The organism is Staphylococcus debuckii (assembly GCF_003718735.1).
GTDB classification, from domain to species: domain Bacteria; phylum Bacillota; class Bacilli; order Staphylococcales; family Staphylococcaceae; genus Staphylococcus; species Staphylococcus debuckii.
On the sequence record NZ_CP033460.1, the window covers coordinates 1,787,816 to 1,903,158 of the forward strand.

The following is a 115,343-nucleotide window of genomic DNA, read 5'->3' on the forward strand; positions in this document are numbered from 1 at the left end:
AGTCGTACCCTTCAACTTTTAAGTCGCGGCAACCATATTTTAAATCTTGGAACTGACCAGGCAATTCTTTTTGCGCTTCTCGAATTAAGTCAGGGATTTCTTCCATATCTTTCTTCAAATAATTCATATCTTCATTTAAAGTTGCGATATGTTCGTGAGCTTGACGATAGTCCCCGTTCTCTTTCAGCTCTGTATATTTGATTAATTCAGGCTCAAAAGATTCGATTTCTTTTTCTAATGGAGCAGCTGCTTCACCAAATTGATGACGGTTTGCAAGAACATCGCGTTTCATTTCGCGGTAGTTATTCTTGCTCTCCTCATAAAGTCGATCACTATCTTTATGTAAGGCAAGAATATTGTCAACTTCTTCAGAAAGTTTACTATGTTGCAACTCGTAGCGATCCATTAATGCATTCGCATCGTCAAGTTCCGTTTGGGCCACTGAAAATTTAAACTTATCAAAGTTTTCTTCAGCATTATGAATTTTTTCCTCAACCGGGCTTAAATTTTCATTAAAATTAGTTAATGATTCGCGCTTTAAGCGGTCGTGTTCTTGTTGTGTTTCCCCTTTAAGATTCAAATCGTCCAACTCTTTCAAACGATCATCTAAAGTTAGTTTTTCAACCTCTATCTTGCGCTCTTCCGTTTGCTCAACCACTTGACGTTTTGAAGAACGGAGATAGAACATGATACCGACAACTATCAAAGCTATGATGATAATTGCTAAAATGATATACAGTGCCATTGTTTTCTCCTCCTATTTAATCACTTCTTATTATAGCGTAATTTTGGGTGTCATTAAAATAAAAATCTTAACTTTCTTATAACAATCTGCTAACATTTCAGCGAAACAAGCGATTTGAATTGAAATACTTTAAGAAATCATATTATAATATGGAAAATCTTAGATAGAAAAGAGGTCTTTTGAATGCCGCAAATTACTACTAATTATCATTCGCTTCAGCAGCAACTAGAAGGATTGAATGCGGAAGAAAAATATTTAATTACCTTATTGAGCAATACATCTGCATTATTAAATGACAATATTCCAGAAATTAATTGGTTAGGATTTTATTTAATAGAAGATAACCAACTTATCTTAGGCCCTTTTCAAGGACGTCCGGCTTGCACTCCAATTCAACTTGGCAAAGGCGTTTGCGGAACTTCAGCTGAAAAAGATATTACACAGCGTATCGATGATGTGCATGCATTCCCTGGTCATATTGCTTGTGATGCACGTAGTCAATCTGAACTCGTAATTCCAATGCATCGCGATGGCAAAGTAATCGGACTCTTAGATATTGATGCTCCTATTAAAAATCGCTTTTCGAAAGAAGATCAAGAAGGATTAGAAGCGATTATGGCAGTTTTAGAAAAACAAATTGCTAAAACAGTGAAATAACTCACTTGTTACTACTATTTTCAATTAATGTATTGACTTTATGAGCTTAAATGGGTACAATACTCTTTGTGTGAATTAACGAAAGTAGCAGTTGTATATTATTAGGCGCTATGTTGTTCCCAATGCGGACGTGCCGTGTAACCGTAGCTATGAGGCGAGGACACATAAAACAACATATCTTAATAAGCATACAACACTCTTTTTTGTTTTTTCATAACAACTAAAAAAACAAAAGGAGGAGTCTTATTATGGCTCGATTCAGAGGTTCAAACTGGAAAAAATCTCGTCGTTTAGGTATCTCTTTAAGCGGTACTGGTAAAGAATTAGAAAAACGTCCTTACGCACCAGGACAACATGGTCCAAACCAAAGAAAAAAATTATCAGAATATGGAATTCAATTACGTGAAAAACAAAAATTACGTTACTTGTATGGAATTACTGAAAGACAATTCCACAATACTTTCATCGAAGCTGGTAAACAATCTGGTGTGCACGGTGAAAACTTCATGCGCTTATTAGCTAGACGTTTAGACGCAGTAGTATATGCTTTAGGTTTAGCACGTACTCGTCGTCAAGCTCGTCAATTAGTAAGTCATGGTCACATCGAAGTAGATGGCGGACGTGTAAACATCCCTTCTTATACTTTAAAACCAGGCCAAGTTGTGTCAGTTAGAGAAAAATCTCAAAAACTAGACATTATTCAAGAATCAGTTGAAATTAACAACTACGTTCCTGAATACTTAGACTTTGACGAAGATAAATTATCAGGTACTTTCGTTCGCATTCCTGAACGCAGCGAATTACCAGCTGAAATCAACGAACAACTTATCGTTGAGTACTACTCAGGTAAATAATAAGTAGTGAATTGATAAGTAGTATAAAGTGTTATAAAGTACCGATTTGACGGGCTTTATAGCACTTTTTCTTTACCATTAAAAATAGTGAAATAACACTTATTAATACTTAATAAACCATAAAAGTGTCGGAACTTTTATCGGAAGCTTTTTCGAACTGGGAGAATAGAGGATGAATAAAAAATGTATAAATAATGAATAAACTGCCTACCCTATTTTTTAGAGTAAGCGGTCTTTTTTCTGCTTTGTATTTATTATTTCTTTTTTCTTTTCACAATTTGATAAATTGCTACTCCTACGATTACTACAATCCAACTTGCTAATTCTTTCTTGTCTTTAATTTTGATATTAATTTCCATATCGATGTATTGAGGAAAGAAATCTAGGATTAGTACTTGATGTCTCTCACTCTTCCTCCATTTATTTTGATAATTTAATTATACAATAATTGATCTGTTCAGTCTAAATCAAAATAATAATTCGGCCCATCGGTAATAATTCCGTCGACCCCTAAGTCTATGAGTTTTTTGATTTCATCAATATCATTCACAGTATATGGCAACACTTGCAATCCATGCAGATGTGCTCTCTCTACAAATTTTCGATTCACAAGTTGATAATTAGGGTTCACGTATTGGCAATATTTTGCAATTTTATTGAAATTCGGCATGCGCATTAAGTATTTCTTTTTGCTTAAAAGCAATCCTCGTTCATAGTTTTGTGTGATTTCCGCAATTTTTTGCATGCTCTTTTCATCAAATGACTGTATAATCACGCGCTCTGGATACAAGCGATATTCCTTTAATTCTCTTATTAATATTTCCTCGATATTAGGATATTGACTAGGCTTTTTAATTTCAATCAATAAAGTAATATCATACGCTTGAACCAGTTTTACCACTTCTCCGAAAGTCATGATATGAGTGCCTTCGAACGTACTATCTTTCCATGAACCGAAATCATAGCTTTTCAATTCATCTAAGGTATAATCTTTTACATAACCTGATCCATTAGAAGTGCGATCAATTTTATCGTCATGGATGACCACTAATTCTTGGTCTTTGGTTAAATGCACATCAATTTCCAACATATCTACAGATGCATTTAATGCAGCTTTATAAGCTAAGAGTGTATTTTCAGGATAATCTATATTAAAACCGCGATGTGCGATTATTTTTAATTCTTCATCAGTTTTAATTTTTTGCATGCTTGCTCATCCTTTTCATAGAGTATACTTTAAAATCAATTTATCATAGTTATTTGGGAGGTCAAAGAAAAATGCCGAATCATGATTTTATTGTTGCCACACAATGGAGTGGCGGACGCGACGAAGTGGGACGCGTGACCGGAGATGTCATTAATGAAGCAATTTCCATTCCTGCCTCATTAGGCGGTCAAGGAACAGGAACTAATCCTGACGAAATGCTCGTGGCTGCGGCTTCTTCATGCTACATTATATCTTTAGCTGCGGCTTTAGAACGCGCACGTTTCACATCTATTTCTATTAACCAACAATCTATAGGCACTGCTTCTTTAGAAAATGGAAAGTTTAAAATGGAACGTATTACACATCAACCACAAATTTCTGTAAGTAGTTCCGAAAAAGCACAACTAGAAAAACGCCTCGACTCATTGTTAAAAATTGCAGATAACAATTGTATGATTTCAAATTCTATACGGGGAAATGTTGAAATTAAAATTGAACCGACTGTATTGTAACTTTTTAGGGAGTGGGATGGTTGTCATTCCATCCCCTTTTTACTTCTTCCCTCTCTCTGAATCTTTCTTTTTACAAAAGAAAACGATTTCATCTTATAAGTGTGTTATTTTGTCGTAAATCTTCTATATTTACACTGAAATTCGCTTCCTTATTTTCAGAATATTTGATAAAATGAAACAATCTTGTTGTTAGGGGGAAATCTTTATGTATCATCATCCATTGTTATTAACACCGGGACCGACTCCGATTCCGGAACGCATTCAACGTGTCATTAATGAACCTATGATCGGACATCGTACTAAAGCATTCGAAGCAGTTGCTGAAAAGGCTTATAAAGGGTTGAAGCCTGTTTTCGGTTCGAAAAATGATGTCTTGATTTTTACTTCAAGTGGTACGAGTGCGTTAGAGGCAAGTATGGTAAATCTTCTTAATGCGGATGACCATGTTGCTGTTATTGTATCAGGTGCTTTCGGTAATCGTTTTAAGCAAATTGCTGAAACTTACTTTAATCATGTTCACGTCTTTGAAGTCGCTTGGGGCGAAGCGGTTGATGTTGCAGCGTTTATAGATTTTTTAAACGACTTACCTGCTGCCGTTACTGCTGTTTATACGCAGTATTGTGAAACTTCTACAACGGTGGTCCACCCTATCCATGATTTAGGGGAAGCTTTACATCAACATTATCCTGACACTTATTTTGCAGTAGATGGTGTGAGTTGTGTGGGCGCGGTTGACGTCAATTTAGAACGTGATCATATCGATGTCTTGGTTGCTGGTAGTCAAAAAGCAATGATGTTGCCGCCTGGTCTAGCTTTTGCAGCCTATTCAGACAGAGCGGGTAAACGTTTTGCAGAAGTTAAAACGCCGAGATTTTATTTGGATTTAAATAAGTATATTGCTTCTGCTGAGAAAAACTCAACACCATTTACGCCGAATGTCAGCTTCTATAAAGCTGCCGCTGCTTACGCAGAGCTGGTTGAAGATGAGGGCTTCAACAATATAATTGAGCGCCACTATATCATTAGAGATGGACTTCGTGCTGCATTGAACGCATTGGATTTACCGCTTCTTGTAGACGATGAATATGCTTCACCTACTGTTACGGCATTTGTTCCTCCTACTGCCGAGGAAGTCTTAGCAATTAAAAATGCTTTATTAGATCGTTTTAATATTACAATTGCAGGTGGACAAGGTAAATTAAAAGGAAAGATTTTGCGTATCGGTCATTTGGGCATGATTGATACTGCTGATATCTTACAGTGTGTGAGTGCTTTAGAGGTTATCCTCTCAGAATTACGTAATGAATCTTATATTGGTAAAGGTACAAAAGCTTATTTAGAGGTGGTTAAAGAATATGTATAAAATCTTAGTCTCAGATCCTATTGCTGAAGAAGGATTACAAACATTATTAGATGATGAGCAATTCGAGGTAGATATTGATACTGGATTATCTCCAGAAGCTTTAATTGGAAAAATCAAAGATTACGATGGGTTAATTGTTAGAAGCCAAACGCAAGTGACAGATGATGTCATTGAAGCTGCTGATAATTTAAAAATTATTGCACGTGCTGGTGTCGGTGTCGATAATATTAATAGAGACGCAGCAACTAAACGCGGTATATTAGTTATTAATGCACCGGATGGCAACACGATTTCTGCCACTGAGCATTCAATGGCAATGATATTAGCAATGGCGCGCCAAATTCCTACTGCGCATCAATCGCTTAAAGAAGGAAAATGGAATCGTTCTGAATTTAAAGGAACAGAACTTTATCACAAAACTTTAGGTATTATCGGAACAGGACGCATTGGGCTCGGTGTAGCAAAACGTGCTAAGAGTTTCGGTATGAAAATCATCGCCTTTGACCCCTATTTAACTGCTGAAAAAGCAAAAGAATTAGATATCGAGCGTGCAAGTGTCGATGAAATTGCGCAACAAGCTGATTTTGTAACTGTTCATACACCACTTACTGCTAAAACTAAAGGTATGGTCGGCAAAGAATTTTTCGAACAAGCAAAGCCGCAATTACAAATTATTAACGTAGCACGTGGCGGTATTATTGATGAAGATGCCTTAGTAGATGCTTTAGACCGCAATTTAATCACTAGAGCGGCGATTGATGTATTTACACATGAACCGGCTACTGATTCGCCTTTAACTAAGCATGACAAAGTTATTGTGACACCTCACTTGGGTGCTTCAACAGTAGAAGCACAAGAGAAAGTGGCTGTGTCAGTCGCAAATGAAATTGCGGAATTCTTCCATACTGGTAACGTCCGTCATGCAGTAAATGCACCAAAAATGATTTTCGGAGAAGAAGACGCCGAATTAAAAGATTACCTTGATTTGTGTGACATGGCCGGCAAAGTAGCGATTCAATTACTTGGGAAAGCACCGCGTGAACTCAAAATTAAATTCAGCGGTGAGTTGGTAAAAGAGGATACGAATATACTTACGCGCACTATTGCCAAAGGAGTATTATCACAAGATTTAGGAGAACGTGTCAATCTAGTCAATGCTTTATTCTTATTAAATGAGCAGAACGTAGTATATAACGTAGAAAAAGATGCGAAATCTCGCTCTTTCAACAATTATATTGAATTAACGATGGTGAATCGAGATCAAGTCGTTACTGTCGGAGCAACCGTATTAAATGGTTACGGTCCTCGTATCGTAAGAATTAATGATTATCCTGTTGATTTCAAACCTGCAAAATATCAGTTGGTTATCAATCATACAGACCGTCCAGGTATTGTAGGTAGAACCGGTCAAATCTTAGGAGAATATGATATCAATATTGCTTCTATGCATTTAGGACGTGCTGAAGAAGGTGGCGACGCTATGATGATTATCTCCGTTGACCATACGGTATCTGAAGATATCATAAAAGCGCTTTTCCAAATTGAAGGCTTTAAATCTATTCAGTTTGTAGATTTAAGTAAATGAGTAATTGGGAGCGGGACAGAAATAATTTTTAATTAAAATTATTTCGTCTTCCCGCCCCGGCAAAGCTAACTAGAATAGAGAGCAGAACAGAAATAACATTGGTTAAAATTATTTCGTCGTTCTGCCTCGGCACAGCTAACTAGAATAGAAAAAAGCTTGGAACAAGCGCATTTTCTATTCAGATAGCTACTGCTAATATAGATAAAGAGAGTTAGAACAAAGCAATGTTCTAACTCTCTTCGCTATTTCTCACTTATATCTCTCAATCACTTTAATAATATTTTACGTATATCTAATACATTATTCACGATATAGTCTGCATGATGTGCTTCTAATTCGCTTTTTGCCACTTTACCTTTCAACCCGGTTAATGTTCCTATGAAGGTAGCTCCTGTTACATCGGCACTGAATAAATCTGCTAGAGAATCGCCGACGATATAAATTTCTTCTGATGAAAAAATATGGTCTTGATTCTCAGCATATTCTTGATAGTGCGACGCATCATTGCCATTATAAGCGGTTATATAACTGAATGGATTGGGCTTCCCTAAAGGTTTCAATTGTGGAAATTGTTCTTCGGCTTTCAACACTTCAGAAGCCGTGGCAATATGATGTTCATCAAAATATATGGCTAGCCCTTTATCTTCAAAAGGTACCAGTGTTTCGGTTCTTGGACGTCCTGTAGCAATGGCAAGTTGGTAGCCTGCTGCCTTTAAATCTTTGAGCAGTTTTTGAATTTGCTCAACCGGTGCTAGTTCTTCTTCTTGATAAATATACCCTGTCTTAAAATCACTGCGCGGTGATTTATCTTCTACTTTACGATATAAACGACATCCTAAATACCATTCTTGATAAACCTCTTGTGCGATTTCCCATAAAGGACTACGTATTTCAAATAATTCGGTATGTGTTGTATCCAATTCTTGTTCAGCATATTTTCTTAAATCGCGATAAATTTGTGATTTCCCCGCTTCTGCATTTTCCATAAAATAAAGCGGTTTGATAAAATCTAAATTTCTGTCGCTCACCAATGCACCTAATTCTTGTAGTGTCACATCTGTAAAAGGATGAGCTGTTAAAAATGAAGTTCTTTCTTCTGGTGTTACTTGTTTCAATAATTCTATTAAATGGATAGAAAGTGTGATAAAGAGCATATCCCAATTCGAATTTAACCCTCTAGATTTCATAGCATTTAATATTCTATCTTGATCAAATACTACTTGGCGAATTAAAGTAATTTCACTGTCTGTTATTTTATTGAAATGAACCGTCGGCATTAACTTCAAAAATTGATTACTCATCAACATTTCATATACGGTTAATGCTGAGACATCGAAACAGCGTTCTTCGCTTAAAAATACACCATCCACATCAAATAATACTGCTTTCATAATTTACGCACCTACTTCAGAAAATTCAGATTAATGAGTATCATTATACAAATGAATGCTTAAATAAGCAATAGAGCGAAGCAAACCTTTAGAAAAGATTTATACTTCGCTCTAGTATTTCATTTAATGTTGTTCTAATTGCTGTTCTACTTCATCTGCTACTTGTTGTACTTGTGTGCCTATAATGACTTGAACATTATGTTGTCCGCTTGTCGTTACGCCTACTGCACCTGCTTGAGTGATTTTGTTTTTATCTAATTTATGGACATCTTCTACTTCTAAGCGTAATCTTGTCGCACAGTTGGTCAACGATGTGATATTTTCTTTTCCACCGAGACCGTCAATAATTTGAGCAGACATGCTCTCATATTTACGTGGCTCTCTCTGAAGGTTTTCCTTTTCCATAGAAGAAGTTGAAGCGGTTTCTACTACAGGATCACCAATTTCGTCTTCTCCTCGCCCGGGTGTATTTAAGTTGAAGATTTGAATGACTGCTCGGAACACGACGTAGTAAATGATAAAGAAGACGACGCCTTGGACCATGAGCATCATCGGATGGTTGGCCACTGGATTTAAGAGTGACAATACAAAGTCGATGAGGCCGGCACTGAATGCAAAGCCTGCTGTCCAATGGAAGATTGCGGCTATCATGAGCGATAAACCGGTAAGTAATGCGTGAATGACGAAGAGCATGGGTGCTACAAACATGAATGCAAATTCAATAGGTTCGGTCACGCCGACAAAGAAGGCTGAAATGGAACCGGCGAGCATTAATCCTGCTACGCGTTTCTTCTGAGTTGTCTTAGCTGTATGGTACATTGCTAGGGCTGCAGCTGGAATACCAAACATCATGACTGGGAAGAAGCCAGCCATATAGCGGCCTGTTATGCCTTTAACTGCTCCATGTCCGGTTTGGAATTTAGCCACGTCGTCAATTCCTGCAAGGTTGAACCAAAATACGGAGTTCAATGCATGATGCAATCCTGTTGGAATGAGCAACCGGTTAAAGAAGCCGTATAAGAAGGCGCCGAATGGTCCGAAATTAATAATCCATTTCCCGAATGCCACAATAGCATCATACACGAACGGCCAGACGAAAAAGAAAATGATAGCCAATATAGATGAGAAGAGTGCTGTCATAATCGGTACTAAGCGCTTTCCGCTGAAAAAGGACAGTGCGGTGGGTAATTCAGTGCTGCTGAACTTATTATAAGAATAAGCGGCAATTAAACCGACGATCAGTCCTACAAAGACATTTTGTCCATTCATAGCGGTAAATGCCTCATTGAGACTACTTTCTTTGATGTGGAGCACTTCTGTAAGCTTTTCTGGAGAAAGTACACCAGTTACGACAAAGAAACCGACTACAGCTGCCAAGGTGACAGCCCCATCATTTTTCTTGGCCATGCCGAGTGCTACCCCTATGGCAAAAAGAATACCAAGATTCTCCATAATCACAATTCCGCAATTGAAAATAAATTGTCCTATAATGGAATTCGCTTGGAAGGCTTTGATAGCATTACCAATTCCAATCAGTATGGCTGCTGCGGGCAAAACTGCAACTGGCAACATGAGTGAGCGTCCTAAACGCTGTAAAAAGTTATACATCTGCTTCACCTTATTTCTATTTATTTTAGTATGTAAGCGCTTAATTAAAAACTTGAAAAAAGACGCCTTTCGTGATGTTTATCAATATTGATTTTATTCAACACCGAGAAAAGACGCCGTCTGAAATATATTTTATTTCAATTGATTCAGTTCTTGCTGTAATGCACGTGTACGCTTTGTGACTTCTTGCGTAATATAGTCTACTTTTTCATTACGTTTCTTTAAATGGTCCGGCAAATTAGCAGTATCAATCGGTTCTCCGAATTTGATGTGCGCTTTGCCTGTAACTAATCCCATAATTTTATCTGGACCGACATAAGCTGCGGGCACAATCGGCACTTTTGCTAACATCGCAATCGTTGCTGCACCACGTTTCAATGGTGTTTCTTCGGTAGTTCTGTGACCAGCTGGGAACATACCGATTGTTTTATTCTTTTTCAATAAATTAACCGGTGTTTTAATCGTACTTGGGCCTGGATTTTCACGATCAACCGGAAAGGCGTTCAGTGATTTTAAAAAGCTGCCGAATAATTTATTATTAAAAAGTTCTTTTTTAGCCATGTAATGAATTTGATTTGGATAAAGAGCCATTCCTAGCATAATAACCTCATTATAGCTTTCGTGATTACATGTTACGACATAACGATGTAATTGCGGTACATTTTCTTTGCCATAGACGTTGAGTGATTTACACTTTTTGACTAATATCCAATACAGAATGCTGCTGATAAATTTATACATTTTGTCACCTACTATATTGAATGTTTACTACTCAAATTTTATCATTATGCTTTCATGACAACAAGTTAATTCGCAAGCCTTTCTTTTCTTTTTTACTTAAATTAAAGAATAAAATGACATCATATTAATGAAATATTATCAAATTACTAGAATTTAATGCCAAATCATTAGATAATATCATTAAGAAAATTAAATGGAGGTTTAAAATGACAGATTACGACAATCAAAATGGTCAGTACAGACCCTCACCAAGAAACAGATTTCCTTGGTTCCGTGTTGTTTTAATTGCCTTACTCTCAGGTATTATCGGAGCGCTTTTAGTGTTAGGTGCGGTTAAACTCGGCGGAATGTTAACCAATCATGCGAATCAAGGTGCACAAGTGAATGAATCTAAGCAAACTAAAGGTGGAAATGTGCTTGATGGAAAAAGTGATAAATATAAAACAGTTAATCAAATGTTGAATGATGTCTCGCCCACTATTGTAGGTGTCATAAATATGCAAAAGGCTCAAAGCTTAGAAGATTTCTTTAACGGCAGTGCTGGGAAGTCTCAAGAAGCGGGTATCGGTTCTGGAGTAATTTACCAGAAATCCGGACAAGGCGCATATATTGTAACTAATAACCACGTAGTCGATGGTGCGAGTGAAATTAAAGTCCAATTACATGATTCTAAGCAAGTGAAAGCCAGATTAATCGGTAAAGATGCTTTAACTGATATTGCAGTACTTAAAATTGATAACGCACCCGGTACTAAAGCAATCAACTTTGCTGACTCTTCAAAAGTTAAAACTGGTGACAGTGTTTTCGCAATTGGTAACCCTCTAGGATTAGAATTTGCGAACACCGTAACTTCTGGTATCATCTCAGCTAATGAACGTACAATTGATACGGAGACTTCTGAAGGTTCAAATAAAGTGAACGTGCTTCAAACAGATGCAGCAATCAACCCAGGTAACTCTGGAGGTGCTTTAGTCAATATTAATGGTGATTTAGTGGGTATCAACTCAATGAAAATTTCCAGCGATCAAGTTGAAGGAATTGGCTTTGCCATTCCTAGTAACGAAGTGAAACTCACAATAGAACAACTTGTCAAACACGGCAAAGTTGACCGCCCTTCTATTGGCGTAGGGTTAATAAATTTAAGCGATATTCCTGAACGCTATAAAGACGATTTGCACACTGACCGTACTGAAGGCGTTTATGTCGCGAAAGTCTCACACCAAGATGAAATTAAGAAAGGCGATATAATCATTAAAGCTGATGGGAAAGCCATCAAAGATGATGCATCGTTACGTTCATATCTGTATGCAAATAAAAAACCAGGAGAATCTATGAAGATTACCGTACTCCGTGATGGTAAAGAAAAAGAAGTCACTGTAACATTAGGTAAAAAATAACGAGCAGAACAAAAGAGCTTTGATTCTATTTCAAAAATAGTTAATCAAAGCTCTTTTAATATTAATTATTGATATTTAACCATAAAGTATTTTTTCTTACCGCGTCTTACAATCGTAAACTCGTTGTCAATTTTATCCGCTTCTGAAATTTCATATTTCAAATCTTGTTGACGTTCTCCATTAATATAAATCGCACCATTAGATACATCTTCTCTTGCTTGTCGTTTTGAAGAAGAAATTCCCGCTTCTACTATAAAGTCTACAATGTTAGTTGTCTCATTGCTGACTTCAGCTTGCGGCACATCTTTAAAGCCTTGACGCAACTCTTCGCTGCTCAACTCTTTTAAGTTTCCTTTGAATAATGCTTCAGAAATACGAATTGCATCTTGTAACGCATCTTCACCATGAATGAAACGAACCACATTCTCAGCCAATGCTTTTTGTGCTTCACGTAAATGCGGCGCTTCTTCTTTAGATTGCTCTAAGCGTTCAATTTCTGATTTATCTAAGAATGTGAAGTACTTCAAGAATTTAATAACATCTGCATCAGAAGTATTAAACCAGAATTGGTATAGTTCGTAAGGACTTGTTTTATCTGCATCTAGCCAAACAGTTCCCGCTTCAGATTTACCGAATTTTTTGCCGTCTGCTTTTGTTACTAAAGGAATTGTGATGCCGTAAGCTTCAGTTTGGCCATACATGCGACGCATTAATTCAATACCACTTGTAATATTGCCCCATTGATCTGAACCGCCGATTTGTACTTTACAGTTGTATTCGCGATTTAAATGACCGAAATCGATAGCTTGTAGAATCATATAAGTGAATTCAGTGTAAGAAATCCCATTCTCTAAGCGTGATTGTACAGAGTCTTTACCTAACATATAGTTCACACCTACATGTTTGCCGTAATCTCTCAAGAAATCAATAAGAGAAATTTTTCCTAACCAATCACGGTTATTCACTAATTGTGCAGCTTCTTTACCAGAGAAATCAAAGATTTTATCCATTTGGGCTCCGATGCCACGCACATTTCGTTCAACTTGTTCTTCTGTTTGTAAAACACGTTCGTCCGTTTTACCAGATGGATCACCGATCATTCCAGTTCCCCCACCGATTAACACAATCGGCTTATGCCCATGTTCTTGGAAGCGTCTCAAAGTTAATAACGGCAACAGATGTCCGATATGCATACTGTCGGCAGTCGGATCCACACCGCAATACAAAGTGACTTGCTCTTTGTTTAAAATATTTTCCAATCCTTCAGCATCTGTTTGCTGATACACGAGTCCACGCCATTCTAAGTCTTGAAGTAATTCATTTGTCATTCTTCGTTTCCTCCTTATTTTCATCACATTTATCTATATGTTTCAGATTGTTGAAAAATAAAAAACCCTTACAGCTTATTGACTGTAAGGGCGCATTAATGCACGGTACCACCATACTTGAGGTTAACTTTAATTAATGATACGTTCATTAAATCAAACGTTTGGATACTTAATAATTTATAAGGCACCAGGTGTATTCGCTCATTTGCTGATGTTAGTTCGCAGCCCCCACTAACTCTCTGAAAACAGCTCAATCAGTTACTTTTCCTTATCCAAAAACATATAATTTTAACTTCAGTATAATGAACACCTAATTAAAAGTCAACTTCAATTCAATTATGATATACTAATTTTAATATTGGAGGTAGATCATGGAAAGACCGCAACCTGGACAATCTGCCACTTCCAAGCCGCTCATGTTATTTGAGGTTTGGTACAAGCGGATTAAATATTTCTTTGTAGGTATATTTGTCATTATTTTACTCGTCTTTAGTCTAGCATTTGGCTTATTATTTGGTTTTTTTATGAGTATGACGACGCATTCTGAAAATATGACAGATGCGCATTTACGAGCGCTCGTTTTAAAGGTACCTGGTGATGAGCAAATCAATTATAAAAAGAAAGACTTTTTACAGCAGTATGATGCTTCGTTAAATCCTTTACTGGTCGGACCAGAGAGTGTCAATGCGTTGGTACCTAAAGCACTAGTAGCTTCAGAGGATTCTCTATATTATAAGCACGATGGTATTTTGCCTAAAGCCCTTTTAAGAGCGATATTCCAAGATATCTTTCGTACTGAGGCTTCTTCAGGTGGCAGTACGATTACACAACAAGTGATTAAAAACCAAGTGCTTAATAATGAGAAGACTTATAATCGCAAAGCCAATGAAATCGTCCTTGCCTTGAAACTTGAACGGATTATGTCCAAGGAAGAAATTATGTATATTTATTTAAACATCGTTCCTTTTGGCCGGGATTACAATGGTGATAATATAACTGGCATTGCTTCAGCATCTTATAGTTTATTCGGTAAACCGCCAAGTGATGTTAATTTACCTGAAGCAGCTTATCTGATTGGATTAGTCCAAAGCCCCTATACGTATACGCCTTATTATGAAGACGGTGCCTTGAAGAAAGACTCCGATTTAGAGATCAGTTTAAGAAGACAGCATTATGTATTGTGGCGGATGAAAGTCGAAGGCGTCATCACTGAAAAAGAATTCCATAAAGCTGAACAATATAATATTAAAGCGCATTTAATGACAAAAAGACCCTGAAACAGACGGTAACCAAATTGATGATTCCGTAATTGTTCCAGGGTCTTATTATAAGCTCTTATATTCTAATTAGAATAAACCTTTAGCATGACCGTCATCAGTAACGTCCATGTTAAGTGCTGCTGGTTTCTTAGGAAGACCAGGCATTGTCATGATTGCGCCAGTTAAAGCTACAATGAAACCGGCACCTGTTTTAGCTTGCAATTCTCTGATTGTGATTTCAAAGTCATCTGGTGCACCCAAACGATCTTTATCATCTGTAAATGAGTATTGTGTTTTAGCCATACATACAGGATAGTTATCCCATCCATTGTCTTTAATTTGTTTAAGTTGTTTTAAAGCAGCATTAGTAAAGGTTACTTTTTTACCACCGTAAATATTTGTGACTACTTTTTCGATTTTTTCTTCGATTGGCAAGTCAAGATCGTAAGTATGTTTGAAGTCGTGTTTTTCATTCAAGACTTCTTGAACTTGTTTTGCTAAAGCAACGCCGCCTTTACCGCCTTTTTCCCATACTTCAGTTAAAGCGATACGTACTCCGTTTTCTTTTGCCCAATCTTCAATAACTTGTTCTTCAGCTTTTGTATCTGAAACGAAAGCGTTTAAGGCAATAACAGGTTCTACTCCGAATGAGCGAATGTTCTTAACATGTCTTTCTAAGTTTGCTAAACCGTCTCTTACCGCTTCAACATTTTCTTCTTTCAAGTCATCTTTAGCTACGCCACCATGCATTTTCAAAGCACGAACAGTAGCAACTACAACTGCAGCACTTGGTTCAAAGCCAGCTTTACGCGCTTTGATATTCATGAATTTTTCAGCTCCTAAATCAGAACCGAAACCAGCTTCAGTTACCACTACATCTGCAAGTTTACGAGCAGTTTCAGTAGCAATAATTGAGTTACAGCCATGTGCGATATTAGCAAATGGTCCACCATGAATTAATGCTGGTGTACCTTCAATTGATTGTACTAAGTTAGGTTTGATAGCATCTTTCAAGATCATGGCAAGCGCGCCTTCAACTTTTAAATCTGCTACAGTGACAGGTTTGCGATCACGTGTATAGCCGATAGTGATATTGGCAATACTTGATTTCAAGTCTTTTAATCCAGTACTTAAGCATAAGATAGCCATAATTTCAGAAGCAACTGTGATATTGAAACCATCTTCTCTTGGTACTCCTTGTGTAGGACCGCCCAGTCCGACAACTACTTTTCTCAATTCACGGTCATTCATATCAAGTACACGTTTCCATTCAATACGGCGTTGATCAATGCCTAATTCGTTGCCTTGATGGATATGGTTATCAATAAATGCTGCTAAAGCATTGTTTGCTGTCGTAATCGCATGGAAGTCACCATTAAAGTGCAAGTTGATATCTTCCATCGGTAAAACTTGTGCATAGCCGCCGCCAGTTGCGCCGCCTTTAATACCGAATACTGGACCTAACGCAGGTTCACGCAATGCCATCATGACATTTTCGCCTAATTCATGAAACGCGTCAGCCAACCCTACTGTAACTGTAGATTTACCCTCGCCTGCTGGTGTTGGACTCATAGCAGTTACAAGTACAACTTTACCTTTCTCTCCATTGTCTTTGAGTTTGTTAATATCAATTTTCGCTTTGTAATGCCCATATTGTTCTAAAGCATCTTCAGGAATACCGATTTTTTCAGCAATTTCTGTGATAGGTTTGATTGTAGCTTGGTTCGCTATGTCTAAATCTGATAAATGAGTCAATTCATTCAGCCCCTTACTAAAGTAATAAAAATTACAGTATCGACCATTGTCTGTTAAGCAGTTTTCATTTTGGTGCCACAACTACTTTATTCCCTCAATAACAAAGCCGTTGTCTGCAACACACTTACTTTGGTGAAAATTGCATTGACAGGCACTGTTTCAACTGTAGGAAAAGCTTTTACATGTCTAATCATAACGAATTATATATTTATTGTCGAACATATTCATCAATTATTTTTTAGTTATCTTACTTTTAATGTAAAAACTCCAATTAAAATGCTCTATAATAATTTTATTGTATTTTGTTTACATATTATGCAAGCGTTTTCACTCAGCTTGAACTCCGCTGTAGTCAGGTTTTTATTTCTACTGAATGAAAAATAAATTGAGTTAGGGAAATTGATGATTTAGTCGTCTCAATTCCTGTTTTTTTGAACAGACAATTATTATTTGGAATTGAAAGTGTGCTAATAGGTATGGCGGAATATATTGGTAAAGAAGTTTTAATCATTAGCGAAGATTATGAGCAATCTGTATAAGCAACCATCCCGAGCCTCGACACTTTATTGTTCAAACGCCGAAAAGGAGCCTGGACATTATTTTGTCCAAGCCCCTCTTCACAAACTATATTTAGTCTTCCATTGTACTTAAATCGCCTTCTGGTAAATCGAGTTCCCAAGCTTTAAGGACACGTCTCATAATCTTACCTGAACGTGTTTTCGGAAGTTTATCTTTAAATTCAATTTCTCTTGGTGCAGCATGGCCTGATAAACCAGTCTTCACGAATTGACGAATATCTTCTTTCAATTCATCATCTGGCTCATAACCAGGATTTAAAGCAACAAAGGCTTTAATAATTTCTCCACGGACTGGATCTGGTTTACCGATAACGCCCGCTTCAGAAACTGCTGGATGCTCTACTAGTTTAGATTCAACTTCAAAAGGACCGACACGTTCTCCGGCTGTCATGATAACGTCGTCTACACGTCCTTGGAACCAGAAATATCCATCTTCGTCTTGATATGCAGAGTCTCCTGAAACATACCAATCTCCGATAAAGTAAGAATTATATTTCTCAGGATTTTTCCAAATCTTACGCATCATAGATGGCCATCCTTTTTTAATCGCTAAGTTACCCATGCGGTTCGGCGGTAAGACATTGCCTTGGTCATCTATAATGGCAGCTTCAATACCTGGAAGCGGTTTACCCATTGAACCTAATTTAACGTCCATAGAAGGATAATTCACAATCATATGACCGCCAGTTTCTGTCATCCACCATGTATCCAATACAGTATGTCCTAAGACTTCTTTTGCCCATTTAATGACTTCAGGGTTTAAAGGTTCGCCTACAGATAAGACTTCACGTAATGAAGATAAATCATATTTTTTAACTACATCGTCCCCAGCACTCATCAACATCCGCAATGCTGTCGGTGCTGTATACCAAACTGTTACCTTAAATTCTTCAATCATACCGTACCAAGCTTCTGGTGAGAATCTGCCGCCTGCAATACAGTTAGTTACTCCGTTCAACCAAGGCGCAAAGATTCCGTAAGATGTTCCAGTTACCCAACCTGGGTCAGCAGTACACCAATAAATATCGTCTTCTTGTAAATCTAATACATATTTACCAGAAATATATTGTAATATCATAGCATCTTGAACGTGCAAGACCCCTTTTGGTTGGCCTGTAGAACCAGACGTATAATGTAAAATTAAACCATCTTCTCTATCCAGCCATTCAATATCAAATTGATCGCTTGCTTCATGCAAATCTTTTTTGAAATCTACATATTGAGCATCCACTTCATCATCATCTACTACTACAATCGTTTCTAAATTCGGTAATTTATCTTGAGGAATACGTTCTAATAAGTCTTTGGTAGTCACTATTACTTTAGCATCACTATTTTCTAAACGGTCAGTAACTGCTTTTTCCATAAATGCTTCAAACAACGGTCCAACAATCGCACCAATCTTTAAGATACCGAATAATGCAAAGTATAATTCTGGCGTTCTCGGCATAAAAATAAATACACGATCGCCTTTTTCAACCTTTGCTTTATCTTTCAAAACATTGGCTGCTTTATTTGAGTAGTCTTGCATTTCTTTGAAAGTATAACTTTCTTGACGCTGTGCATCTTTATAATTTAATGCCGTTTTATCGCCTTTGCCATTATCAACATGACGGTCAATACATTCGTAAGCCATATTCACTTTGCCAGTTTCATACCAAGAAAATGCCTTTTCTACTTCTTTCCAATCAAAGTTGTTGTATGCTTCTTCGTAATCTTGAAGGTTATAATTACCTTCTCCCCCTTTGTATACATCGACTTTCATTTGAATTGCCCCCTTCGTTTGAAATCGTTTTCATAATGCTATTATACAAAAACAAAGCACAACATTCAAAATATAATTATGATAATTCTGATTTTTGTGTTAATTATGTTCGAAAAACATTATAATAGTAATAAATGCAAGTAGATATATCAATGGTCATTTTATAGTAAAAGATTCACATTTGAATTGAGCTAAGATATATTTTAAAACATTAAAGGAAGTGGCGATATATGGAACATATCAAAACGTATGTAAGGCAAGATTATACTCGCAACGGTGAAAAGTATGTCATTGAAGGTCCTGTACCGCGCGAAAAACTGGAAACATTTAATTATGATGAAGGACTCGATGCATTCAGAAAACCTATCGAACAATTTGAAGCAATTCAAGAAATTAGTGAGCTGCCTGAAGGACGCATTTATGTATTACGCAAAGCAGACACTATAGTCGGTTATGTAACTTACCACTATCCTGACCCTTTAGAACGATGGTCAACGGGAAACTTGCCTTATTTAGTAGAGCTCGGCGCTATTGAAGTGGCACTTCCCTATCGTGGAACAGGTCTCGGCAGCGAATTAATTAAACAAAGCTTAAGCGAAGATGAATTCGAAGATTATATAATTTTAACAACTGAATATTATTGGCACTGGGATTTGAAAAATTCTAAATTAGATGTATATGAATATAAAAAGTTAATGCAGAATTTAATGGCACAAGGAGGTCTGGAAATTTTTGCGACTGATGACCCGGAAATTACAGGGCATCCTGCGAATTGTTTAATGGCAAGAATTGGTTCACGCATCTCTTTAGATCAAATTAAAGCATTTGACGATGTGCGCTTTATGAACCGCTTTTTCTACTAAAGGGGAGATTTTATGAGTCAAAATAATAAACAAACGGGGTATGTCTATTCTAATCAATTGATGCAATACCGCTTCAGTGATGACCATCCATTTAATCAAATGCGTTTAAAATTAACTACAGAGTTATTAATTGATGCAGGATTATTAAAGCCGGATCAAATCATTACGCCGCGTATTGCAACTGATGAAGAACTGACATTGATTCATTCCTATGATTATGTCAATGCAATCAAGCATGCTTCTCATGGGATTTTAAGTCCATCTGAAGCTAAGAAATATGGATTAGCGGACGAAGATACGTCGCAATTCAAACACATGCATCAGCATAGCGCGCGCATTGTTGGGGGTGCTTTGAAGCTTGCTGATATGATAGTTAATGATGAATTGCAAAATGGCTGTCATTTAGGAGGCGGCTTGCATCATGCATTGCCAGGCAGAGCAAATGGCTTCTGTATTTATAATGATGTCGCTATTACTGCTAAATATTTATCCAAACAATACGGCTTGCGTGTAATGGTGATTGATACAGATGCACACCATGGGGATGGCGTGCAATGGAGCTTTTATACGGAAAATGATATTCTGAATTATTCCATTCATGAAACAGGAAAATTTCTCTTCCCTGGTTCTGGACATTACACAGAACGCGGAAAAGAACAAGGTTTCAGTTATTCAGTGAATGTTCCTCTAGAGCCATACACTGAAGATGATTCTTTTATTGAGTGTTTTAAAAAGACGGTTACACCTGTCGTTCAATCTTATCAACCTGACATATTATTAAGTGTGCATGGGGTGGATATACATTATTTAGATCCACTCACGCATATGAATTGTACATTAGATGCTTTATATGAAGTGCCCTACTACATTAAACACTTAGCAAATACGTATACAAACGGGAAAGTGTTAATGTTCGGCGGCGGTGGTTATAATATTTGGCGTGTGGTGCCGCGAGCTTGGAGTCACGTATTATTAAGTTTGATGGATATGCCGGTCCAACATGGTAATTTGCCAGAAGAATGGATTAGTAAATGGCAGCACTATGCGCCATTGGATTTACCGACTACTTGGGATGATAAACGTTTAGATTACATGGAAATTCCGAGAACTGCTGAAATTTCTGCTAAGAATTTAAAGCATGCGAATCAAGTGGCCAGTTGGTTTTAAAAACAACTCGAAAATGGCATAAGAAAAGCTTGTTACCTGCTTAGGAAGCTACTCTCTATCAATATAACAAAAAAGCTATGCGTAAATTTATAGAATAGATTTCGCATAGCTTTTTTTATATTCAGAGCGAGTTGGGACTATAATTCATCCCGTTCTCTTCATTCCTTAAATTATAGTAGAATTAACGTGTTGTACCACGATATTCGATTCGATAAGGCAAGATAACATTAGAATCTGAAATTTCTTCATTATTCATATATTTTGTTAGTAAACGCATACCTACAGCACCAATATCATACAACGGTTGGATGACACTAGATAATTGTGGACGAACCATTTCTACAAGTCGTGTATTATTAAAGCTTACGACTTGCAAGTCTTCTGGAATTTGAACATTTGCATCTAAAGCTGAATGTACAATACCGATAGCTTGCTCATCACTAATTGATAAAATGGCATCTGGTTGATATTGTGAAATAGTTTCAAACGCATTCACACCATCTTTATATGTTTCTTTACCTGTAAATTTCATTTCATCTTTCAATGATAGATTATGTTTTTCAAGCACTTCGATTAAACTTGCTAAAACATCCGCTTCAGCTTTCTCTGAATTATTGCCTCCGACAAATGCAAATTGCTTTGCCCCTGTTTCAATTAAATGTTCAGTAACGTCAATAGCTGCTTGTTTATAATTAATATTAACAGAAGCAATATGTTCATCGTCATCACTTGTTCCAGACACTACTACAGGTACTGAAGAAGTTTCAATTAATTGTTCTAACTCTTCATCCAATGTACCACCCAAGAAGATAATACCGTCCACTTGCTTGCTAAGCAGATTATTAAAAATTTCTTTAGCTTTTGCGGGATCATTATCTGAATTTGAAATGATTGAATGATATTTATACATTGTCGCAATATCTTCCAAACCACGTGCTAATTGAGAGTAATAGACATTAGAAATATCTGGTATAATTACCCCTACTGTTGTTGTTTTCTTGCTTGCTAGACCTCTAGCAACCGCATTAGGTCTATAATTTAACTTTTTAATGACTGCGTTAACTTTATCTCTGGTTTCTGGTTTCACATTTTGGTTGCCATTTACAACACGAGATACTGTTGCCATGGATACTCGTGCTTCTCTTGCAACGTCATATATAGTAACGGTCATGTCTTCACCCTTTCTGTAAGCGTTTCAAACTCTATTATAATAAGTTTTCATAGCATTTTCAAAGTTTACCACAAATTCTTGCGAACTTAAATTAATATATTCTGTTTGTCACTTTTTTGTCAATAATCATAACTATGTAACTTCTAAAGTGTAAGTGAAACATTGTTTTTCCTATTTATGTGTAAAATAACACGAATAAACTCCTTTCAAAAACGCTGCACCATGAGTACTTCTTTGAAAGGAGTAAATTCACTATCCAATTTTATTTCAATTAATGTAATTGGTTATTATCGTACATATCTGCTAATGGTTTTAATTCATTATAGAATTTATCGAATTGTTCTAAGTCCATTTGTTGTCCGCTGTCACTTAATGCCACTGCTGGATCAGGATGTACTTCTGCCATTACGCCATCTGCTCCAACTGCTAAAGCAGCTTTTGCTGTCGGAAGCATAATATCTTTACGTCCTGTACTATGCGTAACGTCTACCATTACCGGTAAATGTGTACCCTGTTTTAAAATTGGTACAGCTGAAATATCTAATGTATTTCGTGTAGCTTTTTCGTAAGTTCTAATACCACGTTCACATAAGATAATATTACTGTTACCTTGAGAAGCAATGTATTCAGCTGCAAAAATAAATTCTTCGATAGTCGCTGACATACCACGTTTCAATAACACTGGTTTGTTCGTACGTCCTGCTTCTTTCAACAATTCAAAGTTTTGCATATTACGCGCGCCAATTTGGAAAACATCCAAGTATTCATCTGCTAATTCAAAATCTGCTGGCGATACAATTTCACTGACTACATTTAAATTATATTTATCTTTAACATTTTTAAGAATTTTTAATCCTTCTAATCCTAAGCCTTGGAAATCATAAGGTGATGTACGAGGTTTGAATGCACCTCCACGAATAAATTTCAAGCCTTTGTTTTGCAAATCAGCAGCAACTTTATCCACTTGTTCTTGTGATTCTACTGAACAAGGGCCGAAAATAAATGATTTATTTCCATCCCCGATAACACCGCCATTATCAAATTGTACAATAGTGTCTTCAGGTTTTAATTTTCTAGAAACAATAAGATGTTTCTCATGATCAGCTTTTTGTAAATCTGTGGATGCTTTAAAGATTTCTTTAAATAATTGTTTAATTACATTGTCATTAAATGGACCATTATTTTTCTCAATTAATGCATTCAACATTACTTTTTCACGTTCAGGATCATATACCTTTGTTCCCTGCTTACGCTTTTCTTCCCCGATTTTTTGTGCGAGTTCACCACGTTTTACAAAAAGGTCTAAAATTTGTTCGTTAATATTCTCGATTTCATTTCTGTACTGTTCCAACTTATTCATTACCTGGTCACCTCTATGTAATTATTTTATGCATCCAACTTATTACACTTTAAAGCGGTAAAAAATTGAATTTAACAAGTATTGTAGCAGTAAGTCAGTTAAATTTCAAGCTTTATACTAAAATATTCTTATTCTTTAAACGATTTACAATTTTCACATAATTGACTAGTCTATAAACAAAATGGGAGTGAGAGAGAAATAACCTCAGCAAAATTATTTCGTTCTCCCACCCCAGTCAAACTAACCTGAGCAAATAGTGATTGCCAGTTCAGAAATCAAGGGCTAAGACAAATTGATGTCTCAGCCCTCATTCAACCATTAATCATCAAAAGTTTTCTTTTCGATTTTTTTCTTAGTTGTTTCACCTTTTGGTTGGTTATTTTTAGGTGTATTTTGTGATTGTGTTTTTGGTGTTGATTTTGATGTTTTTTTCTGAGCAGATGATTTAGAAGCTGCTGATTTAGATGTATTATTTTGATCTTGTGATTTAGTTTTAGTTGTTGTTTTTTGTGTTGTTGTTTTATTACCTTTAGAAGCTGGCTTTCTTGTTGTTTTTGTTGTTGTTTTAGTAGCATTTTTAGGAGAAGATGCTTTTGCTTCTTTAGTAGTTGTAGCTGCTGTATTTTTTGGTGTGTCTGTTGTTTTCTTAGTTTGTGTTTTTGTTTTTGTTGTTGTAGTGTTATTTACCGTTTTTGATTCTACTTTAGCTGAAGGCTCATCTTTTTTCGCAGCTGGCTGTTTTTGAGATGTTGATTTTTGATCATCTGCTTTTTCTACTTTAGTTGATTTAATATTTTCTTCTGATTTTCCTTCATTAGTAGCTGCAACTTTTTTGGCTGATTCATCATCTTTCTTCGCACTCACTACTGTGTGACCTGCAACATTTTTCTCATTTGATGAGTGGTTTGCAGTTGCTTTATCATGTGTAATTACACCTTTGTCCATTGATGCTTTTTCATGAGTTTGGTTTGTGCGTTTCTCTGCTGCTTTTGGTGAAGCTTTAGGAGTGGATTGAGATGATTTTTTTGCAGCTGGTTTAGAATCTTTTTTAGCAGAATCTTTTTCAGTACCTGCCACAGCTGTCACAGTAGTAACTAGAATCGGTACTGCTGCATAAGAACTAGATTTTACTGGTGCTGCTTTAAATAATTCACTGACTTTAGCAGCTACAGTATTATCATTTTCAATCAATTTAGCTTTTTCTTTTGCTGCCTTAGCATTTCCTTGCGCACTGAATTCACGTGTTGAGGCTGCTGTTGACTGATTTCCAGCAACTTCTTCTTGTGCTTGTGGAGATACATTTGCTAAATCATGCGCTGACGCTTCATTTCTGATTGCTTGTTTTTCTGCGCGTAAAGTATCTACGTCATATTCATGGTCGTCTTGTTTGATTTTTTGGTTCACTTGATTTCTGATTTGCTGCGCAACGTCTTTCATACCTTGCAATTGATCTTGAGCATTTGCTTTTAATGCATCTGTTTGCGCTGACACTTTATCTTTCATTGAAGGTTTATCTTCTTCAAATTGTTTTTCTTGTTGTTTACGTTTTTTAACTTGATTTAAAATAAATCCAACTGCTGAACCAATAAAAGCGCCTGCAATAAAACCAGACACGAAATCTTTACGAACCGTATCGGCCATGGCTTCAACTTCATATATTTCTAACTTAGCTTCATCATTTTTCTTTCTCATGTTTTGCCTCCTATAAATAAAAGCACTTAAACAAAGTTGAATCAACCTCATTTAAGTGCAGTTTGTAAGTACTATAATTGATAATGTTAAGCCTACAGATGAGGTATACAGTTCAATTCGAACTACATTATACCATTAGCCTCTGTAGTTTGCACTTTCTCTTTGTTGCTTTCTATATTGCCATTTATCAGCAATTTCCATAGCAACATTTGACCATTGGATGACTTGTGAAATTTTGTCTTCATTTTGAGAAATGTTATGTGCAATTGAGTTTGTTACTCGGTCCACTGATCCATCTAAATCTTGGATAGAATCACCGATGCCTTTTACTCCATCAACTACAGAATTTAAGCGGTCCACTTTATCTTGAATATCTTCAGTTAAGCGGTTAGCTTTGTGAAGTAAGTCTGTTGATTCACGAGTAATCCCTTGTACTTGACCTTCGATTCCGTCAAGAGTTTTAGCAACATAGTCTAAATTTTTCTTAACAGATACTAAGACTAGCACAATTCCGATTACTAAAACTAAAAATGCTAAAGCTGCAATTAGACCTGCTACAGGTAAAATCCAGTCCATTAAAAACGCCTCCTAAATAGCTTATGTCTTATTTTTTAAAATACCCAAAGCAAAAATAGTATAAACATTTTAAAATTCATTTGTTACGCCATTTTGCTCCATAAAAGCGCGTTCGATTTTTTGAATATCTCCAGCACCCATAAATAAAATAACAGCATTATCAAATTCATTCAATATGTTTACATTTTTTTCACCAATTAATTGAGCACCTGGAATGCGGTCAATTAAATCTTGGATAGTCAAGCTGCCATCATGTTCTCTGATAGAACCAAAGATATCGCATAAGAAAACACGATCAGCTTTGCTCAAGCTGTCTGCAAATTCTTCTAGGAAAGCTTTAGTTCTTGAAAAAGTATGAGGTTGAAAAACAGCAATGACTTCTTTGTTCGGATATTTTTTTCTTGCTGTCTCAATTGTAGCATTAATTTCACGTGGATGGTGGGCATAATCATCAACTAATACTTGATTATGTAACTTTGTTTCATTGAAGCGTCTTTTTACCCCTCCAAATGTCTCTAATGCTTCTTTGATATTCTCAATATTGAGTCCTTCTAAGTGACATACCATAATCACTGCTAAAGTATTCAAGATATTATGGTCTCCATATTGAGGTGATAAGAACTGATCAAAATACTTACCGTCAATATATACATCAAATTGCGTTCCATTTTCTGTAATTTGGATATTATCTGCATAAATATCTTCATCTTTTTCTAAACCATAGTAATAAATCGGAACATCTGCTTTAATTTTGCGTAAATGCTCGTCTTTACCCCAAGCTACAATACCTTTTTTCACATTACGCGCCATCTCTTGAAAGGCACTTGTCACATCATCTACATCTTTAAAGTAGTCTGGATGATCAAAGTCGATATTAGTCATAATTGCATAATCTGGATGATAGCTTAAGAAATGACGTCGATATTCACAAGCTTCAAAGGCAAAAAATTCACTTTGCGGAATTCCTAATCCTGTGCCATCTCCGATTAAGAAAGAAGTTCTTTTATCACCATTCATCACATGAGATAGCAGACCTGTGGTAGATGTCTTGCCATGTGCTCCTGTAACGGCGATTGAAATGTATTGTTCAATTACGTGGCCTAAGAATGTTGGATAATTAATCACTTCTAATCCTAACTCATGAGCACGAACAATCTCTTCATGTGTATCTGAAAAGGCATTCCCTTGAATAACAGTCATCCCTTTTTCTATATTATCAGGATTAAATGATAATATCTTTATTCCTTTATTTCTTAATGCTTTTTCTGTGAACACATATTGGTCTATGTCGGAACCTTGTACTTCATGACCCAAATCATGCATAATCTGAGCCAAAGAACTCATTCCGGAACCTTTAATTCCGACAAAATGATAGTGTGTCATATTAACATTCCTTCTTTCTTATTCCTCATTTAATTCAGCTGAGGTTAAATAAACCTCTCTTGGTTTAGAACCATTAGAGCCTGAAATATATCCCAATTCTTCTAATTGGTCAACAATTCTTGCTGCTCTGTTATACCCAATTTGGAAATGACGTTGAATTAATGATGTTGAAATATTTCCTTCTGACACCATAAATCTGCATACTTCATCAAATAAATCATCTTTCGATTGAGCTTTTGTTTGTTTCAATAACTCTTTTTCTTCAAACAAATATTCTGGCTGACGCTGTGCTTTAATATAGTCTACTACTGCATCGATTTCATCATCCGATACAAAGCTGCCTTGAACGCGAATTGGTTTATTCATACCATTACCTAGGTACAGCATATCCCCGTAACCTAATAAGCGCTCTGCACCGCCGCTGTCGAGAATTGTTCTCGAATCCACACTCGATGATACCATAAATGCAATACGCGTAGGAATATTTGCTTTAATTAATCCTGTAATTACATTGACAGATGGTCTTTGAGTAGCAACAAGCATGTGAATACCACAAGCACGTGCTTTTTGAGCAATACGTGCAATAGATTGTTCTACTTCTTGAGGCGCCATCATCATTAAATCGGCTAACTCATCGATTACAATTACTATTTTAGACAAGCGTTGATCATAAGGTGCTTTTTTATTAAAAGCTGTAATATTACGCACATGATATTGTGCAAACAATTTATAACGTTTTTCCATTTCATCTACTGCCCATTTTAAACTTTGAGTAGCAGCTTTAACATCTGTAATCACAGGTGATACGAGATGCGGTAATCCATTATAAGGTGCTAATTCTACCATCTTCGGATCAATCAACAGCAATTTCAACTCTTCAGGATGATTTTTATACAATAATGAAAGCAACATGCTGTTGATAGCCACGGATTTACCTGAGCCAGTCGCTCCGGCAATTAAGGCATGCGGTGTTTTAGCTATATCCATCAATAATGGCTCGTTATTAATTCTGTTACCCATCGCAACAGTCAACTTGGATTCTGCATTTTTGAATTTAGAACTTTCAATAATGGATCGCAAGTTGACTTTAGTAGGCGACACATTAGGCACTTCAATCCCGACTAAACTTGTTCCAGGTATAGGCGCTTCGATTCTGATATCTTTTGCAGCTAATGCCATTTTCAAGTCATCTTGCAACGCAGTGATTCGAGAAACCTTGACACCTTTTTCTACAGATAATTCAAAGCGTGTGACACTTGGTCCTTCTGTCACATTTTTAACTTCTGCGGGTACATTGAAATAATAGAATGCATCGTTTAATTCTTGTTTTTTCTCTTCAATCCATTCTTCATCTATTTCATGAATTTCTGGAGTATCTAATAAATCAATACTTGGCAATTTCAAGTTAGGGCCTTTTCTAATGCCCTCTTGCTGTGAATTTGTAATGTTTTCAGCATTGCTGACTTTTTTAGAATCTGAAACTTGCGGTTGGTGGAATCTTTGCGTTTCTGACACAGTTTCATTCGCTTTATTCTCGCTCACATGCAATTGATTTACATTTTGTGTTATATGGCCCGCTTCATTTTGAGTTTCTTGTTCATTTATTGAAGGACCTTCATTATTTTCAGGATTAGCGTGACTTTCTGAGCTGACACTTTGTGCATGTGCTTGTGTATTATCTACTTCACTGCTTGTGTATTCCTGAGTTGATTTATTATTTTTATCCGGCTCATTTTGTACTGGATGGTTTACTTTTTCTGTATCAGATTTAGTTGCAGAGATTGCTTTATTTTTTTGTGCTTTTTGCATTCTTCTCTTATCAGAAGGCGTCATCATTACGTTAACGGGCTTAGCACCTTTACGGATAGGACGTTTCTTCTCAGGTACTGCTTCCACTTTAACTGGACTTGCTTCTTTATTTTCTTTGTTATCTTGTAACTCAGCAGGTTCAGTTTCAGATGATGGTTGGTCAGATAATTCATTTGGCGCTGCAGTATCTTCTTGTTTCTTAGCTGGCGATGATGCTGGTTCATTTTCAGGTGATAGTTTCGGCTCTAACGACTGCTCATTTGCATCTTGCTTTTCAGATGATGTTGTTGAATCTGGTTTTTCATTCACATTAAAAGTTTTCTCTTGAGTAGGTTCTAACTTCGGTTCTAATGATTCAGAATTATTTTTGGTTGCGTTGCTGATTGACTCTGTTTCTGGTGCAGCTTTATCATCTGCAAAGTCTTCAGATTCTGTCTCTGGTTTTAGTTGAGGTTCCTCTACTGCATTCTGCTTTTGACTTGTTTCCGGATTTTTATCAGTTGAATCATTTACATTGGCAGGTTCCGCTGCTGCTTCATCCTCATTATAATCCGACGTTTCGTTGTTCTCTTCTTTTTCTGGACCTTCTGTTTGAACTTCGGTATATTGCGCTTCGCTTATTTCCGGTTCAGCATGTTTCAATGGTTCACTAGTATGTTCGATTGGTTCAGTTCGATTCTTTATATTTTCTATGCCTGAAGCAGTTTCGTCTTCTTGTGGAGCTGCATAATCATTTACGATTTCAACGTCTTTGTCATCCACTGATTGAACTTGCTGAACGTCATCTAAATTGATTTCTTCATAATCAAAATCTGGATTTAAATCAGGTTCAGCTTCATGATCATTTTTACTAGCTGCTGCTTCAGTAGCATCTTGTACCTTATCCGAATCAATATGTTCATCTTTATCTTCATTCACTTCAACTGGACGCTCTTCATTGAAGACAGGTTCTTCTACATATTGCTTAGCTTGTTTAGCATACATATCATCGATTGCCTGCTGAATGGATCCAGTGTCTTCTTGCTCACGTTTTTGTTGCAATGCTTCTTTGAATTTCTTGCGCTTCAAGAACTTGCGTTCACGTTCTCTGCGAATTTCTTCAACAATTTGTGAGGCATAAATATTATTGATATTTATAGTGTTATCCGTAGATGAATAATTAGGTGTTTCTTTCATCGTATGTTGTATTTCATCAGGCTTTTCAAAATGAGAAGTTTCAGTACCTTCATTTTGAGAAGATGATGGTTGTGATGTTGTATTTAATTTATCTTGTCTTCGTGCTCCATTTAACGGATCAGTCGGAATACGTTCTTGTCTTTCATCCGCTTCCTCATTTTTAATAGTACCGTCGCTTTTAATCACGCCATTCTCTAGTGGATGACGTTTCTTAGTACCAAAAATTGCAGAAGGCACTTCCTCTGCTTTGAATTCACCGCTTCTATAATAGATTTCTTTGGTATCATATGAAGAAGTATAATTTTGAACACGACGCTTTGACGATGTATAAGATGTTTCCTTAGGTGAATGATGATGCTGATGATTATTTTGTGTTCGTGTGCTGCGAGATGAGCGAAAAGTATTTTCATCTTGATTGCCGCTTGTATCAAAGTTGCGACGTCTTCTATGGCGTCTATTATCTTGTTGTTGATTCGCAGCATATGCATTTTCTTCTGCATGTGAAATTTGTGAGTCAGAATCAGCTGAATCAAAATCACCTTCAGTATTCTCAGTATTATTCACATGCATCGGAAAGCGAAAATTACCTTTCGGACGATTATATATATCATTATTTTCAGGAAGTAATGATTGACGATGACGTTCTTTTTCTTCTAATTTTTGTCGACGTTGACTATATTTCCGCTGATATACCTCTTCGTCATCTCCATCGCTAAATAGTTTATCGAACCAGCTCATAAATTCACTTCCTTCCCAAATTTAATTATTCTTCAAAAAATGGTTGTCCAACTTGATATTCATCAGATAAAACTAAAATCCCTTTTTCTTTTGGTGCGTTTGGTAAATTCAATTCTTTCATTGAGCAGACCATACCGCTAGAAGGTACGCCTCTTAATTCAGCATCTTTAATCACCATACCACTCGGCATTACGGCACCTACTTTAGCAACTACTACTTTTTGTCCTGCTTCCACATTAGGTGCGCCGCAAACAATTTGTAAAGTCTCATTTCCAACGTCAACTTTCAGCACACTTAGTTTGTCAGCATTCTGGTGTTTTTCTTTCGATTCAACATAGCCTACTACAAACTTAGGTGATAAATCAGAATCTAATTTATCGTCAATACCCGCATCATTGATAGTTTGTTGTAGTTGCTCTACTAATTCAGGTGTTAATTTGATATGACCGTTGCCTTCTAAAGATAAATTTTGTGATGCGTTGAAAATATTATAGCCTGTAACTTTATTATCTTGAGTGATTCTTACGACGTCGCCGAATTGATGATAGTCAAATTCACCTTCTGCAGGATCTAATTGTAAAAATGCGACATCTCCGACACCATTTTTATTATAAAATAAATTCATTTTTATTTCTCCTTACTTTTTGTCGTTTTTGTTGTTTTTATTCTTTTTCACTGCACTTAGTTCTTGCACTACGTTTGGACTATTTTCTTGCTTAGCTTTATTATTTTTGGCCAAGATGAAAATAGGTTCAAAGTGCCCTTTATCATAAGCGAATGATAAAGATGTAATCGGAACAAGACCATTTGTGAAGAATTCCATTGTAAGATGTGCCATCACATCATATCCTGTTTTGTTACGGATATCTGCAATAATCAACACATCTTGATGCGGAATGGCTACTAACATTTCACCTTCACACTGTTCTTCAAATTGGTTGAGAAGCGGTGTATTTAATATTCTGCTGGCATCGTAACCATCATTAGTGTTAATGAAATAAAAGATATTCCCTTTTACTTCATCAGTTTTATATGTTGTATCTAGCTTGCGAACGTTAAATAACGCCATTTCTTTAACTTGTTGTGCTGTAGCATTCATTTGTTTCAACATGGATTCATCTATCAGCCGATAAGATTTACCTAAGTCTAATGCATAATAAATATTAGTTTCTGCAGTATGTTGATCTATCACAAATTTATGCCCTTCTTTGGTTTCTTTTTCGAAACTTGCTGCACGCATGACAGGCATAATTTTTAAATTTTGAATATCCTCTTGTGCTTGGTCGCTCATTTGTGCAATCGTTTCGTTGACATAATATACGATTTCATCAACAATCGTTTCTTTTTTGTCATTATATTTAGCTACAATCGGTGTTAATCTGATTGTTACGCCTTTACCATTATCTTTTCTAGCAATGCGCAACGTATCTTCATCACGATTAAATGAAAAATTCACATTTAAATGATTTAAACGTTCTTTTAATTTATCTCTCATTTGAAAGACATTCATATTTAACACTCCTAATTACATACCTTTATATAGTTTACCGTAAAAATACCCTTAGGAACAGAAAAAATGCGTAATTTCCTAAGGGTATTTTGATTTAAATATTATTGATAAATTCATCTATTTGTTCTATCGTTTTGCGATCTTTACTGATATAACTGCCTACTTGTTCTCCATTTTTATAAACTAGAAAACTTGGGATTCCCATTATGCCGAGTTCCACACATAAATCAATAAATTTATCTCTATCCACTGAGATGAAGGTATATTCTTTATGTTTTTCTTCTAATTCAGGCAATCTCGGTTTAATAAAACGACAATCTACACACCAATCAGCAGTAAACATAAAAATAGTATGACCTTGTTTTAATTCGTTAAATTCTTCTACAGATTTTAATTCTCTCATTACTTTCACTTCTTTCTAGATATTAAGAGTATTGTAAATGCTCTATTTGTTTATCATCAAGTGCTTGAATCGACTCGAACAACAATTGACGCGCAGCATAGTAATCACGAATATCAAATACAGAATCTGAACTGTGAATATAGCGTGCACAAACGCCGATAACCGCTGTAGGTATGCCACTGTTGGCTTTGTGAATTTCTCCGCCATCAGTGCCTCCGGGAGAAATATAGTACTGATGTTTGATATCATGTTGATTACACAGCTCTAAAAGATAATCTCTGAAAGCAGGTTTTAACAACATTGTACCGTCTTTAATACGTATTAAAGTTCCTTCGCCCAGTTGTCCTAAGAGTTGTTGAGCACCTTTCATATCGTTGGCTGGTGAACAATCAACGACAAAAGCGACATCAGGATCAATTTGCTCAGCTGCTGCTCTCGCACCACGTAAACCAACTTCTTCTTGCACATTTGCGCCGACATAAAGCTCGACATCTAATTGCTTATCTTTAAATAATTTTAAGATTTCTATAGCTAATAAACAACCGTAACGATTATCCCAAGCTTTCCCAGCAAACCGTTGTTCAGAAAGTTGGATGAATTCAGTGTCAGGAACAATTGAGTCGCCTATTTCAATACCACGGGCACGTACTTCTGCAGCAGATGCACTGCCAATATCCAACATTAAGTCTTTAATTTCTGGTAAACCTTCATTACCAGTTCTGAAATGTTTCGGTATACTTGCAACCACGCCAGTGATGATTTCATTATTACGATTTTTAACTTTCAATCTCTGACCTTGCCAAATATCTGCCGCCACTCCGCCTAAATTAGTAAATTGAATCATACCATTATCAGCAATATGTGTGATCATAAATCCAACTTCATCCATATGTGCTGCAACCATTACTTTCTTCGCGTTAGGGTTCTTTGAATGCTTCACTGCGTAAAAACCGCCCATTCGATTATAAATAAAATCGTCAGCATAAGGTTCCATTTCATTTTTTATGTATGCCTTTAAATCACTTTCAAATCCAGGAGCACTATGAAATTCAGTTAATGCTTTCATATGTTTTAAAGTTTCTTTTTTAGTCAAGTCCATATACGGTTCCTCCTTAATTATTCATTAATGCCCTTCACTTATGATAGAATATTAATATAACTTAAGTGGAGGTATTAATTGAGATGTCTCGAAAAAAAATTTGGTTATTGATAGTTTTACCAATCACACTTTTGGTGAGCGGTGTATTAGTTTACCTCACAATTCTCAGCACTAAAAAGTACGACCCATTCAAACTCATTGAAGAGGTGAAAAGTTACTTTATGAATGTAACTGGGTCATACATCGTCTCAGAGCCTCAGCCTTTTGAACAAGATGGTATCGCGTATGAAGTATATCGTGGCGGGGTGACAACTGAAAACCATGGTAAAGTCAGCAACTACGAATTTGTGGCTGATGCAACGAATGGTAAAATTATTAATATTAAAGAAGTTTAATATTAATGCTTAATTTCAAAATAATTTGCGATACTTCCTACATCGGAAGTATCGTTTTTTATTATCTTTTTATAGCTGACTGAATTGTTTTTTGCTGTGAATTATATTTAATCGCAAAGTAATCTGCATCATGATAAAACAAGAACCAAAAATCATTATAAATGAAATAAGGTATCAGTCTTTCTTTTTCACGGATACTTTGCATCGGATAATCATCATAAGCTGTGACCCATAAAGGATTGAAGTGTGCATGTGATGGGAAAATATCAGCCATATGCACTGCACGTTCCCCATTGCTTTCAATCGTAATGATACTGTGGCCGTAACTGTGCCCCCCAGTATGTTGCATTTTGATACCAGGATAAGGTTCAATTTTATCATCAAACAAAATCATATGTTCTTGATAATCACCTTGATTTTGAGGCCAATAGGTTGCTTTGCTACGAATGTTAGGTGCTAAAAATTCCTGCCATTCATCTTGTTGAATATAATGGATTGCGTTAGGAAATTGCGCATGCCCATCATTGTCTGCTAAACCTGCAGCATGATCAAAATGCATATGCGTCATCAGTACGATATCAACATCTTCAGGTGTAAGATTATAAGCAGCTAGATTGTCTTTTACATAACTTTCGTTCTCGACTCCCGAATGTTGTTTTTGTTTATCAGTCAATTTACCCATCCCTAATCCTGAGTCAATTAAAATATTTTTATCCTTTGCCATAATCAGGATAGGATGTGTTGACATTCTCACTTGATTCTTATCATTCGGTTTCAGTTTACGTGACCATAAGGCTTTAGGCACTGGGCCAAACATTGTGCCGCCATCCATATTTGTCATTCCACCATCAAGATAATAAATTTTTAAATCCCCTAAATTCATTCTACCCCTCCATTTCAGTGCTTAATAATTAGTATAGGTCTTGTCAGAATGAATATCAAATCAACCTCTATTAAAAAAACCGCATTCCTATGAATGCAGTTTCATCACTTAATGGAACTTTGCTTCCATACGATAAATGCGCGAACCTTTATCAGCAAATTTCCGTTCGTATTCAGTTTCAATGTTATCTTCATCATCTTCATCATGAAGGTTTAAATTAATTTTTGTAAAATACATTCCAAATTGCGACATGCTTTCTAAACTATACGCAAAGAGACCGCGATTATCTGTTTTAAAATGTATTTCTCCTTCTTCTTTTAAAATAGCTTTATACAAAGCTAAAAAAGAATGATAAGTTAAGCGACGTTTCGCATGTCTTTTCTTTGGCCAAGGATCTGAGAAATTTAAATAAACACGATCTACTTCACCATCTTCAAAGTAATCGGTTAATTCCATCGCATCGTTACAAATTAACTTGATATTCTGCAATTGTTTTTCCAATACTTTGTCTAACACGCGAATCATAACATTTTTGTCTCTTTCTAAAGCAACAAAATTAACTTCTGGATGTTGGCTTGCAAGCTCTGTAATAAACTGTCCCATACCAGAACCGACTTCAATATAAATAGGCTGAGTTTTATCAAACCACTCAGACAACTTTTTAGCATGAGTGCCATCAATGTCGACAACTGTATCATGTTTTCGTAAATAATCCTCTGCCCAAGGTTTATTTCTTAATCTCATTCGATATTTCTCCTCAAATAAATACGTTGCTGTTCATAACTTCATTTAAGAATTTCAGCCAAATATTCATATCTTTATAGCGTTTTTGTTCTTCATTCCATTCTACTAATCCGATTGCTTGAATGACTGTATACCATTTCATACGCTTGCTCAAATCTAAAGATTCTTTCGCGCCGTACTTTTCAAGCCATTCAGACCATTCGTTTTGAGGAACGTAATTGTAAAGCAGCATTCCGATATCAATTGCTGGATCTGCTAACATCGCACCTTCCCAATCAACGAGATATAACTCATCATGATCGGATAGTAACCAATTATTATGATTTACATCACCATGAACTACAGTATAAAAGCGAGGATCCAATTCAGGTTTATGTTCTTCAAGATAAGTCAATGCCTTACGCACCACATGATGAGTCAGCACTTGTCTTGAAAGCGATGTATTGATCTTTTGATATAAGATGTCCGGAGTAATGGGTTCCATTTCCATGCGCTTCAACATCGTCAAAAGCGTTTTAGAGCTATGAATTTTTTTGAGTAATTTGGCTACTCTTGTTTGATTCATCTCTTCAAAAGTAAGTTCTCTGCCATTTTTCCAATGTTGCGCGGTTACAACCTCTCCGGTTTCAATACGCTTTGTCCACACTAATTTAGGGACAATACCCTCTGCAGATAATGCTGCAATAAAAGGATTTGAGTTTCTTTTTAGAAATAATTTTTGACCATCTTGCTCAGCCATATAAGCTTCGCCCGATGCACCGCCAGCAGAATCCAATGTCCACCCTAACTGATAAAACTGCTCCAACACGTTCACCTCGCTTTCAATTAGAAAATGGCTCAAGAATAGTGTTTCAAGAGCCATATTTTACATTTTGTTAATTACTTTTTAAACGCTTCACGTCTTTAGCACTCATTGTTAATTTTATAGTTTTTAAAGGCTTATTTCAACCAAAAATGAGAAACTAAAAGGCACATTTTACCTTCTGAAAAGTTATCCTTTCGAAGAAAAATTTTGAATTTAAGCAGCATTTTGAAACTGTTTTAATTTCGATACGCACTCATAAATAATCATTATTTATTGTGCAGCGACAATTAAAAATTATAACACAGTTTAGGTGTTAAAGTTGGATATTTTGTACGTTTGTTAAAAATTTATTTATTGTGACTTTCTTCAATTTTCTGACTAAACTCATCTTGTAACTTACGTGTTATTGGGCCGACTTTACCGTCTCCTACCGCTTCACCATCTAATTTAATAACAGGCATTACTTCCACAGATGTACTTGAAACGATAATTTCATCTGCATTCTTTAAGAAGTCTACAGTAAATGTCTCTTCTTTAAATGGAATTTCCGCTTTTTCTGCTACATTTTTAATAACCTGACGTGTAATACCGTTAAGAATATAGTTATTAATTGGATGTGTATAGATTACGCCATCTTTAATTGCATATACGTTGCTTGATGCTCCTTCTGTGACTGTTTCACCACGGTGTTGAATCGCTTCAGCAGCATTATATTTCACAGCATATTCTTTCGCTAATACGTTTCCTAGTAAATTCAAGCTTTTAATATCACAGCGTAACCAGCGAATATCTTCAACAGTAATGGCATAAATACCGTTTTCTAACTCTTCAAACGGTCTGCCATAGCTTTTCGTGAATGCCATAATCTGTGGTTTAACCTCTGGACCTGGAAACGCATGGTCTCTTGGTGAAGCACCTCTAGTTGCTTGAATATAAATACCGCCATTTTGAACATCGTTCTCATCAATTAAGGATTGAACTGTCTGCGTTAAAGATTCAACTGTTTCTTCTAAATCGATATCGATTTCTGCAGCACTGCGCAAAAATCTTTCGAAATGCTCTTTAACAGTAAACAAAGTTCCGTCATATACACGAATATATTCATATACGCCGTCCCCAAAGTTATAGCCTCTGTCGTTATAAGGAATCTTTGCATCTTTTCCGTCTACAAATTGGCCATTCAATAACACTTTATTAGTCATAGTCATTCCTCCACACATAATGCATATAGCGCTTCTAAATAGATGCTAGTTGCATTAAATAATTGTTTTTTAGTGATGTATTCGTTTCTTTGATGCATCAAGTCCTCTGAGTCGCTGAACATCGCTCCGAATGCTACTCCTTTGTCTAGATTACGTGCATATGTGCCGCCGCCGATAGTATAAGGTTCTGTCATGTCACCTGTTTGGTTACGATAAGCTTGTACGAGTGTTTGTACAAACGGATCATTTTTATCAACATAATGCGGACGTTGCACTTTACCTAAATCTAATTCAAATCCCAATTCTTGAACTTCATTTGTAAAACGTTTAATTGCCTCGTCAAATTCAAAGCCTTCCGGATATCGTAAGTTAATACCATATTCTCCCCCGTCTGCTTTTGAATAAGAAATAATACCGATATTAGTAGTTAAATCTCCCATTTTATCAGTATGGAACTTCATTCCCATTTTTTCACCAAAGTGTGATTCAAATAAATATCTTTCGCTTAAGTCCGTAAATTTAGCTGCTTGTTCATCTAAATTTAATTCGCTTAAGAAATGAATAAGGAATAGTCCGGCATTTAAACCGATAGATGGATCCATACCGTGTACCGCTTTACCTTTCATGCGCAATACTAAAGTATCTCCGTCCAATTCGCTTGTACCATTTAAATCATGTGCTTCTAAGTAATTTTGGTAAAACTCTGTCACATCTAGATTTTCATCTTTTACAGTCAGATGTGCTACAGCTTCATCCGGTACCATATTATAACGTTGACCTGATTCAAGTGATTCCAATACTACTGCTGCTTCTTTTTCATCCGCAGATTTATTTTCTTGTTTGATATCGAATGTAGTAATACCTTTTTCACCATGAATTGCAGGGAATTCAGCATCTGGGGCAAACCCTAATGCTGGCATTTCTTCAGATTCAAAGTATCGATTTACTCCGATCCAATCTGATTCTTCATCAGTACCTACAATGATATGCACACGTTTCTTCCAGTCTACGTTCATATCATTTAAAATTTTCACTGCATAATAAGCTGCAATAGTCGGCCCTTTATCATCTAAAGTTCCTCTTGCAATGATTGCATCATCAGTTACAGTTGGTTCGAATGGCGGTGTATCCCAGCCTTCTCCAGCAGGTACTACGTCAACATGACAAAGAATGCCGAATAAGTCTTCACCTTCGCCTACTTCGATTCTTCCAGCAACATGATCTACATCATGTGTGGCAAATCCATCACGTTCTGCGAGTTGATACATATAATCAAGCGCAGCTTTGGGTCCTGGTCCGAGCGGTGCATCCGATGTAGCTTTACTATCGTCTCTGACACTTTCAATTGATAGTAATCCGCTTAAATCAGCTATAATTTGATCTTCATATTCTTGCACTTTTTCTTTCCACATTCGTGATCAACTTCCTTCTCAATTTTTAGTTCATGTTCTATTTTACCCTAACTATTTATGAAACAACAGTGGTAACCCTACAAATTTTCTGTCAATTTTGTTCATTACTGATATGACAGGGCAGACATATTTAAATTTTATTTTCTCTTTGTAAAAAAAGAGGCGGGAAAGAAATGACATCGATGAAAAATCATTTCGTCCTGCCTACCCGTCTTAACTGTTTAAAATCAAAATAGAATGTTAGTTTAGGAAACAGGAGCTGAAACACACTAATGTCTCAGCTCCTGTATCATAATCATTATTTATTATCGTTATGAGATTGATTTTGATTAGAAGATTCATTTCCATTTTGTTTCAAATCTTCATCAGTTACAATTCTGATATTATGTTGAGGTTCGTCAGATTGTTTTGCATCATCCAAAGTTGGAGCTGCAGCATCTGGATTATTGTTGCTGAAACGCTCTTTTTGTTCTTGAACAAAAGCTTTCGGATCTTGTTTTACTTTATCCGCATAACCTTTAGGATCTTGCTTCACTTCGTTAAAAGTTTGAGAAGCATTTGAAGCAATTTGAGAAGCTAAATCTTTAGCATTTTGCTTATAAGATTCTGGATTCTCTTTGTATTTATCATATTCATTTTTCAATTTATCTCTGCTATCTTTTCTAGTTAATAAAACTGCTGCAGCTGCTGCACCGATGCCTACAACCGCTCTTAAAAAATTACCTGACTTTGCCATAATTATCACCTTCACTTTTTTATTGTTGAACTAATTCTATTTCTTCTTTCGTCAATTCTCGATATTCGCCTTCCGAAAGAGTAGAATCTAGCTGGAGTTGTCCAATTTGAACCCGCTTTAATTGCAGTACCTCATTATCAATGGCATGAAACATTCTTTTTACCTGATGGAATCGTCCTTCTTGAATAGTAACGTATACTATCTTGCTCTCTTCTGTGCATTTTAATTCTGCTGGTTGCGCTTTACCATCAGATAACTCAACGCCGTCAGCAAATATTTCAATATCCTGTTGGCTTACTGCTTTCTCCGCTTCGACACGATATACTTTAGAAACGTGCTTATTTGGACTCATGATGTCATGGTTAAACTGGCCATCATTAGTTAACAGTATCAGCCCTGTAGTATCTTTGTCTAATCTCCCGACTGGAAAAATATTTAAATTTTGAAAGTCATCAATCAAATCAAGAACTGTCGAATGTTCATTATCTTCAGTTGCCGAAATATATCCAGCTGGTTTATTTAGCATAATATAGACTTTATCGACATATGTTATAAGGTTGCCATTAACAGTAACCGAATCTTCTTCCGGATTAATATGAGCTTTACTTTGTTTTTCATTTTTACCATTAACCTGCACTTGATTTTTCTTTAATAGCTGTTTGACTTCGCTTCTAGTACCGACGCCCATATTAGCTAAAAACTTATCCAGTCTCATTATGAGATTCTCAACTTTCTACGGATTTTACTAGGTAAGTCTCCTAAAAATTGATCAGCTAATCTTGTTTTCAAAGTAATGCCTCCATAAATTACTACACCGACAAGTACTCCTACTACAACGATAATTAAGCTGCCGACTTTAGAAGCTGGAGAAATAAACATTTGCATTAACCAGAATGATAATTCAACACCAGCCATCATGATGAATCCATAGATGAATATTTTGGCAAATTGAATAAATGTTTCGGTAAATGTAAATTTCGCATATTTTTTCAAAATGAAGAAGTTACAAATGTTTGCAACCAACAAGGCAATTGCCGTACTTAAAATTGCTCCTGCTGTATGGAATGCGACGATCAATGGAATATTTAATACTGCTTTCAAGACTACCGCAGCAACAATTACAAAGACTGTTAATTTCTGCTTATCAATACCTTGCAGCATTGATGCAGTAATACTTAATAACGATATTAAAATAGCTACTGGCGCATAATAGAACAATAGCATACTGCCATCGCCGTTATAGCTGTAGAATACCGTATACAGTGGTGATGATAAGGCCATAATTCCTAAACTTGCAGGTACAGTAATAAACATCAATACACCTAAAGAGGTTTGGATTTGTCTGTGCATTTCATGTAATTGGCCAGACTCGTATGTTTTAGTAATATAAGGAATCAAACTGACTGCAAACCCTGCTGCTAATGAAGTCGGAATCATTACAATTTTATTTGTTGTCATATTAAGTATAGTAAAGAAATAATCGTGTAATTGTTGTGGTACACCCGCTATATCTAAAGCATTGTTATGTGTAAGTTGGTCAACAATATTAAATAACGGGAAATTCAAACTTACAATTACGAAAGGAATACTATAAGAAATAATTTCTTTGTACATTTTAGTGTAAGGAACATCGATGCCTGTATGGTCTGACGCAGTCATTTCATCCATAAAGGGCTTTCTTTTTCTCCAATAGTACCAAAGGGTTAAAATACCTGCGATTGCGCCCACCGCTGCAGCAAATGTTGCCACACCGTTTGCTAACAATACAGAGCCGTGGAATACATTCAAAACAAGATAACTGCCGGCTAAAATAAATATAATACGGGCTATTTGCTCTGTTACTTCTGAAACTGCAGTAGGTCCCATCGATTTATACCCTTGGAACACGCCACGCCATGTAGCAAGTAATGGGATAAAAATAACTACCATACTGATAATTCTGATGATCCAAGTAATGTCATCAATGGTCCAGCCGCCTTTAACATTAGATTCATGGGCTAACGTTACTGTGGCAATCATTGGTGATAGAGCATACAAGATAATAAATCCTAAAACACCTGTAATACTCATTACGATAAAACTAGAGCGATACAACTTCTGACTGACGTGATATGCACCTATGGCATTATATTTAGCAACATATTTAGATGCAGCTAAAGGAACACCCGCTGTCGCTACTGCGATAGCAATATTATATGGCGCATAAGCATAGTTGAATGGGGCCAAATTCTCTTCTCCGCCGATTATTGCGTAAAACGGAATAATGAAGAGCACACCAAGTATTTTAGTAATCAGAATACTTAGCGTTAATAGAAAGGTCCCTCTTACAAGTTCTTGACTTTCATTCATGACAATCTTCCTATCTGATATTAAAATTTAATTTTATTTTACCACCAACAATTGTTGGCAACTACTTTTTTTCATTAGTATTATAGCCTAAAATAGCTTTAACAGAAATGAAATTCCAAAGATTTAAACAACAGTTTTGACTATGCCATAATATTACAGTAAAGTAAATCAATTATACATTTGAAAATTTACGGTAACGCACTTTTACAAGAAAAATCAAATTTTAAGGAGGAAATATGCACATATTTGACGTTTTATAGAAAATGTGCATTAACTAAACATGTACCAAACTATAGTTATCGGCGGCGGACCTAGCGGATTAATGTCTGCCGCTGCAGCCAGCCAATATTCTGATAAAGTATTATTAATTGAAAAGAAAAAGGGTCTGGGCAGAAAATTGAAAATTTCTGGCGGTGGCCGCTGTAATGTAACCAATCGACTGCCTTATGATGAAATAATACGTCACATTCCTGGTAATGGGAAATTTCTTTACAGCCCCTTTTCAGTCTTTGATAATGAATCTATTATCGAATTTTTCGAAACGCGTGGTGTGAAGTTAAAAGAAGAAGACCACGGAAGAATGTTTCCTGTTTCGAATCGCGCTCAAGACGTTGTAGATGCGCTGATTAAAGAATTAGCAGTCAATCATGTTGAAGTAAAAGAAGAGACTGCTGTTCAAAACATTCAAAGAAATTCAGATCATTTCATAATTACAGATGCTGAGGGCAATGATTATAGTTCTAAAACAATAGTTATTGCGACAGGCGGCACGAGCGTTCCACAAACTGGTTCTACTGGGGATGGTTATCCCTTTGCTGAAAAATTAGGTCATACTATTACTGAACTTTTCCCGACTGAAGTGCCTATCACTTCAAAGGAACCGTTTATTGTCCGTAAGACGCTTAAAGGATTAAGCTTAAAAGATGTTTCTTTATCTGTTTTAAGAAAAAATGGCAAGCCGCGTATCACACACCGTATGGATATGTTATTTACGCACTTTGGCGTCAGCGGTCCAGGTGCCTTAAGATGCAGCCAATTTGTCTATAAAGAACAGAAATCTCAAAAGAAACAAGAGATTCAAATGAAACTTGATGTTTTTCCTGACGAAAAGGAAAATGAATTGCAACAAAGAATTAAACAACAAATTCATGCTGCACCTGATAAATATGTTAAGAATAGTTTGCGCGGTACGATAGAAGAACGTTACCTTAACTTTATACTAGAACAAGCAGGTGTAAGTGAAGAAACGACAGGACACCATATTTCAAACCAACAGATATTAGAAATCACACGTTTATTTAAAGGTTTTATCTTTACTGTTAATGGCACTTTATCAATTGAAAAAGCATTTGTAACCGGCGGTGGTGTCTCAATTAAAGAAATAGAGCCGCATACTATGATGTCAAAAATTACTCCTGGATTATTTTTCTGTGGAGAAGTGTTAGATATTCATGGTTACACAGGCGGTTATAATATTACGAGCGCCTTAGTGACTGGACGCGTGTCAGGCATGAATGCCGGTATTTATGAAAATTAAAAAGCAATATAAAAATAAGCCGGGTCAGCTGTTAACTGACTCGGCTCAAATATTTATTATATACTATCTATTTCTAAACCTTCGTCTCCCCATGCTTTCATGCCGCCTTCGACATTCACTGCATGTACTTCCGGTTTATGTTGGTTAAGATATTCTACAACTCTGCCGCTTCGAACACCAGCTGCACACACAAAGTAATACGTATCATTTTCGTTAAATTCATTTAAATTATCTGGAATTTGATCCATAGGAATTGTAGTGGCATCTGGAATAATACCAGTTGCAGTTTCTTCATCCGTTCTGACATCAACTATGTGTACAGGAGAATGATCTAGAATTCTCTTTTTTAATTCATCCGTTGTAATAGATTCCATTGTAATTTCACCTTCCTTTATTATTTCGCAACAATATTAACTAATTTTTGAGGAACGGCGATGACTTTCTTGATGTCTTTATCCCCAATGTCTAATTTAACATTTTCATTTGTCAATGCAATCTCTTCCATTTGTTCTTTTGAAGCATCTTTAGGGATAAATGCTTTTGCTCTGACTTTACCATTAACTTGGATAACGATTTCCACTTCATCGTCCACAAGGAAAGCTTCATCATAATCTGGCCATGGTTGATACGTAATTGTTTCATCATGACCGAGTTTAGACCATAGTTCTTCTCCTAAGTGCGGCGCAATCGGTGCAAGCATTTTTACAAAACCTTCTACGTATGGTTTATAGAGTTGCTCTGCTTTATATCCTTCATTAATAAATACCATTAATTGGCTGATTGCAGTATTGAAGTTCAAAGTATCAAAGTCTTCAGTTACTTTTTTAACTGTTTGGTTATATACTTTTTGCAATGATTTATCATCAGTTTCTACAACTTTAGATGTTAATGTGCCATCTTCATTAATCAACAATCTCCATACACGATCTAGGAAACGTCTTGAACCGTCTAAACCTTTTTCACTCCATGCAATCGCTGCATCTAATGGTCCCATAAACATTTCATACAATCTTAAAGTATCTGCGCCATGAGAATGAACGATATCATCAGGGTTTACTACGTTACCGCGAGATTTACTCATTTTTTCATTACCTTCACCCAAAATCATACCTTGGTTGAATAGTTTTTGGAATGGTTCTTTCGTTGGAACGACACCCATATCGTACAATACTTTATGCCAGAATCTCGCATATAATAAATGAAGTACTGCATGTTCTACACCACCGATATATAAATCGACTGGCAGCCAGTGTTTTAATTTTTCAGGATCTGCAAGCATTTCATCATTATGCGGATCGATATAACGTAAATAATACCAGCAGCTGCCTGCCCATTGCGGCATTGTATTTGTTTCGCGACGACCTTTCATGCCAGTTTCAGGATCTACAACATTCACAAACTCATCAATGTTTGCTAATGGCGATTCCCCAGTTCCTGAAGGCTCAATTGAATCTGTTTCAGGAAGTAATAATGGTAATTCGTCAGTTGGAACAGTAGTCATTGTGCCGTCTTCCCAATGAATAATCGGAATTGGTTCACCCCAATAACGTTGGCGGCTGAATAACCAGTCACGCAATTTATAATTGACTTTCTTTTCACCTGCCCCTTTTTCTTCAAGTAATTGAATAGCGCGTATAATAGCTTCGTCATTGTGTAAACCGTCTAAATCTCCAGAGTTTACATGAGGGCCGTCTCCAGTGTAGGCTTCTTTAGAAACATCTCCACCTTCAATAACTTCTTTGATAGGCAAATCAAATTTTTGAGCAAATTCATAATCACGTTCATCATGCGCTGGAACAGCCATAACCGCACCTGTACCATATGAAGAAAGTACGTAATCTGCAATCCAAATTGGCAATTTCTCTCCTGATAAAGGATTGATAGCATAGGCACCAGTAAATACACCTGATTTATCTTTAGCTAAATCTGTACGTTCCAAATCAGATTTCATTGATGCTTCTTTTTGATATGCTTGGACTTCTTCTTGATGTTCAGGAGTCGTAATTTCATTTACTAAATCATGTTCAGGACTCAACACGGCAAATGATGCACCATAGATTGTGTCAGGACGAGTTGTGAATACTTCAATTTTTTCATCGCTATTTTCGATGTTGAAAGTGACTTTAGCACCTTCAGAACGGCCAATCCAGTTACGTTGCATATCTTTGATAGACTCAGGCCAATCTAAATCATCTAAATCTTCTAACAAGCGATCTGCATAATCCGTAATCTTAAGCACCCATTGACGCATCGGTCTGCGATATACCGGATAGCCTCCACGTTCTGAAACGCCATCCACCACTTCTTCATTAGAAAGCACCGCTTTTAATTCAGGGCACCAGTTTACCGCTACTTCATCAACATAAGCTAATCCTTTGTTATAAAGTTGAATAAAGATCCATTGTGTCCATTTATAGTAATCAGGATCAGTCGTATTCACTTCTCTATCCCAGTCATAACTGAAACCTAATTCTTGAATTTGGCGTTTAAATGTTTGGATATTTTGGTTCGTAAATTCACGTGGATTGTTGCCTGTATTTAAAGCATACTGTTCTGCAGGCAAACCAAATGCATCCCACCCCATTGGATGCAATACATTATAACCTTGCATACGTTTATAACGTGAAATTATATCTGTCGCAGTATAGCCCTCTGGATGCCCTACGTGTAATCCTGCCCCTGATGGATATGGGAACATATCTAATGCATAAAATTTCTTTTGGCCTAGATTATCGTTCGTTTTAAATGTTTTGTGTTCTGCCCAATAGTCTTGCCATTTCTTTTCAATTTCTTGATGATTAAAACTCACTTTGCTTTCCTCCTAATCAATAAAAAATACAACTCAAACTATTATGATTTTGTCTTATGAAGGACGACTTGTGCCGCGGTACCACCCTCATTCGTATTTCTACGCACCTCATACATAATAGCTCGAGCTGTATTATTCATAAATTTATTCGCTGGTAAGTTCATCTAAATGACTCAACTGGTTCGCACCGACCACCAGCTCTCTTAGCGAGTCCTTTAGATTACTACTCCATATACATCTATTACTATATTTTATTATTACATTAAATGCAAGTTCTAAACGCTGTAATTTATGGTATTCACCTTATCTTAATGATATAAGAAAGTTAAGCTTTAATGATTCATTTCATGTTTCTTAAGATTTTTATCATAGCTGAACAAGAAGACAATTGCGATAACTAACAATCCCATCATTGTTAAGAACATCACTTGCATATTAAAGGTATCAACTAATATACCGCCAATTAGCGGTCCAAATGCTTTTCCGACAGTTGAAGCTGAATTCACAATCCCTTGATAAGAACCTTGACGCCCTTCTGGTGCAAGTTGATTTGCAATTGTCGGTACAGCAGGCCAAACAAACATTTCACCTAGCGTCAGGATAATCATACCGACCATGAATATTGAAAATTGTTCGGCAAAACTAGTGACAAAGAAAGAAAGTATGAAGATTAAAATTCCTACTAGCATCTGCAACTTCAAGTTGCCTTTCAATAGTTTGATAATCGGATAAATTAAAGGTTGTGCTACGAGAATCATGATGCCGTTTACTGTCCAAAGTAAACTGTATTGTCCCATAGAAATGTTTAATTCTTGTGTAAAGGAAGCAATCGTACTTTCCCATTGAATATAGGCAATCCAACAAATCGCAAACATGACGCATAATAATAACAATGCAATGAAACGTTTGCGGTATTTCTTAGCTGCCCATTCATTGGTATCTGGTATTTTGACTTTCCCTTTATATTTAATGTTGAATTGAGTTACAGCAACAAAGAAGAAGGCAACGTACATTAATAAATTAGCAATAAAGATATAATTAAAGCTCAGTTCTGCAACAAATCCTCCCATTGCTGCGCCGAAAGCCACTCCGATATTCTGCGCAAGATAAATCGCGTTAAATGTTTGTCTTCCCCCATTCGGCCAAACGACACCAGCCATCGCATAAATTGCCGGAATAATAATACCGCCACCGAAACCGAGCATTACTAACCAAACAGCATACCAAGGCCATCCATGAAAGAAGTTAAGTAATGTCGTCGCACATAAACATGTGATAGTGCCTAACATAATGGTTCTGAATCCGCCTAATTTATCAAATAAAGTTCCGCCTAATAAGTTTCCGACGACCATTCCCAATGAATTAATCATCAAGACAATCCCGGCAGTTGTTAAACTTTTATGCAGTTCATGACTCATATAGATAGTGTTTAACGGCCATAAAAAACTTGCCCCTGTAATATTAATTGCCATTCCGATGACCAGCCACCAGACTTCTTTCGGCATATTCATTGTGCAACACCCACTTTCTCTCTATTTTTAATTTTCAAAGTCTATTTTCTTCAAACCAAATAAAATTTCCGCAACCTTTTTAGTCAGAGAAGCGAAAATTTTAAGCGAAAATAGTTTGATGTGATTTTTTGCAACTAGTAAATAATACTACACTTACTTTAGGATTTAAACCCATAAAAATAAAACTATGAAACATAACTGTTTAAATTATGGTAAAATCTTACAATGGATTAATTTTAGAAAGGAAAATGTCATATGGGTCAATATTTTACGTATGCATTTGAAGATAAACGATATCATACATGGAATTACCATTTAAAAAATAAATTTGGTCATAAAATTTTTAAAGTAGCTTTGGATGGCGGTTTCGACTGTCCAAATCGTGACGGCACAGTTGCTCACGGAGGCTGTACATTTTGTTCGGCAGCAGGAAGCGGTGATTTTGCTGGGAACAGAGCCGATCCGATTGATGTGCAATTTAAAGAAATCAAAGAAAAAATGCATGAAAAATGGCACGAAGGACAATATATCGCCTATTTCCAAGCCTTTACAAATACACATGCTCCAGTAGAAGTATTAAAAGAAAAATTTGAACCTGTCCTTAAAGAACCCGGAGTAGTCGGATTATCTATCGGTACTCGACCGGATTGTCTGCCGGATGATGTAGTAGAATATTTAGCAGATTTAAATCAGCGCACATATTTATGGGTGGAACTTGGACTGCAAACCGTTCACCAAGAAACTTCAGACTTGATTAACCGCGCTCATGATATGCAAACTTATTATGAAGGTGTAGAAAAATTAAGAAAACATAATATTAATGTATGTTCTCATATTATTAACGGATTGCCTGGCGAAGATTATGACATGATGATGGAAACAGCGAAAACAGTAGCTCAAATGGATGTGCAAGGTTTGAAAATTCATTTATTGCATCTGTTAAAAGGTACACCAATGGTCAAGCAATATGAAAAAGGTATGCTGAATTTCATGTCTCAAGAAGAATATGTCAATTTAGTATGTGATCAACTAGAAATCTTGCCTCCGGAGATGATTATCCACCGTATTACTGGAGACGGCCCTATTGATTTAATGGTAGGTCCTATGTGGAGTGTTAATAAATGGGAAGTATTGAACGCGATCGATGCCGAATTAGCAAGACGTCATTCAGCACAAGGTCAACACTACAAGAAAGAACAGGAAGTTAATTAACCAAATGAAATTAGAACGTATTTTACCTTTTGCTAAGTCGCTTATACTTTCTCATATCGATGAAAAGAGCACAGTAATCGATGCAACATGCGGTAACGGCCATGATACTTTGTTTCTAGCCGAACATGTGCCAAATGGGAAAGTTTACGGATTTGATATTCAAGAAGACGCAATTGAAGCTGCACGTGAGAAAGTTAAAGATTGTCAGAATACCATTTTGATTCATGATGGCCATCAAAATGTAAAGCAGTATGTCGAAGCCGCTGATTGCCCTATTGATGCAGCGATTTTTAATTTGGGTTATTTACCTAAAGGTGATAAACATATTGTGACTGAAGCTGCTACAACTATTCAAGCAATTGAAAATATCTTTGAAATGCTTGCACCAGAAGGCATTATTGTGCTTGTAATTTATCCAGGGCATCCTGAAGGGAAAATCGAAAGCGAAACAGTTTATCACTATCTAGAAAATTTTGATCAGCAACAAGCACACATTTTACAATACGGCTTTATTAATCAACGCAACAATCCACCATATATTTGCGCTATTGAAAAAAGATAAGTAAACAGGGTCCGGGACATTGTAATTGTAATGTCCCGGACCCTGTTAATGTCGTGCTCCGCTTCATTTAATTATTGAAATAATTTATCTACACTTTTAGTAATATCTTTTAATACTTCAACTGAGTGATTAAACTCTTGAGTTTCTTTTTCATTTAATGGAGTTTCATAAATTTTCACAGCACCAGCACGGTTTACAAGTGTTGGAACGCCAATATATACATCTTTATTGCCGTATTCGCCTTCTAAATAACTTGAAACAGTCAATACAAGATTTTGGTTACGCAAAATAGCTTTAGTAATATGCAATAATCCCATAGCGATACCATAGTATGTTGCACCTTTGGCTTGAATAATATCATAAGCTGCATCACGAGTATTCAAGAAGATTTCTTCGATGCGTTTTTCTCTTGCAGGATCTTCTTTTAAAATATCGTATAAATTTTGACCTGCAATACTAGCTTGAGACCATACAGCTAATTCAGAGTCGCCATGTTCACCAATAATGCTAGCATTCACACTTTCAGGCGCTACACCGAATTCTGCTCCTAATTCATATTTGAAACGCGCTGTATCTAAAATAGTACCTGAACCGATAACACGTTCTTTTGGCAATCCAGAAACTTTTTTAGTTACGTAAGTTAACACGTCTACTGGGTTGGCAGCGATTAAGAAGATACCGTCAAATCCACTGTCCATGATTTGTCCTACGATAGATTTAAAGATTTTAGTATTTTTTTCTACTAAGTCTAATCTTGTTTCACCTGGTTTTTGGGCAGCACCAGCTGTAATAACTACTAAATCTGCATTAGAACAATCAGCGTATGACCCAGATTTAACAATCGATGGAGATTCGCCATATGGCATTCCATGATTCAAGTCTAATACGTCACCTTTAACTTTTTCTTCTGCTATGTCTACGATGTAAAATTCATCTGCAACCCCTTGAGCGACCATAGCAAATGCGTAGCTTGAACCTACAGCTCCATCGCCCACTAATACTACTTTGTTTGCTTTAACATTATTCATATACTTACCCTTCCTTTTTAAAAAAATCACTTTCCTTATGTGATTAATTTCACATATTCAAGATAACAGGTTATTACTGAAAAAGCAATGCTTTTTTGCTGAATTTAACAGTAATTATAAAAGCTGTAAATTTGTAAAAGCAAATAAAAAAGGACTTTAAAACATACACCTATAAAGCAAACCTCTAAAATTGAATTTTGAGAGTTCAATTTTAGAGATCCGCTTCTTTATACTTATTAAATTTCTATCTGATCATCTACATCATCAGGAATAAAACCTAATGCATTCACTTTATTATTCAAATAACTTAATATATAACGCATCACTAAAGGACGTTCCGGTTCATTATGAATTTCATGATACAAACCATCCCACGCTTTAAAATAAAGTTCGTCCGTTTTGACACGTGTTTTTATTTCTAATATGGCATCTGTGTCTAAAATTTTATCGTCTTTCCCATACATCAAACACATTGGGATTTGTTGAATATCCTCTAAATGCTCCATAGTCTTTCTCATCACATTGACCACTTCTTTATACCAATGGTACGAAACTTTCTTCAACATCAATCCATCTTGTTTAGTTTCTTCAATAACTTCTTCATTTCTAGTTAAATGTTCTGGTTCGATCCCTAAATTAAAGCGCATATCTTTTACTCCTGCACCTATATTTGAAGTCAGCATATTTTTACGTGTTTTGTTATTTTTCTGAAATGCTGTCAATGGAGATAAAAGTATAATGCCCTCAATCGGCAGTTCTGTTCTTTCTAACAGATTCAATGTAATCAGGCCGCCTAGACCTACTCCCATCAAAAATGTCGGCAATTTATATTCGCTGGCTATTCTCAACCATTCTAAGATATGTTCGTGATAGACTTCAAAGTTGTCAATCTGACCTTTATTAGAACGAGAAGTTTGACCTTGACCAGGCAAATCCCCCATAATTACATGATATCCATTTCTTCTTAATGAAGTGATGACATAGGCATATCTACCTGTATGTTCCAATAAATTATGTGCAATGACGATGACACCTTTCGCTTCACTTTCTGTTTCCCACTTCCACATATCAACGACTACCCTTCTACTCATATTATTTAAATTTATTGTATCAAAATAAAGGCCTCAAAATCTATCTAGAACTCATTCTCTCTTTTTTTAGTGAAGTATTATTTAAATCATTTGATGAAAAATTATTCTAACATTATTTACAGTTTTTGTAATATGATATTATATTGTGTATTTTTATATATTGTTAACGTTTTCATACCTTATTGAAACATGATACACTAATTTCAATATAGTTGTATGGGAGGAATATCTATGTCACTAGTTAAAGATTTTTTCATCGGTTTGTCTAATAATACATTTCTAAATACCTCAGCAAAGAAATATGGTCCAGTATTAGGGGCAAGCAAAGTTGTAGTCGGCAACTCCTTAGATGATTTAATTGAAAAAATCCGTGAACTTAACGACAAGGGAATTACAGTTACTGTGGATTGTTTGGGTGAGTTTGTCGGAACAAAAGAAGAAAGCTTAATCGAAAAGGACATCATCTTAAATGTTCTGCAAGCAATGCATGACAATGATGTTAAAGCACATCTCTCGGTTAAAATCAGTCAGTTGGGCGCTGAATTCGATTTAGACTTAGCTGAGAAAAACCTTAGAGAAATTGTAGCTAAAGCGAAAGAATTAGATAACAGACATGTAAATATCGATACTGAAAAATTTGCAGGCTTAGATGATATCTTACATGTATTAGATGATATTTCTAAAGAATATGATAATGTAGGTACGGTGATTCAAGCCTATCTGTATACAGCTGAAGATATGGTTGAAAAATATCCTCATATCAGATTAAGACTCGTAAAAGGTGCATATAAAGAAAATGCGTCGATTGCTTATCAAAATAAAGAAGATATTGATGCAAATTACATTTCTTTGATTGAAAAAAGACTGAAAAATGCGAAGAATTTTACATCTATCGCTACACATGATGATAAAATCATCGATCATGTGAAAAAGTTTGTGGAAGATAATAATATTGATAGAGATAGTTTCGAATTCCAAATGTTATTTGGCTTCAGAACTGATTTAGCTTACGCAATTGCTGACGATAATTATAATTTCTGTATTTATGTACCATTCGGTGATGATTGGTTCGGTTACTTCATGAGACGTTTAGCAGAACGACCACAAAACTTGAATTTAGCAGCGAAAGAATTCGTTAAGCCAAAAACACTAGCTATTACAGCGGGTGTCATTGCTACATTAATCGGATTATCATCTGCTGCCACTGCTTTAATTAAGAAAAAATAAAACAAATAAAAGGAAGAAACTTTGGCAGTGAGCCTAAAAGTTTCTTCCTTTTTTTGAATTTTAAAATTATTTGATTGATTTAAGCAAGTTTGCCATTTCAATTGCTGCCATTGCAGCTTCTGCTCCCTTGTTTCCAGCTTTAGTTCCAGCGCGTTCCACTGCTTGTTCTATAGTTTCAGTTGTCAACACACCGAAAATAACAGGTAAGCTACTCGTATCACTGACTTTAGAAACACCTTTCGCTACTTCATTACATACATAGTCGTAATGTGAAGTGGCTCCGCGGATGACACAACCCAAAGTAATAACCGCATCATATTTTCCAGTCTCTGCAAGTTTCTTTGCAGCTAAAGGAATTTCGAATGCACCTGGTACATAAGCAACATCAATTTGATTGCTGTCTACTTCGTGTCTTACCAGTACATCTTTCGCGCCTTCTAATAAACGTCCTGTAATAAAGTCATTGAAACGTGAAACTACGATTCCGATTTTCAAATCTTGTCCTAATAATTTCCCTTCAAAATTCATTCTGATTTCCTCCAATTTGTTGATTATAAATTTTACAGCATGTGACCCATTTTTTCTTTTTTAGTTTGCAAATAATCATGGTTGTGCTCGCATTCCGGAACAATTAATTCAATTCTATCTGCGACATCAATTCCATAGTATTGCATTCCTTTAAATTTCTCTGGATTATTACTTAATAAATTAATCTTTTCTATACCGAAATGTTTAAGGATTTCTGCAGCATGATAATAGTCACGAAGATCTTCCTCAAACCCTAAAGCAAGATTGGCTGTTACTGTATCATAGCCTTGTTCAATCAACTCGTAAGCTTTCAATTTATTAATCAAGCCTATGCCGCGGCCTTCTTGCGGTAGATAAATAATCATGCCGTCATTTTGATCAATGTATTCCATTGCTGCTTCTAATTGTGCTCCGCAATCGCATCTTTGGCTGTGGAAAATATCTCCTGTTAAGCATGAAGAATGAATACGCACATTTTCTACTTTTTTAATATCACCTTTAACAATAGCTACAATTTCATCGTGAGAATAATCAGATTCAAAGCCATACATATCAAATGTACCAAAATCTGTCGGCAGTTTTACTTTTGCTTTAGCGTGCATATGTTGCTCATGTGTTCTGCGGTAGTGTACGAGTGCTTCAATAGAAATCATTTTCAGATTGTGCGCTTCTTTAAATTGTTGTAACTGATCTCCTTTTGCCATAGTTCCGTCTGCATTCATGATTTCACAAATCAAACCAGCCGGCTTAGCACCTGTCATTGTCGCTAAATCAACTGCCGCTTCTGTATGGCCATTTCTGACCAGCACTCCTCCAGCTCTGGCAATGAGTGGGAACAGATGGCCAGGACGGTTGAAATCTTCCGGTTTCGCTTCATTTGAAATTAAAGCTTTGGCCGTCATCATTCGTTCATTTGCACTAATACCTGTTGTTGTATCCACATGGTCCACACTTTCTGTAAAAGCAGTGCCAAATGCATCGCTGTTATCTTTAACCATAGGCGTCAAATTGAGACGCTCTGCAAGTGATGGTGCTAGCGGTGCACAAATTAAACCACGCCCTTCTTGTGCCATAAAGTTAACGGTATTATCACTCATAAACTCTGTAACAGCTACTAAATCACCTTCATTTTCACGGTCCTCATTATCTACTACAATGATACTTTCTCCTGCTTTCAATGCTTCAACAGCAGATTCTATACTATCGAATTTCATCTCAATCCACTCCTATCAAAATCCGAACTGACTTAATTTATCTTTAGTCAATCCAGATTCATCTTTTGAAATTGCTTTTTGAACGTATTTAAATAACATATCCGCTTCCAAATGCACTTTATCCCCTACTTTTTTCGTACTTAAAATCGTTGCACGTTTCGTTTCAGGTATTAAATGAATATCAAATTGACCATTGTCTAAACGGAAAATAGTTAAGCTGACGCCATCTACCGTAATGGAACCTTGTTGTACCATTTGCGAGGTCAGTGTTGTTGGACATTGAACCGTGACAATATTGGAATTAGCTGATGGTTGAATTCGACGTATCGTTCCGACGTCATCAACGTGACCTAATACAAAATGGCCACCAAATCTTCCTTGACTGGGCATCGCACGTTCTAAATTAACCGCACTGCCTTTACGTAATTCAGAGAGATATGTTTTATTTTCAGTGCCTTTAATCACTTGAACATCAAAGGTTTGGTTATTAAAAGAAATTACAGTTAAGCAAGCACCATTGACACTGATAGAATCACCGATATGAATGTCTTGCAAGATAGTGTGACATTCAATCGTCAACTTCATGACATTTTGTTCTGAAGCAGTCTGGACGACTGTTCCGACTTCTTCAACTATGCCGGTAAACATATAAGATCACTTCTTTCTTAGTGAAACTTTAATATTTTGATCGATGATTTCAGAGTTGGCAATTTCAAATTGAGGAATTTTATCCAAGGAAAGTACATGGTCAGTTTGATAGAACTGATATTTCCCTGAACCTCCAATAACTTTCGGGGCGTAATAAATGATGAGTGTTTGAACACACTCAGATTGGAGAAATTGAGAAGATACATTAGGTCCAGCTTCTACATAGAGCGAACCTATACCTTTATGGTATAAATCATGTAAAATATTTTTAATAGAACAATCTTCTAATTGTATGATTTTAACTTGATCAGAATGTTCTTTGTTCAGCATTTCATTATTTTCTGTATACAACCAGACTGGCGTTTGCTGGTCATGAAAAATCTTCTGTTCCAGATTTAAGCGGCCGCTTCTATCTAATATTACTCTAACAGGCTGTCGTTCGCCTTCTAGTCTGACCGTTAAACTCGGATTATCCGCTTCAGCTGTTCCAGCTCCTGTTAACAAAGCGTCATGACGCGCACGGTGTTTGAATACATCTTGTTTAACACCTAGATTAGTAATCCATTGACTCTGCCCATAATCGGTCGCTTGTTTACCATCTAAACTTACACTGACTTTCAATGTGACTTCTGGAATATTCTCAGATTTCGCATTAAAGAAGTCTTTATACATGAGCTCAGCTTCGGCTTGATACTGATATTCCACTTCAATGCCAGCAGATTGCAAAATATCATCTCCTGGAGAATCGAGCGAAATATCTTTCATGGCATACACTACTTTTTTTATACCTGCTTCAATGATTTTATTGACGCAAGGCGGTGTGGAACCAAAGTGTGTGCATGGTTCTAAGGATACATAAATCGTAGCGCCTTGTGCTTGGTCACCAGCCATATCTAAAGCTTGAACTTCTGCGTGACGTTCACCTTGCTTGAGATGTGCGCCTAAACCCACTATACGGCCATCCTTTACGACTACTGAGCCGACTGCTGGATTTACACCTGTCTGACCCTCTGCCATTTTTGCCAGTTGTATTGCATTTTGTAAAAATCGATTCAAACAATCACCTCATTAAAAAACCGTTGCCAAATAAAAATGGACAACGGGAAATAGAATTTATCATCATTTATCTTTGAAAATTGAAAAGTTTAGTATAAAGGCATACCTAAATAAGACCACTTAAACTAAAACTTTTTTAAATCATATAGATAAATAAGTTTCACATTTAATGATGTTCTTCATTCTTTCTCCCATCCAGACTATACTGTCGGCTCTAGATTTCCACTAGATCAGCCATATTCAAAAAAGAATACAGGTCGCAGGCTTTAATTTACTGCCGGTTGGGAATTTCACCCTGCCCCGAAAGAATTTTTATGAAATTGTTTCTGAATCAATAAGAGTTACTCAAAATCTTAACTCATGAATTAATCATATCTTATTTTTATCAATCTTACAATAACAAAAGCTTATCTAGCGTATTTGTTCATGAAAATCATATAAACTTTTAACTGCTTGCACAGATTGACGCACAATCATGTTTACACCATTACGTGCTTGATTAATGCCGTTGGTAATTTGTCCGATAGCAATAAGATGAGGCAGCGTACCATGTCGCGGACTGATTACCTGATTAGTTTCAGGTACGATTTGAATCCCTCCCATTGGGTGAGGTTGTACAATTTGTCTATTAGCGATATCTACAATAAAAGCATCGTCATCATCTAAATCTTTCAATTGTGTTTTTGGACCGGTGGCATTAATCACTACGTTGAAATAATCGAGCTCGTCTTGATTATGATATTTAAAGACGTACGTTTCATTTTTATATTGTACATCTGCTAAATCTTTTTTAACTACTACATGTCCAGCAGTAATTTCTTCGATTAGCAATCGTGCTGTGCTAGGAGGCATCGGATTGGAGTTGGCTTTTAAAATCGGCATGTATTTTTTCATAAAGGCTTCTTGGTCTTGCAAACTCAAACTATTCCATATCCAGTTCATATTTTCTTTAATAGTTTCAAGTATACTTTGGAAGACTCCTAATATTTCAGGATGCGCCAAATCATATTTCAAATCTTTAATCGGATCCCCTACTTTACGATGAATCAACTCTTGTAATGGAATATTGTAGTCTTCACATTCCTGTTCAAATAACCGTATCATAGATTCTAAGGGAACTACTCCAAAATGCGAGCGCAAAATACTTTCGAAATTTTCTTTTGTAATATGGTTTAGAGTAATATCAATCATATTTCCACGCACACTTGGAAACTCTCCGTGTCTGCTCGTAGCAGTAATCGGCAAATTAGGATGATGTTTAACCACATAACGTATGACATCTAAACTCGATAAGCCTGTGCCGATAATCGCAATATCATCAGTGCTGTCCACTTCATTTAGCGTTTCATAAGTCGGATAAGGTGATGGAATATAACCCTTCAGACCTTTCAAATGATAAGGATCGTGATATGCCATCGTACCTACTGTCAAGAAGACATAGTCGTACTGTCTGCATGCTTCTTGCTGGTGATTGGTACATACAAAATATTGAATTCTGGCATTTTCCTCAAAACCTTGTTCTAAATACATTTCAGTGGCTTTTTCCGTAATTAAATGAATGTTGCTGTATTGTTGATTGAATTTTTCTAAATAGCTTTTCATATAATGTCCGAATACAAATCGCGGTAAATATGTAGCATTATCAATTTTAAATTGATTTTGAGTTTCATACCAACTGAAAAATTCTGAGGCATCATGAGCATTCAGCGACATGTCTTTACTTGGCAAATTAATGAGTAGTTGCGCACTATCATTTTGAAAAGGCACCCCTTGCCCCATATTTTGAGGATCATCATACACATCAATGTCTAGTTCACTAAAATATGAATGAGCTTCTAATTGACGTAAAATACTGACACCTGCCGTGCCCATTCCAATAATTGCGACCCGCATTTTATTTCCTCCTCTATATTTCCGATTCACTCTATAGTTTCATTACCTATTATGCAATAAAAACAAATAAAGCGAAACAATTAAAACTGTTGCGTTTCAATTCTTCCGCTTTATAGAAAAGTTTAAATTTATTTATTGATGTTGTTTATCGTCTTTATAGACAAATAACTTGAAGTATTTACCCTCTGTATTAATTTTCTTATAGAAATCTGCAATTAAGGAAGCGTTACTTTCTGCCCATTTAATATCAGTTGCATATTGATGTTCTCCTGGATTTTTCGGATTCCATCTCATACTATAAAGTGTATTTTGATCTGGGTTTGATAAGAAATGAGAGTGAATAAAATCAGCTCCCCCATCTATTGCTTTTTCAGGTGTATCCCAATTATGTTTCTTAGCATATTCTGCACCCGTTTTAATAGGGTCTTTATCTAATGCGCCTACACCGTAAAAGTTATAATATTTCTTACCGTCTATTTCGACACCTTTGGATAAATCACTCTTCACAGCACCTGTTTCTAAAATAGCATGTGAAATTAAGTATACTTCATTAACATGACGTTTCTTGGCTGCTTTCATAAAGTCGTCAGTATGTGCAAGTAATGTAGGACGGTCTGCTAACATGCGTTTGATACGATTTTTTTCAATACCTTGGTATTTAGATAAATCTAAGAATTGATAGCGTTGAACTTTATCATTGATAAAATTTTTACTATTCATTGCATTTTTAATTTCAGTACCTGTCGCGTCATGCCATCTATCATTCTTATCAGATACTTGCTGACTCGTATAGTTATCAATTTGCTTTTTAGCAGCTTTGTCTAAAGTGACGTTAAGATGCTCCACTGTTTCTACTTTCTTTACATGTTTAAAGAATATTTGGTCAGAAATCATAGAAAAGAAAAGCGCTCCTGCTGCCGCTAAAATAACAAGTAGCCCTATAATAGCTATAATAGAGCCCTTCTTATGTTTCGTCATAATTACACCTCTTAGGTCAAGTTGAATTATAAAATTATAAATTCGGATATTAAACTATATCACTTTTTAAGTATAAAAAGCCATTTTGACTCTCCACCCATTATCTTATCATATCTTTGAAGCTGTCACGGCTTTGAAGTCAGAATGTAATATTGTTGTATTCTCTAGCTAATATTTTGATACTTTCAGTAATATTTATAAGTAATTTTTCCTTTCAAAAATAAAATAACCTGTTGAATCCAACAAAAAACTGCATTCAACAGGTAAAATTCCACTATTTAAACAGTGTCAACGAATTATCGTGACTTCAACGCTTATTCAGGACGTTTATAATCCATCATGATAAAGCTTGCTGCTTCTGATTTATTTTTATAATAGTAACGATTTAAATCGATAGTCCCTTCGATTGTGCCATCGCGATACATCATTTCATTAGTCATATTATTAATCATTACAAAATCCGAGCAATCTTTAATCATATCTAATTCGTCATGACGTGCAAAAAAGTGTTCTAAGTTCAAATGTGCGTAATCCATAGAATCCTCCCGTCTTATTTTTTCAAATGTTGCTGAATTTTATTAATTAGTCATATTTAGCTTTAAATCTTTAAAATAAATTGATTTCTGTTCTTCTATTTAACACCTATTTCGCTTATTAAGCAAATGAAACTCACTTATAAATTAAGTAAGATAGAAAACACCAGAAATAATATAATATGCATCTACCCAAAAGGAGGTATAACTTGTGAATATTGAGCATCAAATCAGTCGCAATAAAGGCATTATCTACTCGCTGCTGCATAAATACAATATTCGATATGACAGCGAAGAATATGCACAACTATTAACGATTAAAATGTGGGAATTGATACGTCAATTTGACATGTCTATCCATAATAGCATGAGCTGTTATTTATTTCAAAGACTCCATTTTTATCTCGTCGATTTGTTCAGAAGTAAAGGAAGACAACCAGAATTATGTACTATCAATACGGAAACCCTTGAATTAAATCATTCACTTCAAGTGAAGCATCCAAATGTCTTACCGCTCATGACTGCAGATTACTATCACTTGCTGAATGAACACGAGCGTATGTGGTTGAATCTCAAATTATTTGGTTTTAAACAATTTGAAATTCAGAAATTGATGGATAAATCAGCAACTTCCATTCGCAAATATCAGCAACGTGCACGTTTGAAATTAGAACCGCTCCGACAATTTTTGAAAGGAGGCATGTAAATTGGTCGAGACGCGTCAACACCCTGTTATCATTTACATGAAATCTTATCCGCATCAATGTTTCCAAGTTGAATGTGTCTATAATATTTTTCGTAAATTGACCAAACACTCTATAAAAAAGTATTTAGACTTACTAGTACGAATGCATCCGCTGCCAAAAAATGTTTTTTCATCAGACTTAAAACAATTATTGAATATACGTAAGCATTTGCCCTTAATTGTGGATACAAAGACGATTCTGTTTCCTATCAAACATACACAAGCCGCCTTGCAGTATTTTATCAACGGAATGCAGATTACGAGTATTAAACCAGAACAGCAACATACACGTGTGATCTTTTCAAACGGTCAACATCTCATCATTCACGCACCTTACAACTACGTTCATCGCAAATGGTTAGAATGTATTTTCTTACACTATTTTATGTTTATTGTACGCGATTAAACCGATATTCTAATAATTTTTTGGTGAAATAGCCTGTCACTACTTTAATAAAGTAGCAAGCAATAATCATTGCTAATATCGCACCAATTAAGAGTAAGGCGAGTTGAAGAGTGGAGAGATTCGTCTGTGGCTGCACGAAGTAATTCACCACATTAAGACTGGTCAATAATCCAAACAGAAAGAGTCCTAATAACAAAGCATTCGCAAGTAACATCAACACGATGATGATAAATAAGAAACTAGACCCATGTGTTTTATTAGAAAAAACATGTTGCTTTAGAAATAAATTTGAAAATCTAATCGGTTGATTTAATATTTTCGAATTTGCTTGGTTCGTTTGTGCTTCTGTCATAAATTGATTTAATTTTATTTTTTCTTTTTTATTTAAGAACCAAAGTTGCTTTTTAACTTTGGATTCAAATTGTTCTCTTTTCATATACCTATACACCTGCCCTTGCAATACAATAAAAAAAGAGGCAGAAATAGTTTAAAGATACACAAACTATTTCTGCCTTTATTTTAATATATTCCTAATTAAAGAGATACACTTTTTTTATTATAGGATTGAGAGTCCTGATTTTTGAATGTCTTTTGCAAATCCTTTAACAGTGTCTACTGATAATTCGTTAACATCGCGACCGATATTAGGGATTTTGCTGATTACACCTGCAGGGCATGTGATGATGTCTGCACCGATTTCATCTGCTTGAATGACATTGAATAGTTCACGGCAACTTGCCCATAATAACTTGATGCCTTCTTTTGAATGCGCAATTTCCACTGATTCTTTCATGAGTGGAAGCGGATCTACACCAGTATCAGCAATACGTCCAGCAAATACTGAGATATAAGTTGGAACACCTTCTGTTACTGCTTCTGTAATAGCTTTAACTTGATCTAAAGTATAAACAGCAGTCACATTCAAATGCACATTGTCAGCTGATAATTTCTTAATCAATGGAATTGTTGATTCACCATTAGTTGTGACAATAGGAATTTTAACAAATACATTTTTACCGTATTGTTTTAAAATTTCTGCTTCTTTAGCCATTGTATCTAAATCATCTGCAAATACTTCAAATGAAATTGAAGCATCTGGAATTTCACGTACCGCTTCTTCAGCAAATGTTTTATAATCCGTTACACCTGCTTTAGCCATTAAGCTTGGGTTAGTTGTGAAACCATCCACTTCATTATTTTTGTATGCTGCTTTCATTTCTTCGATATCCGCACCATCTGCGAATACTTCTACGTTTAAATCTGCTTTTACCATAGAATGAGTTCCTCCTATCATTACTACACTTTCATTCCTTAAGAATAACTAGATTATAACACGCACTATTCTAAAACGCGATTGTGCCAACTCAAAACTTTAAACAATTAGAGAGTTTTGTAAAGGAATGGTTTATCGCTATTCCAATATGATAATATGTAAGAATGAATAGAAATGGAGGTCGCCATGGCAAAATCTAAACTTTATTTTTATATTACTCTCATCTTGGTAGTTATCAGTTTTTACTTCAATATGCGTAATCCGATTTTTAATGCGCAATTTGAATCTATCGTTAAAAAAATTATCATCAGCAGTATCGTCAATGCAATTATCTTAATCATAGCAATTATTTTTGCAGATAAATCTATGAAACTTTCAAAGGAAAGAGCAGATTGGATTCGACCTGCTAGTAAATTCTTACCTTATATTTTATTAATAACCATTCTTCTGCATATCGCTGCTTCTTTAGTCTCATTCGGACTTCTAAAATAATCACTTGAATTTGACAATTGCTTCCAGCGATACCACAATTTACTTATTATTAATAAAAGAGGCGGTATAGTGCAATACTTATATGTATTTATCGGTGGCGCTTTAGGTGCACTGATAAGATTTCTATTATCACAATTAAATCATAGCGATGGATTTCCAACGGGGACCTTTATCGCTAACTTAGCAGGAGCTTTCCTGATGGGATTCTTTACAGCTTTGATTTTAAAGTTATTTCAAAACAATCCTTTATTTAAAAAAGGAATTACCACTGGATTCTTAGGGGCGTTAACGACTTTCTCTTCTTTCCAGTTTGAACTCGTACATATGTTAGAACAGCATCATTATCTATTGCTTGGTATTTATGCTGTTACAAGTTATATCTTGGGTATTCTGCTTTGTTACCTCGGCGGTAAATTAGGAGGTGCGCTCAGTCATGATTAAATTGTTGTTGATTATGCTTGGCGGCGGTTTAGGTGCGGTAGTTAGAGCTGCTGTCACACAAGCATGCAGCCGTATCCCTTCTGAAATGCCGATAGCTACGTTAATAGTAAACTTGGCAGGTAGTTTTGCAATTAGTTTATTGAGCGGTTTTGCTCTTTCCAATCAATGGGCTTCTCCATTATTGATTGTAGGTTTTTTAGGTGGATTGACAACATTTTCCACTCTATCTTTAGAATTGAAAAATCTATTAACAGAACAAACAAAGCCGGCGTTATTTATTCTATATAGTGCATTGCAATATATTCTTTGCTTTGCAGCATGCTGGCTTGGTTTTCTTCTTGCACATTAAAGAGAGCTCCTGCAAGTATATAGGAAAGGTGCTGGTACAAATCCCAGCACCTTTTTTATGTTGTCATAAACTCCGAAATAATAGGTTCAAACTTCTCTTTACTTACTAAATTTTCGATCCATATATCTGGAACAGCTTGAATACCATATAACAAACCGGCAATACTTCCAGTTATCGAGCCTACCGTATCTGTATCGCCGCCTAAATTAACTGCTTTAAGCACAGCATCTTTGAAATTATCAGAATTGCCGATACACCACAATGCTGCTTCTAAAGTATCTACGACATATCCAGAGGACTGAATATAACTTTGGGGGAGCTGATAGAAATCTGACTGAAATACTTTTTCAAAATAATTTTGGTATTCCTCAGAAAGTTCAGCATCCTGTTTTAAATATATACTCAATTCTTTTTCTGTATTCTCCACACTCATCTTAAAGGTATGTCCTAAAGTAATGTTACGTAATATTTCTACATAAATAATTGAGGCGATGTGTGAACGCGGATGCCCGTGTGTAATACGTGTATAGGCAATGACTTTATCCACGACTTCATTAAACGCCATCTCTTCAGGTAAACACTTGATTAACGGCGCAATCCTCATCAAAGCACCATTCCCGTTATTATATTCTGATGTGCCGCCGCATTGTTCGGCTGGCGTTCCCGCTTCATATCTTCTAATTGCCTGTGTTGTAGAATTACCTACACCAAATGCAACACCAAAGGGCGTCAAATAGCCATCATTCAAATAACGAACAAATTTTTGCATTAAACTGTCTAGATTGCCCTGCTCATTAATATTTTCTGCCAAGCATAAGGTAAGCGAACTGTCATCCGACCATGTTCCAGGTGGTTGGTTACATGTACCATAACCAATCATGCTATCAATATTAAAACTGCCTCTATTTTCAAATTCGACAGGTACTCCTAAAGCATCTCCTACCATCGCTCCATATAACATTCCTTTATAATCAGCCATTCAAATCACCTATTTATGATGTCCAGAATAATTATCAGGGTCAGGACCCACACGTTTATCTGCATTTAAATTATCTAATTGCGCCATTTGTGAATCGGACAGTTCAAAATCAAACACTTCTAAATTCTCTTTAATGCGTGAAGGCGTCACTGACTTCGGTATTACAACGACATCATGTTGAATATTCCAGCGAATAATAACTTGAGCCGGTGACTTGCCTACTTCTTCAGCTACTGATTTAACAACTTCATCATCTAAGATTTGAGCATTCATAAGCGGAGACCATGATTCCATTTGAATACGCTGCGCATTCAGATATGTACGCAAGTCTTCTTGAATTAAATAGGGATGGAATTCTACTTGATCAATTACCGGTTTAATAGAGGCATGAGATAATAAAGCTTCAAAGTGATGCGGTTTAAAGTTGCTGACCCCAATATTTTTCACCTTATTATCTTTCAGTAAATCTTCCATTCCTTTCCAAGTCTCAATCATCATATCCTCATCCATACCAGGCCAATGCATTAAATATAAATCTAAATAATCAAGACCTAATTTGTTAAGAGAAGTTTGATAAGCCTCAGCCACATTTTCTCTGCCATAATCTTCCAACCATAATTTCGACGTAATAAATAAGTCCGAACGTTTCAAGCCAATAGATTCTAATCCAGCCTTGATCCCCTCACCGACCTTTTCTTCATTACCATAAATCATAGCCGTATCAATACTTCTGTAACCATTCTCAATCGCAAACTGAACCGCTTCTTTAGCCTGCTCATCATTTTCCACACGGAAAGTACCTAAACCGACAATCGGCATACGGTTACCATTATAAAATTCTACATATTCCATTCTTATCTCTCTCCTTGTCATTGATATCTCTACTATACCTTAAACTTTACCGGCCATGCATTCACTCAAACTTCCTTTTCAGGAAAAAGAAAAGCACTGTAAGAGCTGTAGCAACTCAAACAGTGCCTCAAACCTTAATTAAAAGATTCAATTTCTTCCATAATGCGTGCCAAATCTTCAACATTATATTGAATGCGGCCATGGAAAACAAATTTATTAAAGTATTCATCCAATTGTTCAGCACCTACAAGTACTTTAGTATTGGTATTTTGTGCGTAATTCGAAATCGTCACGGCACCTTCATTTTTAGGATTGAAATAAAGTAATGCCATTGGTGTATATTTCAAATTCAACTGACGTTGCAACGCATCTGCTAACTGTTCAACATAGTGCAATTGTTTAGAGTAATTCACAAACGTTGCAGATTGTTGATCGTCATTTTCATCTAATACTAAAGTTTGCGGTGTGCGCTGATCTAAATTTAAGGCATTGAAAACTTGTTCAATGGTAGGTAATTCAGCAAACTGTTTGCCGCTGATGCCATTATAAACGTGCCCTTTTAAAAGTTGCGAGTCTATAATGTATAAACCTGTACGTGTTAACACTAAATGACTGATACGTTCGATATCATTCATATCATTTTTCGGCAAGAAGATGTTTGCCATAATATGCATATCTTCAGGACGAATGCGTTTTTCTTTCACTAAGCGTTCTCTTATACCGATAAGACGCATATCAGTGATATATTCGCTATGGTTTTTTGAAAACAGCTTCAATGCATCAATTTCACGATCTTTCGAATCGACTGTAGCATCAAAATCAGCACGTTGCTTCGTTACTGTTTTCTTATGTTCTACACGTTCTTTTTCAAGCTCATCTTCGTAATTATCTTTCAAGCTTTTTTCTTTTGCTTCATATTGTTCTTCTGCTTGCTGTTGTGCTTTCTTTTTACTGTTTAATGCAGTTAAGAACAATATTAAGAATATAACAGCTATGACTATCGCTGCTACTAAACCAATTTCCAATGGTCCCATACCTATTCCGCTCCTTTACTTGTCTTACGTTTCATTATAAAGGAAAGTTTCGATTCTATCGATAATAATCCTGAATTTCATACAAAAATCGCAGAATTATGCTTGGACCGCTTCTTTCAATACATCCACTTTGTCTACACGTTCCCAAGGCAATGCGATGTCTGTACGGCCGAAATGGCCATAAGCCGCCGTTTGTTTGTATATCGGACGTTTTAAATCCAACATTTTAATGATACCTGCTGGACGTAAATCAAAATTATCACGGACCGCTTCTACTAGTTTGCCTTCAGAAACTTTTCCAGTTCCAAATGTATCTATAGAAATTGAAACAGGTTCCGCTACACCGATAGCATAAGCAAGTTGGACTTCACATTTATCAGCTAATCCTGCTGCTACAATATTTTTAGCCACATAGCGTGCTGCATAAGCTGCTGAACGGTCTACTTTTGTTGGATCTTTACCGCTGAAACAACCGCCGCCGTGACGTGCAAAACCACCATAAGTATCAACAATAATTTTACGACCAGTCAAGCCTGCATCACCTTGTGGTCCGCCGATAACAAAGCGGCCTGTTGGATTAATGAAGAACTTAGTTTCATCATCTAATAATGATGAAGGTACAATCGGGTCGATAACATGTTTGCGGATATCCTCTTGGATTTGATCTAATGTGATTTCTTCAGCATGTTGTGTTGAAATAACAATAGTATCAATTCTGATTGGTTTATCATTTTCATCGTATTCTACTGTAACTTGCACTTTTCCATCAGGACGCAAGTATTTTAACGTGCCATCTTTACGCACATCTGACAAACGTTTCGCAAGTTGGTGTGAAAAGAAAATAGGTGTCGGCATATACGTATCAGTTTCGTTTGTAGCGTAACCGAACATTAAACCTTGGTCCCCTGCACCTGTAGCTTCAATTTCTTCTTCGCTGATTTCATTTCTATATTCTAAAGCGCGGTCTACTGCTTGCGCAATATCAGGAGATTGTTCATCAATTGCTGACATCACAGCCATTGTTTGGTTGTCATAGCCGTATTTTGCTCTTGTATAACCAATTTCTTCAACTGTATCTCTTACTACTTTTGGAAAATCAACATAAGTGGAAGTAGAGATTTCCCCGACAATCATAGCCATTCCCGTAGTGACTACTGTCTCACATGCCACCCGCGCATCTGGATCTTTCTTTAATAATTCATCCAAAATAGCATCTGAAATTTGGTCTGCTATTTTATCAGGATGTCCTTCTGTAACAGATTCTGACGTAAATAATCTTCTATTATTCGACATAACTGACTCCTTTTGATTTTAATTACGAAAACTCTCTATCTATGAGCTCAAATTAAAAAGGGCTTCCACTATATATACATAGAGAGAAAGCCCTTTGACGTCCTTTCGCTCTTATCGTTCAAACGTCTTATCTGACATTTGCAAACGGTTTGGCACCTTTCTCCAATAAGGAGAGGTTGCTGGGCTTCGTTGGGTCCATGTCCCTCCGCCACTCAGGATAAGAGAATCCGTTACAAATAATACTACCCAAACAAAATAAAATTGTCAATTACACGAATTGTTTTTTCATAAATCCGATGTGGAATAATGGATATAGTATGTTATACTATAAAAATGTAAAGGCTTACAATTACATTAATACTTACGCGCTGGAGGGGTTTTTAAAAATGGCAGTAGATGCACAAACAAATTTAAAAAAGTTGAATCATTTGATTGAAAAACCATCATCATTATTTCAACTTACAAAAACGCAACTTTACAACAAGATTTTAGACAATAATGAAGGCGAACTCACAGAACTAGGAGCAATCAATCAATTGACAGGCCAATATACAGGTCGTTCTCCTAAAGATAAATTTATTGTAAACGAACCTTCTTACAGAGATGCAATTGACTGGGGCTCAGTAAACCAACCTATCGAAGAAGAAAAATTCCTTAGATTGTATGATAAAGTTCTAGATTACTTAGACCAAAAAGACGAATTATACGTCTTCAATGGTTACGCAGGAAGTGACCAAGATACTCAATTACGTTTAACAGTAGTCAACGAAATGGCTTGGCACAATTTATTCGCACATAACATGTTTATCCGCCCTTCTTCTAAGGATGAAGCAGAAAAAATTAAAGCGAACTTTACAATTGTTTCTGCGCCTCACTTCAAAGCAAACCCTGAAGAAGATGGCACAGCTTCTGAAACTTTCGTTATCATTTCTTTCAAACACCGTATTATCCTTATCGGTGGAACAGAATATGCTGGAGAAATGAAGAAAGGTATCTTCTCAGTAATGAACTATTTATTACCTCAACAAGATATCATGAGTATGCACTGCTCCGCTAACGTGGGTGAAAAAGGCGACGTTGCATTATTCTTCGGATTATCTGGAACAGGTAAAACAACTTTATCAGCAGCTCCAGATCGTAAATTAATCGGTGATGATGAACACGGCTGGAATAAAAATGGTATTTTCAACATTGAAGGCGGCTGCTATGCGAAAGCCATCAATCTTTCAAAAGCAAAAGAACCTCAAATTTATGATGCAATCCGTTATGGTACAATCTTAGAAAATGTTGTAGTCGAAGAAGATGGAAACGTTGATTTCGATGACAATAAATATACTGAAAACACACGTGCAGCATACCCTATCGACTATATTGATAATATTGCTAAACCATCTAAAGCAGCGCATCCGAATACAATCGTATTCTTAACAGCTGATGCATTCGGCGTATTGCCTCCAATTTCTAAATTAACAAAAGAACAAGCGTTGTATCATTTCTTAAGTGGATTCACTTCTAAATTAGCAGGTACTGAACGTGGTATCACTGAGCCTGTACCATCATTCTCTACATGCTTCGGTGCACCATTCTTGCCATTAAATCCTAAGAAATATGCTGAATTACTTGGACAATTGATTGATAAACATGATGTTGAAGTATATTTAGTAAATACAGGCTGGACTGGCGGAAAATACGGCGTAGGTCGTCGTATCAGCTTAAAATATACTCGTCGCATGGTTGATGCAGCTATTAAAGGCGAATTGAAAAATGCAGAATTCGAACAAGATGAAGTATTCGGTTTGAATGTGCCTAAAGACATTGAAGACGTACCGAAATCTATCTTACAACCAATCAATGCATGGAGTAATCAAGATGCTTACCGCGAACAAGCACAAGATTTAATCTCTCGCTTTGTAGAAAACTTCAAAAAATTCGGTGAAGATAGTCAAGAAATCCCTGAAAAAGGCGGATTTAAAGCTTAATATTAGTTATAAAGGAGCTGAGACAGTTTTGTCTTAGCTCCTTTTTTTGGTTAGATGAGTTGATTGTGGTATGCATTGTAGGGAAAGTGTCGAGACTCGACTTGCCCACCTATACAGTTGCCCCGCCTTCCTCCATTTTGACTACTTATTATTTTCAACACGATCCATCCACTCATGAATGACTTTTAATACCTCTTTCAACGCTTCTGGTCTTGGAACATGCCCTTCTTGCATTTGATAAAATGTTTCATAACGATGTCCGATACGTTCTAAATAATCTGCTAAATAATAACCTTGATGGATGCCTACTTGTTTATCTTTTCCTCCATGAATAATTAAGATTGGAGGACTATTTTCGTCAATATATTGCAAGGCTTCTCTTTTTTCATATGCAGCTAAATCCTTCTTAGGATGCCCTACCATTCTGCGCAGCATTCCGCGTAAGTCTATGCGTTCTTCATACATTAAATGCAAATCAGAGACGCCGCCCCAAATGATATAACTGTCAGCCGGCAAATATTGAAATGTAAGCAACCCTTGCAAGCCCCCTCTAGAGAAACCGACGAGGTGAACATAAGCATCCGGGTAGATGTGTTTTAATATATCTATAGCTTGAGTGACGTCATGCAAGTCATTACCTGAGAATTCATCACGACCTTCACTGCCATTATTTCCTCTATAGTAAGGTCCGAATACTAATGTACGAGAATCTGAAAATTGTAGCAGACGACCGGTACGAACGCGTCCGACTTTGCCTTTACCGCCGCGTAAATAAATAACAATACGTTGCACTTTTTCTTTAGGCGTCAACATTAGTCCTTTCACTTTGAGATGATCGACTTCATAAGTAACTTCTTCTCCAATATGTGAAGCCAAATCAATTGGCATACGTTTTCTATTGATAAAGTCCAAGCGCACTCACTCTTTCTGCACATTTTAATATTACTTCATCAGTCAGCAAGAAACTTTTATCTTGGTCTGCTATATCGTCTAGATTCTGACATATAACAGGTCCAGCAGTTTCTAAATAATCCTCTTTCGTTTGTATGCTTTCTACTTGTGCCGCAAATACATCTTTTGTAAACCAGCGTTCTCCGTTAGGATAATACACTGTATATTGAGCGATATATTGCATCTGTTGGATAATAGCACCAGTCTCTTCAAACAGTTCACGTTTTGCTGCAACCTCGCTCGTTTCTCCCGCTTCTATTTTCCCTCCTGGAAACTCTATGCCACGCTTCTTGTGTCGTGTCAGTACAAATCCATCTTGATATAAAGGAATTACCAGAACATGTTCGCCGTTTGCGATATCTGTAGAATTCTTGTAATGCATCTCTATTTGATTATTAAATTGGTCATGAGTAATCACGTTCTATCACATTCCTTTGAATAATATGCTAAAATATAAATCGTTATGAGTTGGATTTACATTTATTTCTAAGAGTTGGAGGGATTATTTTGAAAAAACTCTTTCTAGGCATAATCTGGGTGTATCAACATTTTATTTCGCCACTTACACCCCCAACTTGCCGCTTCTATCCTACTTGTTCTAACTATACTAAAGAAGCCATTGAAGTTCACGGCGCACTCAAAGGATCCTGGTTAGGAATCAAACGTATCTCTAAGTGTCACCCTTTTCATAAAGGCGGATTTGATCCAGTACCGTTGAAACATAATCATGAACATTGCGAACATCATCATTCATAAGGTGTTAACTTATTTTTATCTACTTTAGGGGGCGTAAATTCAATACGTCCCTCTTTTAATATGCCATTTTCTGCTGTAAATTCTTCTGAAAAATAATAACCATATGGCGTGATATCACCAGGATAATCGCCTAATCGACTTAGATACGCTGTAAAATATCGACTTAGCCCATATTCATACATACCGCCGATGACAACTTTAACATTTTTCTGCTGTAAAAATTTAATCGCTTCCAACATGCGGTCAATACCGCCTAAACGAAACGGTTTTAATACTACCGTTTCAATATTATAGTTTTCAATATAACATACAATCGAATCTATATCTGATGCTTTTTCATCTAAAGCGATAGGAGGAATTGTCCCCTTTTCTATATTGTTTATACTACTTAAATATCTGAAAGGTTCTTCAATATATAAAATATTAAAATGGTTATTAATTTCTTGCAATTCAGGTACATCATCTGAACCCAGTGATTCATTGGCATCTAAAGCAAGTAATGGTTGCGATGATAGTTGGCTCAACTGTTCCAAATCACCTTCCACTGTTTCCGACCATTTTAATTTAACACGTCGAGGTTGCGTATTTTGCAAGACGTTCAATTGTACCTCTGATAATCCACTTACCGTTGCTCCATATTCAACTGAAAATGCTTCTAATTTATTAAATGCTTGATAGAGTGCCATCGCTGCCGTACAACGTGCTGCAGGCTCTCCAGATAACTGGTCTAAAGCAGTTTGAGCTGTCTCAAAATCAGCAAATTCCTTTCCAGAGATTTCTTTTTCAAACCAGGTCTTTAAGCTATGATAAACGGTGTCAATGGTTTCGTTGGCGTACCAATAAGTTTCGAATGCATTACATTCTCCAAAGTAACTATTTCCTTCTTGATTAATGATTTCTATAATTAAAACTTTGCGTGCATGCATTTCAATTTTAGGTGTTTGTATTGGCGTTTTAAAAGGAGCTTGATAAGTATAAAAATTTATCGTTTTAAATTTCATCTTTTATTCCTCTATCGGACCGCGCTTCAATTTGCCTGTAGAAGTATAAGGCAGGGTATTCACGCGTTGGTATGTTTTCGGCAACTTATATTTCGCGAGTTCTCGACGTAAATATTGCTGGAGATTATCTTCATTAATTTCAGCTTCACTGACATAATACAATTTCGGTACTTGGCCCCATTCTTCATTTGGAACGCCAATGCACATGGCGTCTTCAATTTCAGGATGAGCTTTGGCTGCTGTCTCGATTTCGAATGGATAGATATTTTCTCCCCCGCTGATAATCAAATCTTTGCGACGATCATAAATCATCACATTACCTTCTATATCAATTTTAGCGATATCTCCTGTTTTGAAATAACCATTTTCAAAGGTGTTCGAGAGGTTTATTGGATATAAATATCCATCGATGACATTATCGCCTTTTATGAGCAATTCTCCGTGACCTTCATGATTGGGCTCTGTAATTTTGACATCGACGTTCGGACTGGGTTTGCCGACAGTGTCTGGGTTGTATTTGAGCATGGAGGGAGAAGCGGTTAAGAATTGCGAGCATGTTTCAGTCATTCCGAATGAATTATAGATAGGTAATTGATAGCTCAAGGCTTTATCGATTAAGGTATGTGAAAGCTTAGCTCCGCCCAACAAAATTTTCTCTAAGTAATGCGGTTCATTAAGTCCTTCATCTATCAGCCATTTTAAAGTTTGAGGCACAAGTGAAATATGTGTAATAGTTTCCTGTTGTATGATTTCTAAAATTTGCGAAGCATCAAATTTATTGACGATTCTTACTGAAAAACCTTCTATTATACTGCGTAAAAGGATGCTTAAGCCTGAAATGTGATAGATTGGCAATACTGTTAACCATTTAGTATTTTGATCAAATCCAAGACTTTCTTTACACCCCATCGCACTAGCTAGATGATTATTAAATGTTTGCGGTACTGCTTTTTGAGGCCCCGTCGTTCCTGAAGTAAACATGATTGAAGCAATGCGGTCTAATTCTAGAGGTTCTTCATAAGTTTTGGTGCTGCGTTGCGCTTCAATTTCGGACCAGTTAATAATATTAAATCCATTTAATTCTAAGGGCAAAATAGCCACTATTGTATCTGTTTCTACGGAATTTAATTGTGCAGTTATTTCATTTTCAGTGAGTCTGGTATTAATCATCACTGCTTCTATTCCAGCTAACCAAGCACCATAAATAATCAATGCTGAGTCAATGCGGTTATCTAAATAAAATGCAATGCGTTTACGTTTCTGTTGATGCAGAACGTATGCATATTGTAAGGCTGTTTCGTATACATTCGCGTATGTAAGTTGTGTTGTTTTATCTTCTAATGCTATATTTTCCGGTATTTTCTCTGCATTTTGTTTTAACCATAAATCCATGGTACCGACCTCCTTTTATCTCTTCTCTTACATTTTAACAAAGAAAGTCATTTCACGAAGAGAATTGGCTTTAAAAAGAAGAAGAGAGCAGAACAAAATAATGTCCTACTCCCACTCATATTCTAATTCAATAATTCATTTAATTTATCTTTAATACTTTGCAACTTACTGTCGATATCATTTAATAAGCCGTCAACTTTAGATTGGTTATCGCCGTTTTGTTGCGCTTGATTGGCTTGTTTCAACTTATCCACTGCATTTTGGTATTGATCCGTCAATTTGTTATCGCCATTATTCGTTGCTTTGTCTTTTAATTGATTGACTTCATTTTGAGCAGAATCAATTGCATTTTGACTGTTTTGACCGTTTTGGATATTATTTTTTGCATTTTCAATTTTTTCTTTAATGACTGTTTCTTTTTCTTTAATTATTTCTTTGTAATTATTCGTTACTTTTGGTTGACTTTGTTCTTTAGATTGATCATTTGATTGTTGTGTCTGCTCTGATTGCTGATTTTGATTTGCAGTTTGGTCATCATTTTTCGGCTGCATCATATTCTTTACGATAAAGATAGCTACTACAATTAATAAAATCACTACTATCGCAGCCAACCATTTTTTACCTTTGTTGCTTTTGCGATTTTCCTCTTCTAACATTCGTTCTCTGCGATAATCGCGCTCGTTATAATAACGGCCATCTTCATCTGAGCGACGACGGTATTCATCTTCTCTCAAATCTTCAGGACGTCTGTGATAATCTTCATCTCGATAATCATCTTGACGTCTACGATAATCATCATCACGGCGGTGTTCTCTGCCCTCGTCATAGTCACGATTATTACGGTCGGATCTTCTCATGTGTAATCACCTTGTTTCCATTTTTTATTTAGTAAAGTAATTGTTAGTTATTACATTAATTATACCATTTCTGAAAAAAATAAACCTCGTAAAAAAGTCTGATGTGTCCTTAATCAACTGCATTGTCATGCAACTTAATTTGTAGGATAATTAAAAAATAACTTTCGTGAAATGAGGAAATCCAATTGCGTTCTAATCAATCTAAACCGTTTACATATTATTTGAAGTATGTGATAACTTGTCTTCTCGTCTTTATTATCATTTATTTTCTTTATATTAATTATGGCACAAACTTATTTCAATTAGACGTGCCCAAAAATTCTTCCATGTATTACCTTATCCATTTAGATTGGAAAGGTTATGCTAATGCTTATGTTGCAACTTTAACTACTATTATCATTCCATTATTGTTGATAGGCTTGGTTTTATTTTTAATATCAAGACTTATGAAAGGAAGAATTAAAAAAATCCTTTTGAAAATTTTACCAATTGTAATCTTTTCAGCCTTATTTGCGTTGATTTTCATCCCACTGTTATTTGTATTGAACGTAACGCATTTTTCATTTATCGCAACTTTCTTATCTTTTTTAGCTTTGTCTAAACCAGCAATGGTAAAAATTTATCACTTCAGCCAAAGAAGCGTGAGTGAGATCAATCAACCCATTTCAATAGAAGAACTTAAAGAAAAAGAAGCAAACAATCAAAAATAAAGTAATAAACCACAGTAGCGCCATCTTTCAAACTACTGTGGTTTTCTTGTTTAAAGTACTTGTTTTAATTTTGAGACAGCTTGATAAATTTCAACTAACTCCTCATAACTGAATTGTTCTTTATATCTTTGATAGACACTATCATAATATCGCTCTATTTCATTTTTATAAAGCTGGCCTTTTTCACTAAGTTTTATGCCGTATGAACGCTTATCTTCTTCATGTCTATATCGTTTTATAAATCCTTTAGACTCAAGCTTTACTAACTGTTGACTGATCGCACTTTTAGATATATTCATTATTTTAGCAATTTCACTAGGTTTATATTCAGGATTTTGAATGATTAAAGTTAAAATAACGTATTGTTGATTATTCAAATCAAAATTTTGATATTTCCTCTCTTCTTTTTCGAAATGAATATATAAATCTTCGCCTATTTTATTGATTGCTTTGGTCAGCTCTTTGAAGCTCAATGACTCTTTTAAATCTTGATTATTCGTTATACTCGTCTTTTCCATTCGCTTTTTCACTTCCTTTTTTCTTAAACCAATTTTTAGGATTCAATTTACTTTTATATTTATTCACGGCTTCTTTTCCTAATAATATTATAGCAAGTAACATAGATGATTCCGCAACAATAATTGTTCCACCTATAATCATCCCTTTTACCTTCAAATCAATTGGTAAAAATGTTGTTAAACCTGCTACCGCATATAATGCAAAACAAGCAATTACAGCACCAATTCCTACTTTAAACTTCTTACTTTTATTACCTTTATGCTTAACTTCTGTAAAATTTTCAGACAATTTAGTCACCTCGTTTAGTTTAGTTAACTAAACTAAATTATATAAGAATCCTTGCTGCTTGTAAAATATTAGGCGCAATAATTTTCTGATTAAAAATGAGCAAATATTTTAAAATTCCTAATAGACACAACCTTATTTGTTCGAATTTTCTATTATTTATTTTTCTTTAGTAATTATGGAGATAAATTTCTTTTACAAAAGGAGTGGTTATTAATAAAAGCAGTTACTTCTCAAGGTCATAAAAATATGGAAGTTCGCAAATTCGAAGATCCTAAGATAGAAACATCAACTGATTAGATAGCTAATGTCGGTTCAGAAAAAAGGAAGTTTGGACAAGATAATGTCCAAGCTTCTTCTTTAGTGTGGGCAGAGTTATTTGATTGTTAGGAAGTGTGCGATTTGTAATATGAGGTGCGAGTTGCGTGGCGAATACGTTCGATGGATAGATATATTGGCCAAGAATTAGGTCAACGTGTCCAATAAATGAATATATTGGACAAGATTACGATCAACGTGTCCAATATCCTGATAATCTAGACACTTCTTTAAATCTTGTGTCCAGATTACACCCTTTTCTAGACACTTCTCCAATTCTTGTGTCTAGATTACGACCTATTCCAATTCCTTCACACTTAATAAACGTCAACATCAGCCGAAAACGTGAACTCACTCTATCACTGCATATCCACCATAAATCTCTACAACAATAATGTTTTAATATCCAATTCAAAAAGCACCCTTGCTCTCATGTTACAAACATTGAAAGCAAAGGTGCTTAAATTTAGCGGAAGGTGAGGGATTCGAACCCTCGAGACGCTTGTGGCGCCTACACACTTTCCAGGCGTGCTCCTTCGGCCAGCTCGGACAACCTTCCATACACAATATATGTAATTAAATAAAAAATCAGAAACGATACTTCGTTTCTGATTGAATGACTCCTACGGGACTCGAACCCGTGTTACCGCCGTGAAAGGGCGGTGTCTTAACCGCTTGACCAAGGAGCCGTGGCTCCACAGGTAGGACTCGAACCTACGACTGATCGGTTAACAGCCGATAGCTCTACCACTGAGCTACTGTGGAATAATCAAATAATGGAGCGGGTGATGGGAATCGAACCCACAACATCAGCTTGGAAGGCTGAGGTTTTGCCATTAAACTACACCCGCATTAACGATTATGGGGCGGTTGATGGGAATCGAACCCACGAATGTCGGAACCACAATCCGATGTGTTAACCACTTCACCACAACCGCCAGACAAAGTTTAAAAGAATGGTTCAGGACAGAGTCGAACTGCCGACACATGGAGCTTCAATCCATTGCTCTACCAACTGAGCTACTGAACCGTATTATTAAAATGGCGGTCTCGACGGGAATCGAACCCGCGATCTCCTGCGTGACAGGCAGGCGTGTTAACCGCTACACTACGAGACCTAAGAAAAATATGTATTGCGGGAGGCGGATTTGAACCACCGACCTTCGGGTTATGAGCCCGACGAGCTACCGAACTGCTCCATCCCGCGATAATAATATTAGTAAATTTGACTACCTATTTAATATATCATACATTGTTAAGTAATGTCAAATCTTTTTAACAAAATGTGAACTTTGTTTCGTTGGTTTGAAACTTGTTAATCTCTTTTTTCAAGACAATAACTAGTATATTAACTTTCCCTTCTTGCGTCAAGCACATTCTAAAAGAAATTAGTGTAATAAATATATAATTACTATAAATCTTTATTTTTAGTGAGCAAATGACAATAAATTAAGCCGTTTTTCGTCTGTAATTCATTTAAAAAACATTATCATTTTAATTTTACATCAACAATTTACTTACTAAATTAAAGAAAGGGATTGAAACATCGTCAATAATGTTCCCTTCCCTTACGAATTAATATGATTCATTTTTTATTTTGAAATTGTAGCTAACCATGCAAATTTATTTTTTTGTACCATATCTAAATTGAGATTTAAATCTTTTACTATAGCTTTCAAATCCTCAATGTACGTATAATATTCTGTTTGTAAATCCTCAGTTAAATTGAAGTATTCTTTGTTGTTATAATAATTAATTAAATCTTGCTTATATTTCTCACTTTCAAACATTGTATCTAGAATTAACAACTTTCCATCTGCTGTTAAAGCATTCATCATATTTTGGATTGCTCCTGCCTTTTCTTCAGGTTTCACATGATGAAATGCGAATGAAGTTACAATATAGTTAAACGATTCATCAAATGGTATGTCGAAGAAATGACCATACTGCACATTTAAATGCTTAGTTTCATTGGCAACTGCGCGCATATCCTCAGACGGATCAATCGCTGATACCTCATTGCCTTTATCTTTCAGCATCAAAGTCAGATTTCCAGTACCTGCCCCGATTTCAAGTACTTTGCCTTCTGCTGTGCTTGCCAATTCATTCAACATTTCTGAATAATTGATAAAAACATCTCTGTATTCTTCGTTCTCTCCACTTACAGTAGCATCATATTCTGGTGCCCACTTCTTAAATATATCCATAAATTCCATTTCCCGATAACACCTCAATTCCGAGTATTTCGATATATATTATATATCATTAGTATTTCGAAAACAAAGTAAATTACTTACAATATAAAAGTTTTAATACTCTGAATTTAAATGCAATTCAGTTATTTTATTGCGAACATAAGTATACCAAACTATAAATAAACACCCCTAAAGTTGAATTTTCCAGGTTCAACATTAGGGGGTGCAGTACACAGTCACTTATTATTTAGTTGGTTCTTCTGTCCCTACAATAAATCCTTGCTTTTCTAAATCTTCAACTGCATTTTCAAGAATTTTTTCAGTATCAGCAGAAAGTGTATGCAGATGAATTCCATCTGTCAACTGCGCTAACATCGTTCCTTTAAATTTCGTCATTTCTTCAATAAATACTTGGATATCTTCATGTGTTTCTATCATGAGTTCAGCCCGGATGTTGCCGTATACTGGATGCTCCACTGATACGTCATCAATCATAGCGCCGTTTTCAACTATCAAAGAAAGTTCCGCTTCCATCTCATCAAAATCATGTTGACACATCACTAATCGTTTATGTGTCTTCCCTTGTGGTTCAATATTTAAAAAGTATCCTTTACTCGTTGACTTAATTGCATAATCTCTCGTTTTCAAGTGTGAAATATCTTTCACGATAATTTGACGAGAGACTCCGAATCGTTGACTCAATTCGGACCCTTTAATCGGTTCATTTGTCATTTTAAGCAGTTCAACAATTTCTGCTCTTCTTTCATCAGCTTGGCTCATCCAAGGCCACCCCTTTTAGTATAGTCTCTATTTGTTCAAAGCACTGATCTATTTCATTAATCTGTGTATTTTTTGAAAATGAAATTCTGATATATTGATCTGCTTCTTGTTGTTCATCATTTATTTTATGCATTAATCCATCACTTAGCAATAAACCATGACCGCATGCCGTGCCAGTTGAAATACAAATATTACGGCTTGATAGTGTCTGCATAATGTATTGACCTTCAAAATGCGGCGTTAATAATCCAATTATATGAGGTGCATGGTGATTATATTTTAGAACTGTAAAATTTGCATCTTCTGCACGTGTTAATGCATGTTGATAATTTTTTTCTATATGCGCAATGTCCGCATCTAAAGAGAGTGCCTTCGTCATCGCTAATATACTAGGTACATCTAATGTCCCGTTTCTAGTACCTTCTTCATGAAAGTAATGTATATTTGTCGGTCTCAAAGATTTATGATCAATCAATAAAGCACCGCTTCCCTTTGTCCCATTAAATTTATGTCCTGAGAAAGCATAAGAAGTAAAATCATCAATATGCATATCTGCTATCTTATGCACAGCTTGAACACCGTCTACATGCACTGGAATATTCTGTTCCGCTCCCATAGCTGCTATTTCATGCACGGGTAAGATATATCCGGTTTCCGAACTCACATGCTGCGCGATTAATAGCACAGTTTCATCTGTAATCAATTCAGCTAAACCTGTTAAATCAATCTCTCCATTTTGATCTATAGGCATCTCTATGATTTCAAACTGCTTAGAAAAGGGTTCTAGCGCCGCAGCTATTGATGGATGCTCATACGGAGATACAATCACTCTGCCTTCAGGTGCTTGTTGCAGATAAGTAGTGATTGCAATTTGATTGGCATGAGAACCGCTCGTTGTAAAGAGCACTTCTTTTTTAGTCTTAAATTTTTCCTGTATGAACTTTCTGCTTGAATCCAGAGCCTCTCGCACCATTTCGCCACCTGCATGCAAACTCTCACTATTAAAAAATAGAGCTTTCTGTGCTTCTTGATAAATCTCTAACACTTCTTCTGCTGGTTTGGTTGTCGATGCATTATCTAAATAAATCATATCGCTTCCCCCACTTGCATTTATCTTAATTATATGACAAAATCATTGCATACATACATGTTAACATAATTGTATATACTAATGTAAATAGAGGTGTAAACATGAGACGGGTAATTATTGTTGGAAGTGGAATCGCCGCCCTTTCATTCATCCGTCATTTAAATCATGATATTGAAGTCGTTTGCATAACTAAAGATCAACTTACTGAGAATAATAGTAACTTTGCGCAAGGCGGTATCTGTTTTTCTAAAAATGAAAGCGATGACGGCTTAGCTCATAGTATTGATACATTTAAAGCTGGCGCTGAGATGGGTGATTTTGAAGTGATTCAAGAAGTCATTACTAAAAGTTACCCTTTTATTCAGGAGTTAATTGATGAAGGTTTATCTTTTGATAAAAACTCCAAATCAGGAGAACTCGATTATGCAATGGAAGGCGCACATTGTAAGCCTAGAATTTTGCATGCTGGCGGAGACCAGACAGGTAAATTCATTGCTCAGCATATGGTCGCACATTTAGACCATCCAAACTTATCTATTATTGAAGAAACAGAAGTCATCGATTTATTAACTAACACAGCAGAGGAAATTTGCGGTGTTTTAACTTTAGATTGTAATAATAATTTAGAAAGTATAGAAGCAGATGCTGTGGTTTTAGCGACTGGCGGAATTAATAATGTGTTTACAACTAATTCCAATATTCCCCTCTCCTTAGCATCAGGCCCTATCTTGGCACTACATCACGAGTTGACACTAGAAAGTATGGAAATGATTCAATTCCACCCTACATTGCTCGGCAAACCTAAAGCAGCATTCAGTTTAGTTTCTGAAGCCGTTCGAGGTGCAGGCGCAATACTAGTAAATGAAACTGGCGAACAATTTATGGATGAATTGCATCCTCTGAAAAGTTTAGCTCCTCGCGATATTACAAGCAGAGCTTTATATCATCAACAACAAAAGGGTCATGAATGTTACTTAAATATCAAAGCAATCCCTCATTTCCCTGAACGTTTCCCTACTATTTATGCAGCGGTACAAAAGCATTATCCAGGCGCAATGTTGCAGCAGCTTATACCTGTAACACCTGGTGCGCATTATACGGTTGGAGGCATTCAAACTAAAGTTGATGGGTCAACCGCTCATGAAAATGTTTATGCTATCGGAGAAGCAGCTTGTACCAACTTTCATGGTGCAAATCGCTTAGCAAGCAACTCCTTGCTCGAAGGACTCGTAATGGGCGCTTTAGCAGCCGATAAAGTCAATCAAACTATCCGACCTATCGACCCGATACATTTCCAACACAGTATTCAAATACCTGCAATTAGCGAAGCGGATGCTCAAACCTTGCAAAATCAAAGCTTTGACGTCTTAGGAGTCGAAAGAAATGCAGCTCAGATGAAAACATACTTGGAAAAAATTCAAGAAGTTCTGACGGATGCACCTATTACAGAAAACATTACTAAATCAGCTTGGCAGCGTTACTGTACGGTTAAAATGCTGCAATTGATTTGTACATCAGCGCTTGAACGCAACGAATCTAGAGGCGTTCATTATAGAACGGATTACCCAGCTCAAAATAACAATTGGCAAAAGCAAGTTGTAGAACTTAAATCAGGAGGCAAGGAAAATGTTAAATCCATTACTCGTACGCGAGAAAATCACTCAATTCTACATTGAGGATAACCAATACGGGGACTTAGCAACACACATCTTTGATCAGACACAAATAGGTACGCTCACTTTAAAGTCCAAAGATACAGGAATTTTTTGCGGTGAGTCTATCATTAATGAATCTTTTAAATTATTAGATGCAACGGTTGAAATTTCATTAAAAGTAAAAGATGGAGATAATATCCATCCTGAAGATATTATTGCTCAAATCAAAGGTCCGGTCTATGTCCTATTAACAATGGAGCGTATTGTATTGAACTTGATTCAGCGTATGTCAGGTATTGCTACTAAAACAAGACGCATCGCCGATAAAATTGCACATACTTCTACGCGTCTTGTAGATACGCGCAAGACTACTCCTGGACTTGGTATCTTTGAAAAATTTGCTGTTACTGTTGGCGGCGGATTTAATCATCGTCGTTCGCTCAATGACGGTTTAATGTTAAAAGATAATCATATCGCCTTTAGTAAATCGATGGAAGCAGCCATTGAAAATGCCAAAAAAGTTGTAGGACCGATGGATAAAATAGAAGTTGAAATTGAAAATGAAGACATGTTGCAAACTGCCATTTCGAATAATGTAGATATTATTATGTTCGACAATCAAAAACCTGAATGGATTGCTGAACATATCAGTCTAGTCCCTGATGCAATTCAAACAGAAGCATCTGGAAACATCAATGAATCGAACGTTGTTGAATATGCTGAGACAGGTGTCGACTATATCTCAATGGGTTCCCTATTCTATGCGCAAAACGCGCTCGATATTTCTGCAAAGGTTGTGATTTAAATGTTTAACCCTATGTTGTCTGTATCAAAATCTATTCCTGAAAAATATTTACAAATGTCACAAGAAGAATTAGAAAATCATATTCAAAATATTAAAGATGAGCTCGGCGACCGTTTATTTATGCCGACGCATCATTATCAAAAAGATGAAGTCGTACAATTTGCTGATATTACTGGAGACTCTTTAGAATTAGCAAGAATCTGTAAAGAAAATACAGCTGCTGAATACTTTGTCTTCAACGGTGTGCATTTTATGGCTGAAACAGCCGATATCTTAACAAGCGATTCACAAGATATCTATCTTCCAGACTTATCAGCAGGTTGCTCTATGGCAGATATGGCAAATATCACACAAGCTTTACATGGTTATGATGTCTTAACTGAACAGTTCAATTTAGATATCTTGCCATTGACTTATGTGAACTCTACAGCAGCAATCAAGAAATTTGTCGGTGAACATGGCGGTTCTTGTGTTACCAGTGGAAATGCAAAATCTGTAGTAGATTGGGCTTTGAAGCAAGGTAAAGTCATTCTCTTCTTGCCTGACCAACATTTAGGAAGAAACACTGCATATGATTTAGGCATTCCGCTAGAACAAATGGCTGTATGGGATCCGATTGCAAAAGAACTTGTTTATGAAGGTAATTTAGATGACTTACGTATCGTTTTATGGAAAGGTCATTGCTCAGTACATGAAAAATTCCATAAAGCACATATTGATTTAGCACGTGAACGTGACCCTGAAATTAATGTCATCGTTCATCCAGAATGTGAATTCGAGGTCGTTCAAGCTGCGGATTATGCAGGTTCTACACGTTATATCATTGAAACAATTAAAAATGCACCTAAAGGGTCACGTTGGTTAGTCGGCACAGAAATGAACTTAGTCAGTCGTTTAAAAGAAACCTACCAAGATATTACTATCGATTCACTTAATCCTTTGATGTGTTCTTGTTTGACAATGAATCGAATCGACTTGCCTCACCTAGCTTGGTGTCTAGATAAAATTTTAGATGGCAATAAAGATAATATTATTAAAGTTGATGCAGAAACAGCTAAATATGCAAAAGAAAGTTTAGATCGCATGTTAAGCATCACATAAAAATTCAGGGTTGGGACCTTACTAGAATAGAGGTCCCAATCTTTTTTGTTTGAATTATGTATAACGAACAATTTTGTAGTGATGGTTGGTGTGAAGGTGATAGACTGGGCCAAGTGTATAGGCATGAGTAGAGGGCTTCGACACTTTCGCCCCTATCTGTATAGGCAGCCATCCTGAGCCTCGACAGTTTCGCCTTAAACTCATCGCATGAAAAGAAGCTGGACAGTAATAACATTATTTAAAGTTATTACTGTCCCACTTCCCTATCTATCTCGATATTCTTTTCATCATATTATTTTTGAGTGCTAAAAATGTATCATAGCCATCATCGGTAGTAAAATGTCCACCATTCTTGATGACACGACTTTTTCCTCCGAGTTTTTCAATCAAATCTTCAGTATCTTTATATGGAACATAAGGGTCATCCGTTGAACATAAACCGTAGAAGTAATCAATTCTCTCTTTCAAACTTTCATAATCCAATGTCACATCATTTGCTTGAAGACTCTGATTCACATCTTTGGCTTCTGGACCAAACCCTGCAATGCTGAAAAAGCCTTCTATGCGTTTTTCAGTATGGACATCAAGATATTTCAAGCCTGCTAAAGTTCCAAATCCGTGGGTAACAAAGTACGTATCATGCTTTTCAATATCAATTTGTTCATTGAGTTGGTCTAACCACTCACCCATATTGACAGGAGTTGAATGTTTGATATTACAAATATTCATATCGTAGCCTTCTAATTTTAAGGATTGTTCTAACCATTCATACCAATTAGAATGCGCATTCGCACCTTGGGCATGAATCAAAATAATTTTAGTCATAGTGCTCACCTCTCACTCAATAGGAAAAGACCTGAATCCTCAGGTTCATCTTGTTGTATCTCTACAATGAACCTGTTATCAGGTCATTTTTGGTTGTCTATTTTTACTACAAGATACTATTCTCAAACAAGATTGAATTTCTAATAGCAATAGATTAAGCTCATAACTTTCAAAGGTCAATACAATTTTCAGAACATTCACAAATTGTATTTATTTTACTTAATCGTTTGAGCCAACTCTTCTACTGCATCTTTTCCTTGTTGAATACAATCCGGTAATCCAACTGCTTCAAAGCCTGCTCCTGTAATGCGTAAATGCGGATACGTTTGACGTATATGGTCTTGGATTTGACGAATATGGTCTATATGCCCTACATGATATTGCGGCATGCTTTTAGGCAAACGATTCACAATCGTAAACTCAGGATTGCCTTTAATAGTCATCATTTGACTTAAATCTTTTCTCACTGTAGAAACAATTTCTTCATCCGTCATTTCTTCTAAGATATGGTCTCCTGGTTTACCTACATACGCTCTGAGCAGTACTTTGCCTTCAGGGGTAGTAAACGGCCATTTCTTACTTGTCCAAGTACAAGCAGTAATACGTGTATCCGAGGTTCTGGCTATTACGAATCCAGTCCCATCATAAGTATTTTCAACATCTTTTTCATCAAAAGCCAATACTACTGTGGCAACTGAAGTACTGTCCATCGTTTTGAAGTAATCTAGTGCTGGATCTTCACTGAACCATTGCATAAAAGTTTGATGCGGGACAGTCACTAATACGCCATCATAGGAATGTTTTTCACCATTATAAACAATATCATAGCCGCGTTGAGAACCGATAATGTCTTCTACTTTAGTGTTGAATTTAATTTCAGTTCCTTGCTCAGATACAGCTTTTTCTAATGCTTCAATGAATGACGTCAAACCGTGTCTGAACTGTTTGAATTGGCCTTTCGGTGCACCAGGATATAATTTCTTCTGATTCTGTCTGAGTTGTTTCTCATAGCGCATTCCCTTAATCAAACTGCCGTATTGTTCTTCACGTTCTTTAAAGTTTGGAAATGTACTCATTAAACTCAAATCATCAATGTTTGTGCCATAAATACCGCCCATCAGAGGTTCAATTAGGTTTTCAAGCACTTCGTCACCTAATCGTTCTCTGAAAAAGTCACCGACAGAGATATCCCCTTTCGGCATCTCAACCGGTTTCTTAACAAGATCCATAGCTGCTCGGATTTTGCCTTTAACAGAAATCAATTTGGTACTGATAAATGGTTTAACATCAGTAGGAATCCCCATGATAGAACCGCCTGGAATTGGATACAAACGATTGTTGGCATAGATATAAGATTGTCCTGTTTGATTGGTAATTAAATCGTCACCTAACCCAATGGCTTCAGCTAGTTCGGTCATAATCTTTTTTCTGCCTAGATACGATTCTGGACCTAATTCGATAGTATATCCATCTTTACGATAAGTTTGTATTTTTCCGCCGGCACGATTCGTTGCTTCTAGCACGTCTACAGTGTACTGGGGATATTCTTTTTTAAATAGTATGCTGCTGACAAGCCTGTGATGCCTGCCCCAATAATTGCAACTCGCTTAGTCATGCTTATCCTCTTCTTTCACTGAAAAAACTGAATAGACTTCGTCTGCCATAGCGCCGATAAATAGATCATCAGTATTTGGCATAGGCGGGCGGTGATATACTGCGCCGATTTCATCACACACTACTTTACATTCATAATCGTTATCGTAAAGCACTTCTAAATGGTTGCATACAAAGCCCACTGGTGTATAGATGAAATGTTTGTAGCCATGTTCTTTATATAATTCGCGTGTTAAATCTTGAACATCAGGTCCCAACCAAGGCGTACCTGTGTTTCCTTCTGACTGCCAACCTTGTGCAGTATGTTCTATATTTGATAACTCAGATAACAAGTTTTTAGTATCTGTGAGTTGATCAGGATATGGGTCATGTGATTCCATAATCATTTTTTCAGGCAAACTGTGAGCTGAAACAACCAGAACCGTATCATCATGTTCTTCTTCTGGTATCTCAGTTAAGGTTTGATTAATTTGTTTCACCCAATATTGTATAAATTTCGGTTGTTGGTAAAAGCTTTTTACATGTGTCAGCTGAATACCGTATTTTTCCGCTTCTTCATTAGCTCTTTTATCGTAAGAACCTACTGAAAAATTAGAGAAGTGCGGAGCAAGCACAATGGTAACAGCTTCTTTAATGCCGTCTGCGTTTATTTGTTTCAATGCATCTTCGATATAAGGATGAATATGTTTTAATCCGATATACAGTTTAAATTCTATATCTTGATCTTTATACATGACATTCAATTTATCTCTCAAAGCTTCTGCTTGAGCATCTGTAATTTTAGCTAAAGGAGAGATGCCCCCTATAAATTTGTAGCGGTCTTTTAAATCTTGTACTTCTTCAGGTGAAGGTTTTTTGCCGTGACGTATATCTGTATAGTACGCCTCTATATCACTTTCTTTATATGGCGTTCCATAAGCCATCACTAATAGACCAACTGTTTTAGTCATTTTAAACCCTTCCTTTACCATTCATTTTTCTTACTTTCTTTGTGTATAATCATGAACGTAAGCAGTCACTTTTTTCAAAGTAGCTGGATCTACTTCAGGAAATACACCATGTCCTAAATTAAAAATATGTTTCCCGTGCTGCATACCTTCATCTAATATTTTATCTAATCGTGGTTGTATAACATCCCAAGGTGCTAATAATAAAGAAGGATCTAAGTTGCCTTGTATTGTCTTAGATACGCCTGAATCTGAAGTTTCTTTGATAGTAGTGCGCCAATCAATCCCTAAGACATCAATCGGCAATTTATTCCACTCTTCAATAAGATGAGTTGCATTCACTCCAAATAAAATAATCGGCACATCGTGTTGTGCTTTAATGCCTTTAATCAAACGTTCCATTGATGGTTTAATATAATAATTGAAATCTGTGGCGTTTAATGCACCAATCCATGAATCAAAGATTTGAATGAGTTCAGCACCCGCTTCTATTTGTGCACTTGCATATGCAATCGACATCTCTACTAAATGATCCATTAAAGCAAACCAAGTTGCTTCGTCTCTATACATCATTGCTTTAGTAAAGTGATAATTTTTAGAAGGCCCGCCTTCAATCATATAGCTGGCTAAAGTAAACGGTGCGCCGACAAAACCTATTAATGGTACATTTAATTTTTCTTCTGTTAACAGCTTGATTGTATCTAATACATAAGGAACGTCACGTTTGGGATCAATCTGTCCCAACTTTTCAACGTCTTGAACTGTTTTAATGGTATTACTGATAACAGGGCCGATTCCAGATTTAATTTCGACATCTACTCCAATAGGTTGAAGCGGTGTCATAATATCTTTATAAAGTATCGCTGCATCAGTTTGATAATTATCAACAGGCAAATGTGTAACATAGGCACATAATTCAGGTTGATGTGTAATTTCAAATAACGAGTATTTTTCTTTTAAGGCGCGGTATTCCGGCTGAGATCTGCCGGCTTGACGCATGAACCACACGGGTGTGTGCGCTACCTCTTCTCCCTTAATCATTTTTAAAATTGTATTATTTTTACTATGCACCTCAGTATCCTCCCACAATAAAATCATTCTAATCTATCATAGCATATCACTAGAATATACGTATTTTAAACCTTTTAAATGTCATAAAAATGACATACTGAAAGTTCATCTCGTTTCATTTTAAATCATACATTCTTCATTATGACATAATTAAGCTTTACTCTCATTCTACATACTCATGAAATCTGCAGTTTATATTCAAGAAATGAATTTGTTTTTATTCCATCATTCTGTGGTATTAAGATATAATATACATACTAGCAAATATGTATGCGCTAGCATTTAAGACGTGTTCGTCGTATAATTAAGAGAAAAGGGGAAATTTACCATGAAATTTTATGCATCTTATGGTACTTTCGGATACCTTAATCAAATCAGACTCAACCACCCAGACCACCATTTATATCTATATTCAGCAAAAGACACATCGTTAATTTTCGAAGAAACGGATATGCCAAGCGCTTTGAAAGAACCGCTCACATATGAAATCCTTTCAAGCGTTAATGATTTAGAAGAAGATGGCTTCTTTGCTGTAATATTTATTCCTACTGCAGAGAATCATGCTTATCAATTAGAAAAACGTTTGCAAAGTTTATCTTTAAACTTTGACAAATTTCCAGGTTTCAAATGCTATCGTTTCTTAAAACCGGATAAAGGTACAACTTATAAAATTTATTTCGGTTTTTCAGAGCGCCTAGCATATGAAGACTTTAAAGAATCATCAGTTTATCAAGAGAATTTCTCTAAAGCAGCTCTATCTCAATTCTTCGGTTCAAGTGGACAACATTCAAGTTACTTTGAACGTTACCTCTATCCCGTTGATGACCAATAATAATAATTGAAATTCTAAAAAAACGCCAATTAACTTGTTAAAGTTAATTTGGCGTTTTTTTTAATCGCGTAATAGTGTTTCTTGATATTTTAACTTCTTAATAATGTTTCGGATAGTAAGCCATCCTACTATAAAGAAGATAATCCCTGCATATAATTGTGCGGGGAATAAAATCATATAAGTGACAGCTAATATGATTCCAATAGCGAACATAATATGGTATAAGAATTGTCCATATCCTTTGATAACATTTTCTTCTGGCACCGGCCAAACTTGCGGCCATAAGCCATAAGCTTGTTGGGTATAGAATTGTGCGGTTTGCAGCAAGATGATGTACATGAATAACCCGCCTACAATGAGCGAAATCCATACTTGCGACAACCAAACCATTAATATGACCGCAATCACTACTAATCTCAAGATAATATTAAAGGCATCTTTTCCACGCAAGAAACTGCGTTTAAAAAGAAACAAATACATATGTTCAGAGTTGTAATGCTTAGCATTCGGTCTCGGTAAGATAAAGTCTAAATAGCGACGGCGTACTGCTTGTGAACGTAAATGTTTCACATCTGTAAACATATTGACGAACTTATAATAGTTCATGTGATGCTGCTCTTCAATTGAGATGAGCTTTTCCCATGCAAAGAGTTTCTGATGGTTTGCCTTTTTCAAAACTAAAGCGCCTGCCGCAAAAATAACCAGTAGTAATACCCCTGCTATTTGATGTAAGCCCAAAATCAATTCATAAGTTGCTACAAAAATAATCCATTCTAATAACAGAATAATCCAACCAGGCAGTTTTGCTTGTATCCATTCAAGCTTTGCATATAATCCAAGATATGGATAAATTAAAGCTGCAATAGCGAAAATTATAAAATAAAGAATATTGCTAGAATCTAATTTGCTAAATAAAGGAAATAAAATAATTAACGCCGCAACTTGGATAAGGATTCTCCCTAAGTAGCTATAGATTAAACTATAGCGCATATAAATACTCATATGTCGTTCGAATGGCAATAAGAAGAGTCGGTCCGCTTCTTTCAGCAACGTACGTAGTGGAAATAGAGATGTCGCAGCCACTGCCATACTGGCCAATAACGCGTAAGGAATGCCGCTCGGGATATGTTTGAGCCAATTACCATAACCCATGATAAAAGCGCCAAGTAATATTAATAGGAATATTGAAAAATGCCCATTAAAAATAAATTTGTTATAATACGATTTTTCTTTGCTGATTGCTTGGCGTCTTTGATTAAATAATGCAATCGCACGATGATCTGTCATACTTTTTGACCACCTCGTGTCACATGGATGTAGATATCATCTAAAGTTTGGCCATGCAACCCAGTTTGTTCGCGCAGCTCATCAAGATTTCCAAAGGCTACAATCTTTCCTTCATCTAAAATAATGAAACGATCACAATAGCGTTCTGCTGTTGCTAAGATGTGCGTACTCATCAAAACTGTTCTGCCCTCATTCTTCTTGTCTACCATTAAATCCAACATAGATTGAATACCCAGCGGATCTAAACCGAGAAACGGTTCATCAATAATATATAATTCAGGATTGACAATAAAGGCACAAATAATCATGACTTTTTGTTTCATTCCTTTAGAAAAATGGCTCGGGAAAACCTTCAGTTCATTTTCTAAGCGAAATGTTTTGAGAAGCGGATTCGCCCGTTCCATCGCTGTATCTTTATCAATTCCATAAGCCATTGCCGTCATATCAATATGCTCTTGCAAGGTTAATTCCTCATAAATAACGGGTGCCTCTGGAATATAAGATAATTTATGTCGATATGCTTCTATATTATCTTTAATATTCGTACCTGAAATAGAAAGCTCTCCAGAACTTGGTGTTAATAAACCAAGCATATGTTTGATTGTGGTACTTTTACCAGCACCATTCAAACCAATCAAGCCAACTATTTCTCCATTCTTCAATTCGAAGTTAATATCTTTAATTACAGGCTTTTTACCATAGCCGCCTGTCAGGTGTTCTACTTTTACAGTCATATCTAAACCTCCAACTGTGTTTTATTGTACCAAAAAGTCTTTGAAAAAACCCAAAGTTTTACCCCTCTGCATGACGGTTGTTCCTATTGAATGCTATAATTAAAACTAAGTATAAAAATTAAGGAGTGAATTGTGATGTCAAAAACAATTTTCAGCAAAATCATTGATGGCGAAATTCCAAGTTTCAAAGTTTATGAAGATGAGTACGTTTATGCCTTTCTAGATATTTCACAAGTTACTAAGGGCCACACTTTGCTTGTTCCTAAAAAACCATCACCTAATATTTTTGAAACTGATCCAGAAACAATGAAACACATTGGCGCAGCCTTACCTAAAGTTGCGAATGCAATTAAAAAAGCTTTCAACCCGGATGGTTTAAACATTATTCAAAATAATGGCGAATATGCAGATCAGTCTGTCTTCCACTTACATTTCCACTTCTTACCTCGATACAAAGACGACATCGATGGGTTTGGATATAAATGGATTACACATGAAGAAGAAATTGATGATGATCAAAAAGCTGAAATTGCTCAACAGATTCAAGCTCAATTTGAATGATTGTGCTAAAAAAGGGTATCATCATACTATATCAATTTTGAACATTAAACTATTTATACGAGGAGAATAACATATGAAAGTACTACGTGTATTAGCCGGATTAGCTGCGGGAACTGCTGCTGGACTTGCTGTCACTGCTTTTAATAAAAATGAGTCTAAAGTGAATCAAACTGAATTCGACAACAGTACCCGTGAATTAAAGCAGTCTACTAATAATATTTCGAATTACGTGAATCAAATTAAAGTCGAAACAAAGCAAGTTAAAACGATTGTAGACGAAGTTAAGACTTTAATCAGCGACTTTATGAAAGATATTAAACCGAATATTAATCATATTCAAGAAAATATTGAAGACTTGCAAAAACGCGGAGAAGTGATTACTGAAGTAATGCAAGAACCTACTAAGAGTCCAGCTAAAAGAAATATTACACCTTATACACCTAAAACGACAGCTATAGGTTATGGCAAACAAGAAACAATCCATCACCAACAGACATCTCAAGCAGCAGAAGAAGCGGAACAACCGCAAACAGATAAAGCTGAAACTAAATAGATATTCCTCATTCGGTCAAGCTGCTATTGCTTTGACCGAATTTTTTTAGCTTTTCTGAATCTACGCTCCCTTCCCTTTTTCTGGACGATTTGTCACCTTTTCATCCTTTTACATATTTTTATAAATTTAAGGCTTGACTCTTTACATATAAAGATAGATAATACGTAGGTATGTTATAAGAACGGTAAATAAAACCCTTTTTATATGACTATTGTGAGGAGGTATCGTTATGTTTTTATGTGCTCGCCGAATTGACATTAAAACAAGATTCGGATTACCGCGTATTATTTTTATGGCGATAGTGACAACGATTATTACATTTTTAATTAGTTACGAAATTATGATTTACTTTTCGGATAAACAAATTACTGATCGATACTTTTTCGTATTTTTATTAGTAGCCGTCTTGCTTTATCCAATTCATAAATTAATACATTTAATTATCTTAGCACCTTATTATAAACATTTCAGAAAAGAACGTTTATCTAAACATGCTTGGATTCCAATATATAATTTGTATGTGAATAACCCGATTAATAAGTATTATTTCTGTATATGCTTACTAACACCGCTTATTATCATTACAGCAGCTTGTATTTATTTAGGACAAGCCTTTCCGGAATATGGTCATTATTTCATGTTCTTGCTTGCTTTGAATGCTGGTTTCTCAGTAATGGATATTATGTATTTAAAACTGATTTTGTTTTCTAATGAAGGCAGATATATTGAAGAACATTGTACTGGCTTTAATATTTTGAATAAATATGAGGATACTACAGGCAGACATTTTAATTAATAATAGCCGAGGGGACTGGAACATTTTGTAGATGTTTCAGTCCCTTTTTTTTGGAAAATCAAGCAAAGTTTCGAGGTAATTTTCATGCTCTCCCCTTTCTAAATCTTTCTTTTCCTGTAGTACTTTGGTTGTAGTGGGTATGAGATTGATTTGTATAAGCTGGATAGTATGGTATATTAACATTGTTATATTTTAAAGAAGGAGTTTAGAGATGAAATCATTTAAGAAAATTATGATTCCTGTAACAGCAAGCGCTGTATTGCTTGGCGCATGTGGAAATCATGCAACTGACTCGAAGGAAGATGTATTAATTTCTTCTAAGGCCGGAGATGTCAAAGTTGAAGATGTAATGAAAAAAATTGGTAATGAACAAATTGCGAATAGTTCGTTTGAGATTCTGCTTGGTAAGTTATTAGAGAAGAAATACTCTGATAAAGTGGATACTAAAGATATTGATCAGCAGATTAAGGATGAGCAAAAACAATATGGCGGTAAAGACCAATTTGAAAGTGCCTTAAAACAACAAGGTATGTCATTAAATGACTATAAAGAGCAGAAGAAACTTCAAGCTTATCAAAAACAATTGTTGATGGATAAAGTTAAAGTTTCGGATAAAGATTTAAAAGAAGATACAAAGAAGGCTTCTCATATTTTAATTAAAGTTAAGTCTGATGATAAAGATAAAGAAGGCTTGAGTGATAAAGAAGCTAAGAAAAAAGCCGAAGAAATCCATAAAGAAGTTGAGAAAAATCCAGATAAATTCGGCGAAATCGCTAAGAAAGAATCTATGGATAAAGCGAGTGCTAAGAAAGACGGCAGCTTAGGTTATGTCATTAAGGGTCAAATGGTAAAACCTTTTGATAAAGAATTGTTCAAGTTGAAAGATGGACAAATTTCTGATGTCGTGAAGACGGACTATGGTTATCATATTATTAAAGCTGATAAACCGACTGATTTCTCTTCTGAACGCAGTAAATTGAAATCTCAAATTATCCAAAATAAAGTTCAAAAAGATCCGCAAATTCTAGTAGATGCTTATAAAGATTTACTTAAAGAATATAAAGTAGACTTTAAAGATAGAGATATTAAAAAAGCTGTAGACGATTCTATCTTAAATGCTGATAAATTGAAACAGCAATCTCAAGGCGGTGCTGAAGGTGGCGCTGAAGGCAGTTCCGGCGAAGGCATTTCTACACCTTAATCTAACTTAAAATTAAAGTTGGAACAACGACAAAACAGGAGTTGGAACACTATCAAGTTCCAACTCCTGTTTATTTAATATATAGTTTAATCAAGATTCTCTGGATTATAGAATTGTCGATGTTCCATTGCGAATATTTTTTCAGTAAATTGCCCTTTACTTGTCTTTTTAAAGGCTTTATCAAACATATTCATTCGAGCATCGATATTGTCGATATAGCATAAAATCTCCGCTTCTTTCAACATCGGTAATTTAGGCGAACCGTATTCCAACTTGCCGTGATGAGAAAGAATCATATGTTTCAGCAACATCACTTCTTCCCCTTCAATTCCTAACTCTTCAGCAGTTTGTGACACTTCTTCGCTAGCTAACGATATGTGTCCAAGCAAATTACCTTCTACTGTGTAAGAAGTAGCCACTGGTCCGCTTAACTCTTTAACTTTCCCGATATCATGCAAGATGACACCGCTATACAGTAAGCTGCGATTTAATAATGGATAGATATCGCATAAACTTTTAGCGATTTTCAACATAGTCAGCACATGATAGCTCAAACCGCTCGCGAAGTTATGATGGATTGAACTTGCTGCTGGATATACAAAGAAAGCGTTATTATATTTCTTCAATAAATGTCTTGTAATTCTTTGTAATTTGCTATTTTCAATATCCAATAAGAAATAATCAATCTGCTCTTTGATTTCATCCGGTGTTAACGGTGCACCATCTATAAAATCTTTAGCCGCTAAATTATCTGCAGGTTCTACAAGTTTAAACTGATTGACTTTCATTTGTTTGCGACCTCGGTAATTAATCACATCACCTTTCGCACGAATGATAGTTTCAGGTTTCAACACTTCCATATCTTGCTTGGACACTGTCCAAAGTTTCGCTTCTATTTCACCGCTTTTATCTTGCAAAAACAATGTCATGTAGTCTTTACCTTGTGCTGTGACACCTTGTGTTGCTCGGTGAATCAAGAAGAAATGATCGACTGAGTCGCCGGGTTGAAGCTTTTCAACATTTCTCATTTTTTGCCTCCTTCTTCTAATTTTTCTAGGATTACTTTTTGTTTAGTAGGTATAAAGTTATCTTTAGTACATGTAAAGTACAATACTTGATAAGTTTGCGCCATTTCTTTAAGAAATTCCATCATAGCAGTTTTGCGTTGCTTATCAAAATGAACAAACGCATCATCTATAATAATTGGCATTGAGTAATAAGGGCGCAGAATTTTAATCAGACTCAAGCGTAATGCAATATACAAGAGTTCTTTCGTAGATTGACTGATTTCACTTGGTTGATACATTTGACCATTTTCATGTTTCACCATGACATTATCATTAGTATAAGTAACTTGTGTATAACGTCCTTGTGTCAAACGGCTGAAAATGCTTGTCGCTTCATCAATTACTTGAGGCAGACGTTTATCTTTGATTTGTTGAATATGAGCATCTACTAAAGATTCTAGATAGCTGAGACTCGCCCAATCTTTTGCATTTTCATTAAATTGATTTTTCAACATATGATAACGATGTCTTAACTGAGTTAAAGTTTCATCGGTTTCCATATGTTTGATTTGTGCATTTAAGTCACTTACTTCGCTTTGCAAAGTCAGGAATTGTTGATTATAATCGTCAACTTGTTGTGCAAGCAAGTTATTTTCATCTTCTAACTGTACTTGAGTTTTTTCACTTAATTTCGAAGCATCATCATACATAAAGTTTTGATTTTCTAAATACTTGTTTAAATCATGGTAACGCGCATGGTTGCTGCGATATGTTTGATAGCGTTGATGATATCGGTAATAAGCTTCTTCATTATCAACTTTAACATGGTTAAACAACTTTTCAATTAGTGCTGTGTTTTCAGCTAAACGTGTCTGAAGTTGATTTAATTCATTTGAAAGTAAATCAATATTCTCTTTATTACGTGTCCATTTAGCATGATTTTCTTCAGCTTGGTTCAACCAACGTCTGACATCATGGAACAATGACAACTGATTATAATCTGTTACTTGGTTTTCAGTCACACGCTTCGCATGTGCATAAAAAGATTCGTTATCATTATTCAATTTGTGTTGTTTCTGCTTCAATTCGTCTATATGACGCGCTAATGTTTGGATACGTTCAATCGTTTTAATAGCATCTAAAATCAAGCTGTCAGTCATCTTAGGTGAAACATGTAAATCAGATTTAATCTCTAAAATATTGTCTTCTAATTGTTGATATTTGATTTCGGCTTCGTCTAATTTTTCTTGAGTTAAAGCAAGTTTATTATCCAACACTTCTCGGGTTTTATTGATATTATGGTTTTGTTCGCGTAAACGATGCTGCTCATCTAAATCAAAGTTTAAATCATATTTGTTTTCAAGTTCAGCATTTTGATTTTCTAATTGTGCGATTTCTGAAGTGAAAGCTTCACTATGGCCGACTTCAGTTGATTTCACCATCACCGCACCAATAACAAAGCCTACAGCTGCGATCGCAAATATGATAGCAAACACCATGGCTTGAGTCACAAAAGAGAAGACTGCTAAGCCCGCACCGATAAGCGCTAAGATAGCAAAAGTGATACGCAGCATTTTTTGTTTGCGATCTCTCTCTTGTTGTTCAATATCAAAGGCATCTTTCATTTTTTGATATAAATTCTTTTTCTCTTTAAGTTCGAATGCTTGTTGATTGTGTTGCTTTTTCTTTTCAAATACTTCATTAGGAACTAAAGCGTTTTTCACTACTTCTTGCTCTTCCTGAACATTTGCTTGCTCAATCTCTTGTTCTTCTAAAGTACGTTTAAGTTGAGTGATATATGAGGCTTGTTCGTTTTTTTCTGCGATTTGATGACTTGCATAGCTTTTTACACTTTCAGAAACATCCACATCTGCATGAAATTCTTTCCACCCGATATTGGATTTTAAACTTTGCACTTCACGTTCTTTGTCATCAATTTCTTTATTAATGCTTTTTAAGTCGTTTTCTTGTTGCCTTACTGCATTTTCTTGTTTCGCAATTTGGTTCAGAGCATCTATGTCAGTAGTTTTAGGAACGTCAATTTGTTCGTTTTCACTCTTTAATTGATTTAATTTTTCTTGACGCAAACCAATATCTTTCTTCAATTGGTCATTTTGGTGTTTTGAAGTCTCATATCTTTCAATTCCTTGTTCAGGAAAATCAAGCGGTTCTATATTCAATTCATGTTCAAGTGCTTTCCATTCTTGTGACTGATCATGCAAAGCAAGTTCCTTTTGTTTTGCTTCATGCATTTTGGAAAGCTGAAGTAAATTTTGATGCAAATGATTCAAGCGGCGCTCTGCTTTATCTTTATCATCTACGAGTCGATGATAAGATTCCAGATGACTTTCTTGTTCGCGAATTTGATTTTCTAATTCATTTAATTGTTTGATTTGCTGATTGATAATCGGATTCTTACCAGAACGTTTATAGAGTTCATTTTTACGTTCATCCAGCTGTGTACGCATCGTCGTAAATTGAGTAGAGCCTAGTGCTCCTGCTTGCAATAAGTATTCTTGCAATTGGTTTTCATCCATATTGCGATTGATATTTTGCAGCCCTAATACATCAAATGAATAGATACCTTTGTAGGTAGATTTATCAATATAATTTAATTTCTTTTGCAGCCAAGCTTCATCACGAATACCTCCGTTTTCCAAATAAACTTTAACATCTCCTTGGGCTGCTCCTTTTACACGTTCAACTTCAATTTCTTGACCATCGTCTAGAACTAAATAGAGTTTACCGCCATATTGATTGCCTAGTCTCGGTTCAAATCTAGGCTCGCTTTCACGCTTTGTGGGAAACCCAAATAATATTGAGTGAATAAATGCTTGGACTGTTGATTTACCCGCTTCATTTTCACCAAATACTTCTGTTAACGATGTATTAAACTGAATTTTTCTTTCGACGAATTTACCATAGCCATAAATATCTAATGCTTTGATTCTCACTGCTTCTCACCTCTTAAGTCCGACTTCAGTAAAGCTTCTGCACGATTTATTAATTGTGTTTTATCAAATTCATTATAATTATCTAGGTATTTTGATGCCTTCGGATTGAGATATAAATCATTCATCGCATTATCAAAAACGGTTTCATCATTTTTTAATTCAGTTGAAAATTCTTGTTCAATAGGTCGCGATTCATCATCTTTATAAGTAACAATCAAATCTTCAACATAGATAAATTGGGTTTCGTTCTCTTCATATTCACGTATCATTTCTTCTACTTGTACGATATCTTGCGCAGCCACAGGCGCATCGCTATCGATTTCTAAGTGAATACGGTAGAAGGCTTTTCCTTGGTTTCTCACACTGTCTTTAAATTTTTGAATCACTTCATAAATACCTTGTTTTGAAGTTTGTTTTGTTTCAATTTTCACTTCGTCAAATCGAATATATTGGGTTGGAATAAATTTAACATCTAATTTTAATTCGTCGCCTTCTACAAGCAAGCAGCCCTTTTCTCCTTGTTCATTAAAGTGGCGGCCTTGAATGTTGCCAGGATAATAGATTGGAGGCATATCACTTAATTGCGAACGTTCATGAATATGACCTAAAGCCCAATAGTGATATAGCTTTGTATTCAAATCCTCTAAGAGGAACTCTGTATAGCGATGGTTATCTGATGACTTGCTATATGTACCGTGCAATACACCGATATGCAGTCCTTTTTCTCCTTGGCTGGACGGATATTCATCTAACTTATTTTCGTAGCTTTCATCATTTTGATAACTGAAACCATGTAACAGTATTTTCTCTCCATGCTTCGTAATGGTTTGATACGTTTCTACATTCTTATTAAAAACAGAGACATTGGTCGGCCATTCAGAAGTAATCATTTCTGACAAAGGATCGTGATTCCCATGACAGAGATACACAAAAATTTGTTCTTTTTCTAATCTCTTAAATTGTTCTTTTAAAAAGACTTCTGCTCTTAATGAACGATTTTCTTTATCAAATAAATCGCCGGCAATAACAATAAAATCGACTTCTTCACGCAAAGCATAGTCGATAATTGATTTAAAACTTTCGTATGTACTTTTCTTAACATCTTCATAAATATTAGGACTTAAATGATTATGTGATTTGAACGGACTATCTAAATGCAAGTCTGCACAATGAATAAATTTCACCATATATCGGAAGACTCCTTTTTGAGATAAAACTCTTATTTTTTTACAGAACTTTTATGTAAGAACCGATAAATTGAGTATAAAAGTATCACTTCATTTTACCATATTTCGAACTCTGTCGTCTAAAGAACATCACCTGTAAAATGCCATAAAAAAACTGCTGAATATCACTATTCAGCAGTTTTGATACAACCTAATTGTCAGAATTAGTCAGCATAAACTTCGTCTAATGGTTTAACAATAATTTGGTTGATTTCTTGGAATACTTGGCTCATTTGTTGTTCTGCAGCCATTAATTCAGCAATATTTTCATCTTTTTCAATTGCTTGAGCTTGTTCTTGGGCTTTTTTCAAATCTTCTTCTTCGATTTGTTCGCCTTGCATTTGCATTTGTTGGAATTTCAATTGAGTTTCACGGAACTCATCGAATAATTTTTTAGATTCTTCATGCGCTTTAACTTTGTCGTAAGCATCTTTGATTGCTTTGTATTCTTCGCTGTTTCTTAACGCTTCTTCTAATTTGTGTGCATGATCATGTAAATTTACTGCCATTTAAATTCACTCCTCTTAATATTTGTGTAACTACGCCGTCACTACAATAACATAAATACAGACCGGTGTCGAAACATTTAGTCATTGCTCAATCACCGCTTAATTCATTCATCTATAATTGTAACTTAGTCTACCTTTTAATACATTCCTTAATTTACGGACTTTAAACAAATAATGCGATAATACCTTGGAAACAACCAATAATTCCACCTAATAAGAAGCCTAGCAGCATAATTAAGCCCAATTCTTTATTAGCTATCTCAATTATTAAACTTTCAATATAATCTAAATCAAATGAATTAATTTGTTCTTCAACAATACCGCTTAAGTTAACTTGTTGCATAATTGCAGAAAGGTGCTCAGCTGATTTCTCTACAATAAGGTTCGTAGTCCAGTTCGCTGCGTGCTGTTCAACATATTCCATCAAGTTTGGCGCTAACTCTTTTAACGGTTGATGCACACGCCCAGAAATGTCTGCATAAGATAATATCAACGGAGTAAATTTCTCTTTAATATTGTTGTATTGTTCAGAATCGATAACCTCGCCGAAGGGTTTATTTTTCAAAGTTTCATATTCATTACTAATTAGTTGAGCCGCAATTTTACGTGCTTTCGGATGATTAGTTAAACGAATCAACTCCAGCTGAATACGTTCTGCGATACTTTCTTTAGTCATAAACATCTGTAGTAAGCCTACTATCTTACCTTTTTCAGCAAAAAATGTATCTAACATATTGTAAATGTCTTGCTCACCTTTAGCAGAGGACAAATAAATACGCGCTCGATCACAAAGTAAAGGGGTTAGCGCTTCTACTTTTTCATCTAATTCTGCTTCTAATTCTTTAGGAATCAAATACTTCAAAGCTTCTTGCTGATGTTCGCTATAATATTGACTTAATTTATTATCAATAACCATACGTAATTTATCTTCAACAGTTTGCGCCAAATCAATATCAAAATAGCGAGCAAAATTTTGCAATGTTGCATCGTCGCTTTTCAATTTCTGTATTTGTTGTGAAATAAAATTCTCAATCGCTTGGCGTGCACTTAATGAACTGATTTTTTCTTTGATTAACGCTTCTGTAATCAAATGCTCTTCAATTACATTACCGATTTTATAAGCAATTTCTTCTCTTCGTTTAGGTACTAAACCTGGAGTAAATGGGATACGCCATTTACCGATATGATAAGCACGTTGCGGATGGAATAACATTTTGATTGCGATAATATTAGTAACTCCACCGATTAACGCACCAATAACAATCATAAATAATATCACTAATAATGCATGCATTTTAGTATCTCCTTCTATTTAACACTCGTGCAATATATTTTACAGTATTTTTGATTTCAAGACTAATTTTAAATCCGTAAAAAAAGATTGATGACCTTCTGCAGTCACCAATCTTTTTATTAATCATCTATAGTTTAAGTATATTAATCTCATTGAGAGATCTGTAATCACTTATGTTCTACCAAGTTTTAAGCATGTACTAATTCATCTTTAGAAATTCTTCCAAAGTAAGTTTCAGCTTCTCTTAACTTAGATGTACCGAAAATAGGTTGTTTATCTTGATTCAAGACGCGGTAGATTTCACTTACTTTATTTCCTTGTAAGATATAACCGTTGCGAGAGTCTTTTGTATCCCAGTAGATGTCGCTTGTAGTTGGATGCTTAGGATACGCACAATGATTTCTTGAAATTGTTTGTACTATTTCTAATGGATCACAACCGAATGTGCTGTTCAAAACATCTGAATCTCTGAATAAAGCACAAATTGAAACACAAGTTGTCCAGTTCGGCAACACACGTTCTTTTTCAATTTGAACAAGTGTTTTCTTTGATAAGCCGATTGTTTGAGCCATTGTATCTTGTGTATAACCTGCTTCTATTCTAACCATCTTGAACTTTGTTTGAATTAAATCTGTAAAACTTTGTCTATCCATTATCTTATCTACCTTTCTATTGTGAAATTTCACCGGACACAAGAAATTGCAATTATACACATTTCTTGAAACACAAATTACATCTTAATACAAAATCAACAAAATTAAAAGAGTGAAAATGTAATTTTTAACGTATTTCATTAAAGCCGAAATTGTCTAAATTATCAAACATAATCACTACATCAAGAGTTGAATTTGCAATTGCCGGTGTTTCCAAACATTTTATTTATTTTTTAGTTAATAAAGGGGTAAGGCTTCATACTCTATTATGGCGAATTTGTATGTTTTTTCAAGTCATTTTTTTATTTTAAGTTAATTTTACCTTAAAAAGAAACTTTTAAACCCAAGTAAATGATTAACTCATAACAAAAAAGAGCGAGAATAGAAATAATCATAATTATTTCATCATCCCGCTCACTAAAATTTAATTTGCTCTTTTAGCTAGCTTTTTATCTTCTTGTTTAGAAATCATGAAGGCACAAGCTGCATCCCCTGTAATATTAACTGCAGTTCTGGTCATATCCAACAATCTATCTATACCAATAATAATACCGATAGCTGCAGGATTTAAATCTACTGCAGTCAGCACCATCGCTAACATTATCAGTCCAACTCCCGGTACACCTGCTGTACCAATACTCGCGATAACTGCAATAACAATAACGGTTAGAATTTGAACAATGGTCAGGTTTGCTCCTGAAATTTGTGCGATGAAAATCGTAGCTACCCCTTGCATAATTGCTGTTCCATCCATATTAATCGTTGCACCTAAAGGTTGAACAAACGAAGCGATTTCCGGTCGTACGCCCATTTTTTTCGTACATTCCATAGAAACAGGCAATGCTGCATTTGAACTTGAACCGCCGAAGCCAATTGTAATAGCTGGAATGAAACCTTTAAAGAATTTAATAGGACTATCTTTAGCCAGGAATTTGATTGTCCCACCATAAATAAGGAAGAAGTGTAAAATCAATGCTATAAGTACGACGATGAAGTACAATCCTAACTGTTTAATGGCACCAAATCCGGCTCCAGTAAAGGCATGTGCAACTAAACAGAACGTTCCTATTGGAGCAAATACTGTCATTATCATGGAAATAATATACATCAGAACATCATTAAATTGTTCAAAGAATTGTCGAACAACTAAGGCCTTTTCCCCTATCACCATAATTCCAATTCCAATAAAAATTGAGAAAGTAATGACTTGAAGCATATTGCCTTGTGTCATTGCTTCAAGTGGATTTTTCGGGAAGAGGTTAATCAAGGTCTGATCGAACGTTTGCTTGGCCGGTGCCTCTGTTCCTTCATTTTGTTTATCTAATGTTTTTTGATAGGAAGCTACATCGGCACTTTTTAATAAATCGGAATGTCCGGCTCCAGGTTTGATAGCTAATGCTAAAATGATAGCGATCGTGATAGCAATGGCTGTCGTGCATAAAAAGTAAACCAGTGTCTTTAAACCAATTCCTCCTAATAATTTCGGATCACCGACTCCCACTACTCCTAAGACGATGGATACAAATACAACAGGTACCACTAACATAAAGATTAAATTCAAGAAAATTTGACCAACAGTGTTAAAGAAATATTGGTCAATAAACTTTACCGCATTTGATTGCGCAAAAATATCACAAATAGAACCAATCACAATACCTAAAACGAGTGCAATCACAATGTTTATTGTTAAATGTTTACTTTTCATTTTGCATACCCCCTAATCCCTTTACATCTATTATAATCAGATTTTTCAGAAAAAGGAAATATTATTTTAATTGTGATGATTTTCACTAAAAATAAATAGTGGTGCAATAGCTGTTCATTAAGCCTTTCACCACTATAAAAATTGTTAAATTAATTTATTTTCCATTGCATAAATAGCTGCTTGTGTTCTATCTGTAACTTGTAATTTTGAGAAGATATGGCTGACATGTGTTTTTACTGTTTTTTCAGATACAAAGAGCGTTTCAGCAATTTCTTTATTCGTCTTTCCTTTAGCCATTTCTTTTAAAACTTCGGTCTCTCGATTTGAAAGTTTATTTATATAATGAGGTTTTTTAGCCACATCATCGATTACTTTTTGTATTTCCGGGTGAATCATTTTAGATCCTTGCAATACTTTATGTATTGATTGAATAAGAGCATCAGGTTCAACATCCTTCATTTGATAACCATCTGCCCCTTTATTAATTGCTGAGATGACATGTTCATCGTCTGCATAGCTTGTAAGAACTAATATTTTAATAGACGGATATTCTTTTTTTAATTTTTCAGTGACTTCGATTCCATTCATTTCCGGCATCACCAAGTCTAATAAAACAACATCAGGAAGCTGTTCAGCAGAGTCTAATGCATCAAAGAATTCATTTCCATTTGAAAAACTTCCATCCACAGATAAATCATCAATGGTGGAGATTAAAAATTCTAGTCCTTGCCGGACAATATAATGATCATCTACTAAAGTGACACGATACGTCATCATTCATGCTCCTTATCTCTACTGGTAACTGGTATTTGTAATTGTATGCTTGTACCTTGATTGATTACAGAATTTATTTCAATCTGTCCATGTATTTGTTTAATACGCTGCTTCATATTATGAATACCATGTGAAGTTTCACCGATTAAATCTGAGTTAAACCCTTTTCCTTCATCCGCAATGGTTACGTTAAAATGATGTTCTGTTTGCGTCAAGCTGAGATGAACTTGGTGGGTGCTGGTATGCTTTTTAATATTATTTACCGCTTCTTGCACAATTCTATACACATGTTCTTCAATACTGCTGGACAAATCAATTAAACCCTCTACTTGTATTTCAGGTTCGATGCCAATCAACTCACAATAACGTTTAATGGCATTTACAAGTCCATGTTCCAGACCTACAGGCTTTAATTGCCATATCAAGGCACGCATTTCATTCACCGCTTGCTGACTGGTCGTTTCAATGGTTTGAAAAGCTTTTTTAGACACTGGTTCTTTAGTCATACCATATGCCGCATGAGCAGTCAGTTTTAATGAAAAAAGCATTTGGTTGACCGAATCATGTAAGTCGCGTGCTAAGCGATTACGTTCATTAAGTCTGGCTGCTTCTTTTTCTTGGTTCGTAAGCTCGATACGCTTAATCGTTGAACCTATTTGAAAGGCTACTGATTCTAGCAACTCTAAATCTTCCTCTGAGTATTTTACTGTGTGCGGAGTAGCTACATTCAATAGACCGAACTTTTCAGAACCTGAGCGAAGCGGTACCGTTGCATGATGCGTAATACCTGCAGATTCGTCATGATATTTTTGATTAGCCGCACTGATTCTGGAACAATGAATAATATTCGAAGCTTTGGTCAACCGCTCACTATTATAGGCTTGCACACACCAACAAGTCCCCTCGTTCATATTCTTACAATCTTCTTTCATCAAAGATGGCGGAAGATGATAATCTGCTACCATTTCTTGAATGCCATCCTCATTAATAAAGAAAATCCAACCTGTAGAAAATGAACTGCCTTCGATCAAACGCTTTAAGGCACCGTGCATCATGGCATAGATTTCAGTTTCTTCATTCAAATATTCAGCTATTTCTTTTAATAAAGCTAAGCGTGTAGGTTGGACCATGCGTACACTCCTTATCATCATTACTTTACTTTATTATACATTCTCATCACAATGAACGATAGCATTCTACTTATTTCCAAGCGTTTTTATGCCCTAATTATGTTATGATTGTATTAATGATTGAGGGAGGATAATATGGAATTCAAAGTACCTGAACAATATGATGATTATTCTTTAAGAGAAATTTTTCAAGATGTTAAATTACCGAAAAAAGAATTGCATCAACTGAATATGTCTAAAGAAATTAAAATTAATAATAACGAAGCTAAATTAACGGATAAAGTGCACAAAGATGATCTTGTTTTCATTCCGACTCCTGAGGAAAAAAGCAATTATTTGCCAAGTTACCGTTATGCTGAAGTGTTTTATGAAGATAATGATCTTGCAATTATTAAGAAACCTAAAGGTGTCAAAACCCATCCTAATGACTTAAAAGAAAGTAATACCTTGATGAATCATGTGATTTATACTCTCGACAGCGACTATGCTGAACCGATTCATCGTTTGGACCAAGAAACGGTCGGCTTGTTAATAGTTGCTAAAAATCCATTGATGAAAAAATTACTCGATCGGATGTTAGAAGAGAACCAAATTTCTAGAATTTACAAAGCACGTGTTAAAAGCCAATTGCCATTGAAGCCTCAAACAATTGACCAACCTATCGGCAAAGACAAATTTCACGCTAATCGCAGACGTGTTTCTCCAACTGGTCAACGCGCAATTACTCATATTTTAGATTCTAAAATGATAAAAGAGAATGAATGTGAGCTAGATATTAAACTTGATACAGGACGCACACATCAGATTCGTGTACACTTAGCAGCCATCGGTCACCCTGTATTAGGAGACCCGCTATATGGTGATTCTAAATTGAGACAATTACAATTGCATAGTCATCAAATTGAATTTACACATCCGCTTACCAAAGAAAAAATTTCAGTTTCTTTGGATGATAAGTAAAAGGGAGCAGAACAGAAATAACATGGCCTAAAATTATTTCGTTGTTCTGCCCCGGCAAGGCTAACTAGAGGGAGCGAGACAGAAATAAAATTGTTTCAAATTATTTCGTCGTCTCGCCCCGACAAAGCTAACTAGGATAGAAAAAAGCTTGGAACAAGCGCATTTTCTATTCAGATAGCTACTGCCAATTCAGAAAAAAAGGGAGTCTTGGACAAGATAATATCCAAGACTCCCTTTAATGTATCCTATTCTTTTGGTTCAACCATATTTTCTGGTTTGATCCATTCGTCAAATTGTTCTTCTGTTAAATAGCCAGAATCAATTGCAGATTGTTTTAATGTAATGCCTTTTTTATGTGCATTTTTAGCAATTGAAGCCGCTTTTTCATAACCGATATGCGGATTTAAAGCTGTAACTAACATAAGTGAACGATTCAAGTATTGATCGATATTTTCTTCAATTGGTTCAATACCTTGTGCACAGTTTTGATCAAATGTTCTCATTCCATCTGCTAAAAGATAAATAGATTGTAATGTATTGTCTAAAATTACTGGTTTAAATACATTCAATTCGAAATTACCTTGTGAAGCAGCGATGCCAACAACTGTATCGTTACCCATCACTTGTACAGCAACCATTGTCAACATTTCACATTGTGTAGGATTGACTTTACCTGGCATGATAGATGAACCTGGTTCGTTTTCTGGAATACTGATTTCTGCAAGACCAGCACGTGGCCCAGAAGCTAACCAACGTACATCATTAGCAATTTTCATTAAGTCAGCAGCAAGTGCTTTTAATGAACCATGTAATTGTACGACTTCATCATGTGAAGTTAATGCATGGAATTTGTTTTCTGAAGATACAAATGGATAACCTGTATTTTCTTTAATTTTTTCAGCAACACGATCACCGAATTCAGGATGTGCATTAATACCAGTTCCTACTGCAGTTCCGCCGATTGCCAAATTCAATAAATGTGCTTTTGATTCTTTTAATAATTCATCACATTTATCCAACATATAGCGCCATCCGCTGATTTCTTGGCCTAAACGAATTGGCGTTGCATCTTGCAAGTGAGTACGTCCGATTTTGATGATATCGTGGAAGTCTTTTTCTTTTTTCTCAAAAGTATCGCGTAGTTGCTTTAATGCTGGTTCAAGATTTGATTCAATTTCATGATATAAAGCAACGTGCATCGCAGTTGGGAAAGTATCGTTTGAACTTTGAGATTTATTTACATCATCATTTGGATGTACAGTTTCGTCACTGCCATGTTTTTTCAAATAGTCATTCGCTACGTAGCTTACAACTTCATTCACGTTCATATTGCTTTGTGTACCGCTTCCTGTTTGCCATACAACTAACGGGAAGTGTTCATCTAATTCCCCTTTAATTACTCGGTCACATGCAAATACAATCGCATCTTTTTTTGCTTCGCTAAGTTTGCCTAAATCAAAATTGGCTAAAGCTGCTGCGCGTTTTAATTGAGCAAATCCATAAACAACCTCAATAGGCATACGTTCTTTACCTACTGGGAAATTACGTTTGCTTCGTTCTGTTTGTGCACCCCAGAATTTATCTCCAGGTACTTCAATTTCTCCAAAAGTATCATGTTCAATTCTTACTGACATTTGACTTTTCTCCCCTTTATGAGTGGTGTTTAACCTCAGTATAGCATTAAATTATTTTAAATAAAATCTCTATCGCGTTAACGCTTTCATATATGGTTCAAAATGCTCTGAAAATTGCATTTTGTAACAAAAAACTGAGCCGAAACCTTTAAGTTTCAAACTCAGTCGGATGTTAATCTGCATTCTGTGCATCGGCGAAATGAATTTTCACTGCTTGAATCACAGCGATTGCAGAGAGAATATATAAGATAATGCTAATCGCTAGTGTTACAGGACTGATAGCAACTAAAGTACCTAGAAATCCAGTCAGACCAGCGTAGAAATCACTTATCGCTTTCATCAAAATAAAGGTAATTGCAATACAGCACACGACACTGATAATAACCCCTTTCTGATTACTTTTAATAAAAATTTGCGGATCTCTTTCATTAATCAATCCTTTAGATAAGTTCATTTGTAATTTCACAACTCGGAATAAAACAGGCAAGTAGAGTGCGCCTAATGCTATTGGAAAACCTTTGATAGAGATTAAACCTACTATCACTGTCAATATCATTAAAAGTTTCCAATATCTATGTAAGTTTTGCATTACTTTCATATTTCCTTTCTCTAAATAATCACTTCTTAAAATATAAACGAAAAATGTAATGAACACAAATAAAAATCCGGCAATTGCTTAGATGGATTCATCAAACAACTGTCGGATTTTTTAATGTTAAATTATAATTTTATGCGAAACGTTCAGTGAAATATTGACGTACATCTTCAGGTAAACCTTCTGCTGCCGCTTCATCTAATAGTACATTAACCATACGATGCGCTTTTAAGTCTGAAGGTACATAGCTTGAGTTGCCATTTTCTTCATATAACTTTTTAACAAGTTCTGCCTTTTCAGCACCTGTCACAACAAGTACAATTTCTCTAGCAGGCATTAACCCTGTTTTAACAGATACATCTAACTCGCCTTTGGTATTGATAGAAACCACTTGCATAGTGAATTTAGCTTTATTTTCTTTAGATTTAATATCTTCTTCAATTTTTTCAACCGGATTATCATTATATGATAATTCATAAATTTGAGTTGCAGGAACACCTAAAGTTTCATAATATGACTTGTTGTCATCATAATCAAAAATATTAATTTGACTGAAATCTACTGGATGACGTAAAACATTTTGTTTTAAATCTTCAAGTACAGGTGCATGGTCATCTGCTAAATGTACACCCATAATAGTAGTAGGATTGTTATTGAATTGCTTTCTAATTATATCTGCAGCATAACGTGCAGTTGTATCTGCTGTTGGAAATACTTTAAAGTTCATTGCCATAAATGTACACTCCTCTAATTGTTCTCGGTTAGTTGATAGATTCTATCTAATGATTATCATAACGGCGAACGGTATCATACCGATACTCCAATGATTAATAACGCGAGAGTGAGTCTCGCAAGTATATTCATTGATATTTCTTTTACCCTATCGGAATTATATATAAACTCATAACGTACTTAACACGTTCATCTTAATTATAACGATAACACTCTAATATTTCATTAGATTCAGTGTTTTTATTATTGCATATCTGGATAATGTTGTTGTCTTAACGCTTCATACACTAAAATTGCTGCTGTATTTGATAAATTTAATGAACGTATATGCTCATTCATTGGAATTCTTAAAGCAGTATCGTGATATTTTTCCTTTACCCAATCAGGTAAGCCAGTTGTTTCACGGCCAAAGACAAAATAATGTTCCTCATCTGGATTTGAGTAATCAAAATCTGTGAATGTAGTTGAACCGAATTTAGTAATTAAATAATAATGACCTTCAGTCTGTTCAAAAAATTCTTCAATATTTTCATAATAAGTGATATTTACATGTTCCCAATAATCTAAACCTGCGCGTTTCAACATTTTGTCATCTGTACTGAAACCTAGAGGCTTGATCAGGTGCAGATGTGTATCCGTTCCTGCACACGTTCTCGCTATATTTCCTGTATTTGCAGGAATTTCCGGTTGAAATAATACAACATGATTTGTCATTCTTACTTAATTCCTCTTTTCTAATCCTTTTAGCATTTCTGCTCGTACTTCTTCTATTTCTGTTTCAAGCTGTGCTTCTATGAATTCACGTTCTGCTTCGCCAGCAATTTGTCCAATTGCCCAATAAGCTGTTCCCCTTATCATTGGTCTCGCATCGTTCAAAGCTACTTCTTTTAATTCTGGAACTGCAGCTTCTTCTTTGAAATGTGCTAAGGCAATAATTGCATTACGTTGTATTGGTTTTTTGCCACGCCAAGCTCCTGCTAAATGACCATAGGTATTTTTAAATTCTTTATTACTCATTTGCAATAGAGGGATCAATCGTGGTTTCAAAATTTCAGGTTCCAATACAATATCATCATGCTCTGTGTTGATACCTCGATTTCTAGGACATACTTGCTGACAAGTATCACAGCCGTATAGTCGATTTCCTATTTTGGAACGATACTCGTCAGGAAGATAACCCTTTGTCTGTGTTAAAAAGCTGATACACTTCTGACTGTTAAGTTGTCCGTCGCCTACTAATGCTCCCGTTGGACACCTGTCGACACAAATGGTGCAATCACCGCAACTGTCTAGCAATGGGTCATCCGGTTCAAAAGGAATACTGACAAGCATTTCTCCTAAATATGTCCATGTTCCTAAGTCAGGATTGATGACGAAACCGTTTCGACCTGTGTAGCCAAGTCCAGCTCTTTCGGCTACAGCTCTATCTGATAAAACACCTGTATCTACCATCGACATCATTTCAACGTCTGGCACCCGTTCTTTTATATATTCAGAAAGTTTATCCAAGCGTTTACGCATTATCGTATGATAATCTTGACCCCAAGAAGCTCTCGCAAACATACCTCTGCGTTCTCCTCTGATACTGCGTGGAGCACCTTTCAATTTGTTTGGATACCCTACCGCAATTGCAATAATAGAACGTGCAGTCGGCATAGATAATTTCGGGTCTACACGTAAATCAATATCAGACTCCTCAAACCCTGAAGCATAACCTTTGGCGTGATATTCTACTAACTTTTGCTTTAATTCATCAAATGGATCTGCTGTTGTGAATCCTATGCTGTCAATTCCAATCTGATAGGCATATTCAATAATATCTTTTTTTAATTGTTTATAGTCCAACATAGTGCCTCCATTTAAATCGTCCATTTTGTATTTTAACACAACTTACAATACTTCGAGGAATTAATTCAACAAGAAACTGAGACATTTATTTTATGCCTCAGTCTCTATGAAAAATAATTTTACATATTTAATTAAGCACACGTTGCAAAAATTGCTTAGTTCTTTCATGTGTTGGATGTTCAAAAATCTCTGATGGCGATCCTGATTCTGCGACTACCCCATCTGCCATAAACACTACTTTGTTGCTGACATCGTGAGCAAATCCCATTTCATGGGTGACTACTACCATAGTCATTCCCTCTTTAGCCAATTCTTTCATCACTTGCAATACATCGCCAACCACTTCTGGGTCTAACGCTGAAGTAGGTTCATCAAATAGCAAGACCTCTGGATGCATCGCTAAAGCTCTGGCAATTGCTACTCTTTGTTTCTGTCCGCCAGATAATTGCGATGGATAACTGTCTCCTTTATCTTCTAATCCTACTTTCTTCAATAGTTCTAAAGCTTCTTTTTTCAGATTTGCAGTTGAGTCCTTTTTTAATAAATGAGGAGCTAGCATCACATTTTCTATCACTGTTTTATGTGGAAAAAGATTAAAGTTTTGAAATACCATTCCCATTTTTTGACGTAAATCATTGAGTTTAACATCTTTATTCAAAATATTATTGCCTTCAAAGATAATCTCTCCATCGTCTGGTTGTTCAAGCAAATTAATACATCTTAATAATGTACTCTTACCGCCTCCAGAAGGTCCAATGATAGCCACAACCTCACCATTGTCGACCTCTAAATCAATTCCTTTTAATACTTCATTGGTGCCATAACTTTTTTTGAGTTTCTTAATATTAATCACTGACTTTCATTCTCCCTTCAAAGAAATACATCACTCTAGACAATACAAATGTCAAAATGAAGTATAAGATTGCTGCAACTAATAAAGGTGTAAATGGATCGAAAGATGCCCCTTGAACCACTTGTGCATTAAACATAATTTCACTAACACCGATAACAGATACAATTGATGATTCTTTAATTACAGTTACAAATTCATTACCTAAAGCTGGTAAGATGTTCTTAATAGCTTGCGGCAAAATAATGGTTTTCATAGTTTGACCATAACTTAATCCTAAGCTTCTTGACGCTTCGGTTTGCCCTTTATCAACAGCATTAATACCAGCTCTAATTATCTCAGCAATATAAGCTGCACAGTTAACGACCATAGCAATCATCCCGCATATCATTGCAGATATATTTAATCCAAGTGCTGCAGTTGTTCCGAAGAAGACTAAGAACACTTGTACCAGCAATGGTGTACCTCTGATAAACTCAATATAAACAGTTGCTAACCATTTTAAAGGTTTAAATGAACTTAATTTCATTAATGCTAATAAAGCGCCAAAGAATGCCCCTAAAACTACTCCCACTATCGAAATTAATATTGTGTTTTTAATCCCAGTTATAAAAAAAGAATTGTATTTAGTGAAGAAATTTCCATCCTCGTCCATAGCTTGAGCCGCTGTATCTTTATATTTTTCAATCAATCCTTGTTCTTTAATATTCTTAATTGAAGTATTCAAATGATTTAGAAAAACTGGTGAGTCTTTTGCAACAGCTATACAAGTATCTTTATCAGGTTCTGAAAACTTAACTTTAGCAAATCCTAATTCAGGATTTTGCTTTAAATAAGCTTCAGCAACTGGGCCTTCAATAATAGCCCCGTCAATTTTATTACTTTTCAGTGATAATATGACTTCTGGCAGACGCGTCATTGATTGTACATCAGCGTTTTCAATTTCTGTTTTAGCTAACTGTTCTTGCGTTGTTTGTTTTTGAGCGCCGATTCGTTTATTTGCAAAGTCCTTTAAAGATTTGTACTTATCGATATCTGTCTTTTTCACGACCATTGTTTGTGAAGATTTTAAATATGAATCAGAAAAATCCACTTCTTTTTTACGTTCGGGTGTCGGTGTCATTCCTGAAATAATCATATCTATTTTCCCAGTCTTTAAAGCACCTAACAAACTGTCAAAGTTCATATTTTCAATTTTTAATTTCAAACCGTTATCTTTCGCGATTTTCTTAGCGATTTCTATATCAATACCAGCATATTCACGTTTACCATTCTTATGGCTTTCAAATTCTAATGGTGCATAATCAGCAGAAAGTCCTACTCTTAAAACCCCTCTTTCCTTAATTTTGTCCCAATTCTTATCTTGCTCTGCAGCGTTTGCTTTAATTTCAAAAGTTGAAAAAACAATTGTAAATATTAAAAGCAAACTCATTACAATTTTCAATGTGTACATTACTTGTCTACTTCCCATAATTGCAAGCCTCCTTGTTCTTGGAATTATTATACATTTATACGAATTATTATGCAATACTATTTTTAAAATTTTCTGACAAATAAATGTATATACCTTTCCATAAAAGGAATCAAGATAGAATTAATAATAGAGGAGCAACAAAAAAGCTAAGACATTGATATAATGCCTCAGCTTGAAAACTCTAGTTTTTAGGTAATTCAAATTTATAAATTTCATCGCTATAGCCAGGAATTACCTTTTTACAAATTTGGTGAACTACAAAGCCTAGTACAAATGGAATAATGAAGTAACCGAACGCCAACAAGATAATATTCATTGTAGGGTCGCCTTCCATTCTGGCAAATGCATTAATAGGTCCTACTAAACCAGTATAGCCAAATCCAGCAGACATCGGCGTTCCTTGTACTTTAAGTAAGTATGCAATAATACCGGTAATCAAACCATTTATCGCTAATGGTACTGCAATAATCAAATGCTTGAAATAAACAGGTATCATCATTTTTGCAGCACCAATTATTAATATGAGATTCACTCCTAATTTGTTAACACGTAATGATCCCCATAAGAATGTAATACAGGCAGCAACAATACCTAAGTTAGCTGCACCACTTCCAAGACCAGTCAATCCAATCGCCGTTGCAATAGCCACTAATGAAATTGGAGTTACCATCAATAATGAATATGTAATTGAAATTAAAATACTCATTAATAATGGATTTAATTCTGTAAATGAATTAATTAAACTACCAATCGCTTTAGTAATATGAGAAATATAAGGTAACGTTACTAATCCTATAAATCCAGAAACTACAGGTATAATAACTGGTAGTAAAATCATTTCAAGTGACCCTAATCTACCAGAGAAAATTAAAAACAATAGACAAGCAATCATAACTACAAGAATGATGTTAATAATATCTCCAATACCTTTAAGCGCAACTCCTTGTTTGCTGATAACTACTGCACCGGATCCAATCATAGCAGAAGTCCCAATCATTGCTGCTCCAGCTCCATTAAATTTAAATTGATGTGCAGCTAATATCCCAATTATAAACGCCATAAATGATTGAATCGTTATTACAATTTGATAAATCGTTTCTAAATATTCATTTCCATCTTTAAAAAACTTCAAAAGTTCACCTAATAAAGCGTTAGGCAGTAATGCAATCACCACACCCGCTCCAACGGCATTTAAAATATTACTAAAAAATACTTTCACATTCATTTCTGATTTAGCCATAAGTTGTTAATATATCCTCCGTTCTTAAACTATG

107 protein-coding genes, 8 tRNA genes, 1 pseudogene and 2 riboswitches (1 of these 118 cut by a window edge) are annotated in these 115,343 nt (G+C 35.7%); of the genes and pseudogenes, 31 read left to right on the forward strand and 85 right to left on the reverse strand.

Features of this window, described 5'->3' with window-relative positions:
- On the reverse strand, positions 1 to 745 hold the beginning of the coding sequence (ezrA, locus tag CNQ82_RS08415) for a septation ring formation regulator EzrA (protein WP_123144914.1). It extends 956 nt beyond the left edge of the window; 745 of the gene's 1,701 nt are visible here — the first part of the coding sequence; it begins with the start codon at positions 743 to 745; its stop codon lies beyond the left edge, outside the window.
- A gap of 183 nt (positions 746 to 928) precedes the next feature.
- Here ezrA and CNQ82_RS08420 point away from each other — a divergent pair, with 183 nt between their 5' ends.
- Together CNQ82_RS08420 and rpsD are read left to right on the forward strand one after the other, a co-directional pair.
- Complete coding sequence (locus tag CNQ82_RS08420) at positions 929 to 1,402, forward strand: GAF domain-containing protein (protein WP_095104769.1); 474 nt, start codon at positions 929 to 931, stop codon at positions 1,400 to 1,402.
- A gap of 248 nt (positions 1,403 to 1,650) precedes the next feature.
- Positions 1,651 to 2,256, forward strand: coding sequence for a 30S ribosomal protein S4 (gene rpsD / locus CNQ82_RS08430; protein ID WP_123144915.1), 606 nt, complete (start codon positions 1,651 to 1,653; stop codon positions 2,254 to 2,256).
- A gap of 457 nt (positions 2,257 to 2,713) precedes the next feature.
- Here the strand turns inward: rpsD and CNQ82_RS08435 are convergent, their stop codons facing one another.
- Complete coding sequence (locus CNQ82_RS08435; protein ID WP_123144916.1) at positions 2,714 to 3,463, reverse strand: glycerophosphodiester phosphodiesterase; 750 nt, start codon at positions 3,461 to 3,463, stop codon at positions 2,714 to 2,716.
- A 71-nt stretch (positions 3,464 to 3,534) separates the two neighbouring features.
- On the opposite strand from CNQ82_RS08435, the gene CNQ82_RS08440 reads away from it, so the two are divergent.
- The 3 genes from CNQ82_RS08440 (at position 3,535) to serA (ending at position 6,923) form a co-directional block, all read left to right on the forward strand.
- On the forward strand, positions 3,535 to 3,975 hold the full coding sequence (locus tag CNQ82_RS08440) for an SACOL1771 family peroxiredoxin (protein WP_123144917.1): 441 nt from the start codon (positions 3,535 to 3,537) through the stop codon (positions 3,973 to 3,975).
- Between the two features lie 205 nt (positions 3,976 to 4,180).
- Positions 4,181 to 5,338, forward strand: a complete 1,158-nt coding sequence (locus tag CNQ82_RS08445) for a pyridoxal-phosphate-dependent aminotransferase family protein (protein WP_123144918.1) — start codon at positions 4,181 to 4,183, stop codon at positions 5,336 to 5,338.
- Complete coding sequence (gene serA, locus CNQ82_RS08450) at positions 5,331 to 6,923, forward strand: phosphoglycerate dehydrogenase (RefSeq protein WP_123144919.1); 1,593 nt, start codon at positions 5,331 to 5,333, stop codon at positions 6,921 to 6,923. The genes CNQ82_RS08445 and serA overlap by 8 nt, the downstream gene beginning before the upstream one ends.
- A gap of 266 nt (positions 6,924 to 7,189) precedes the next feature.
- On the opposite strand, the gene CNQ82_RS08455 is transcribed toward serA, so the two are convergent.
- The 3 genes from CNQ82_RS08455 to CNQ82_RS08465 form a co-directional block, all read right to left on the reverse strand.
- A complete protein-coding gene (locus CNQ82_RS08455; protein WP_123144920.1) occupies positions 7,190 to 8,314 on the reverse strand; it encodes an HAD family hydrolase in 1,125 nt (374 codons plus the stop codon).
- Positions 8,315 to 8,437: 123 nt separating this feature from the next.
- Positions 8,438 to 9,922, reverse strand: coding sequence for an N-acetylglucosamine-specific PTS transporter subunit IIBC (gene nagE / locus CNQ82_RS08460; RefSeq protein WP_123144921.1), 1,485 nt, complete (start codon positions 9,920 to 9,922; stop codon positions 8,438 to 8,440).
- A 132-nt stretch (positions 9,923 to 10,054) separates the two neighbouring features.
- Positions 10,055 to 10,663, reverse strand: a complete 609-nt coding sequence (locus tag CNQ82_RS08465; protein WP_123144922.1) for a lysophospholipid acyltransferase family protein — start codon at positions 10,661 to 10,663, stop codon at positions 10,055 to 10,057.
- A gap of 206 nt (positions 10,664 to 10,869) precedes the next feature.
- On the opposite strand from CNQ82_RS08465, the gene CNQ82_RS08470 reads away from it, so the two are divergent.
- Positions 10,870 to 12,060 carry a S1C family serine protease gene (locus CNQ82_RS08470; protein WP_123144923.1) on the forward strand — a complete coding sequence of 397 codons (1,191 nt, stop codon included), beginning with the start codon at positions 10,870 to 10,872 and terminating at the stop codon, positions 12,058 to 12,060.
- 65 nt (positions 12,061 to 12,125) lie between these two features.
- Here the strand turns inward: CNQ82_RS08470 and tyrS are convergent, their stop codons facing one another.
- Positions 12,126 to 13,388 (reverse strand): tyrosine--tRNA ligase, encoded by a 1,263-nt coding sequence (gene tyrS, locus CNQ82_RS08475; RefSeq protein ID WP_123144924.1) that lies wholly within the window; start codon positions 13,386 to 13,388, stop codon positions 12,126 to 12,128.
- 371 nt (positions 13,389 to 13,759) lie between these two features.
- On the opposite strand from tyrS, the gene CNQ82_RS08480 reads away from it, so the two are divergent.
- Positions 13,760 to 14,665, forward strand: a complete 906-nt coding sequence (locus CNQ82_RS08480; RefSeq protein WP_123144925.1) for a biosynthetic peptidoglycan transglycosylase — start codon at positions 13,760 to 13,762, stop codon at positions 14,663 to 14,665.
- A 69-nt stretch (positions 14,666 to 14,734) separates the two neighbouring features.
- Here the strand turns inward: CNQ82_RS08480 and CNQ82_RS08485 are convergent, their stop codons facing one another.
- Positions 14,735 to 16,402, reverse strand: a complete 1,668-nt coding sequence (locus CNQ82_RS08485; RefSeq protein ID WP_123144926.1) for a formate--tetrahydrofolate ligase — start codon at positions 16,400 to 16,402, stop codon at positions 14,735 to 14,737.
- A gap of 630 nt (positions 16,403 to 17,032) precedes the next feature.
- Complete coding sequence (acsA, locus tag CNQ82_RS08490) at positions 17,033 to 18,745, reverse strand: acetate--CoA ligase (RefSeq protein WP_123144927.1); 1,713 nt, start codon at positions 18,743 to 18,745, stop codon at positions 17,033 to 17,035.
- A 230-nt stretch (positions 18,746 to 18,975) separates the two neighbouring features.
- Here acsA and CNQ82_RS08495 point away from each other — a divergent pair, with 230 nt between their 5' ends.
- A complete protein-coding gene (locus CNQ82_RS08495) occupies positions 18,976 to 19,608 on the forward strand; it encodes a GNAT family N-acetyltransferase (RefSeq protein ID WP_123144928.1) in 633 nt (210 codons plus the stop codon).
- A gap of 12 nt (positions 19,609 to 19,620) precedes the next feature.
- Entirely contained in the window at positions 19,621 to 20,775 is a 1,155-nt protein-coding gene (locus tag CNQ82_RS08500) for an acetoin utilization protein AcuC (protein ID WP_123144929.1), read from the forward strand.
- A gap of 181 nt (positions 20,776 to 20,956) precedes the next feature.
- Here CNQ82_RS08500 and ccpA read toward each other — a convergent pair whose 3' ends face one another.
- The 10 genes from ccpA to CNQ82_RS08550 all read right to left on the reverse strand — a co-directional run bounded on the left by ccpA (position 20,957) and on the right by CNQ82_RS08550 (position 33,692).
- Entirely contained in the window at positions 20,957 to 21,946 is a 990-nt protein-coding gene (gene ccpA / locus CNQ82_RS08505; RefSeq protein ID WP_123144930.1) for a catabolite control protein A, read from the reverse strand.
- Between the two features lie 271 nt (positions 21,947 to 22,217).
- Positions 22,218 to 23,306 (reverse strand): bifunctional 3-deoxy-7-phosphoheptulonate synthase/chorismate mutase, encoded by a 1,089-nt coding sequence (locus tag CNQ82_RS08510; protein WP_123144931.1) that lies wholly within the window; start codon positions 23,304 to 23,306, stop codon positions 22,218 to 22,220.
- A gap of 318 nt (positions 23,307 to 23,624) precedes the next feature.
- Positions 23,625 to 24,998 carry a hypothetical protein gene (locus tag CNQ82_RS08515; protein WP_123144932.1) on the reverse strand — a complete coding sequence of 458 codons (1,374 nt, stop codon included), beginning with the start codon at positions 24,996 to 24,998 and terminating at the stop codon, positions 23,625 to 23,627.
- A gap of 135 nt (positions 24,999 to 25,133) precedes the next feature.
- Positions 25,134 to 25,574, reverse strand: coding sequence for a DUF948 domain-containing protein (locus CNQ82_RS08520; protein WP_015900590.1), 441 nt, complete (start codon positions 25,572 to 25,574; stop codon positions 25,134 to 25,136).
- Positions 25,575 to 25,643: 69 nt separating this feature from the next.
- On the reverse strand, positions 25,644 to 26,957 hold the full coding sequence (murC, locus tag CNQ82_RS08525) for a UDP-N-acetylmuramate--L-alanine ligase (RefSeq protein ID WP_123144933.1): 1,314 nt from the start codon (positions 26,955 to 26,957) through the stop codon (positions 25,644 to 25,646).
- Positions 26,958 to 26,975: 18 nt separating this feature from the next.
- Positions 26,976 to 30,680, reverse strand: a complete 3,705-nt coding sequence (locus CNQ82_RS08530) for a DNA translocase FtsK (protein WP_123144934.1) — start codon at positions 30,678 to 30,680, stop codon at positions 26,976 to 26,978.
- Between the two features lie 25 nt (positions 30,681 to 30,705).
- The gene (gene ytpR / locus CNQ82_RS08535) at positions 30,706 to 31,305 is read right to left on the reverse strand and encodes a YtpR family tRNA-binding protein (protein ID WP_123144935.1); all 600 of its coding nucleotides are present in this window, start codon (positions 31,303 to 31,305) and stop codon (positions 30,706 to 30,708) included.
- Between the two features lie 12 nt (positions 31,306 to 31,317).
- On the reverse strand, positions 31,318 to 32,190 hold the full coding sequence (locus CNQ82_RS08540; protein WP_123144936.1) for a DUF1444 domain-containing protein: 873 nt from the start codon (positions 32,188 to 32,190) through the stop codon (positions 31,318 to 31,320).
- Positions 32,191 to 32,284: 94 nt separating this feature from the next.
- Entirely contained in the window at positions 32,285 to 32,593 is a 309-nt protein-coding gene (locus CNQ82_RS08545; protein WP_123144937.1) for a thioredoxin family protein, read from the reverse strand.
- 22 nt (positions 32,594 to 32,615) lie between these two features.
- Positions 32,616 to 33,692 carry a M42 family metallopeptidase gene (locus CNQ82_RS08550; protein WP_123144938.1) on the reverse strand — a complete coding sequence of 359 codons (1,077 nt, stop codon included), beginning with the start codon at positions 33,690 to 33,692 and terminating at the stop codon, positions 32,616 to 32,618.
- A gap of 83 nt (positions 33,693 to 33,775) precedes the next feature.
- On the opposite strand from CNQ82_RS08550, the gene CNQ82_RS08555 reads away from it, so the two are divergent.
- On the forward strand, positions 33,776 to 34,087 hold the full coding sequence (locus tag CNQ82_RS08555) for a hypothetical protein (RefSeq protein ID WP_123144939.1): 312 nt from the start codon (positions 33,776 to 33,778) through the stop codon (positions 34,085 to 34,087).
- A gap of 61 nt (positions 34,088 to 34,148) precedes the next feature.
- On the opposite strand, the gene CNQ82_RS08560 is transcribed toward CNQ82_RS08555, so the two are convergent.
- The 8 genes from CNQ82_RS08560 to CNQ82_RS08595 form a co-directional block, all read right to left on the reverse strand.
- Positions 34,149 to 34,970: a YtnP family quorum-quenching lactonase gene (locus CNQ82_RS08560; protein ID WP_123144940.1), complete on the reverse strand. Its 822-nt coding sequence runs from the start codon at positions 34,968 to 34,970 to the stop codon at positions 34,149 to 34,151.
- Between the two features lie 108 nt (positions 34,971 to 35,078).
- Positions 35,079 to 35,714 carry a tRNA (guanosine(46)-N7)-methyltransferase TrmB gene (trmB, locus tag CNQ82_RS08565; RefSeq protein WP_123144941.1) on the reverse strand — a complete coding sequence of 212 codons (636 nt, stop codon included), beginning with the start codon at positions 35,712 to 35,714 and terminating at the stop codon, positions 35,079 to 35,081.
- Between the two features lie 13 nt (positions 35,715 to 35,727).
- Complete coding sequence (locus CNQ82_RS08570; protein ID WP_095104711.1) at positions 35,728 to 36,519, reverse strand: phosphotransferase family protein; 792 nt, start codon at positions 36,517 to 36,519, stop codon at positions 35,728 to 35,730.
- 347 nt (positions 36,520 to 36,866) lie between these two features.
- Complete coding sequence (dat, locus tag CNQ82_RS08575) at positions 36,867 to 37,721, reverse strand: D-amino-acid transaminase (protein WP_123144942.1); 855 nt, start codon at positions 37,719 to 37,721, stop codon at positions 36,867 to 36,869.
- Positions 37,722 to 37,723: 2 nt separating this feature from the next.
- A complete protein-coding gene (gene pepV, locus CNQ82_RS08580; protein WP_123144943.1) occupies positions 37,724 to 39,133 on the reverse strand; it encodes a dipeptidase PepV in 1,410 nt (469 codons plus the stop codon).
- Between the two features lie 298 nt (positions 39,134 to 39,431).
- Positions 39,432 to 39,869: a YtxH domain-containing protein gene (locus CNQ82_RS08585; RefSeq protein WP_123144944.1), complete on the reverse strand. Its 438-nt coding sequence runs from the start codon at positions 39,867 to 39,869 to the stop codon at positions 39,432 to 39,434.
- A 19-nt stretch (positions 39,870 to 39,888) separates the two neighbouring features.
- Entirely contained in the window at positions 39,889 to 40,584 is a 696-nt protein-coding gene (locus CNQ82_RS08590) for a pseudouridine synthase (protein ID WP_123144945.1), read from the reverse strand.
- Positions 40,584 to 42,218 (reverse strand): putative polysaccharide biosynthesis protein, encoded by a 1,635-nt coding sequence (locus CNQ82_RS08595; protein ID WP_123144946.1) that lies wholly within the window; start codon positions 42,216 to 42,218, stop codon positions 40,584 to 40,586. The genes CNQ82_RS08590 and CNQ82_RS08595 overlap by 1 nt, the downstream gene beginning before the upstream one ends.
- A gap of 280 nt (positions 42,219 to 42,498) precedes the next feature.
- Here CNQ82_RS08595 and CNQ82_RS08600 point away from each other — a divergent pair, with 280 nt between their 5' ends.
- Positions 42,499 to 43,755: a BaiN/RdsA family NAD(P)/FAD-dependent oxidoreductase gene (locus CNQ82_RS08600; RefSeq protein ID WP_123144947.1), complete on the forward strand. Its 1,257-nt coding sequence runs from the start codon at positions 42,499 to 42,501 to the stop codon at positions 43,753 to 43,755.
- 56 nt (positions 43,756 to 43,811) lie between these two features.
- On the opposite strand, the gene CNQ82_RS08605 is transcribed toward CNQ82_RS08600, so the two are convergent.
- From CNQ82_RS08605 to CNQ82_RS08615, 3 genes are all read right to left on the reverse strand, one after another.
- Positions 43,812 to 44,129 carry a rhodanese-like domain-containing protein gene (locus CNQ82_RS08605; RefSeq protein ID WP_123144948.1) on the reverse strand — a complete coding sequence of 106 codons (318 nt, stop codon included), beginning with the start codon at positions 44,127 to 44,129 and terminating at the stop codon, positions 43,812 to 43,814.
- Between the two features lie 20 nt (positions 44,130 to 44,149).
- Positions 44,150 to 46,564 (reverse strand): leucine--tRNA ligase, encoded by a 2,415-nt coding sequence (gene leuS, locus CNQ82_RS08610; RefSeq protein ID WP_123144949.1) that lies wholly within the window; start codon positions 46,562 to 46,564, stop codon positions 44,150 to 44,152.
- A gap of 332 nt (positions 46,565 to 46,896) precedes the next feature.
- Positions 46,897 to 48,075: an MDR family MFS transporter gene (locus tag CNQ82_RS08615; RefSeq protein ID WP_123144950.1), complete on the reverse strand. Its 1,179-nt coding sequence runs from the start codon at positions 48,073 to 48,075 to the stop codon at positions 46,897 to 46,899.
- Positions 48,076 to 48,330: 255 nt separating this feature from the next.
- On the opposite strand from CNQ82_RS08615, the gene mnmL reads away from it, so the two are divergent.
- A complete protein-coding gene (gene mnmL, locus CNQ82_RS08620; RefSeq protein ID WP_095104693.1) occupies positions 48,331 to 49,287 on the forward strand; it encodes a tRNA modification radical SAM protein MnmL/YtqA in 957 nt (318 codons plus the stop codon).
- 4 nt (positions 49,288 to 49,291) lie between these two features.
- Positions 49,292 to 49,849 (forward strand): tRNA 5-(aminomethyl)-2-thiouridylate-methyltransferase MnmM, encoded by a 558-nt coding sequence (gene mnmM / locus CNQ82_RS08625; RefSeq protein ID WP_123144951.1) that lies wholly within the window; start codon positions 49,292 to 49,294, stop codon positions 49,847 to 49,849.
- 71 nt (positions 49,850 to 49,920) lie between these two features.
- Here the strand turns inward: mnmM and CNQ82_RS08630 are convergent, their stop codons facing one another.
- Together CNQ82_RS08630 and CNQ82_RS08635 are read right to left on the reverse strand one after the other, a co-directional pair.
- Positions 49,921 to 50,877: an L-lactate dehydrogenase gene (locus CNQ82_RS08630; protein ID WP_123144952.1), complete on the reverse strand. Its 957-nt coding sequence runs from the start codon at positions 50,875 to 50,877 to the stop codon at positions 49,921 to 49,923.
- A gap of 236 nt (positions 50,878 to 51,113) precedes the next feature.
- Positions 51,114 to 51,944: an alpha/beta fold hydrolase gene (locus tag CNQ82_RS08635; RefSeq protein WP_123144953.1), complete on the reverse strand. Its 831-nt coding sequence runs from the start codon at positions 51,942 to 51,944 to the stop codon at positions 51,114 to 51,116.
- Positions 51,945 to 52,199: 255 nt separating this feature from the next.
- Here CNQ82_RS08635 and CNQ82_RS08640 point away from each other — a divergent pair, with 255 nt between their 5' ends.
- Positions 52,200 to 53,195 carry a proline dehydrogenase family protein gene (locus CNQ82_RS08640; protein ID WP_123144954.1) on the forward strand — a complete coding sequence of 332 codons (996 nt, stop codon included), beginning with the start codon at positions 52,200 to 52,202 and terminating at the stop codon, positions 53,193 to 53,195.
- A gap of 66 nt (positions 53,196 to 53,261) precedes the next feature.
- On the opposite strand, the gene ribH is transcribed toward CNQ82_RS08640, so the two are convergent.
- The 7 genes from ribH to CNQ82_RS08675 all read right to left on the reverse strand — a co-directional run bounded on the left by ribH (position 53,262) and on the right by CNQ82_RS08675 (position 60,048).
- Positions 53,262 to 53,723 (reverse strand): 6,7-dimethyl-8-ribityllumazine synthase, encoded by a 462-nt coding sequence (ribH, locus tag CNQ82_RS08645; RefSeq protein ID WP_123144955.1) that lies wholly within the window; start codon positions 53,721 to 53,723, stop codon positions 53,262 to 53,264.
- A 32-nt stretch (positions 53,724 to 53,755) separates the two neighbouring features.
- Positions 53,756 to 54,937, reverse strand: coding sequence for a GTP cyclohydrolase II (ribA, locus tag CNQ82_RS08650; protein ID WP_123144956.1), 1,182 nt, complete (start codon positions 54,935 to 54,937; stop codon positions 53,756 to 53,758).
- Between the two features lie 15 nt (positions 54,938 to 54,952).
- Entirely contained in the window at positions 54,953 to 55,585 is a 633-nt protein-coding gene (locus CNQ82_RS08655; RefSeq protein WP_123144957.1) for a riboflavin synthase, read from the reverse strand.
- A gap of 6 nt (positions 55,586 to 55,591) precedes the next feature.
- Positions 55,592 to 56,641 carry a bifunctional diaminohydroxyphosphoribosylaminopyrimidine deaminase/5-amino-6-(5-phosphoribosylamino)uracil reductase RibD gene (gene ribD, locus CNQ82_RS08660; RefSeq protein ID WP_123144958.1) on the reverse strand — a complete coding sequence of 350 codons (1,050 nt, stop codon included), beginning with the start codon at positions 56,639 to 56,641 and terminating at the stop codon, positions 55,592 to 55,594.
- Between the two features lie 179 nt (positions 56,642 to 56,820).
- A riboswitch (FMN riboswitch) is annotated at positions 56,821 to 56,953 on the reverse strand.
- Between the two features lie 99 nt (positions 56,954 to 57,052).
- Entirely contained in the window at positions 57,053 to 58,534 is a 1,482-nt protein-coding gene (locus tag CNQ82_RS08665) for an FAD/NAD(P)-binding protein (RefSeq protein WP_123144959.1), read from the reverse strand.
- Between the two features lie 132 nt (positions 58,535 to 58,666).
- Entirely contained in the window at positions 58,667 to 59,512 is an 846-nt protein-coding gene (sagB, locus tag CNQ82_RS08670; RefSeq protein WP_095104673.1) for a peptidoglycan release complex glucosaminidase SagB, read from the reverse strand.
- Between the two features lie 314 nt (positions 59,513 to 59,826).
- Positions 59,827 to 60,048, reverse strand: coding sequence for a hypothetical protein (locus CNQ82_RS08675; RefSeq protein WP_015900622.1), 222 nt, complete (start codon positions 60,046 to 60,048; stop codon positions 59,827 to 59,829).
- Between the two features lie 208 nt (positions 60,049 to 60,256).
- On the opposite strand from CNQ82_RS08675, the gene CNQ82_RS08680 reads away from it, so the two are divergent.
- Entirely contained in the window at positions 60,257 to 60,751 is a 495-nt protein-coding gene (locus CNQ82_RS08680) for a sigma factor (protein ID WP_123144960.1), read from the forward strand.
- A 1-nt stretch (position 60,752) separates the two neighbouring features.
- Positions 60,753 to 61,196 carry a competence protein ComK gene (locus tag CNQ82_RS08685; protein WP_123144961.1) on the forward strand — a complete coding sequence of 148 codons (444 nt, stop codon included), beginning with the start codon at positions 60,753 to 60,755 and terminating at the stop codon, positions 61,194 to 61,196.
- Here CNQ82_RS08685 and CNQ82_RS08690 read toward each other — a convergent pair.
- Both CNQ82_RS08690 and CNQ82_RS08695 read right to left on the reverse strand, forming a co-directional pair.
- Complete coding sequence (locus CNQ82_RS08690; protein ID WP_123144962.1) at positions 61,180 to 61,632, reverse strand: hypothetical protein; 453 nt, start codon at positions 61,630 to 61,632, stop codon at positions 61,180 to 61,182. The genes CNQ82_RS08685 and CNQ82_RS08690 overlap by 17 nt on opposite strands.
- A gap of 120 nt (positions 61,633 to 61,752) precedes the next feature.
- Positions 61,753 to 62,469 (reverse strand): transaldolase, encoded by a 717-nt coding sequence (locus CNQ82_RS08695; RefSeq protein ID WP_095104664.1) that lies wholly within the window; start codon positions 62,467 to 62,469, stop codon positions 61,753 to 61,755.
- 186 nt (positions 62,470 to 62,655) lie between these two features.
- On the opposite strand from CNQ82_RS08695, the gene CNQ82_RS08700 reads away from it, so the two are divergent.
- From CNQ82_RS08700 to CNQ82_RS08710, 3 genes are all read left to right on the forward strand, one after another.
- The gene (locus CNQ82_RS08700; protein ID WP_123144963.1) at positions 62,656 to 62,961 is read left to right on the forward strand and encodes a hypothetical protein; all 306 of its coding nucleotides are present in this window, start codon (positions 62,656 to 62,658) and stop codon (positions 62,959 to 62,961) included.
- 69 nt (positions 62,962 to 63,030) lie between these two features.
- The gene (gene crcB / locus CNQ82_RS08705; protein ID WP_123144964.1) at positions 63,031 to 63,402 is read left to right on the forward strand and encodes a fluoride efflux transporter CrcB; all 372 of its coding nucleotides are present in this window, start codon (positions 63,031 to 63,033) and stop codon (positions 63,400 to 63,402) included.
- Entirely contained in the window at positions 63,395 to 63,751 is a 357-nt protein-coding gene (locus tag CNQ82_RS08710) for a fluoride efflux transporter FluC (RefSeq protein WP_164711958.1), read from the forward strand. Before crcB ends, CNQ82_RS08710 begins: the two co-directional genes overlap by 8 nt.
- Before the next feature lie 55 nt (positions 63,752 to 63,806).
- Here the strand turns inward: CNQ82_RS08710 and CNQ82_RS08715 are convergent, their stop codons facing one another.
- The 4 genes from CNQ82_RS08715 to metK form a co-directional block, all read right to left on the reverse strand.
- On the reverse strand, positions 63,807 to 64,730 hold the full coding sequence (locus CNQ82_RS08715; protein WP_123144965.1) for an ADP-ribosylglycohydrolase family protein: 924 nt from the start codon (positions 64,728 to 64,730) through the stop codon (positions 63,807 to 63,809).
- 9 nt (positions 64,731 to 64,739) lie between these two features.
- On the reverse strand, positions 64,740 to 65,582 hold the full coding sequence (locus CNQ82_RS08720; RefSeq protein WP_123144966.1) for an aldo/keto reductase: 843 nt from the start codon (positions 65,580 to 65,582) through the stop codon (positions 64,740 to 64,742).
- Positions 65,583 to 65,716: 134 nt separating this feature from the next.
- On the reverse strand, positions 65,717 to 66,616 hold the full coding sequence (locus CNQ82_RS08725; RefSeq protein ID WP_123144967.1) for a nuclease-related domain-containing protein: 900 nt from the start codon (positions 66,614 to 66,616) through the stop codon (positions 65,717 to 65,719).
- Between the two features lie 96 nt (positions 66,617 to 66,712).
- Complete coding sequence (gene metK, locus CNQ82_RS08730) at positions 66,713 to 67,909, reverse strand: methionine adenosyltransferase (protein ID WP_123144968.1); 1,197 nt, start codon at positions 67,907 to 67,909, stop codon at positions 66,713 to 66,715.
- 108 nt (positions 67,910 to 68,017) lie between these two features.
- A riboswitch (SAM riboswitch) is annotated at positions 68,018 to 68,133 on the reverse strand.
- 162 nt (positions 68,134 to 68,295) lie between these two features.
- On the opposite strand from metK, the gene pckA reads away from it, so the two are divergent.
- Positions 68,296 to 69,888, forward strand: coding sequence for a phosphoenolpyruvate carboxykinase (ATP) (gene pckA / locus CNQ82_RS08735; protein ID WP_123144969.1), 1,593 nt, complete (start codon positions 68,296 to 68,298; stop codon positions 69,886 to 69,888).
- Positions 69,889 to 70,029: 141 nt separating this feature from the next.
- On the opposite strand, the gene CNQ82_RS08740 is transcribed toward pckA, so the two are convergent.
- Both CNQ82_RS08740 and ytkD read right to left on the reverse strand, forming a co-directional pair.
- Positions 70,030 to 70,800: an alpha/beta hydrolase family protein gene (locus CNQ82_RS08740; protein ID WP_123144970.1), complete on the reverse strand. Its 771-nt coding sequence runs from the start codon at positions 70,798 to 70,800 to the stop codon at positions 70,030 to 70,032.
- Positions 70,784 to 71,221 carry an RNA deprotection pyrophosphohydrolase gene (gene ytkD, locus CNQ82_RS08745; protein WP_240624878.1) on the reverse strand — a complete coding sequence of 146 codons (438 nt, stop codon included), beginning with the start codon at positions 71,219 to 71,221 and terminating at the stop codon, positions 70,784 to 70,786. The genes CNQ82_RS08740 and ytkD overlap by 17 nt, the downstream gene beginning before the upstream one ends.
- 125 nt (positions 71,222 to 71,346) lie before the next feature.
- On the opposite strand from ytkD, the gene yidD reads away from it, so the two are divergent.
- Positions 71,347 to 71,595, forward strand: coding sequence for a membrane protein insertion efficiency factor YidD (gene yidD, locus CNQ82_RS08750; protein ID WP_095104646.1), 249 nt, complete (start codon positions 71,347 to 71,349; stop codon positions 71,593 to 71,595).
- Here yidD and menC read toward each other — a convergent pair.
- The 3 genes from menC to CNQ82_RS08765 all read right to left on the reverse strand — a co-directional run bounded on the left by menC (position 71,586) and on the right by CNQ82_RS08765 (position 74,845).
- A complete protein-coding gene (gene menC / locus CNQ82_RS08755) occupies positions 71,586 to 72,596 on the reverse strand; it encodes an o-succinylbenzoate synthase (RefSeq protein ID WP_123144972.1) in 1,011 nt (336 codons plus the stop codon). The two genes, yidD and menC, sit on opposite strands and share 10 nt — an antisense overlap.
- A 3-nt stretch (positions 72,597 to 72,599) precedes the next feature.
- Complete coding sequence (menE, locus tag CNQ82_RS08760) at positions 72,600 to 73,988, reverse strand: o-succinylbenzoate--CoA ligase (protein ID WP_123144973.1); 1,389 nt, start codon at positions 73,986 to 73,988, stop codon at positions 72,600 to 72,602.
- A 122-nt stretch (positions 73,989 to 74,110) separates the two neighbouring features.
- Positions 74,111 to 74,845, reverse strand: coding sequence for a hypothetical protein (locus CNQ82_RS08765; RefSeq protein ID WP_123144974.1), 735 nt, complete (start codon positions 74,843 to 74,845; stop codon positions 74,111 to 74,113).
- A gap of 326 nt (positions 74,846 to 75,171) precedes the next feature.
- On the opposite strand from CNQ82_RS08765, the gene CNQ82_RS08770 reads away from it, so the two are divergent.
- Entirely contained in the window at positions 75,172 to 75,555 is a 384-nt protein-coding gene (locus CNQ82_RS08770; protein ID WP_240624879.1) for a hypothetical protein, read from the forward strand.
- 50 nt (positions 75,556 to 75,605) lie between these two features.
- On the opposite strand, the gene CNQ82_RS08775 is transcribed toward CNQ82_RS08770, so the two are convergent.
- The 13 genes from CNQ82_RS08775 to CNQ82_RS08835 form a co-directional block, all read right to left on the reverse strand.
- Positions 75,606 to 76,073: a MarR family transcriptional regulator gene (locus tag CNQ82_RS08775; RefSeq protein ID WP_123144976.1), complete on the reverse strand. Its 468-nt coding sequence runs from the start codon at positions 76,071 to 76,073 to the stop codon at positions 75,606 to 75,608.
- Entirely contained in the window at positions 76,048 to 76,362 is a 315-nt protein-coding gene (locus tag CNQ82_RS08780; protein ID WP_164711959.1) for a transporter suffix domain-containing protein, read from the reverse strand. Before CNQ82_RS08780 ends, CNQ82_RS08775 begins: the two co-directional genes overlap by 26 nt.
- 785 nt (positions 76,363 to 77,147) lie before the next feature.
- A tRNA-Ser gene (locus CNQ82_RS08785) sits at positions 77,148 to 77,236 on the reverse strand.
- Positions 77,237 to 77,294: 58 nt separating this feature from the next.
- Positions 77,295 to 77,366, reverse strand: a tRNA-Glu gene (locus tag CNQ82_RS08790).
- 1 nt (position 77,367) lies between these two features.
- Positions 77,368 to 77,442 (reverse strand) — tRNA-Asn (locus CNQ82_RS08795).
- Between the two features lie 12 nt (positions 77,443 to 77,454).
- Positions 77,455 to 77,528: transfer RNA gene (locus CNQ82_RS08800), tRNA-Gly, on the reverse strand.
- Positions 77,529 to 77,539: 11 nt separating this feature from the next.
- Positions 77,540 to 77,615, reverse strand: a tRNA-His gene (locus CNQ82_RS08805).
- Between the two features lie 19 nt (positions 77,616 to 77,634).
- Positions 77,635 to 77,707, reverse strand: a tRNA-Phe gene (locus CNQ82_RS08810).
- 12 nt (positions 77,708 to 77,719) lie between these two features.
- Positions 77,720 to 77,795 (reverse strand) — tRNA-Asp (locus tag CNQ82_RS08815).
- A gap of 15 nt (positions 77,796 to 77,810) precedes the next feature.
- A tRNA-Met gene (locus CNQ82_RS08820) sits at positions 77,811 to 77,884 on the reverse strand.
- Positions 77,885 to 78,269: 385 nt separating this feature from the next.
- A complete protein-coding gene (locus tag CNQ82_RS08825) occupies positions 78,270 to 78,893 on the reverse strand; it encodes a class I SAM-dependent methyltransferase (RefSeq protein WP_123144978.1) in 624 nt (207 codons plus the stop codon).
- A gap of 222 nt (positions 78,894 to 79,115) precedes the next feature.
- Positions 79,116 to 79,652: a transcription repressor NadR gene (locus CNQ82_RS08830; RefSeq protein ID WP_123144979.1), complete on the reverse strand. Its 537-nt coding sequence runs from the start codon at positions 79,650 to 79,652 to the stop codon at positions 79,116 to 79,118.
- Complete coding sequence (locus tag CNQ82_RS08835; RefSeq protein ID WP_123144980.1) at positions 79,639 to 80,742, reverse strand: cysteine desulfurase family protein; 1,104 nt, start codon at positions 80,740 to 80,742, stop codon at positions 79,639 to 79,641. The genes CNQ82_RS08830 and CNQ82_RS08835 overlap by 14 nt, the downstream gene beginning before the upstream one ends.
- Before the next feature lie 101 nt (positions 80,743 to 80,843).
- Between CNQ82_RS08835 and CNQ82_RS08840 the strand changes: the two genes are divergently transcribed.
- Genes CNQ82_RS08840 through nadA form a run of 3 tightly spaced genes read left to right on the forward strand, consistent with a single transcriptional unit; the run spans position 80,844 to position 84,303 of the window.
- Positions 80,844 to 82,418 (forward strand): L-aspartate oxidase, encoded by a 1,575-nt coding sequence (locus tag CNQ82_RS08840; protein ID WP_123144981.1) that lies wholly within the window; start codon positions 80,844 to 80,846, stop codon positions 82,416 to 82,418.
- Positions 82,369 to 83,202 (forward strand): carboxylating nicotinate-nucleotide diphosphorylase, encoded by an 834-nt coding sequence (gene nadC, locus CNQ82_RS08845; RefSeq protein ID WP_123144982.1) that lies wholly within the window; start codon positions 82,369 to 82,371, stop codon positions 83,200 to 83,202. The genes CNQ82_RS08840 and nadC overlap by 50 nt, the downstream gene beginning before the upstream one ends.
- A complete protein-coding gene (gene nadA / locus CNQ82_RS08850) occupies positions 83,203 to 84,303 on the forward strand; it encodes a quinolinate synthase NadA (RefSeq protein ID WP_123144983.1) in 1,101 nt (366 codons plus the stop codon).
- Between the two features lie 267 nt (positions 84,304 to 84,570).
- On the opposite strand, the gene CNQ82_RS08855 is transcribed toward nadA, so the two are convergent.
- The 4 genes and pseudogenes from CNQ82_RS08855 to hemE all read right to left on the reverse strand — a co-directional run bounded on the left by CNQ82_RS08855 (position 84,571) and on the right by hemE (position 88,787).
- Positions 84,571 to 85,128: an RBBP9/YdeN family alpha/beta hydrolase gene (locus CNQ82_RS08855; RefSeq protein ID WP_123144984.1), complete on the reverse strand. Its 558-nt coding sequence runs from the start codon at positions 85,126 to 85,128 to the stop codon at positions 84,571 to 84,573.
- Between the two features lie 215 nt (positions 85,129 to 85,343).
- Positions 85,344 to 86,743, reverse strand: a pseudogene (gene hemY / locus CNQ82_RS08860) (protoporphyrinogen oxidase).
- Positions 86,736 to 87,692, reverse strand: coding sequence for a ferrochelatase (gene hemH, locus CNQ82_RS08865; RefSeq protein ID WP_123144985.1), 957 nt, complete (start codon positions 87,690 to 87,692; stop codon positions 86,736 to 86,738). The pseudogene hemY and the gene hemH overlap by 8 nt, the downstream one beginning before the upstream one ends.
- Before the next feature lie 30 nt (positions 87,693 to 87,722).
- Positions 87,723 to 88,787 carry a uroporphyrinogen decarboxylase gene (hemE, locus tag CNQ82_RS08870; protein WP_123144986.1) on the reverse strand — a complete coding sequence of 355 codons (1,065 nt, stop codon included), beginning with the start codon at positions 88,785 to 88,787 and terminating at the stop codon, positions 87,723 to 87,725.
- A 301-nt stretch (positions 88,788 to 89,088) separates the two neighbouring features.
- Between hemE and CNQ82_RS08875 the strand changes: the two genes are divergently transcribed.
- Complete coding sequence (locus tag CNQ82_RS08875) at positions 89,089 to 89,592, forward strand: signal transduction protein TRAP (RefSeq protein ID WP_123144987.1); 504 nt, start codon at positions 89,089 to 89,091, stop codon at positions 89,590 to 89,592.
- A gap of 60 nt (positions 89,593 to 89,652) precedes the next feature.
- Here the strand turns inward: CNQ82_RS08875 and ecsB are convergent, their stop codons facing one another.
- Together ecsB and ecsA are read right to left on the reverse strand one after the other, a co-directional pair.
- Positions 89,653 to 90,879, reverse strand: a complete 1,227-nt coding sequence (gene ecsB / locus CNQ82_RS08880; RefSeq protein WP_123144988.1) for an ABC transporter permease EcsB — start codon at positions 90,877 to 90,879, stop codon at positions 89,653 to 89,655.
- Positions 90,876 to 91,613: an ABC transporter ATP-binding protein EcsA gene (ecsA, locus tag CNQ82_RS08885; RefSeq protein ID WP_095104606.1), complete on the reverse strand. Its 738-nt coding sequence runs from the start codon at positions 91,611 to 91,613 to the stop codon at positions 90,876 to 90,878. Before ecsA ends, ecsB begins: the two co-directional genes overlap by 4 nt.
- Positions 91,614 to 91,748: 135 nt before the next feature.
- On the opposite strand from ecsA, the gene CNQ82_RS08890 reads away from it, so the two are divergent.
- From CNQ82_RS08890 to prsA, 4 genes are all read left to right on the forward strand, one after another.
- A complete protein-coding gene (locus CNQ82_RS08890) occupies positions 91,749 to 92,174 on the forward strand; it encodes an HIT family protein (RefSeq protein WP_123144989.1) in 426 nt (141 codons plus the stop codon).
- 73 nt (positions 92,175 to 92,247) lie between these two features.
- Positions 92,248 to 92,727, forward strand: coding sequence for a hypothetical protein (locus CNQ82_RS08895; protein WP_123144990.1), 480 nt, complete (start codon positions 92,248 to 92,250; stop codon positions 92,725 to 92,727).
- A 229-nt stretch (positions 92,728 to 92,956) separates the two neighbouring features.
- Positions 92,957 to 93,523 carry a DUF3267 domain-containing protein gene (locus CNQ82_RS08900; protein WP_123144991.1) on the forward strand — a complete coding sequence of 189 codons (567 nt, stop codon included), beginning with the start codon at positions 92,957 to 92,959 and terminating at the stop codon, positions 93,521 to 93,523.
- A gap of 211 nt (positions 93,524 to 93,734) precedes the next feature.
- Entirely contained in the window at positions 93,735 to 94,724 is a 990-nt protein-coding gene (prsA, locus tag CNQ82_RS08905; protein WP_123144992.1) for a peptidylprolyl isomerase PrsA, read from the forward strand.
- An 86-nt stretch (positions 94,725 to 94,810) separates the two neighbouring features.
- Here prsA and yhaM read toward each other — a convergent pair whose 3' ends face one another.
- From yhaM to CNQ82_RS08950, 9 genes are all read right to left on the reverse strand, one after another.
- Positions 94,811 to 95,752, reverse strand: a complete 942-nt coding sequence (yhaM, locus tag CNQ82_RS08910) for a 3'-5' exoribonuclease YhaM (protein ID WP_123144993.1) — start codon at positions 95,750 to 95,752, stop codon at positions 94,811 to 94,813.
- Positions 95,749 to 98,685: an ATP-binding protein gene (locus CNQ82_RS08915; RefSeq protein WP_123144994.1), complete on the reverse strand. Its 2,937-nt coding sequence runs from the start codon at positions 98,683 to 98,685 to the stop codon at positions 95,749 to 95,751. The genes yhaM and CNQ82_RS08915 overlap by 4 nt, the downstream gene beginning before the upstream one ends.
- The gene (locus CNQ82_RS08920) at positions 98,682 to 99,872 is read right to left on the reverse strand and encodes a metallophosphoesterase family protein (protein WP_123144995.1); all 1,191 of its coding nucleotides are present in this window, start codon (positions 99,870 to 99,872) and stop codon (positions 98,682 to 98,684) included. The genes CNQ82_RS08915 and CNQ82_RS08920 overlap by 4 nt, the downstream gene beginning before the upstream one ends.
- Before the next feature lie 203 nt (positions 99,873 to 100,075).
- Positions 100,076 to 100,420 carry a YlbF/YmcA family competence regulator gene (locus CNQ82_RS08925; RefSeq protein ID WP_095104590.1) on the reverse strand — a complete coding sequence of 115 codons (345 nt, stop codon included), beginning with the start codon at positions 100,418 to 100,420 and terminating at the stop codon, positions 100,076 to 100,078.
- 163 nt (positions 100,421 to 100,583) lie between these two features.
- Positions 100,584 to 101,714 (reverse strand): DUF445 domain-containing protein, encoded by a 1,131-nt coding sequence (locus CNQ82_RS08930; protein ID WP_123144996.1) that lies wholly within the window; start codon positions 101,712 to 101,714, stop codon positions 100,584 to 100,586.
- Between the two features lie 188 nt (positions 101,715 to 101,902).
- On the reverse strand, positions 101,903 to 102,367 hold the full coding sequence (xdrA, locus tag CNQ82_RS08935) for an XRE family transcriptional regulator XdrA (RefSeq protein ID WP_095104586.1): 465 nt from the start codon (positions 102,365 to 102,367) through the stop codon (positions 101,903 to 101,905).
- Between the two features lie 424 nt (positions 102,368 to 102,791).
- Positions 102,792 to 104,072 carry a dicarboxylate/amino acid:cation symporter gene (locus CNQ82_RS08940; RefSeq protein WP_123144997.1) on the reverse strand — a complete coding sequence of 427 codons (1,281 nt, stop codon included), beginning with the start codon at positions 104,070 to 104,072 and terminating at the stop codon, positions 102,792 to 102,794.
- Positions 104,073 to 104,216: 144 nt separating this feature from the next.
- Positions 104,217 to 104,846 carry a response regulator gene (locus CNQ82_RS08945; protein ID WP_123144998.1) on the reverse strand — a complete coding sequence of 210 codons (630 nt, stop codon included), beginning with the start codon at positions 104,844 to 104,846 and terminating at the stop codon, positions 104,217 to 104,219.
- Positions 104,846 to 105,976: a GAF domain-containing sensor histidine kinase gene (locus CNQ82_RS08950; protein ID WP_123144999.1), complete on the reverse strand. Its 1,131-nt coding sequence runs from the start codon at positions 105,974 to 105,976 to the stop codon at positions 104,846 to 104,848. Before CNQ82_RS08950 ends, CNQ82_RS08945 begins: the two co-directional genes overlap by 1 nt.
- A 135-nt stretch (positions 105,977 to 106,111) precedes the next feature.
- Between CNQ82_RS08950 and CNQ82_RS08955 the strand changes: the two genes are divergently transcribed.
- Entirely contained in the window at positions 106,112 to 106,936 is an 825-nt protein-coding gene (locus CNQ82_RS08955) for an RluA family pseudouridine synthase (RefSeq protein WP_123145000.1), read from the forward strand.
- Positions 106,937 to 107,181: 245 nt separating this feature from the next.
- Here CNQ82_RS08955 and fumC read toward each other — a convergent pair whose 3' ends face one another.
- The 8 genes from fumC to CNQ82_RS08995 all read right to left on the reverse strand — a co-directional run bounded on the left by fumC (position 107,182) and on the right by CNQ82_RS08995 (position 115,309).
- On the reverse strand, positions 107,182 to 108,570 hold the full coding sequence (gene fumC, locus CNQ82_RS08960) for a class II fumarate hydratase (protein WP_123145001.1): 1,389 nt from the start codon (positions 108,568 to 108,570) through the stop codon (positions 107,182 to 107,184).
- Between the two features lie 172 nt (positions 108,571 to 108,742).
- Entirely contained in the window at positions 108,743 to 109,159 is a 417-nt protein-coding gene (locus CNQ82_RS08965) for a hypothetical protein (RefSeq protein ID WP_123145661.1), read from the reverse strand.
- A 139-nt stretch (positions 109,160 to 109,298) separates the two neighbouring features.
- Positions 109,299 to 109,898 carry a 6-phosphogluconolactonase gene (locus CNQ82_RS08970; protein WP_123145002.1) on the reverse strand — a complete coding sequence of 200 codons (600 nt, stop codon included), beginning with the start codon at positions 109,896 to 109,898 and terminating at the stop codon, positions 109,299 to 109,301.
- Positions 109,899 to 110,140: 242 nt separating this feature from the next.
- Positions 110,141 to 110,611 carry a tRNA (uridine(34)/cytosine(34)/5-carboxymethylaminomethyluridine(34)-2'-O)-methyltransferase TrmL gene (gene trmL / locus CNQ82_RS08975; protein WP_123145003.1) on the reverse strand — a complete coding sequence of 157 codons (471 nt, stop codon included), beginning with the start codon at positions 110,609 to 110,611 and terminating at the stop codon, positions 110,141 to 110,143.
- A gap of 6 nt (positions 110,612 to 110,617) precedes the next feature.
- The gene (gene queG, locus CNQ82_RS08980; protein WP_123145662.1) at positions 110,618 to 111,742 is read right to left on the reverse strand and encodes a tRNA epoxyqueuosine(34) reductase QueG; all 1,125 of its coding nucleotides are present in this window, start codon (positions 111,740 to 111,742) and stop codon (positions 110,618 to 110,620) included.
- Positions 111,743 to 111,872: 130 nt separating this feature from the next.
- Positions 111,873 to 112,598 carry an amino acid ABC transporter ATP-binding protein gene (locus CNQ82_RS08985; protein WP_095104568.1) on the reverse strand — a complete coding sequence of 242 codons (726 nt, stop codon included), beginning with the start codon at positions 112,596 to 112,598 and terminating at the stop codon, positions 111,873 to 111,875.
- A complete protein-coding gene (locus CNQ82_RS08990; RefSeq protein ID WP_206125359.1) occupies positions 112,591 to 114,066 on the reverse strand; it encodes an ABC transporter substrate-binding protein/permease in 1,476 nt (491 codons plus the stop codon). Before CNQ82_RS08990 ends, CNQ82_RS08985 begins: the two co-directional genes overlap by 8 nt.
- A gap of 184 nt (positions 114,067 to 114,250) precedes the next feature.
- Positions 114,251 to 115,309 (reverse strand): PTS sugar transporter subunit IIC, encoded by a 1,059-nt coding sequence (locus CNQ82_RS08995; RefSeq protein WP_123145004.1) that lies wholly within the window; start codon positions 115,307 to 115,309, stop codon positions 114,251 to 114,253.
- Positions 115,310 to 115,343 lie beyond the last annotated feature (34 nt).

Bases quoted from the DNA above. Each gene is read 5' to 3' on its own strand.
- CNQ82_RS08930 (WP_123144996.1), bottom strand. From the start codon at position 101,714: ATGCATGCATTATTAGTGATATTATTTATGATTGTTATTGGTGCGTTA.
- CNQ82_RS08895 (WP_123144990.1), top strand. From the start codon at position 92,248: ATGAAAGTACTACGTGTATTAGCCGGATTAGCTGCGGGAACTGCTGCT.
- menC (WP_123144972.1), bottom strand. From the start codon at position 72,596: ATGAAATTTAAAACGATAAATTTTTATACTTATCAAGCTCCTTTTAAA.
- CNQ82_RS08615 (WP_123144950.1), bottom strand. From the start codon at position 48,075: ATGAATATGCCGAAAGAAGTCTGGTGGCTGGTCATCGGAATGGCAATT.
- CNQ82_RS08695 (WP_095104664.1), bottom strand. From the start codon at position 62,469: ATGGTAAAAGCAGATTTAAACGTAGAAGTATTCGCAGATGGTGCGGAT.
- nadA (WP_123144983.1), top strand. From the start codon at position 83,203: ATGTTTAACCCTATGTTGTCTGTATCAAAATCTATTCCTGAAAAATAT.
- CNQ82_RS08950 (WP_123144999.1), bottom strand. From the start codon at position 105,976: ATGGTCCAACCTACACGCTTAGCTTTATTAAAAGAAATAGCTGAATAT.
- CNQ82_RS08715 (WP_123144965.1), bottom strand. From the start codon at position 64,730: ATGGCTGATTATAAAGGAATGTTATATGGAGCGATGGTAGGAGATGCT.
- tyrS (WP_123144924.1), bottom strand. From the start codon at position 13,388: ATGACAAATGAATTACTTCAAGACTTAGAATGGCGTGGACTCGTGTAT.
- CNQ82_RS08825 (WP_123144978.1), bottom strand. From the start codon at position 78,893: ATGGAATTTATGGATATATTTAAGAAGTGGGCACCAGAATATGATGCT.
- ytkD (WP_240624878.1), bottom strand. From the start codon at position 71,221: ATGCATTACAAGAATTCTACAGATATCGCAAACGGCGAACATGTTCTG.
- pepV (WP_123144943.1), bottom strand. From the start codon at position 39,133: ATGTGGAAAGAAAAAGTGCAAGAATATGAAGATCAAATTATAGCTGAT.
- yhaM (WP_123144993.1), bottom strand. From the start codon at position 95,752: ATGAGAAATGTTGAAAAGCTTCAACCCGGCGACTCAGTCGATCATTTC.
- CNQ82_RS08590 (WP_123144945.1), bottom strand. From the start codon at position 40,584: ATGAGACTGGATAAGTTTTTAGCTAATATGGGCGTCGGTACTAGAAGC.
- CNQ82_RS08495 (WP_123144928.1), top strand. From the start codon at position 18,976: ATGGAACATATCAAAACGTATGTAAGGCAAGATTATACTCGCAACGGT.
- CNQ82_RS08435 (WP_123144916.1), bottom strand. From the start codon at position 3,463: ATGCAAAAAATTAAAACTGATGAAGAATTAAAAATAATCGCACATCGC.
- CNQ82_RS08500 (WP_123144929.1), top strand. From the start codon at position 19,621: ATGAGTCAAAATAATAAACAAACGGGGTATGTCTATTCTAATCAATTG.
- CNQ82_RS08585 (WP_123144944.1), bottom strand. From the start codon at position 39,869: ATGGCAAAGTCAGGTAATTTTTTAAGAGCGGTTGTAGGCATCGGTGCA.
- ecsB (WP_123144988.1), bottom strand. From the start codon at position 90,879: ATGACAGATCATCGTGCGATTGCATTATTTAATCAAAGACGCCAAGCA.
- ribH (WP_123144955.1), bottom strand. From the start codon at position 53,723: ATGAATTTTGAAGGGAAATTATTAGGACAAGATTTGAAAATCGGAATC.
- CNQ82_RS08840 (WP_123144981.1), top strand. From the start codon at position 80,844: ATGAGACGGGTAATTATTGTTGGAAGTGGAATCGCCGCCCTTTCATTC.
- xdrA (WP_095104586.1), bottom strand. From the start codon at position 102,367: ATGGATAGACAAAGTTTTACAGATTTAATTCAAACAAAGTTCAAGATG.
- CNQ82_RS08480 (WP_123144925.1), top strand. From the start codon at position 13,760: ATGGAAAGACCGCAACCTGGACAATCTGCCACTTCCAAGCCGCTCATG.
- CNQ82_RS08940 (WP_123144997.1), bottom strand. From the start codon at position 104,072: ATGAAAAGTAAACATTTAACAATAAACATTGTGATTGCACTCGTTTTA.
- mnmL (WP_095104693.1), top strand. From the start codon at position 48,331: ATGGGTCAATATTTTACGTATGCATTTGAAGATAAACGATATCATACA.
- hemE (WP_123144986.1), bottom strand. From the start codon at position 88,787: ATGATTTTATTGTGGGAGGATACTGAGGTGCATAGTAAAAATAATACA.
- rpsD (WP_123144915.1), top strand. From the start codon at position 1,651: ATGGCTCGATTCAGAGGTTCAAACTGGAAAAAATCTCGTCGTTTAGGT.
- trmB (WP_123144941.1), bottom strand. From the start codon at position 35,714: ATGAGATTAAGAAATAAACCTTGGGCAGAGGATTATTTACGAAAACAT.
- CNQ82_RS08465 (WP_123144922.1), bottom strand. From the start codon at position 10,663: ATGTATAAATTTATCAGCAGCATTCTGTATTGGATATTAGTCAAAAAG.
- CNQ82_RS08720 (WP_123144966.1), bottom strand. From the start codon at position 65,582: ATGGAATATGTAGAATTTTATAATGGTAACCGTATGCCGATTGTCGGT.
- CNQ82_RS08995 (WP_123145004.1), bottom strand. From the start codon at position 115,309: ATGGCTAAATCAGAAATGAATGTGAAAGTATTTTTTAGTAATATTTTA.
- CNQ82_RS08595 (WP_123144946.1), bottom strand. From the start codon at position 42,218: ATGAATGAAAGTCAAGAACTTGTAAGAGGGACCTTTCTATTAACGCTA.
- serA (WP_123144919.1), top strand. From the start codon at position 5,331: ATGTATAAAATCTTAGTCTCAGATCCTATTGCTGAAGAAGGATTACAA.
- CNQ82_RS08445 (WP_123144918.1), top strand. From the start codon at position 4,181: ATGTATCATCATCCATTGTTATTAACACCGGGACCGACTCCGATTCCG.
- CNQ82_RS08890 (WP_123144989.1), top strand. From the start codon at position 91,749: ATGTCAAAAACAATTTTCAGCAAAATCATTGATGGCGAAATTCCAAGT.
- dat (WP_123144942.1), bottom strand. From the start codon at position 37,721: ATGACTAATAAAGTGTTATTGAATGGCCAATTTGTAGACGGAAAAGAT.
- CNQ82_RS08630 (WP_123144952.1), bottom strand. From the start codon at position 50,877: ATGAATAATGTTAAAGCAAACAAAGTAGTATTAGTGGGCGATGGAGCT.
- CNQ82_RS08925 (WP_095104590.1), bottom strand. From the start codon at position 100,420: ATGGCAGTAAATTTACATGATCATGCACACAAATTAGAAGAAGCGTTA.
- CNQ82_RS08970 (WP_123145002.1), bottom strand. From the start codon at position 109,898: ATGGCAATGAACTTTAAAGTATTTCCAACAGCAGATACAACTGCACGT.
- acsA (WP_123144927.1), bottom strand. From the start codon at position 18,745: ATGAAAGTCGATGTATACAAAGGGGGAGAAGGTAATTATAACCTTCAA.
- pckA (WP_123144969.1), top strand. From the start codon at position 68,296: ATGGCAGTAGATGCACAAACAAATTTAAAAAAGTTGAATCATTTGATT.
- CNQ82_RS08665 (WP_123144959.1), bottom strand. From the start codon at position 58,534: ATGCGGGTCGCAATTATTGGAATGGGCACGGCAGGTGTCAGTATTTTA.
- CNQ82_RS08635 (WP_123144953.1), bottom strand. From the start codon at position 51,944: ATGTGGAAGTGGGAAACAGAAAGTGAAGCGAAAGGTGTCATCGTCATT.
- CNQ82_RS08770 (WP_240624879.1), top strand. From the start codon at position 75,172: ATGTATTACCTTATCCATTTAGATTGGAAAGGTTATGCTAATGCTTAT.
- ytpR (WP_123144935.1), bottom strand. From the start codon at position 31,305: ATGAATTTATTTTATAATAAAAATGGTGTCGGAGATGTCGCATTTTTA.
- CNQ82_RS08655 (WP_123144957.1), bottom strand. From the start codon at position 55,585: ATGTTTACCGGCATAGTTGAAGAAGTCGGAACAGTCGTCCAGACTGCT.
- CNQ82_RS08710 (WP_164711958.1), top strand. From the start codon at position 63,395: ATGATTAAATTGTTGTTGATTATGCTTGGCGGCGGTTTAGGTGCGGTA.
- CNQ82_RS08765 (WP_123144974.1), bottom strand. From the start codon at position 74,845: ATGAGAAGATCCGACCGTAATAATCGTGACTATGACGAGGGCAGAGAA.
- CNQ82_RS08550 (WP_123144938.1), bottom strand. From the start codon at position 33,692: ATGGACTTGACTAAAAAAGAAACTTTAAAACATATGAAAGCATTAACT.
- CNQ82_RS08920 (WP_123144995.1), bottom strand. From the start codon at position 99,872: ATGGTGAAATTTATTCATTGTGCAGACTTGCATTTAGATAGTCCGTTC.
- CNQ82_RS08470 (WP_123144923.1), top strand. From the start codon at position 10,870: ATGACAGATTACGACAATCAAAATGGTCAGTACAGACCCTCACCAAGA.
- CNQ82_RS08775 (WP_123144976.1), bottom strand. From the start codon at position 76,073: ATGGAAAAGACGAGTATAACGAATAATCAAGATTTAAAAGAGTCATTG.
- CNQ82_RS08990 (WP_206125359.1), bottom strand. From the start codon at position 114,066: ATGGGAAGTAGACAAGTAATGTACACATTGAAAATTGTAATGAGTTTG.
- CNQ82_RS08420 (WP_095104769.1), top strand. From the start codon at position 929: ATGCCGCAAATTACTACTAATTATCATTCGCTTCAGCAGCAACTAGAA.
- ribA (WP_123144956.1), bottom strand. From the start codon at position 54,937: ATGAAATTCGATAGTATAGAATCTGCTGTTGAAGCATTGAAAGCAGGA.
- ecsA (WP_095104606.1), bottom strand. From the start codon at position 91,613: ATGACTGTAAAAGTAGAACACCTGACAGGCGGCTATGGTAAAAAGCCT.
- menE (WP_123144973.1), bottom strand. From the start codon at position 73,988: ATGGATTTATGGTTAAAACAAAATGCAGAGAAAATACCGGAAAATATA.
- fumC (WP_123145001.1), bottom strand. From the start codon at position 108,570: ATGTCAGTAAGAATTGAACATGATACTTTTGGAGAAATTGAAGTACCT.
- CNQ82_RS08520 (WP_015900590.1), bottom strand. From the start codon at position 25,574: ATGGACTGGATTTTACCTGTAGCAGGTCTAATTGCAGCTTTAGCATTT.
- CNQ82_RS08965 (WP_123145661.1), bottom strand. From the start codon at position 109,159: ATGCAAAACTTACATAGATATTGGAAACTTTTAATGATATTGACAGTG.
- CNQ82_RS08855 (WP_123144984.1), bottom strand. From the start codon at position 85,128: ATGACTAAAATTATTTTGATTCATGCCCAAGGTGCGAATGCGCATTCT.
- CNQ82_RS08675 (WP_015900622.1), bottom strand. From the start codon at position 60,048: ATGGATTACGCACATTTGAACTTAGAACACTTTTTTGCACGTCATGAC.
- CNQ82_RS08640 (WP_123144954.1), top strand. From the start codon at position 52,200: ATGTCACTAGTTAAAGATTTTTTCATCGGTTTGTCTAATAATACATTT.
- CNQ82_RS08455 (WP_123144920.1), bottom strand. From the start codon at position 8,314: ATGAAAGCAGTATTATTTGATGTGGATGGTGTATTTTTAAGCGAAGAA.
- CNQ82_RS08835 (WP_123144980.1), bottom strand. From the start codon at position 80,742: ATGATTTATTTAGATAATGCATCGACAACCAAACCAGCAGAAGAAGTG.
- CNQ82_RS08560 (WP_123144940.1), bottom strand. From the start codon at position 34,970: ATGAATTTAGGGGATTTAAAAATTTATTATCTTGATGGTGGAATGACA.
- CNQ82_RS08945 (WP_123144998.1), bottom strand. From the start codon at position 104,846: ATGACGTATCGTGTCACTTTAGTAGATGATCATTATATTGTCCGGCAA.
- ccpA (WP_123144930.1), bottom strand. From the start codon at position 21,946: ATGACCGTTACTATATATGACGTTGCAAGAGAAGCACGAGTATCCATG.
- nadC (WP_123144982.1), top strand. From the start codon at position 82,369: ATGTTAAATCCATTACTCGTACGCGAGAAAATCACTCAATTCTACATT.
- CNQ82_RS08700 (WP_123144963.1), top strand. From the start codon at position 62,656: ATGGCAAAATCTAAACTTTATTTTTATATTACTCTCATCTTGGTAGTT.
- CNQ82_RS08540 (WP_123144936.1), bottom strand. From the start codon at position 32,190: ATGAATGTCTTTCAAATGAGAGATAAATTAAAAGAACGTTTAAATCAT.
- CNQ82_RS08875 (WP_123144987.1), top strand. From the start codon at position 89,089: ATGAAATTTTATGCATCTTATGGTACTTTCGGATACCTTAATCAAATC.
- hemH (WP_123144985.1), bottom strand. From the start codon at position 87,692: ATGACTAAAACAGTTGGTCTATTAGTGATGGCTTATGGAACGCCATAT.
- murC (WP_123144933.1), bottom strand. From the start codon at position 26,957: ATGACACACTATCATTTTGTCGGAATTAAAGGTTCCGGAATGAGTTCT.
- CNQ82_RS08955 (WP_123145000.1), top strand. From the start codon at position 106,112: ATGGAATTCAAAGTACCTGAACAATATGATGATTATTCTTTAAGAGAA.
- nagE (WP_123144921.1), bottom strand. From the start codon at position 9,922: ATGTATAACTTTTTACAGCGTTTAGGACGCTCACTCATGTTGCCAGTT.
- CNQ82_RS08900 (WP_123144991.1), top strand. From the start codon at position 92,957: ATGTTTTTATGTGCTCGCCGAATTGACATTAAAACAAGATTCGGATTA.
- prsA (WP_123144992.1), top strand. From the start codon at position 93,735: ATGAAATCATTTAAGAAAATTATGATTCCTGTAACAGCAAGCGCTGTA.
- CNQ82_RS08690 (WP_123144962.1), bottom strand. From the start codon at position 61,632: ATGAAAAGAGAACAATTTGAATCCAAAGTTAAAAAGCAACTTTGGTTC.
- CNQ82_RS08515 (WP_123144932.1), bottom strand. From the start codon at position 24,998: ATGAGAAAGAAAAATGATGAAGCTAAGTTAGAAATATATGAAGTTGAA.
- CNQ82_RS08600 (WP_123144947.1), top strand. From the start codon at position 42,499: ATGTACCAAACTATAGTTATCGGCGGCGGACCTAGCGGATTAATGTCT.
- CNQ82_RS08555 (WP_123144939.1), top strand. From the start codon at position 33,776: ATGTCTCGAAAAAAAATTTGGTTATTGATAGTTTTACCAATCACACTT.
- CNQ82_RS08605 (WP_123144948.1), bottom strand. From the start codon at position 44,129: ATGGAATCTATTACAACGGATGAATTAAAAAAGAGAATTCTAGATCAT.
- metK (WP_123144968.1), bottom strand. From the start codon at position 67,909: ATGTCGAATAATAGAAGATTATTTACGTCAGAATCTGTTACAGAAGGA.
- mnmM (WP_123144951.1), top strand. From the start codon at position 49,292: ATGAAATTAGAACGTATTTTACCTTTTGCTAAGTCGCTTATACTTTCT.
- CNQ82_RS08440 (WP_123144917.1), top strand. From the start codon at position 3,535: ATGCCGAATCATGATTTTATTGTTGCCACACAATGGAGTGGCGGACGC.
- CNQ82_RS08725 (WP_123144967.1), bottom strand. From the start codon at position 66,616: ATGGGACCATTGGAAATTGGTTTAGTAGCAGCGATAGTCATAGCTGTT.
- trmL (WP_123145003.1), bottom strand. From the start codon at position 110,611: ATGACAAATCATGTTGTATTATTTCAACCGGAAATTCCTGCAAATACA.
- CNQ82_RS08530 (WP_123144934.1), bottom strand. From the start codon at position 30,680: ATGAGCTGGTTCGATAAACTATTTAGCGATGGAGATGACGAAGAGGTA.
- CNQ82_RS08510 (WP_123144931.1), bottom strand. From the start codon at position 23,306: ATGAATAAGTTGGAACAGTACAGAAATGAAATCGAGAATATTAACGAA.
- CNQ82_RS08545 (WP_123144937.1), bottom strand. From the start codon at position 32,593: ATGAGAGAATTAAAATCTGTAGAAGAATTTAACGAATTAAAACAAGGT.
- CNQ82_RS08830 (WP_123144979.1), bottom strand. From the start codon at position 79,652: ATGAGCCAAGCTGATGAAAGAAGAGCAGAAATTGTTGAACTGCTTAAA.
- sagB (WP_095104673.1), bottom strand. From the start codon at position 59,512: ATGACGAAACATAAGAAGGGCTCTATTATAGCTATTATAGGGCTACTT.